The organism is Cupriavidus metallidurans CH34 (assembly GCF_000196015.1).
Classification (GTDB): domain Bacteria; phylum Pseudomonadota; class Gammaproteobacteria; order Burkholderiales; family Burkholderiaceae; genus Cupriavidus; species Cupriavidus metallidurans.
On record NC_007973.1, the window covers coordinates 3,544,137 to 3,657,969 of the forward strand.

A 113,833-nucleotide genomic window follows, 5' to 3' on the forward strand; every position below is an offset into this window, starting at 1 on the left:
CCACCACACGCCCGGCGCCATCGCCCCCGCGACGGAAATCGATGTTCCGAATCGACGGACGATTCGCTGCCATCGCCGATGTCGGCACCGTCGTCGCCGGCGCGAACGTCGGCACCGCGCCGGTCGCGGCCTGCTGGACGTTGTCCAGCATCACCACGAACTGGTTGCCACGCACCTCGGTGCGATATGTTGTCGACCGGCTCAGGTTCAGCACCACGCGTGTGCGGTCCCCAATCTGCATCACGTTGGCGCTCTTGAGCACCTTGCCGCCGTACTCGTACTGGGCGCGCCCCGCCGCGAAGCCCGTGTCGAAGAAGTCGATCGCGATCTTCGCCGGATTCTGCGTGGTGAAGTCCGCTGGTTTCTGCGCCAATGGTCCCTGCAGATCGACCGTAAATACGGTCTGCTCGCCAAGCACGTTGGCTTCCATCTGCTTGACCTGGTTGTTCTGCGCCAGCGCCGCCGAAGAGGCGAGCACCAGCACCATCGTTGCCGCGCCCGCGAGCGCCTTGACCCATCGTGCCGTGATCATGCCGATGCCTCCAGCTTCAGGCTGGTCATTTTCTCTTTCCACTCTGAGACCCCTTCCCGGACCAATTCGCGCAGCACGATCTCCTGATCGGTGATGCGGACCACCCGGCCATAGTTCTGGCCGAGATACTGACCCACCTTTACGTGATGGATCTTGTTATCTACGCGTACGACACCGTAGGTCTCGCCGTTCTTCTTCAGCATCCCGAGCATCTTGAAGTTCTCCAACGGATAGTCTTCAAGGGGCTCGTGCCGCCGTCCGGCCTCCGGCGACTCCGACATCGCCTTGTTCAACTCACCGATCTTCGTCTGCGCGAAGGGCTCGGGAGATTTGGTGCCTGCATACTGGCGCGGCTCGTAGGGCTTGACCTCGGGCAAGGGTTCGGGCGGCGGCACCTTTGCCGCGCGCGTCTGCGCCATCCATTGCTGGAGGTGTTCATCCTCGCCTGCACCGCAGCCGGCCAGGGCGACAACGGCCAATGCCGCAACCGCCACTGCGCGCAGTGCCATGGGAGGGCGTCGGGTCAGGCGGCTCACTTGGCACCTCCCTTGGCCTTCTTCGCGGCGTCCGCGGCTGCCTTGCGCTGCGCGGCCTGCTCGTCGGGATCCAATGCACGGTAGGCCATGGCGACGGCTTCCATTGATAGCGTGCCGTCCTTGCTCACCGACATGTTCAGGTTCCCCATCGAAACAATCCGCGAGAGTGCCGCCACGTCGGCGTTAAAGAGCGCGACATCGTGGTAGCGGCCCGTCACTTTCAGGTTGACCGGGATTTCGGCGTAGTACGCCTTGATCGTGGCTGGCTGAGGCTTGAACAGTTCGAACTGCAGTCCGCGCGCCACGCCTGCGTGGTTTACATCGGCCAGCAGCGCATCCATCTCGGTGCTGTTCGGCAGTTGGTGCTCGGCAAGCGCCACGCGCTTTTCAACCTCGGCCTTCTGCGCGACCAGCGCGTCGAGGTTCGCAACCTGCGCCACCTTGGTCTGGAACTGCTGCTTCAGCGTTTCCTGCTCGGCCCGCTTGCGGTCCAACTCGTCGCTCTTGTCGCTCCAGTAGAACTGCCAGCCGAGCGCCAGCACGATGGCGGCGGCAAGCGCGGAGAAGGCCACGCGCGGCGCCGTCGGCCAGGTCTCCGGCTCGTTCAGGTTCAGGCCACGGAACTGCGCGGTCAGGTCCTGCAGGGAGATTTCGGTATTGAGCGCCATGATCAGACCTTTCGACCAGCGGGCGTGCCCGCGGCGTCGGAGGCGCCCTTTTTCTTGTCGCCCGGGACTTCCGGCGCGCGATAGGAAAAGCGCATCGAGAATTCGAACAACCGGCGCTGTTCGCGCAGGTTGTTGGTCATGTTGATGGCCTTGGACTCCACCAGATCCGCCTGGTCGAGCCAGGTCACCTGGCTGATGTTGCGCAACAGCTCGGACACCCGCTCGTTGGACTGCGCCACGCCAGACATCACGAACTTGTCACCGGTCTGCTTGAGGCTGGACAGGTAGACGCCTTCCGGCACCTGACGCACAAGTTCCTCGAGCAGTTGCACGGGCAGGTTTCGCTGCGCCTGCAGGCTCTCGATCGCGCGTTGGCGATCCAGCAGTGCCTCGATGTCCTTCTTCAGCGAGTTGACCCTGCTGATCGTCGCATCCATGCTGGCGTTTTCCGTCTTCAGCACCTGATTGCGTGCCGCGACGGCATCGATCTGCGAGTCGATATAGAAGCCGCCGATCAGAACCACGAGCGCCCCCGCGCCCGCTGCTCCGCCCAGCATCGTGTAGACCTTCTTCCGCCGGGCCGCCTTGCGCGCCTCGTGATACGGCAGCAGGTTGACCGACGGAATGGAATTCGTCGTCGTGGACATGCTTGCCCCCCGGTGGGTTATTGCAAACCGCGCAGCGCCAGTCCCGCACTGACGATGTACGCAGGCAGGTCACGCTGGAGATAGCGCTCGTTGACCTTGCCTGCGGTCATCATGTTTGCGAAAGGATTGGCCAGCGTCGTCGTGATCTGTGTCTGTTGCTGGATAGCCGCCTGCACGCCGAGCAGGGACGCATGTCCGCCCGAAAGCAGGATCTCGTCCACACGGCCAAGGCTGGAACTGGCGATGAAGTTGCCGATGGCGCCCTGCACTTCCATGGCCAGCGCCTCGAGCGACGGCTTGAGCAGTTGCGCGCGCCACGACTCCGGCAGCGTGTTCTTGCGCTTCTTGATTTCGGCCTTGAGCGCATCGAGCGTGAACATGCGCGCGGCGCTCTGGGTGAGCTGATCGCCGTAGCTGTTCAGTGGCTGCTCGTACAGTTCCTTCCAGCCCTGGTAGAAGATCGCCTTGGAGCGGCTACCGCCAAGATGGACGACCGCCACAACCGGGAGGTCCTTGGCATCGGCTTCCGAGAGACCTTCTGGCACGCCGAGCATCTGCACGATCGAGCGTTGAACGGCGTACTCTTCGACGTCCATCACCTGAGGCTTCAGGCCAGCCATCTCGGCGGCCGTCACGCGCTCCTGCACGCGATCGCTATTGGCGGCCGTGACACGCACGCCGATGCCGCCTTCGGTTTCGCTGGGACCAATCACCGCAAAGTCGAAGTTGACCGCCTGCGAAGGCGGATAGAGGCGGTGCGCCTCGGATTCGACCTGGGAATAGAGTTCGTCTTCCGAGAGATTGTCCGGAAGACTGACCGTCTGGGACTCCGTCAGCATGGACGGCACGCCGAGCACGACTTCCTTCGTGCGGATGCCAGCCTTGCCGAGCGCGCGCTTCAGCGCGATACCCACGGCCTCGATGTTGACCACGTTGCCATCGGCAACGGCGTTGCGATCCAGCAATTCGCTGGCGCATTTTTCCAGCCTGAAGTCGTTTCTGCCTGCCCCGACGGACAGCTCCACGACCTTGACGCTAGACGACCCAATATCTACGCCGACCGTAGTCCGGCGTAGAAGACCCGACAAGATGCCCCGTCGCAAGGTGACCCCCTGACATTTGAACTCGCCCACGGCATGTCTGCTCTAACGGTGCGAGCCAGTTTCTTTGGATGAAACGTTTTGCTCTTTTATGGTCGACGATTCTTACAAAATCCAAGGGCGCTGGCAATGTGCCGGTTTAACCACGCTTTCTTTTTCAGATCGACCCTGCCAAAGCGTTGCCAAAATCCGACGCTCAACAACAACTTCGTTGCATAGCGTTGCCCCGCGCCAATTCTGCGATCCTTGCCCGTATTCCTGGCGACACACTCGACACCACCGCTCCCGTTTCCGGCCCGCCGCGCGCGTTCCATGGCAATCGCCTGCAAGGCAGGACACGCAAGCTCCCAGGCCATTACATCTTGTAACAGCGCGATAGCGCCTTTCGCGCCACAGGAACGCCGGGCCGCCGGAGGGGCGGCGATATAATCCGGGCACTCTGATTAGGTAAACCCTTATGGCCACAGCACAACAGAAGCCGTCCCTTCCCGTCCGCCGCCCATTGTGGGCACGGATCATGATCTGGGTGATCGGACTGCTTATCGCCGGCATGGCAGCGGTAGCGCTGCTGGTTGGCTATGCGTTGGTTGTGGCGGCGCCGAACCTGCCGTCGCTGGACACGATCACCGACTACCGCCCCAAGATCCCCCTTCGGATCTATACGGCCGACAACGTGCTGATCGGCGAGTTCGGCGAGGAACGTCGCAACTTCGTGCCGATCACCGAAATCCCCGATGTCATGAAGAAGGCCGTGCTCGCGATCGAGGACGACCGGTTCTACGAGCACGGCGGCGTGGACTTCGTCGGCGTGATGCGCGCCGGCCTGGCCAACCTGCGCGGGGGTCTGTCGCAAGGTGCCTCGACGATCACGATGCAGGTGGCGCGCAACTTCTTCCTTTCGAGCGAGAAGACCTACACGCGCAAGATTTATGAAATGCTGCTCGCGTACAAGATCGAGGCGAATCTGAGCAAGGATCAGATCCTCGAGCTCTACATGAACCAGATCTATCTGGGGCAGCGCGCCTACGGCTTCGCCAGCGCGGCGCGCGTGTACTTCGGCAAGTCGATCAAGGACGTGACGCCGGCCGAGGCCGCCATGCTGGCCGGCCTGCCCAAGGCGCCGTCGGCCTACAACCCGGTGGTCAACCCACGCCGCGCGAAGGTGCGCCAGGAGTACATCCTGCAGCGCATGCGCGACCTGCACTACATCACGCCGGAACAGTACGACCAAGCCGTGCGCGAACCACTGAACGTGCGTAGTGAAGGCAACGAATTCTCGACCCACGCCGAGTACGTGGCGGAAATCGTGCGCCAGCTGATGTACGCGCAGTACCGCGAGGAAACCTATACCCGCGGCCTGACGGTCTACACCACGCTGACCAAGCCCGATCAGGATGCCGCCTACGAGTCCGTGCGCAGCGGCATCATGAACTACGAGCGCAAGCACGGCTATCGCGGCCCCGAAGCGTTCATCGACCTGCCGTCCGATCCGACCGAACGTGAACAGGCCATCGACGATGCGCTGGTCGAGCATCCGGGCAGCGACGACCTGCGCTCCGCCGTGGTCACGAGCGTCACGCCGAAACAGGTTCGCGCGACTCTGCTCTCGGGCGAGGTGGCAACGATCGAAGGCACGGCGCTGCGCTTCATCGCGCCGTCGCTGGCGGCCAGCGCGCAGCCCAAAGTGAAGATCCGCCCGGGCGCGATCATCCGCGTGACGCAGGACCCGAAGGACAACTCGTGGACGGTGACACAATTGCCGGAAGTCGCCGCCGCGTTCATCTCGATCAACCCCGAGGACGGTGCGATCCGCTCGATGGTGGGTGGCTTCGACTACAACCGGAACAAGTTCAACCATGTGACGCAAGCCTGGCGTCAGCCCGGATCGAGTTTCAAGCCGTTCATCTACACGGCTGCGCTCGAAAAGGGCTTCTCGCCGGCCACGGTGATCAATGACGCACCGCTGACGATCGGACCGGATACGGGTGGCCAGGTCTGGGAACCCAAGAACTACGACGGCAAGTTCGAAGGTCCGATGACGATGCGCCGCGCACTGGCCAAGTCGAAGAACCTGGTGTCGGTGCGTATCCTGCGCGCGATCGGCACGCAGTACGCCCAGGACTACATCACGCGCTTCGGCTTCGAGGCCGACAAGCATCCGGCCTACCTGCCGATGGCGCTTGGCGCGGGTAGCGTGACACCGCTGCAGATGGCGGGCGCCTACTCGGTGTTCGCCAATGGCGGCTATCGCATTAACCCGTTCCTGATCCAGCGGGTCGAGGATTCGCGCGGCAAGATCGTCTCGGAGACTCATCCTCAGAAGGCTGGCGGCGATGCCGTGCGGGTGCTCGACGCACGCACCGCGTTCATCGCCGACAGCATGCTGCGCGAGGTCGTGCGTAGCGGCACGGCGAACCCGGCCAAGCAGCGCCTGGGCCGTAACGACATGGCCGGCAAGACCGGTACCACCAACGATGCGGTCGATGCGTGGTTCGCCGGCTACACGCCGAAGCTGGTGGCGATTGCCTGGATGGGCTACGACCAGCCCAAGAGCCTCGGTGTGCGCGAAACCGGTGGCGGACTGGCACTGCCGATCTGGGTCGGCTACATGAGCAAGGCGCTCAAGGGTGTGCCGGAAAGCCCGGATCGCCAGCCGCCTGAAGGTGTGGTCATGGTAGCGGGAGACTGGACGCTCGAGGAAAACGCCGGCGGCGCAGGCGTGGCATCTGTGGGCCTGGGCGACCCATGGCCTGGCAAGCCGGACGAAAGCTCGCGCCCGCCACAGGACACCGAGGCGGAAAAGAAGAAGATCCTGGAAATGTTCGGCGGAGCCTGACCGGCACCGCCTCCAACGAAAAACCGGCCCTCGCGGCCGGTTTTTTCGTTTCGGCGTGGCGTGCCAGAACGCTTACTTCAGCGTCAAGGTGACCCCTGCCTGCTGGCTCATGTACCCGGACAGCGCGGCATACAGTTCGCCACCGCCCCGCGTATCGACCCATTTGCTGCCATCGTTACGGAAATGGAAGCCACCGGCCTTGGCTGCCACCCACAGTTCCTGCATGGGCGCCTGGCTGTTGACGATGATCTTGGAGCCGTCCTCGAACTCGAGTTCCATCACGTTGCCGGTCCGATTGATTTCCACGTCGGCGTCTGCCGCATCGGCGGCGGCTTCGATCGCCGCTTCCAGCTGGTCCAGTGCCTTGCTGGCCAGCGCCAGGAACTCGCTTTCACTGAGGGGGGGCATGCTACACTCCAAGGCCGCCGGCGCCCCGTTCGGAATGGGCACTCGGGCCGGCATCAATTGATGGAAAAGTCGGGAAACCTTGCGCTTCCCGCAGCCATCCGAGAACCCATCCAGACAATGAAGGACTTCCCGATGCTGCGTCGTGCTGCGATTGTATCGGCGTTTGCCGCCACACTCGCGATGCCCCTGGCCGGATGTGGCATTCGCGGCCCGCTGTACATGCCGACCGTGCCGCCCGCTCCGACGGCGCCAACCGTGGCCGATCCCGGACTGGGCAAACCTGATGCGCCCGGAGCCGTCGAGCCCGCGCGCCCCATGTCGGAGCCGTCGACCGCCTCGCCCGTGCCCGTGGAACCGGCTCGTGACAGTTCCGCCCCCTCAGCACGTTGAGTGCCGTTTGAATATGACCGATTTCTTTTCGCGCCGCGATGGCATTCTCGCCGTCGAGCAAGTCCCGCTGACCCGCATTGCCGACCAGTTCGGCTCGCCGACCTTTGTCTACTCGCGGGCCGCGCTGACGGCCGCGTACAACGCCTACGCGGCCGCGTGCAAGGGCCGCAACGCCCACGTGCAATATGCGGTGAAGGCCAATTCGAACCTGGCCGTACTGCAGGTCTTCGCGCAACTCGGCGCGGGATTCGACATCGTTTCCGGTGGTGAGCTGCTGCGCGTGATCGCGGCTGGCGGCGACCCGCGCAAGGTGGTGTTCTCTGGTGTCGCGAAGAACGTCGCCGACATGGAGTTGGCGCTGAGCCACGACGTGCGCGGCTTCAACGTCGAGTCGATTCCCGAACTGGACCGCCTGAACGCTGTCGCCGGCCGTCTTGGCAAGCGCGCGCGCGTATCGCTGCGCATCAACCCGGATGTGGATGCCAAGACGCATCCGTACATCTCGACGGGCCTCAAGGCCAACAAGTTCGGCGTCGCCTTCGAGGACGTGCTGCCGACCTATCGTGCCGCCGCAGCGCTGCCGAATATTGAGGTCACCGGCATCGACTGCCATATTGGCTCGCAGATCACCGAGGTGGCGCCTTATCTGGAGGCGCTCGACAAGGTGCTCGACGTGGTCGAGGCGCTCGAGGCCGAAGGCATCAAGCTGGAACATATCGATGTGGGCGGTGGCCTGGGCATCACCTACAACGATGAAACCCCGCCGGACATCACGAAGTTCGCCACCACGCTGATCGACCGTGTGGCCGCGCGCGGCCACGGGCACCGCGAGGTCCTGTTCGAACCGGGCCGTTCGCTGGTCGGCAACGCCGGCGTGTTGTTGACCCGTGTGGAATTCCTGAAGCCAGGCGCGGCCAAGAACTTCTGCATCGTCGACGCGGCAATGAACGATCTGGCGCGTCCCGCGATGTATGAGGCATTCCACCGCATCGAACCGGTCGCCCCTCGCAACGACGCGGGGGTGATGTACGACGTAGTGGGTCCGGTCTGCGAGTCCGGCGACTGGCTCGGCCGCGACCGCACGCTGGCCGTTCAGGCCGGCGACCTGCTGGCGGTGATGTCGGCCGGCGCCTATGGTTTCGTGATGAGCTCGAACTACAACACGCGCGGCCGCGCGGCCGAGGTGATGGTCGACGGCGATACCGTGCATCTGGTGCGCGAGCGCGAGTTGCCGGCGGACCTGTTCCGCAACGAGCGACTGCTGAAGGTCTGACCTGAGGCCAAAGGCTTGAGGCTTTAGGCCTGATGCCTGACAGGCTCTCGGCCAAAGCAAAAAGGGCGACGTTCTACGTCGCCCTTTTCTTCTTTATGGCACTGCCCGCCGCCTTTGCTGCCACCACCACACGCGTAGCGCCAGCAGCACGAACACCACTACGGCATAGATCGAGACCTCCTGGAAATCGTTCTTGCCGGCCTTGTGCCACCAGTAGTGCAGGATCGCCAGTACCGCAATCGCGTAGATTGCCCGGTGCAGCAATTGCCAGCGCCTGCCGCCAAGCCAGCGCACCATCGCATTGGCCGATGTGGCGGCCAACGGGACCATCAGCACGAATGCCGCAAACCCCACCGTGATAAATGGCCGCTTGCCAATGTCCTTGATCATGTAGGCTACGTCGAAGCCGCGATCCACCGCGAGCCACAGCATGAAGTGCTGCACGCCGTAAAAAAACGTGAACAGGCCAAACATGCGGCGCGACCGGATCAGCCAGTGCCAGCCGGTGATCCGGCGCAGCGGCGTTACCGCGAGCGTGACGCACAGCATGACTAGCGTCCAGGTGCCCGTCGATCGTGTGACGAACTCGAGTGGATTCGCCCCGAACTGCGACGTGGCACCGAGGTACATCAATCGCGCGAACGGCAGGAGCGCCAGAAGCCAGGCACAGACCTTCACCGCGCGCACGCGTGATGGCGCGAGCAACGCCACTCCACCGTGGCGCGGCGAAGCCTGCGCGGCCGACGCCGGCAGATCGCGCTCGGCCATCAGAAATTCTTCCTCAGGTCCATACCCTGATAGAGCGACGCCACCTGCGCACCGTAGCCGTTGAACATCAAGGTCTTGCGCTTCGGCGCGAACAGGGCCGAGAAGCCGCCTCCCCCCTTGTCTTCGCCGATACGCCGTTCCGTGGCCTGGCTCCAGCGCGGATGGTCCACGTCAGGGTTCACGTTCGAGTAGAAGCCGTACTCGTTCGCCGCGGCGATGTTCCAGCTCGTCGGCGGCTGCTTGTCGACAAAGCGGATCTTCACAATCGACTTGGCACTCTTGAAGCCATACTTCCAGGGCACCACCATGCGCACCGGCGCGCCGTTCTGGTTCGGCAACACCTCGCCGTAGAGTCCGAATGTGAGAAGTGCCAACGGATGCATGGCCTCGTCCATGCGCAAGCCCTCGCTGTAGGGCCATTCCAGCACCCCGCTGCTGATACCGGGCATCTGCTTCTTGTCGGCCAGCGTGATGAACTGGACGAACTTCGCGCCCGGCTGCGGCTCGACACGCCGGATTAGCTCCGCAAGCGGATAGCCAATCCACGGGATCACCATCGACCAACCTTCGACACAGCGGAGCCGATACACCCGCTCCTCAAGCGGCGCAAGCTTCAGGAGTTCGTCGAGGTCGTAAACCTTGGGCTGCTTGACCAGCCCCTCCACCGCGACTTGCCACGGACGCGGCCGCAGCGTTGCGGCGTATCGCGCCGGGTCGGACTTATCGGTGCCGAACTCGTAAAAGTTGTTGTAGGTCGTGACGTCCTCATACGACGTGCGTTTTTCCGTCACCGCGTAGGCATTGTTCAGCGTGGCCGTCAGCTTGGGGAGCTTGCCTGGCGAGCCCTGCGCGAACGCCTCCCGCGCAAACCAAGGCGTTGCCAGGCCCCCGGCCGTACCCGCTGCCGCCATGGCCAGCAGGCGCCGTCGCGCCGTGAATACGTGCTGCGGGGTAATCTCGGTGGCAGCGATGTCATCGCCGCGCAGCCATTTCGGAGAGGGAATCAGCATGGTTCGTACGAAGCCTGATGGAGCCTGGGGAGTTTGACAGGGAAGACTGCTGAAAGGTGCGGCAGTGCGATTATCCCCGTTGGTATTGCTGATAGACGGCAGTCGCCAGTGCCAGCAGCCGCTCACGATCGATCGGCCCCGCCAGTGCGAAGCCGAGATTGTGATCGACCCAGTAAAACGCCATGGCAGCGGGCCCGGTGGATTGAGCACCCTGGGCAGGCGCCAGCCGTTCGAGCCGGAATGCGGTATCCGGTGTCCCTTGCGCCATCCGCCGCAGTTGCAGCGACAGGCGTGTCCCGGCGTCATTCTCATACATCAGGATAGCCATCGGACCGCCCTCAGCCACACCGAGCCGCCCGCCGATCAGGCGAAAGCCTTGTGCGCGGAGATCAGGGACCTGCAGCGGCGCACCGAGCCGCTTGGACAGCCAGGCGACCATATGCGCCTCATCGCTGGCGGGAACCTCGACCACATGGCGAACCTCGGGCGCATAAACCACATGGCTGGCCAATGCGTCGCGCGCAAATCGTTCGAGTGGAGGCACGCCACCCAGGTCGGCGTCAAAACGGCCACGCGCCATCCAGCCGCTCGTGCCACCGATGATGAATGTCGCGACGCTGGCGGCCAGCGCTAGCGCCACGGGCCAGAGCGGGCGGTGAGCCTTTGTGCGCCCGCTGCCGGCGCGCAATCCGCGTGGAAGCGCGTCCAGCGGTACCGCCTCCTTGAGGACGGCGTTCAATGATGCGTGCAGCCCCGCCGTTTGGCGACGCCAGGCCTCGACCTTGCGCGCGGCCTCCGGATCGGCTGCCAGGAAGGCTTCGACTTCGGCCCGGCGCGGGCCGCTTAACTGGCCGTCCGCGTATGCATGGAGGTCGGCTTCGCCGACTGGAGTCGGGGTCACCATCATTTCACCCGCTGCAACGAAGTTGTTGCCGCAGCACCATCGGCGCCGCCATCCAGCAGGCGACGCATATGTTCGCGAGCGCGCGCCAGGCGCGACATCACGGTGCCGATCGGCACGTCGAGCACCCTGGCGGCCTCGGCGTACGAGAACTGCTCCAGGCTGACGAGCAGCAGCACCGCGCGCTGTGGCTCCGGTAACTGGCCGAGTGCCTGTAACAGATCGCGACGCAGGCCGAGGTCGGCGGTATGGGCAACCACCTCCGGCAGCGTATCCATTGCGGTCACGACATCACTCTTGCGCAGATGATTCAGGCGCAGCCGATGCATCAGGGTCAGTAACCACGGCAGCAGCCCATCCGCGCCATCGCCCCATAACGCGCCGGGGCGAAGGCGAAATCTCCAGCGATAACGCAGGGCACGCTCAAGCGTGTCCTGCACGAGATCGTCGGCCAGCATGGCATCGCCGGTCAGACCACGGGCATGGCGCCGCAAACGCGGCGCCAGTACCACCAACTGACGTTCAAACGGTTCCATGCCGGGATTGCCTAGCGACGATCAGGGCTTCACGGCATCGCGACGTGCCAGACGGCGTTGAAGTTGTCGCCTGACTTGTCGCCCGCCTTGGCGTCCTTGGCAAAGCGATAAAGCGGCTTGCCCTTGTACGCCCACTGCCGGGTACCGTCATCGCGCGTGATGATCGAGTAGTCACCCGATGCGCTCTTGCCTGGCTCTGCCAGCAGCGGCGGCCAGTTGGTCGAGCACATGCCGTTGCAGACGCTCTTGCCACCGTTCACCGGGTCACGATCGAACGTGTACAGCGTCAAGCCCTGCGGATCGGTCAGCGCGCCGTTGGTGACTTTCACGGTAGGCGGCATGTTGCCACCACCCATCCCCAAGCTGGAACAACCGGCCAGCAGGACAGTGGCAGCACCCAGCGCGAGTGCGATCGGGCGGAGCTTCGATACAGCAGTGTGACGAGAAGCCATCATGAGGGTCTCCTTCTTCAGGGCGGTGCCGACAGCCGGCGCCGTTCTCTTTCAGTAAACACCCGATGTGATGTGTTTATTCCTCCCACCTCAAAAAAATGTGGCGTTCAGCGGCGGAAAGTGGCTTCTTAGATAGTAAAAAATGCCTAAAGATGCATATTTCGTAAATCGAAGTGCATTCTCTGCAAAACATCATGCGACGGTTCGCACCTGTCCGATGTTCAGGGTCCGCTCAGAAGACAAAAAAGCCTGCCGGAATCGGCAGGCTTCGTCATCTGGATAGATGGTCTGGCGGATCAGAGTTCGCCGTAGCTGTGCAGCCCCGATAGGAACATGTTCACACCGAGGAAGGCGAAGGTCGTCACCAACAGGCCAACCAGCGCCCACCATGCAGCAACCGTACCGCGCAGCCCCTTCATCAGGCGCATGTGCAGCCAAGCTGCATAGTTGAGCCAGACGATCAGCGCCCAGGTCTCTTTCGGATCCCAGCTCCAGTAGCCACCCCAAGCCTCGGCAGCCCACAGTGCGCCGAGGATCGTTGCGATCGTGAAGAAGGCGAACCCGACCGCGATCGCCTTGTACATGACGTCGTCGAGCAGCTCGAGCGAAGGCAGACGCTCGGCCAGAATGCCACGTTGCTTGAGCAGGTAGGCCACCGACACCATTGCCGCCAGCGCGAACGTGCCGTATCCGATGAAGTTCGCCGGCACGTGGATCTTCATCCACCAGCTCTGCAGGGCGGGCACCAACGGCTGGATCTCCTGGGCATTGCGGCTGACCGTGTACCACAGCAAGAAACCGACTGCCGCGGACACCACGAGCATCACGAACGGCCCAAGCGCGCGGGTCGCGTAGCGGCGCTGGTAGTACAAATAAAACAGGGACGTGATCAGCGAAAAGAGAACGAAAACCTCATAGAGGTTCGAGATTGGAATATGGCCGATGTCCGCGCCGATCAGGTACGACTCGTACCACCGCACCATCAGACCCGTGAAGCCCAGCACGACCGCAGCCCAGCAGAGCTTGCTGCCAATGCTGTAGCCGGTTTCCGACCGCGAAATCAGTCCAACCCAGTAGAACAGGGTCGAGAGGAACACCAGCGCACTCATCCAGAGGATGGCCGACTGGCTCGACAGGAAGTACTTCAGGAAGAAAGCCTGCTCTGCGCGCGCGAGGTCGCCCTGATAGAGTTGGATCGCGAACAGCGAAAACGCCGCGATGCCGATCATCAGCAGACGGACGGGCTTCCAGTGCCAGCCCAGCAGCGCGAACGTCGGCACTGCGGCAATCAGCACGCCCTTGTCATAGACGTTCATCCACTGGCCGTAGCGCGAGAGCGCAAACCCGGCGCCGACCACAAGCAGCAGCGCGAAGACCCAGTCGGTCCAGCCCAGGCGGCTCAGAAACGAAGGTTCGAGATAGGCGGTGTCCTGGCCGGCAGCGTCACGGGACACATCGTCGGTTGCCGCGGCACGCCGCGGCGTCAGGCCAGGATTGACGTGATTCACATTCGAGGACATGGCATTCCTGCTCTTTGGCGCTACGCGCCTGTTTTATCTGCTGCGCCCCCGCCCGCGGGTCTCCGCACAGGCTGACGCCGGTTCATGCTCTTGTACTTTGTACTATAGCGATGACGCGTGCTTATCATCTGACGCTGATGGCCCCGATTGCGGTGCCCCTTGCGTCATCGCGGCATCATGACCAGCAGCCGCTTCCGTCACCTCGGCGCCAACGGCGCGGCCGATATCGGCGCGCAACGCCACGAATTCCTTCTCGAAATCCATCGTGCGACGTTGTGTGGACATCGCCATCAGGACGTGACTACCGCTGGAGTGTCCGGCAGCATCTGCGCCCTTGTCCTTGATCCAGATCCAGACGCGCCGTTCGCGAATGTAGAACATTGCGAACACGCCCAGGACAAGCAGCAAACACCCAAGATACACGATGTTCTTGCCCGGCGCACGAGTCATCTGGAACACGCTGGCCTGGACCTGCTGGAAGTCTTCGAGCTGCAGAAACACCGGCGCGGCGTAGAAGAAACTGTCCGAAAGCGCATTGATTGCCTGCTGGAGGAAGACACCGCTTTTCGTGTCATTTGGGATGGCCGGCAGCTTGTCCTGCTCGCGCGCCAGTTGCCAGAGCTCCCACATCGAGCCGTTTAGAATCTTCAGGAGCACGTCCGCGGCCTTTTGCTGATCAGCCTGCGGGACCGATTTTTCCAGGAAGGCAGCGATCGCCGTGAAACCGCCCGGAGGCGCGTCGGGCGACGTGCGAGTGGCCCCGGCAAACAGGTCCAACGCACGCATGGCGCTTTCGGCCAGTTGCTTGCGCAGGTCCGCCTTGTCGGCGCCCGGCATCGATATCTCGGCGAATCGGCGGGCAGCTTCGCCACGCATCCCCTTGTCCTGCAGCGCCGCGCGCAGGCGCATCCAGTCCGCCACACTACTCTGGTCATCGGCCGGAATTCTCAGGTAGCGGAATGGCTCATTCGGCGATTCGCGCATACCGGCCAGGAACACAGTCTGCCCATCCAATTGCACCGGCAGCATGTAGTTGTTGAACTCGCGCGCCTGACCATTGGCGTCGCGCAGCTTGTACTGCACCGACGGACCGACATTGCGCAGGTCCTTTTCCTTGTTCGGATTAGCGGCGGCGCCGAGGTGCTGCTCCAGCGTGCCCAGCGAGGACTTGCGCGCCACACCACGCGCGTCGGCCTTGCCCGACGCATCCGTGACGGTCTCGACGTTCATCAGCCGGAAATCGCTGAACTCGACGGTCAATCCATCCTTGTCGGCACCGGTGCCCGTGCCCGCGAGAGGCGCGTTGCCACCGATCGTGCCGGCAAACGGGAACGTCGCATGGGTACTGCCCGTCATGGGATACCCGACGAACTTCAGGCGCGAGCCGCCGTCTTCGAAGCTCGACTGATAGATGGCCACGCCGTCGATGACCAATGGCTCATTGACCTTGATCGTCGCCTCGGTCTTCTTGCCGGTGGCCCGGTCGGTCACCACCACATCGGAGGCGAACAACTTGGGCATCCCGGTTGAATAGAAGTCCACGGTGAACTTCTTGAGCATGATCGTGAACGGCAGGTCCTGCACCAGCGCGCCGTCGGCGATGTTGAGGATCGCGGTCGACACGGTCGCGCCTTCGGGCACGAACGCATTGCCACGGAAGCCCGGGTTGCTCGGCGAGAGCCTGTGCTTGGCCGGAATCTCGCTGATGATGGCATTGCCGTCGATCGGGCTTTTGCCGCCAAACCACATTTGCGCCCGGATCAGCATGTCGCCATCAAGCAAGCCGCCCAGGCAGATCACGACAATGGCCGTGTGCGCGAGGATGTAGCCGAGCTTGTTCGCCGAACCGGCTTTGGCAGCCAGCAACGTGGCGCCCTCGTGCTCGACGGGCTTGATGCGATAACCCCGGTTGCGCAGCAGCGCATACGCCCGGCCGGCGGCATCGGTGCGGACGCGCGATGCATCGTACTCACCCCGATGATGGAACGCGCGGAGGCTGCGCTCGCGCACGTGATCCTTCCACGAGCGCATATCGACGATCATCTTCGGCCCATTGCGCGCGATACAGAGCGATGTCGAGACAACGAGAAAGCCCAAGATCAGCAGGAACCACCAGGAGCTGTACACCTTCTGCAGGGACAGCGCGTGGAACAGGTCCGCCCAGAACGGCCCGAACTGATTGACATAGTTCGGGTACAGCTCATTCTGCTTGAGCACCGTGCCGATGATGCTGGCGATGGCAATCACCGTCAGCAGCGTGATGGCGAAGCGCATCGAGGACAGCAACTCGACGCCGTCGCGCAGCACGCGGTGATGAGTCTTCAGGTGCAGGCCTGAAGTGGAAGGGGTCGACATGTGCGGTAATACCCGAAATCCGGTTTGGTGCTTGATGTGACGCCGGTTGGGCGCCGGAAAACAAAAGAGGGTGGACGTGCTTTGGCAAGCAGGCCACCCTCTTCGATTGCTGCTGGCACGGCTGGTTCACCCCCCAAGGGGATACCCTGCCATGCCGGCCGGATACGACTTAACGGACGCCGGCGACGTAGTCCGCGACCGCCTTGATCTCGGTATCCGACATCTGGGCGGCGATCGTGCTCATGACCGAATTGTTGGTACGGGTGCCCTGGCGGAACGCCACCAGTTGCGCTTCGGTGTACTCGGAATACTGGCCGCCGATTCGCGGATATTGCGCCGGGATGCCAGCACCGGTCGGGCCGTGGCAGCCAGCGCAGGCCGGCACGCCCTTGGCCGCGATACCACCGCGGTAGATCTTCTGGCCAACCTCGATCGTGTCCTTGTTCTTCGCGGTGGCAGGCTTGACCTGCTGCTTGGCGAGATAGGCGCCGATGTCCTTCATTTCCTGGTCGTTCAGCGCCGACGCATAGGGCGTCATGATGGCGTTGTTACGGCTCTTGGCCTTGAAGTCTGCCAGTTGCTTGTGCACGTACTCCGCTTGCTGGCCAGCCAGCTTAGGATTGGTGGCCGCGGCACTGTTGCCGGCTGCGCCGTGGCAGGAAAGACATGCCGGCACATTGCGATCGGGTGCGCCTTGCGAATACAGCGTCTCGCCCTTGGCGGGATCTGCCTTGGCGGCGGCCTGCTCTGCGGCAGATGCCAGCCCACTCATGGCGGCCATCGGAACGGCCAGCGCCATGACACCCAGAAGTTTCGCAATGCGGTTCATTCGTATACCTTGTCAGATTTGTTATGAACACCGTAATGCATGCCGATCTTCCCTTGCCAGGCGGTGAGGAAGCGCCTTTTCGAGCAAGGGGTGAGACCGGTATACGCAACACCCGCCAACCTGCCCCGGACATTGCTTCCCGGGCGATTTAAGGCATCGCCGATGACATCGCGCAAGGATGCCACACGTCACCTGCTCAGGAGACCGTAAACCGGGTTATTGTACAATAAATCGCTTTCCGGATTGACTTAGATCAGTCTCTATGGCGACGTCCCTTCCAGGGGTCGTATACCACCCCGCCGACTCGTCACCTGCCTCAACACTCCAGCGCATGTCCCTCCTACATCAGGCCCGCTTCTTTACGACCGTCAACCACCTCCGCGACCTGCCTGCCACGGCCGTCCCAGAGGTGGCGTTCGCCGGCCGCTCCAACGCCGGCAAGTCCACGGCCATCAACATCCTGTGCAACCAGAAGCGGCTGGCGTTCTCGTCACGCACGCCCGGGCGCACGCAGCATATCAACTTCTTCACCGTGGCGCCGGTCAAGGCGCCCGATCCTGTCGGCTTCCTGGTCGACCTGCCCGGCTACGGCTATGCGGAAGTGTCTGGCAGCGCCAAGTTTCACTGGCAAGGCCTGCTTTCCGACTACGTGCAGGCCCGGACTCAGTTGTCCGGCCTGATCCTGATGATGGATGCGCGCCGCCCGTTCACGGACCTCGATTGCCAGATGGTCGAGTGGTTTCTGCCGACCGGCAAGCCGATCCACGTGTTGTTGACCAAGGCGGACAAGCTGACCACCAGCGATAATGCCAAGGCGCTGCGCGAAACGCGCAAGGTGCTCGCCGATTACGCGGCGCAGATGGAAAACCCGCCGGCGCTCACCGCCCAGTTGTTCTCCAGCCTGAAGCGTCGCGGCATCGAAGAAGCGCAGCGGGTAGTGGCGGGTTGGCTGGCGTTGCCTGAAGCGCAGCCTGCCGTTGCGAAGTCGGATACGCCCGACACGCCGCAGGGCTGAGGCCACGCATCGACTTCGAACCGGCAAAAAAAAGCCCCGTTGCGAACAACGGGGACGAACTTTCCCGCCGGTTCAGGGCGGGTACCCGCTCAGGGAGGAGTAGCGGGGGACATCCGCGCTGCGCGGAGCAACACAGGGTGTCCGCGAGTATGATAGCGGGCACGCACAAAAGTTCTTTTTTCTTTCGGCGTACTTCTGCTGTTGTCTGCCGCGGGCTTTTCGCGGTGACGTGCGCCGCGCATTCGTCCACGACTCTCCCAAGATTCAGCCATGTCCACGTTCCCCGAGTTCCGTCCCCGCCGCATGCGTCGCGACGACTTCTCGCGCCGCATGATGCGCGAGAATCGCCTGTCGCCTGACAACCTGATCTATCCGGTCTTTATCCTGGAAGGCCAGAACCAGCGACAGACCGTGGCGTCGATGCCCGGCGTGGAACGTGTGTCCGTAGACCTGCTGATGCCGGTCGCGGAAGACTGCGTGAAGCTCGGCATTCCGGTCATCGCGCTGTTCCCGGTGATCGATCCGTCGCTGAAAACACCTGACGGCATCGAGGCCACCAACCCGGAAGGCCTGGTGCCTCGCGCCGTGCGAGCGCTGAAGGATCGCTTTCCCGAACTTGGCGTGCTGACCGACGTCGCGCTCGATCCGTACACGAGCCATGGCCAGGATGGCGTGCTCGACGAGAACGGTTACGTGATCAACGACATCACCGTCGAGATCCTCGTCAAGCAGGCACTTGTCCAGGCGGAAGCAGGTGTCGACATCGTCGCGCCGTCAGACATGATGGACGGCCGTATCGGCGCCGTGCGCAACGCGCTGGAAGAAGCGGGCCACATCCACACGCGCATCATGGCCTACTCGGCCAAGTATGCGTCCGCGTTCTACGGCCCGTTCCGCGATGCGGTGGGCTCGGCCAGCAATCTGGGCAAGGGCAACAAGATGACCTACCAGATGGACCCGGCCAATACAGACGAGGCCCTGCGCGAAGTCGCACAGGACATCATGGAAGGCGCCGACATGGTCATGGTGAAGCCGGGTATGCCGTACCTCGACATCGTGCGCCGCGTGAAGGACGAATTTCGCTTTCCGACGTACGTGTATCAGGTCAGCGGCGAGTACGCGATGCTCAAGGCCGCCGCGCAGAATGGCTGGCTCGACCACGACAAGGTCATGATGGAATCGCTGCTGGCATTCCGCCGTGCCGGCGCGGATGGCATCCTGACCTACTTCGCGCGCGACGCCGCGCGCCTGCTGCAGGCCTGAGCGGCGGATGCAGCTGCTAGGCTTCTCGGCCAACCAGGTACATCCGCTGGACACACTCGACGCGGCACGCGACTTCCTCTCCGGAAATGCGGCCGCGCGGTTTGTCTGGGCGGACTTTGGCACCGAGGAAGTCACGCCAGCGCCCAGCGTCTGGCGAGACAGCCTGATGGCGCTGACGGGTGCTCCCATCCTCGACCTGCATCTGGCCGACGCCACCAATCCTGCGCATCCGTCGTTCTTCGATACGACCCACGCGTACGACATGGTGATCTTCCGCAAGCTCACCTTCGAAACCAGCCGGCAGTTCGCCGAGGCCGAAGCCAGACAGTCTGTTGCGCAGCGCAAGGCATCACGCAAGTACGCGCCGGGCTTCCTGCCAGCGCTCGCCCGCATTGATACACAGCCAGTTGCATTCTTCGTCTTCGACAACGTACTGGTAACCGTGCGGCCCTCGCCGTCACGCACTATCGAACAGGTACGCCAAAGGCTACTCGAGAGCTGTGGCGCGCCTCGCCCCGCGTCCGCGCGCGCCGGCGGCACGGCGGCGCTGGTGCATGGCGTCAGGCCGCCAACCCGGCCCGAAGACCTCATGCTGCGACTGCTGAACGCGATGGTCGACCGCTACTTGGATCTGCGTGCCCCGCTGACCCGGCAGCTCGATCGCTGGCAGCGGGCGCTGCTGAGCAGTCGCCATAGTTTCTCAAGCTGGGAAGGTCTGCTGGATGCGCGCATCCAGCTCAGGCGGCTGGAGCATCTCAGTGAAGAGCAGCGGGATGCGCTGCAGGAGTTTCGCGACAGTCTGCTCGACAACCGCTATAGCGCCGAAGATGCCGAAGGTATGCAAGAAGCGAGCCGCGACGAAGTCCTGCTCGTACGCATCAACGACCTGATGGAGCACATCCTGCGCGTGCTGGCGCACGCCCGGCGACTCGAGGATTCGATCGAATCCGCGGTGCAGATCCACTTTTCCGCAGTGGCCCACCGAACCAACCGGACCATGCGCGCGCTGACCGTCATCACGGCGGTCTTCATGCCGCTGACGCTCATCACGGGCATCTTCGGCATGAACTTCGCGCGAATGCCGTGGCTGCAAGAGCCTGAAGGCTTCTGGTGGTCGATCGGGTTGATGGGAGCCGTGGTCGCCGTGATCGGTGGCGTCTGGGGCCTGGGCCGCTGGCTGGATCGCTAGGACGCGGACCGGGCCGGGTCAGGTCTGCGACCGCGGCCCCAGCGCGCGCTCAAGGCTTTCGAGGAAGCGCGATGCCGATTGATAGCCGATCACCCGCACCGGGCGCTCCTGTCCATCCTTGCCGAAAAGGATGATGCCCGGCGGGCCGAACAGACCGAAACGCTTCAGTAACGCGCGATCGTCGGCATTGTTGGCCGTCACGTCAGCCTGCAACAGGACGACGTCCGCGAGTTGCGCCCTGACTTTCGCGTCCGGGAACGTCAGCTTCTCCATCTCCTTGCAACTGACGCACCAGTCGGCATAGAAATCCAGCAGCACCGGACGCCCGGCAGCGGAGGCCTGTGCGATCCGCGCATCGAGTTCGGCGATGTTCCGCACGCGCTCGAAGCGAATCTCGGCGGCATGCGGTGGCAGCGTGGCCGCCGACAGACTCAGATGGGAAAGCGGCTGCAAGGGATTTCGTCCGCCCGACGCCACACCAACGATCTGAATCGCGCCCACCAATGCCGCCAGCAGGCCAAGCCCCTTGCCCAGTCGCATCACGCCCCGTGGGTCCGGGCCCAGCGCATCGAACGCGCCGAGATAGACGGCCGCCACAAGCAGCAGCGCTGCCCATGCCAGCATCACGACCCACGCTGGCAGTACGGGCGTCACCATCCAGATCGCCACGCCCAGAAGCAGGAAGCCGAAGAAGCGCTTGGTAGCCTCCATCCACTTGCCCGCTCGTGGCAGCAGATTGCCGGCGCCCATCCCAACCAGCATCAGCGGCACGCCCATGCCGAGAGCCATAGCCATCAGGGCCGCTCCGCCGGTGATGGCATCGCCGGTTTGCGCGATATACGCCAGCGCGCCCGCGAGCGGTGCCGTGACACAGGGCCCCACGATCAGCGCAGAAATCGCCCCCATCAGGGCCGCACCGACAAACTGCCCGCTCTGTCGGCGATTCGAGGATTCGGTCAGTCGGGCTTGCCAGCGCTGCGGCATCTGCAGTTCGTACATGCCGAACATGGACATCGCGAGCGCGACCATCAAGGCTGCGAAAGCGCCAAGCACCCAGGGCGTCTGGAGCGCCGCGGCCAGGCCTTCGCCAGCCAGACCGGCCGCTACGCCCACCGTGGTGTAGACCACGGCCATGCCAAGCACGTAGGAGAGCGACACCAGGAACGCACGCCCGCGCGTGACATGCTCGCCGACGACGATCGACGAAAGAATCGGCACCATCGGCAGCACGCACGGCGTGAATGTCAGAAGAATGCCGAGGCCGAAGAACAGGGCCCCGATCAGCGCGAGATTGCGGCTGGCGAGTGCATTGGCGATCCTATCGGTGTCGTCGACCACCTTGCTTGGACGCGTCGGCGCCGCGCGATCCGGTGCAGGTTGCACTGCGGCAGGAGCCTGCGCCTCCGGCGTCGACTGAGCCGCCGCACCACGATCGCCGAACAAGTTGCCAAGTGCGGAGCCACCGACCTTGTAGACGCTTTCCATCGGCGGATAGCAAAGCCCCTTGTCCGCACAACCCTGCGACGTCACCACGAGCGACCAGCGGCCATCTGCGGGCGCCTGCTCAACCGGCACCTTGATCACAACGGCGCCACGATACGTCTCCATGTCCTTGCCGAAGGTCTCATCGAAATGGACCTTTCCGGCAGGCATCTCCGGCTTGCCGAGTTTTACGTCAGCCGGCTGAGCAGCGAAGGAAAAGCGCTCACGGTACAGGTAGTAGCCATCTGCCACGTCGAAGCGAACCTCGACGGTCTTCTGGTCGACCTGTCTGGCGGCAAATCGAAAGGCCTGCTCCGGCGGCAGGAAATCGTCTTCGGTCGCCGCATGTGCAACGTTCCAGAAGAAGAGGCAGGCGAATACAGTCAGCCAAAGTGCGGCGATATGTCGCACCAGATTCCCGCGCGTTGCACCGGCTTTCCACATTGTTCCGATGCTGCTACCCGTCATTACCATGTGTTGATATTCCGATACTTGAGAAGCTTCAGACCTTGTCGTCAGCACCCGTCGCTTCGCTCCGGACCCAGCCCAGATAGGCCGGCAAACCGGCCGCCAGCGGCCATGCGACAAGCTCCGGCACGTCGTAGGGATGCATAGCGCGGATCAGTTTTTCCAAGGCCGCGTACTGACGCTGCGTCGTCTTGATCAGCAGCGGCCATTCCTGCGCTTGCTCCAGCCTGCCCTGCCACCAGTACTCCGACTGGCATGGTGCCATCCGGTTCACACACGCCGCTACGCGCGCCTCGAGAATGGCCGCGCTCAGGCGGATCGCCGACGCCTCGTCGGGCAGGTTCGTCATCACAATCAGTACCGACTCCGTCGGGTCCGCCGACTGAGCGGAAGGGGAAGCGTTCGAAGCGGTCATAGCCAGATTCCAGCGCAAACGAGGCACAAAACAAAAGAGCCAGGCAAAAGCCTGGCTCGATTGTAGTGCCGTGTCCAGAATCCCGTCAGCGAAAGACGGGATCAGGCATCACTTATTCCGCCGCTTCTTCAGCCGGGGCTTCGGTGATTTCCGGACGATCCACCAGCTCGACCAGCGCCATCGGCGCGTTGTCGCCCTGACGGAAGCCGAACTTCAGGATACGGGTGTAGCCGCCCGGACGGGTCGCATAGCGCGGGCCCAGTTCGGTGAACAGCTTGGTAACCATGTCGCGGTCGCGCAGACGGGCGAAAGCCAAACGGCGGTTGGCAACGGTGTCCTTCTTGGCCAGCGTGATGAGCGGCTCGACAACCTTGCGCAGTTCCTTCGCCTTGGGCAGGGTGGTCTTGATCAGCTCGTGCTGGAACAGCGAGTTGGACATGTTGCGCAGCATCGCGAGACGGTGCGACGAGGTGCGGTTCAGTTTCCGCAAACCATGACGGTGACGCATGATAATTCCTTTCGATTTCAGTGTTTAACCAGCTCTTCTATCGCCTTTGCTTACGCAACGGCGCGGGCCGGTGGGGCTTCCATGCCACGGGCGGAATGCCTGTGGCGCGTGCGAAGTGTGGGGCGGCGTTACCGCTGCCCCACGCCTTCAATTACTTCTCCAGACCTGCGGGCGGCCAGTTCTCGAGCTTCATGCCGAGCGTCAGACCACGCGAAGCCAGGACTTCCTTGATCTCGTTGAGCGACTTGCGACCCAGATTCGGGGTCTTGAGCAGTTCGTTCTCGGTACGCTGGATCAGGTCGCCGATGTAGTAGATGTTCTCGGCCTTCAGGCAGTTGGCCGAACGCACCGTCAGTTCGAGGTCGTCGACCGGACGCAGCAGGATCGGATCGATCTGCGGCGCGCGGCTCGAAGCAGCTTCGGCAGCCGATTCGGTGCCTTCCAGGGCGGCGAACACCGACAGCTGGTCAACCAGGATACGGGCCGACTGACGAATCGCTTCCTCGGGCGAGATCACGCCGTCGGTTTCGATGTTCATCACCAGCTTGTCCAGGTCCGTACGCTGTTCCACACGCGCCGATTCGACGGCGTACGAAACTCGGCGGACCGGCGAGAACGAGGCGTCCAGCACGATACGGCCGATCACCTTGCTGGCTTCGTCACCGAACTTGCGAACGTTACCCGGCACATAGCCGCGGCCTTGTTCAACCTTGATCTGCATGTCGAGCTTGCCACCGGCGGACAGGTGAGCAATGACATGACCCGGGTTGATGATCTCGACGTCGTGCGGCAGTTCGATATCGGCTGCCGTCACCACGCCTTCACCGTCCTTGCGCAGAGAAACCGTGACTTCGTCGCGGTTGTGCAGCTTGAACACCACGCCCTTCAGATTGAGGAGCAGGTTGACGACGTCTTCTTGCACGCCGTCGATGGTGGAGTACTCGTGGACCACCCCAGCGATCGTGACCTCAGTCGGTGCATAACCGACCATCGACGACAGCAGCACGCGACGCAGGGCATTACCGAGCGTATGACCGTAACCGCGCTCGAACGGCTCCATCACGACCTTGGCGTGGTGGTCGCCCAGCGGTTCAACGGCGATGATTTTTGGCTTGAGGAGTGCTGTTTGCATTAGGTTGTCCTTTTCAATACCCTCGGCTCGTTACACCGATAAGGCTGACGTTTGGAACCTGAGAATCCCATCGTACGATGGGCAATAAGCCCGGCGCGCCACAAAGCGCGTCGGGCTGAAAGCGAAGCCTTGCTTGAAAGGCAAGCGCTGAACCGTTCGATGATCGATTCGGCGATTAACGCGAATACAATTCGACGATCAGGCTTTCGTTGATGTCGCCCGAGATGTCGGCGCGATCCGGGGCTTGCTTGTACGTGCCTTCGAACTTCTTGGCGTCCACAGCAACCCAGGTCGGGAAGCCCGACTGCTCGGCCAGCGACAGTGCTTCGGCGATACGCACTTGCTTCTTCGACTGCTCGCGCACCGACACGATATCGCCCGACTTGATCTGGGCCGACGGGACATTCAGCGTCTCACCGTTCACCAGGATCGCCTTGTGCGACACCAGCTGACGCGCTTCAGCGCGGGTCGAGCCGAAGCCCATGCGGTACACCACGTTGTCCAGACGCGATTCCAGCAGTTGCAGCAGGTTTTCACCAGTGTTGCCCTTGCGGCGATCGGCTTCGGCGAAGTAACGGCGGAACTGACGCTCGAGCACGCCGTAAATACGCTTGACCTTCTGCTTTTCGCGGAGCTGGTTGCCGTAGTCGGACGTACGAGCGCCCGAGGTGCGGCCGTGTTGGCCCGGCTTGCTGTCCAGCTTGCACTTGTCGGCCAGCGAGCGGCGTGCGCTCTTCAGGAACAGATCTGTGCCTTCGCGGCGGGAGAGTTTGGCCTTCGGGCCGATATAACGTGCCACTTTATCTTCCTTTGATCGATCACGGCGCCATCATGACGCGCCATGAGTCCGTCACCGGTTGTAACGGACGGTGGGCTTATGGTTCTTCATCCGCCAACGGCAGGCAGCCTGCCCCGCACGGACGCAACGCAAAAGCATGACAACACGTCGGGCTGCAGAGGCAACGCCCCCTTCGTCCAGACGCAAAACGAAAACCTGCTGCAATCAGATTGCAGCAGGTGAACGCGCGATACTACCACAGTCCGGAGGCAAGGGATAAGAACCCCCTTGCGATTCTCCGGCAAACCAAGCGCTTAGATACGGCGGCGCTTCGGCGGGCGGCAGCCGTTGTGCGGCACCGGCGTCACATCTTCGATCACCGCGATCTTGATGCCCAGCGCGTTCAGCGCACGGACAGCCGACTCACGGCCGGGACCGGGGCCCTTGATGCGCACTTCCAGATTCTTGATACCCTGGTCTTGCGCAACACGGCCGGCGTTCTCGGCGGCAACCTGGGCAGCGAACGGGGTCGACTTACGCGAACCCTTGAAGCCCTGGCCACCTGCGGTCGCCCACGACAGGGCGTTGCCCTGGCGGTCGGTGATGGTGATGATGGTGTTGTTGAACGAAGCGTGGACGTGCGCAATGCCGTCGGCAACGTTCTTCTTGACCTTCTTACGCGCGCGCTGGGCGGCGTTATTCGGACCTTTTGCCATTCGATTCTTCCTATGCCTTCGGCTTTACTTCTTCAGTGCCACGCCGGCCTTACGCGGACCCTTACGGGTACGAGCGTTGGTGCGGGTACGCTGACCGCGCATCGGCAGACCCTTGCGGTGACGCATGCCACGATAGCAACCAAGGTCCATCAGACGCTTGATGTTCATCGTGGTTTCACGACGCAGGTCACCCTCGACCGTGACCTTGCCCACTTCATCACGAAGCTTTTCCAGGTCGGCGTCGGTCAGGTCCTTGACCTTCTTGTCAAACGGTACACCGGTGGCCTCGCAAATCTTGCGGGCGCGCGAGCGGCCGATACCGTAAATGGCCGTCAGGCCGATTTCGGTATGCTTGTGGTTCGGGATGTTAACCCCTGCGATACGTGCCATTCGTCAATCCTCTTTCCGATTAGCCTTGGCGTTGCTTGTGGCGGGGATCCGACGAGCAGATCACGCGCACGACACCGTTGCGCTTGATGATTTTGCAGTTGCGGCAAATGCGCTTAACAGAAGCCAGCACTTTCATGATTTTCCTCTTCCTTCAATTCCTGTTCGCTTCACTTCGTCCGGAAGACGATGCGTGCGCGTGACAGATCATATGGGGTCAGCTCGACAGTCACCTTGTCACCCGGAAGAATCCGGATGTAGTTCATTCGCATCTTGCCGGAGATATGGCCCAGTACTATGTGGCCGTTTTCAAGCTTGACGCGGAACGTCGCGTTGGGGAGATTTTCCAGGACCTCCCCTTGCATCTGGATGACGTCGTCTTTTGCCATACCTGAGCCTGTCCCAACCTGTTTTTAACGCAAGGTCAGGTTACCCTTGAAATTCGCCTTCTTCAGCAGCGACTCATACTGCTGCGACATGACGTAGGACTGTACCTGTGCCATGAAGTCCATCGTGACGACCACGATGATCAGCAGCGAGGTTCCGCCGAAATAGAACGGAACGTTCCAGCGCAGCACCAGGAATTCCGGCAACAGGCAGACTAGTGTGATGTAAATCGCACCAGCCAGCGTCAGGCGCACCAAGATCTTGTCGATATAGCGCGTCGTTTGCTCGCCCGGACGGATGCCCGGAATGAAGGCACCACTCTTTTTCAGGTTATCCGCCACTTCCCGGCTGTTGTACACCAGAGCCGTATAGAAGAAGCAGAAGAAAACAATCGCAGTTGCATACAGCAGGATGTACACCGGCTGACCCGGCGACAGCGTGGCAGCCAGGTCCTTGATGAACCGACCCACCGCACTCGTCGAGTCCGACGTAAACCAGCCCGCAATCGTTGCCGGGAACAGGATGATCGACGATGCAAAGATCGGCGGAATCACCCCTGCCATGTTCAGCTTCAGCGGCAGATGCGACGACTGACCGCCGTACACCTTGTTGCCGACCTGACGCTTGGCATAGTTCACCAGAATCTTGCGCTGGCCACGCTCGATAAACACCACGGCGAAGGTCACACCCGCAATGATCGCCACGATAAAGATCGCCGCGATGATGCTCATGGAACCCGTACGGACCAGTTCGAACAGTCCGCCAATCGCATTGGGCAAGCCCGCCGCGATACCGCCAAAGATGATGATCGAGATACCGTTGCCCAGACCACGCTCGGTGATCTGTTCACCCAGCCACATCAGGAACATCGTGCCAGTCACCAGCGTGATCACCGCCGTGGCCCGGAACATCAGACCCGGTTCCAACACGAGACCAGGCTGCGATTCCAGCGCAACCGCAATCGACAGCGCCTGGAACGTGGCCAGAACCACAGTGCCGTAACGCGTGTACTGCGTAATCTTGCGTTGCCCTGCCTGCCCTTCCTTCTTCAACGACTCCAACTGCGGCAGCACGATCGTCAACAACTGCATGATGATCGACGCCGAGATGTACGGCATGATGCCGAGCGCGAAGACGGTAAAGCGCGACAGCGCACCGCCCGAGAACAGGTTAAACATCCCGAGGATGCCACCTGACTGAGACTGGAAAAGCTTCGCAAGCTGGTCCGGATCAATCCCCGGCACCGGAATATGCGCACCGATGCGGTAGACGATCAAAGCCAGCACCAGGAACATCAACCGGCGCTTGAGGTCGCCGTACTTCGCCGTGTTCCTGGCCTGCGCGCTTGCATTGGGTTTCGCCGTGGCCAAACGATGCTCCGACTGTGACTTCGCCTATGCTGCGAATGCTACTGCGTAATTACGCTTCGATCTGGCCGCCAGCGGCTTCGATCGCAGCCTTGGCACCAGCGGTGGCGCCCAGACCCTTGATCGTCACCTTGCGGGACAGTTCACCGGCCTTGATGACCTTTGCGCTCTTGACCAGCTCGCCCACCAGGCCAGCTTGCTTCAGGACCAGCAGGTCCACTTCAGCAGCTTCCAGGCGTTCGATGTCGCGCAGGGTCACTTCGGCGGTGAAGGCCTTGGTCAGCGAGGTGAAACCACGCTTCGGCAGGCGGCGATACAGCGGCATTTGACCGCCTTCGAAGCCCACCTTGTGGAAGCCGCCCGAACGCGACTTCTGACCCTTGTGACCGCGACCAGCCGTCTTGCCCAGGCCGGAGCCGATACCGCGGCCGACGCGACGCTTAGCGTGCTTCGAACCGTCAGCCGGTTTCAGGTTGTTCAGTTGCATGTTGCTCTCCAAGTCCCGATCAGGCCAGAACCTTGACCAGGTACGAGACCTTGTTGATCATGCCGCGCACGGCGGGCGTGTCCTGCAGCTCCGAAACGGAGTTCAGACGGCGCAGGCCCAGGCCACGAACGGTGGCGCGATGATCCTCGCGCGTGCCGATCAGGCTGCGCACGAGTTGCACTTTTACGGTTTTCTGCGACATTTCGTTCACCTTAGCCGAGGATGTCTTCAACCGACTTGCCACGCTTGGCGGCGATTTCTGCCGGCGTGCTCATCTTGGTCAGACCATCGAGGGTGGCACGAACCATGTTGTAAGGGTTCGTCGAACCGTGCGACTTGGTCACAACGTTCGTCACACCCATCACTTCGAAGATCGCGCGCATCGGGCCGCCGGCGATCACGCCAGTACCTTCCTTGGCGGGCATCATCAGAACCTTGGCGGCGCCGTGACGACCAACAACTTCGTGCTGCAGAGTGCCGTTCTTCAGTGCGACCTTGACCATCTTGCGACGGGCTTCGTCCATTGCCTTCTGCACGGCCACCGGAACTTCCTTGGCCTTGCCCTTGCCCATGCCGATGCGGCCATCGCCGTCACCCACCACGGTCAGCGCAGCGAAACCGAGGATACGGCCACCCTTCACCACTTTGGTGACACGGTTGACCGAGATCATCTTCTCGCGGAGGCCGTCGTCGCGTTCGTCCTGTTGGACTTTTGCTTGCATCTTTGCCATGACGTATCTCTCTGTGAGCGCTTAGAACTTGAGGCCGGCTTCGCGGGCAGCGTCAGCCAGGGCCTTCACGCGGCCGTGGAAGCGGAAGCCAGCACGATCGAACGCGACGGTTTCCACGCCGGCAGCCTTTGCCTTCTCGGCAACACGCTTGCCCACCACGGTGGCGGCAGCGACGGTAGCGCCGTTGCCATTCAGTTCCTTGCGCACTTCTGCCTCGGCGGTCGAAGCCGAAGCCAGCACTTGCGTGCCGCACGGCGAGTACACCTGAGCGTAAATATGCGAATTCGTACGGAACACGGTCAGACGATTCACCTTCAGTTCCGCGATCTTGGCGCGGGTCTGACGTGCACGGCGCAAACGAGCGTCTTTCTTGTTCATCATTGCACCCCTTACTTCTTCTTGGTTTCCTTCAGGATGACGCGCTCGTCAGCGTAGCGAACACCCTTGCCCTTGTAGGGCTCAGGCGGACGGTACGCGCGAACTTCCGCGGCAACCTGACCGACTTTCTGCTTGTCCGCACCCTTGATGATGATCTCGGTCTGCGTCGGCGTTTCGGCCTTCACGCCTTCCGGCATCTCATGGATCACGTCGTGCGAGAAACCAAGCTGGAGCTTCAGAGCGGCGCCCTGCAGTTGAGCGCGGTAACCCACGCCAACCAGCTGCAGCTTGCGCTCGAAACCGGTGGTCACGCCCTTGACCATGTTCGCGGCCAGCGCGCGCATGGTGCCTTGCAGGGCGTTAGCTTCGCGCGATTCGTCGGCCGGTTCGAACGTCAGCGTGCCTTCGGCAACGTTGACCTTCACCAGGCTATGAATCGGCTGGGACAGCGTACCGAGCGGGCCCTTTACGGAGAGCACGCCAGCCGCCACATTAACTTCCGCGCCTTTCGGCAGCGCGATGGGAGCCTTACCTACACGGGACATGTTTGCTCCTTACGCGACGTAGCAGAGAACTTCGCCGCCCACGCCAGTGGCACGTGCCTTGCGGTCGGTCATCAGACCCTGCGGGGTCGAGATGATCGCAACGCCCAGGCCGTTCATCACGTGGGGAATGTCGCTGCGGCCCTTGTACACGCGCAGACCGGGCTTCGAAACGCGTTCAATGCGCTCGATCACCGGACGGCCGGCGTAATACTTCAGACCAATGGTCAGTTGCGCCTTGCCGCCTTCTTCCTGCACCGAGAAGTCTTCGACGTAGCCTTCGTCCTTCAGGACTTTGGCGATCGCAGCCTTCAGTTTGGACGAGGGCATGACCACCGACGCCTTCTGCACGCCCTGGGCGTTGCGAATGCGCGTCAGCATATCGGCGATAGGATCGCTCATGCTCATACTGTTTCTCCTGTAGCCTGTGCGTAATTACCAGCTGGCTTTCGTCAGACCCGGAATTTCGCCCTTGAAGGCGATTTCACGAATCTTGTTACGCGCCAGGCCAAACTTGCGGAAGGTACCGCGGGGACGACCGGTGATCGCGCAGCGGTTACGCTGGCGAGTCGGGTTCGCGTTGCGCGGGAGCTTTTGCAGCTCGAGGCGCGCCAGATAACGCTCTTCTTCCGACTTTTCTTGGTCGTCAATAATGGCCTTGAGGTTTGCGCGCTTGTCGGCGTACTTCGCCACGAGCTTTGCGCGCTTCTTCTCACGTTCAATCAGAGCCAGTTTAGCCACGGTTACCCCTTAATTACGGAACGGGAACTTGAACGCATTCAGGAGAGCCTTGGCTTCCTCGTCGTTCTTAGCCGTCGTCGTGATGCTGATGTTCAGACCACGCAGTGCGTCGATCTTGTCGTACTCAATTTCGGGGAAAATGATCTGCTCTTTCACACCGATGTTGTAGTTACCACGACCGTCGAACGATTTGCCCGACACACCACGGAAGTCACGTACGCGCGGCAGGGCCACGGTCACGAAACGATCCAGGAATTCGAACATACGCTCACCGCGCAGGGTCACCATCGCACCGATGGGGTAGCCCTGACGGATCTTGAAGCCGGCGATGGCCTTCTTGGCCTTCGTCACCACAGGCTTCTGACCGGCGATCTTGGTCAGGTCGCCAACGGCCAGCTCAATGACCTTCTTGTCATTGATGGCTTCGCCAAGGCCCATGTTCAGGGTGATCTTGGTGAAACGCGGCACTTCCATGACCGACTTGTAGCCGAACTGCTTCATCAGCGCCGGCACAACCTGTTCTTTGTAAAACTCTTGCAGACGTGCTGTCATGCTCAACTCCTATCTGTGCCCAGAATCAAGCGGCCAGGACGGCACCGGTCGTCTTCAGCACGCGCACGCGCTTGCCGTCTTCGACCTTGATACCGACGCGCGACGGCTTGCCATTGGCATCTACGAGCGCAACGTTGGAAATATGCAGCGGCATGAGCTTGTCGACCACACCACCGGTGGTGCCCAGCATCGGGTTCGGGCGAGCGTGCTTCTTGGCAACGTTCACACCTTCAACCACGACCTTGTCACCCTGCACTGCTTGCACCGTGCCGCGCTTGCCCTTGTCCTTGCCGGTCAGCACGATGACTTCGTCGCCTTTGCGAATCTTGTTCATGGCGGCTCCTTACAGCACTTCCGGAGCGAGCGACACGATCTTCATGAAGCGCTCGGTACGGAGTTCACGAGTCACCGGCCCGAAAATACGGGTGCCGATCGGCTCGAGCTTGTTGTTCAGCAGGACAGCAGCATTGCCGTCGAACTTGACGAGCGAACCATCAGCGCGGCGCACGCCCTTGGCGGTACGCACAACGACTGCGTTGTAGATGTCGCCCTTCTTCACGCGACCGCGCGGCGCTGCGTCCTTCACGGTCACCTTGATGATGTCGCCCACGCTCGCGTAGCGGCGCTTGGACCCACCCAGTACCTTGATGCACAGCACTTCGCGCGCACCGGTGTTATCGGCCACTTCGAGCCGGCTTTCTGTCTGAATCATGGTGTTATCTTCCCAACTTAATCCGCCAGACTCTCCATATAGGAAGCCCGCCGGTCAGTCTTGGTCCCGTCGGTACCTGGCATTGCGCCCCGCACCGCTTGGGTTGATCAACTTGGAAGTCGGTAGTGCCTGCTACCCCGCAAAACATGGAGCACCAGACCCTGGCTCGCTTCGCAGGCCCGCCCGGGTGATACTGCAGGGGCAAGCGCAACAAAGCGGAAGTCCAGGATTATAGCATATAACCCTGGACTTGCAAGTCATCAATACACTGTTGTGTTTAGATGACGCGCGCAGCTTCTACCAGCCGGGAAACCACCCAGGACTTGGTCCGCGACAGCGGACGGGTTTCCTGGATCTCGACCTTGTCGCCTTCCTTGTACTGGTTGGCCTCGTCGTGTGCGTGGTACTTCTTCGAACGCAGCACGTACTTGCCGTACAGGGGGTGCTTGACGCGGTTTTCGATCAGGACCGTCACGGTCTTGTCCATCTTGTCGCTCACGACACGACCCACGAGGGTACGGCGAAGCGACGTTTCAGTCTTCGCAGCTTCAGTCATTTCGCGTTCGCCTTTTCGGTCAGCACGGTTTGCACACGCGCGATGTCCTTGCGCACCTTCTTCAGCTGGCTGGTGTTCTGCAGCTGTTGGGTGGCCTTTTGCATGCGCAGGCTAAATTGGGCCTTCAGCAGCTCGGAGAGCTCCTGGTTCAGGCCTGCGGCGTCCTTGCCGCGCAGTTCGGATGCTTTCATCCTTAACTCTCCTTACGTACCGACCTGACGCACCACGAAATTCGTGGCGATCGGCAGCTTGGCGGCCGCGAGGCGGAACGCCTCACGCGCCAGCTCTTCGCTCACGCCATCCATTTCGTACAGCATCTTGCCCGGCTGAATTTCAGCCACGTAGTATTCCGGGTTGCCCTTACCGTTACCCATACGAACTTCGGCAGGCTTCTTCGAGATCGGCTTGTCCGGGAAAATCCGGATCCAGATGCGGCCGCCACGCTTGATGTGACGGGTCATCGCACGACGTGCCGACTCGATCTGACGAGCGGTCAGGCGACCACGGCCCATTGCCTTCAGGCCGAATTCGCCGAAAGACACGGCGTTACCACGGGTAGCCTTACCCGTGTTGCGGCCCTTCTGCTCCTTGCGATACTTCCTACGCTTCGGTTGCAGCATTGTTATTCTCCACTCTTCGCATCTGCGCCAGGCGCAGCACGACGACCAGCACCGGCACCACCGCGGCGGTTGCCAGCCGGACGGCCTTCACCTTCGCGGCGACGGCCTTCCGGACGACCCGGGCGACGACGACGGTCTTCTTGCGGCTCTTCAACCACGGGCGCATCGTTGCGGCCCAGGTGATCACCCTTGTAGACCCACACCTTGACACCGATGATGCCGTAGGTGGTTTCGGCTTCGGAGAAGCCGTAGTCGATGTCGGCGCGCAGGGTGTGCAGGGGCACACGGCCTTCGCGGTACCACTCGGTACGTGCGATTTCGATACCGTTCAGACGACCCGAGCTCATGATCTTGATGCCTTGGGCACCCAGACGCATCGCGTTCTGCATCGCGCGCTTCATGGCGCGACGGAACATGATGCGGCGCTCGAGCTGCTGCGTGATCGAATCGGCGATCAGCTGCGCATCGGTTTCCGGCTTGCGGATTTCCTCGATGTTCACGTGCACGGGCACACCCATGCGACGTTGCAGCTCGGCCTTCAGCAGTTCGATGTCCTCACCCTTCTTGCCGATCACCACGCCCGGACGCGAGCTGTAAATGGTGATACGTGCATTACGGGCAGGACGCTCGATCACGACGCGGCCAACCGATGCGTTCTTGAGCTTCTTCTTCAGGAACTCGCGAACTTCGATGTCTTCTTTCAGCATGCCGGCGAACTTCGTGTTGTTGGCGTACCAACGCGAAGCCCAGTTACGGCTGACGGCCAGACGGAAGCCAGTCGGATGAATCTTCTGTCCCATCGTGACTCCTTAGTTGCCGAGCGTCACAGTGATGTGACAGGTTTGTTTCTCGATGCGGTTGCCGCGGCCCTTCGCCCGTGCGGTGAAGCGCTTGAGCGAGGTTGCCTTGTCGACGAAGATCGATTTGACCTTCAGCTCGTCGATGTCGGCGCCTTCGTTGTGCTCAGCGTTGGCGATGGCCGATTCGACCACCTTCTTCACGATCCCGGCGGCCTTCTTCGGGCTGAAAGCCAGGATGTTGAGCGCACGCTCGATCGGCAGACCACGGATCTGGTCAGCGACCAGACGCGTCTTCTGGGCGGAGATGCGGGCACCGCGATGAATCGCTTTCACTTCCATGATGGCACCTTACCTCTTCGCTTTCTTGTCAGCCGCGTGGCCCTTGAACGTGCGAGTGATCGCAAATTCGCCGAGCTTGTGGCCAACCATGTTTTCCGTCACGTACACCGGCACGTGTTGACGGCCGTTGTGCACGGCGATCGTCAGGCCGATGAAGTCCGGCAGAATGGTCGAACGACGCGACCATGTCTTGATGGGCTTCTTGTCCTTGCCGCCAACGGCCGCTTCCACCTTCTTCAGCAGGTGGCCGTCGCAGAACGGACCCTTTTTTGCGGAACGAGTCATATCTTTAGCTCCTACCTACCGATTAGCGCTTGTGGCGGCGCTGGACGATCATGCTGTCCGTGCGCTTGTTGCTGCGGGTACGGTAACCCTTAGCAGGGGTACCCCACGGCGACACAGGATCGCGACCAGCAGCAGTCTTGCCTTCACCACCACCATGCGGGTGGTCGACCGGGTTCATCACCACGCCGCGAACGGTCGGGCGAATACCGCGCCAGCGAGTTGCACCGGCCTTGCCGATGACGCGCAGGCTGTGCTCTTCGTTGCCCACTTCACCGATGGTGGCGCGGCATTCGATATGCACGCGACGCACTTCACCGGAGCGCAGACGAACCTGAGCGTACAGGCCTTCGCGGGCCAGCAGCACGGCGGAACCACCAGCAGCACGCGCAACTTGCGCGCCCTTGCCAGGCAGGATTTCCACGTTGTTGATCGTGGTACCAACCGGGATGTTGCGGATCGGCAGGTTGTTACCAGCCTTGATCGGCGCTTCCGAGCCGTTCATCAGGGCTTGGCCGGCCACCATGCCCTTCGTGGCGATGATGTAGCGGCGCTCGCCGTCGGCGAACAGCACCAGCGCGATGTTCGCGCTGCGGTTCGGATCGTATTCCAGGCGCTCGACCTTGGCGGCGATGCCGTCCTTGTCGTTGCGCTTGAAGTCGACCACGCGGTAGTGGTGCTTATGACCACCGCCCTTGTGGCGGGTGGTGATATGACCATTGTTGTTACGACCCGACTTCTGGAATTGCTTTTCCAGCAGCGGAGCGTGCGGGGCGCCCTTGTGAAGGTCCTTGTTGACCACCTTCACCATCGAGCGACGACCCGGGGAAGTCGGCTTGGTCTTGACGAGTGCCATGATTACTTGGCCTCCGCTTCAAAATTGATTTCCTGACCCGGCTTCAGCGACACGTAAGCTTTCTTCACGTGGTTGCGACGGCCCATGAAGCGGCCAAAGCGCTTTTGCTTGCCCTTCTGGTTCAGGATCTGAACGGACTGCACCTCGACCTTGAACAGCAGTTCGACTGCGGCCTTCACTTCTGCCTTGTTGGCATCGCGAGCCACTTCGAACACGACTTGTTCATTCTTGTCGGCTACCAGGGTTGCCTTTTCGGAAACCACCGGCGCGAGCAGCACCTGCATCAAACGATGATCGTTCTTGGCTACTTGCGTCATTTCAGCAACTCCTCGATCTGCGCGACAGCCGCCTTCGTCACCAGCACCTTCTTGTAGTGCACGAGCGACAGCGGATCAGCATGACGCGGCTCCACGACTGCCACGTTCGGCAGGTTGCGCGAAGCCAGGTAGAGGTTCTCGTCGAGGTTGTCGGTGATGATCAGCACCGAGTCCAGGCCCATGGCCTTGAACTTGTCGGCCAAGAGCTTGGTCTTGGGCGCGTCGACAGCGAAACCGTCCACCACGTTGATACGACCTTCACGTGCGAGCTGCGAGTAAATCGAGCGCATACCAGCACGGAACATCTTCTTGTTGACCTTCTGGCTGAAGTTCTCTTCCGGCGAATTCGGGAAGATACGGCCACCGCCACGCCACAGGGGCGAGGACGACATACCGGCACGAGCACGGCCCGTACCCTTCTGGCGCCACGGCTTCTTGGTCGTGTGCTTGACCTCTTCACGATCCTTCTGCTTACGGTTACCGCTACGCGCGTTGGCCTGGTAAGCGACGACGATCTGGTGAACGAGGGCTTCGTTGTAGTCACGGCCGAACACTTCGGCAGACGCGGCAACGCCGGCGCCGATTTGACCGTTGTCCTGGAGGAGCTTGAGTTCCATTACATGCGCTCCTTAAGCTTTGGCCTTGACGGCCGGGGTCACGATGACCTTGCCGCCCTTGGAACCGGGGATGGCGCCCTTGACCAGCAGCAGCTTGCGCTCTGCGTCGATCTTGGCGATCTCGAGGTTTTGCACGGTGCGGGTAGCGTCACCCAGGTGACCCGTCATGCGCTTGCCCGGGAACACGCGGCCCGGATCCTGTGCCATACCGATGGAACCCGGAACGTTGTGCGAACGCGAGTTACCGTGGGTGGCACGACCCGATGCGAAGTGGTGGCGCTTGATGGTACCGGCGTAGCCCTTACCGATGCTCACGCCCTGCACGTCGATCTTCTGGCCAACCTGGAACAGGTCGACGGAGAGCGAGCTGCCAGCTTGCAGCTCGGCAGCCTTGGCTGCATCGATGCGGAATTCTTTGATGACTTCGCCAGCTTCCACACCGGCTTTGGCGAGGTGACCCGCCAGCGGCTTGGTAACGCGGCTTGCGCGTCGGCTGCCAAAGGTGACTTGAACGGCGGTGTAACCGTCGGTCTCGTCCGTCTTGATTTGCGTCACGCGGTTGTCGCCGACCTCGACCACGGTAACGGGAATCGAATCACCGTCGTCCGTGAAAATACGGGTCATGCCAACCTTGCGACCTACAAGGCCAAGGCTCATGGTTTGCTCCATTCCCAGCTGCGATTGGCCGGGGCTGATTGATACACGAAAACTGTGTGAGTGCGGGTTGCGCGAAAGAAATTGCGCACGACCAAAACGGTCCCCGCTACCCGGAGAAACGGGTAGCCTTACACTATAACGCAGGAGCTTGGAAAGGGCAAGTTCAATTGCCGAATCCCGCGCAGGACCACGTCTGTAGCGGCAGAATTCGGCGAAATTGCGGCGTAAAGCCAACTCGTGGCGGCGCGATGGCCGCCGAAGTGTGCATTTCAGGCGGCCACGCGGACGAAATCGCCCCCGTAGAACACCAGCGGATCACCATCGGAGGCTGCAAAATCCTCTACCGCACCGACGATCAGCAGGTGATCGCCGAGCGGGTCGGCGCGCTCGACACGGCACGAAAGCGTCGCGAGCGCCTCGTCAAGATATGGCACGCCACGCGGACAGCGCCAGTGCGGCACACCGGCGAACTTGTCGGGCTGGGGTCTGGCGAATCGACGCGCCAGTTCGTCGTGCCCGGCCCGGAGGATGCTCACGCCGAACGCCTCTCCTGACTGAAACAGTGCCGCATTGGGCGAATGGCGCGCCAGGCTCCAAACGATCAGCGGCGGATCCAGCGACAGCGAGGCGAACGAGTTCACGGTCAGCCCCACCGGCCGGCCTTGTGGGGCGCACGCACCAATGATCGCCACGCCCGTCGCGAACCGTCCGCAGACCCTTCGCAGGGCGCGGGGATCGGGCGCGCCCGCCGGCGTGCTTGCGACTATCTTGGTCGAGTCCATGTCACGCTGCCTTGGCCAGTTGCTGGTCGATCAACTGCTGACATGCCAACGGATCGGACCACCACGGGAAGAAATCCGGTGGATTGTCGAATCCGTTGGCAATGCGCGCGGCCAAAGCCGGCGACTGGCCCGCGGCGCCCAAGAGGCCGAGGATATGAGGCGGCGGCGGGGTCAGCAGCGAGTTGGTCCAGTTGACCACATCGCCCGCATACGCCCAGTACCGCTCGAACGTCTGGTTCATCCAGTCCGCGTCATAGGGAAGGCCGTCCCGCGCGAGGATGGCATCCAGATAGACCTTGCAGCACTTGGCGGCGTTATTCGAACCCTGACCAGTGATGGGATCGTTGACGACCACGGCGTCGGCCATGCCGAACACCAGTCGACCGGAAGGCAAGGTCAGTACCGGCTTGCGCACCGTCGGCGCGAAGCGGCCCGACAGGATGCCGTTGGCATCGGTCAGCGCCACGCGATCGCAACGCTCGGCCTCCCAGGGCAGATAGGTACGCAGGATGCGCAGGCTCTCCTCGAGGTGTGCTTCCGGCGTGCGCGCTTCGGACCAGCGGTCCATGTCGCCGCCCGGTACCCCTTCGAACACCATGATCTCGCATGGCCCGGATAGCGTAAGTGCTGGGAACACGAAGTACTCCCCTACCCCCGGGATGAGGTTGAAGCAAACCCGCGAGAAGGGTGTGCGCGGCAACATGCCGGTGACGTACGTCAGCGCCAGCGCGCGTTGTGGCGCGCTGAAAGGGCTGCGTGCGGCGTCGCGCTCGAAGCGGCTGACGATCTCCCCCTTGCCGGCGGCCAGCAGCACCAGGTCGTGGTCGAGCGTCAGGGCTTCCAACTCATTCAGCCCAACATCGACAATGCGCAGATCGCCGCCGCGTTCGACAAAGGCATCCATCCACGCCGGCATCTTCAGGCGCTGGTCCACTGCCTGCGCCACGCGGTCCAGCGGGGCCGCCCAGTCGATCAGCTTCTCGCCGCGCCGTTCCGGATGGGGAATGGCCAGGCCGATACCTTCCACGGGCGGGCACGCTTCCTCCCACCAGTTGAGATCGAGATCGCGCTCGGTCTGCAGCGCGCGGTCGAACATGCATTGGCTGGACATCACCTTGCCCGCGCGAATCTGGTCCGCGGTGCGATTAGACAGCAATGTCACCCGATAGCCTCTGGCCTGCAGCCCCAGGGCCATCTGTAATCCGGACTGGCCGGCACCGACGATGGCAATACGTTGGCTCATGGTTGTCTCCGTGATCTGTTTTCGGAAGGCGATTCAGCCAGCCAGCTTGCCGATGGCCGGGACGTTCTGTTCAGGGCCCATGGCGGCGTATCCGCCATCCACCGCGTAGTCCGCTCCGGTGACGAAGCTGGCGTGATCCGAGCAGAGAAACAGGACCACCTGTGCGACCTCGTCCGGCTCGCCAACGCGGCCGAGCATGTGGAAGGGCGCGGCCACGGCATCGGTGCGCGCGCGGTTGCCACCGCTGACTTCGTCCATCAGCCGGCACCAGGTCCATCCCGGTGAGACGGCATTGACGCGGATGCGGTCCGGCGCGAGGTCCATCGCCATGCTGCGCGTCAGTTGCGCCATGGCGGCCTTGGATACTGGATAGAGCCAGCGCCCGGTCTGCGCGACCCGCGCCGAGATGCTGGTGAAATTGACGATGGCACCGCCGCCACGCGTGCGCATGTGCGGGTGCACGGCCTGCGCCAGCATGACGCCGGACACCACGTTCACATCGAGTGCCGCCAGCCAGTCAGCGCGGGAAGAGCGAAAGCCATCATCCAGATAGGTGCAGGCCAGGTTGACCAGAAAATCCACGCCGCCGAATCGGCTGACCACCTGCGCCACCGCGCTGCGGACCTGATCGTCCTGGGTGATGTCGGTGGGCACGAACATGGCCATCGGTCCCAACAACGCCGCCACGCGCTCGCCGCCGGCGGCGTCGATATCGAGAATCGCCACGCGGGTGCCCGCTTCGGCAAATGCGCGGGCAACCCCCGCGCCGATCAGTGTGGCGCCGCCTGTGACGATGGCTACCTTGTCCTGCAAGCCTTGCATGATGGTGTCTCCTCGGTTGATGTGCGGGGCGGCCTCTGACGTGCCGTCCCCGCGTTCCGCCCGTTCCGCAACGTGGGCCGGGGGCGTTACTTGCCTTCGCTCTCGCTCCAGCGCGCCATCAGCGTGTTGGATGGCAGGGTTTCGTCCAGCAGCTTGCGTGCCGTCTCGACTCCGGCCACGGGTAGCCCCTTGGGATCGAGCAGGCCGACCTGTACCAGCACGCTGGCCTGGTCCCAGTAGATATGCTCGTGATAGAGCTTGTCGCCACGGAACTTGATGATGGCGATCAGCGGGATCTCTACGCGCTTGCCGGTTGGAGGCACGCCGGGGAGCATCCAGTCGATCTCGCAGGTGTGGGTAAAGCAGAAGAGGATCTCGTCCACTACCTGGCTGGCGCCGATCGTGCGGGACAGCGGAATCAGCGTGGTGTCGGGCGGATTGCTGTGGACGAAGTGGTGCTGGTAGAAGCGCTTGAGCTGCCGGTAGCCCACGCCACCGGTCATCGTCGGGATGTGGTTGACGTATGGCTCGGCCACCATCGTCGCCATCGTGGCATCGACATCGCGCGTGGCGAATTCGTACTCGCAATGCTTATCCCACAGCGCGGAGAAATCGTAGTGCGGGCCCATCTCGGCGCGGAACGCCGCGATCGAACGCTGGTGCGCCATCAGGGCCGAGGCCTTGTCGAAGTGCTCGCCGCCGGTGCGCGCGAACGCGTGATCCATCCCCGGATAGACGTACAGTTCGACACCGGGTTGGCCGGACAGCGCTTCGCGGATGCTCGCCTGCGCCTCGGGCGGGCAGAAGCCATCGCGCTCGGCGACATGCAGTACCAGCCGGCCACGGATGTTTCTGGCCTCGCCAAGCGCGCGCTCGATACCAACCCCGTAGTAGCCGACGGCACAGGCTACGTCCGGCAGTCGGCACGCCGCCAGATAGGCCAGCTTGCCGCCGAGGCAGAAGCCGAGCACACCGGTCTGGCCAGCGCATTCGGGGCGTTGGCGTAGCGTGGCGAGAGCGGCGCCGACGTCCTGCACGCCCTTATCTTCGTCAAATTGCTGGTACAAGCCGAGTGCACGCTGGAAGTCCGCCCCACGGTCGGATAGCTCGATCCCGTGCTCGATGCGCCAGAACAGATCCGGCACCAGCACGGTATAGCCTTCCTCGGCATAGTAGTCGGCCACCTGCCGCATGGTGGCATTGACGCCGAAGATCTCCTGGCACAGCACGATGCCAGGGCCCTTGCCTCCTGCCGGAGTGGCGAGATAGCCACTGAAGTTGCCGTCCTGGGTCTGGATCTGGATAGTCTGGCCCATGCCTTTTGCTCCTGTATGTTTTGTGGGTATGGCCGCCGTGCGTGCCCCGCCGTTGCCTTCATGATCGGAGACCCGCACCGCAGCAAACTAGCCACCTAGTGCAGCGGCTATCCGATTAGTGCAGGAAAGTGTGTCCCCGTTCAAGGGGGACGTTGGGGCCGGGGACGAATCCGCTATAGTGGTGCGCAGCGAATCAGCCGCTGCGCACTGTGCCAGCCGGCTGACAACAGCCGGAATCACGCGGCGCGCACGTTCGGTCAAGGTGGCGATCCACCGGCAGAAGCGGCAGCGCCCGGGCCGGCCCCGCCAGGAGCGAGACATGCCGCAGATGCCCCCCACTGCCCCGGCCATGGTGCCGCTGGCAGGTGCCCTGCTTCACGACACCGGCCGTCTGGTGTTCGATTCGGACGACCTCGACACCACGCGTGCACGGGTTGCGTCGGTCTTCAAGCCCCATCGACTCACCCTGCATGGCAATGCTCTGCGTGCGCGAATGCATCACGTGCCCGTGGGGGCAGTGTCCTTCAACCGGCTCAGTTACGGCGGAGACGTGACAATCGACCCAGGCCCGCTCGGCGATTTCTTGCTGATACAGATGCCGATGGCTGGCCAGGCGGATATTCACTGCGGCGGGCAGCACGTTGTCTCGGATTCGGAATGCGCCTCGGTGCTGACGCCGAGCGAACCCCTGCGGATGCGATGGAGCGCCGACAACGACCAACTCATCGTACGCATCGAACGCAGCGCGCTGGAACGCGTTTGCGCGGCATATCTGGGCCGGCGACCGAACCAGCCGCTGCGCTTCCAGCTCGGCATGGCCTGGCGCAACACGGGGTGGCAGTCGCTCGTCCAGTATCTTGCCGACACCTTGAACCACGCGCCGCAAACCGCGAGCCACCCGCTAACTGCCTGCCAGCTCGAGCAGTTGGCAATCGGCACATTGCTGACGTTCCAGCCGCACAGCCTGTCCGACGTGTTACGCGAACACGGCAAGCCGCTGGCGCCAAGGCACGTGAAGGTTGTCGAGGAATACATCCATGCCCACGCCGATGCAGCGGTGACGCCCGCGCTGCTCGCCGAGATGGCGGGGGTCAGTCTGCGCAGCCTGTATGCGGGATTCCGCGAGCATCGGGGCCTGAGCCCGATGACCTATCTGCGCACGGTCCGCCTGGAACGGGTGAGGCAGGATCTGCTCAATGACGCATCGCTGTCTTCGGTAACGGCCGCCGCGTTGCGCTGGGGCTTTGCTCACCTGGGGCGATTCAGCGTCGAATACCGGCGTGCGTTTGGGGAGTGCCCGGGAGAGACCTTGCGACGACGCGGTCGGGGCTGAGCCAGGCAAGAAACCGGGTCACCACAAAACAAAAACGGCGAACCGAAGTTCGCCGTTTTGCTGCAACAGGCCGCCGATGCGGCCCGAAACATATTTACACCTTGATCTCGACGTCCACGCCTGCCGGCAGGTCGAGCTTCATCAGCGCGTCGACGGTCTTATCGGTCGGGTCGACGATGTCCATCAGGCGCTGGTGAGTGCGGATCTCGAACTGATCGCGGCTGGTCTTGTTGACGTGCGGCGAACGCAGGATGTCGAAGCGCTGGATACGGGTCGGCAGGGGCACGGGACCCTTGACGATAGCACCGGTACGCTTGGCGGTATCCACGATTTCGGCTGCCGACTGGTCGATCAGGCGATAGTCGAAAGCCTTCAGGCGGATACGGATCTTCTGGTTCTGCATGATTGTTCCTTAAAAGAGCGATGGGCTAGTGGCCCGGATAAAAGGGGACATGCCCGCGGGCATGTCCCAGGAAGATTGCTTAGTCGAGGATCTTTGCCACAACGCCGGCGCCGACGGTACGGCCACCTTCGCGGATAGCGAAGCGCAGACCTTCTTCCATGGCGATCGGGGCGATCAGCTTGACGGTGATCGACACGTTGTCACCCGGCATCACCATTTCCTTGTCCTGCGGCAGCTCGATCGAGCCGGTCACGTCGGTCGTACGGAAATAGAACTGCGGGCGGTAGTTGTTGAAGAACGGCGTGTGACGACCACCTTCGTCCTTCGACAGAATGTACACCTCACCCGTGAAGTGCGTGTGCGGCTTGATCGAGCCCGGCTTGCACAGAACTTGACCACGCTCCACGTCTTCGCGCTTCGTGCCGCGCAGCAGCAGACCAACGTTGTCACCAGCCTGGCCTTGATCCAGCAGCTTGCGGAACATTTCCACGCCCGTGCAAGTCGTCTTCACCGTCGGGCGGATACCCACGATTTCGATTTCTTCACCGACCTTGATCACGCCACGCTCGATACGACCGGTCACCACGGTACCGCGGCCCGAGATCGAGAACACGTCTTCCACCGGCATCAGGAACGTACCGTCCACAGCGCGCTCCGGCGTCGGGATGTACGTGTCCAGCGCGTCGGCCAGGTTCATGATCGCCACTTCACCCAGTTCGCCCTTGTCGCCTTCCAGCGCCAGCTTGGCCGAACCCTTGATGATCGGCGTGTCGTCGCCCGGGAATTCGTACTTCGACAGCAGCTCGCGCACTTCCATTTCCACCAGCTCGAGCAGCTCGGCGTCGTCCACCATGTCGCACTTGTTCAGGAACACGATGATGTACGGCACGCCAACCTGACGGGCCAGCAGGATGTGCTCACGCGTCTGCGGCATCGGGCCGTCAGCGGCCGAGCACACCAGAATCGCGCCGTCCATCTGCGCAGCGCCCGTGATCATGTTCTTCACATAGTCAGCGTGGCCCGGGCAGTCAACGTGGGCGTAGTGACGGTTGGCCGTCTCGTATTCCACGTGCGCGGTGTTGATCGTGATGCCGCGTGCCTTCTCTTCCGGCGCTGCGTCGATTTCGTCGTACTTCTTGGCTGCGCCACCGAACTTGGCTGCCAGCACCGTGGCAATCGCTGCCGTCAGCGTCGTCTTGCCGTGGTCAACGTGACCAATCGTACCTACGTTCACGTGCGGCTTGGTCCGCTCGAACTTTTCCTTTGCCATGTTTCAGCTCCTAATGGAATACAGTCTGATTCGATTCTTTACACCGCCACGCAGATCATGCGTGGCGGTACAGCGTTTTATTGCTTGCCCTTGGCCGTCATCACAGCTTCGGCGATGTTCTTCGGTGCCTCAGCGTAGTGCTTGAATTCCATGGTGTACGTGGCGCGGCCTTGCGTGGCCGAACGCAGCGCGGTCGAGTAACCGAACATTTCCGACAGCGGGACTTCGGCCTTGATGATCTTGCCGCCGCCCACCATGTCGTCCATGCCCTGCACGATGCCGCGGCGGGACGACAAGTCGCCCATCACGGTACCCGTGTAGTCTTCCGGCGTTTCCACTTCCACGGCCATCATCGGCTCGAGCAGAACCGGGCTGGCCTTGCGCATGGCTTCCTTGAAAGCCATCGAGCCGGCCATGCGGAACGCGTTTTCGTTCGAGTCCACATCGTGGTACGAACCGAACGTCAGCGTGACCTTCACGTCCACCACCGGGAAGCCAGCCAGGATACCGGCCGGCAGCGTGTCGACGATACCCTTCTCGACCGCCGGGATGTATTCGCGAGGAATCACACCGCCCTTGATGGCGTCGATGAATTCGAAGCCCTTGCCCGGCTCTTGCGGTTCCAGCGTGATCACGGCGTGACCGTACTGGCCGCGGCCGCCCGACTGCTTGACGAACTTGCCTTCGACGTCCTCGGCCTTCTTGCGAATGGTTTCGCGGTAGGCAACCTGCGGCGCGCCGATGTTGGCTTCCACGCCGAATTCGCGCTTCATGCGGTCGACCAGAATTTCGAGGTGGAGCTCGCCCATGCCCGAAATGATGGTCTGGCCCGATTCTTCATCGGTACGCACGCGGAACGACGGATCTTCAGCGGCCAGGCGGTTCAGGGCGATGCCCATCTTTTCCTGGTCAGCCTTGGTCTTCGGCTCGACAGCCTGCGAGATCACCGGCTCCGGGAACACCATGCGCTCGAGCACGATCGGGGCAGCGGGGTCGCACAGCGTGTCACCCGTGGTGGCGTCCTTCAGGCCCACCGCGGCGGCGATGTCACCGGCCAGCACTTCCTTGATTTCTTCGCGCTGGTTGGCGTGCATCTGCAGAATACGGCCCAGACGCTCCTTCTTCTGCTTCACCGGGTTGTACACGGTGTCGCCCGAATTGATCTTGCCCGAGTACACGCGGAAGAAAATCAGCTGACCAACGAACGGGTCGGTCATGATCTTGAACGCCAGCGCCGAGAACTTCTCGTTGTCGTCAGCCTTGCGCTCGAGCTTCTTCTCGTCGTCGCTTTCGTCCACGCCCTTGACCGGCGGAATATCAACCGGCGACGGCAGGAAGTCGATCACGGCGTCGAGCATACGCTGCACGCCCTTGTTCTTGAACGCGGTGCCGCACAGCATCGGCTGGATTTCGCAGGCGATGGTACGGTCACGCAGCGCCTTCACGATCTCGGCGCGGGTCAGCTCTTCGCCGCCCAGGTACTTTTCCATCAGCTCTTCGCTGGCTTCGGCGGCGGACTCAACCATCTTCTCGCGCCATTCGTCAGCGGTAGCTTGCAGTTCGGCCGGGATGTCCTGGTACTCGAACTTCACGCCCTGGCTGGCTTCGTCCCAGACGATCGCCTTCATTTCCAGCAGGTCGACAACGCCCTGGAAGCCGTCTTCAGCGCCGATCGGCACCACGACGGGCACCGGGTTGGCCTTCAGGCGGGTCTTCAGCTGGTCGTAGACCTTGAAGAAGTTCGCGCCGGTACGGTCCATCTTGTTGACGAACGCCAGACGCGGCACGCCGTACTTGTTGGCCTGACGCCAGACGGTTTCCGACTGGGGCTGCACGCCACCCACTGCGCAGTAGACCATGCAGGCGCCATCCAGCACGCGCATGGAGCGCTCCACCTCGATGGTGAAGTCCACGTGGCCCGGGGTGTCGATGATGTTGAAGCGGTGCTCGGGGTAGTTGCCGCCCATGCCCTTCCAGAAGGCGGTGGTCGCAGCAGACGTGATGGTGATGCCGCGCTCCTGCTCCTGCTCCATCCAGTCCATGGTGGCCGCGCCATCATGCACTTCACCGATCTTGTGGTTCACACCGGTGTAGAACAGGATCCGCTCGGTCGTGGTGGTTTTACCCGCGTCAATGTGAGCCGAAATACCGATGTTACGGTAGCGCTCAATAGGAGTCTTACGAGCCACTTTAATCCTCTATTCGTCCATGAGGCGCAGAAATCTCATGGTCTGCGCCCTTAACACAAACGGGCGAGATGTGTAAAAACACAGCCCGCCCGGCAACCAACAATGTTTCTCGCGCGCTTTAGAAGCGGAAGTGCGAGAACGCCTTGTTGGCTTCGGCCATGCGGTGCACTTCGTCGCGCTTCTTCATCGCGCCACCACGGCCCTCTGCAGCTTCAAGCAGTTCACCTGCCAGGCGCAGCGCCATCGACTTCTCGCTGCGTTTTTTCGCGGCCTCGCGCAGCCAACGCATCGCCAATGCCAAACGACGCGACGGACGGACTTCGACCGGAACCTGATAGTTGGCGCCGCCCACGCGACGGCTCTTTACTTCCACCACCGGCTTCACGTTGTTGATCGCAACGGAGAACACTTCGATGGGGGCCTTGCCTGCCTTCTTTTCGATCTGGTCGAACGCGCCGTACACGATACGTTCGGCAACCGACTTCTTGCCGTCCAGCATCAGCACGTTCATGAACTTGGCAACTTCAACGTTACCGAACTTCGGATCAGGCAGAATGTCCCGCTTGGGGACTTCACGACGACGTGGCATCTTTTTTCCTTTAGATTCAGTTGAGAAGCGGTCTTGCTTGTTCCCGCTCTCCGGTCACCAACTAGCTTGCCTTCGCTTAATGGGCAAATTCGCCGGGTGACCACTTACTCGACGGCACGGCGCACAAAAACGCTCCGTTGTACCGCCGCCTGGTGACAGTTCCATGACTCGCGCCACAGCTCTGTCGGGTATTGCTTGCGTAGAAGCTTAGGCAGCCTTCGGACGCTTCGCACCGTACTTCGAACGGGCCTGCCGGCGGTCCTTCACGCCTTGCAGATCCAGCGAGCCACGGACGATGTGGTAACGCACACCCGGCAAGTCCTTCACACGGCCGCCGCGAATCAGCACGACCGAGTGTTCCTGCAGGTTGTGGCCTTCACCGCCGATGTACGAAATGACTTCGAAACCGTTGGTCAGGCGCACCTTGGCGACCTTACGCAGTGCCGAGTTCGGCTTCTTCGGCGTCGTGGTGTACACGCGGGTGCACACGCCGCGACGCTGCGGGCAGTTCTCAAGCGCTGGGCTCTTGCTCTTGATGACTTCAGAGACACGCGGCTTGCGAACCAGTTGGTTGATAGTTGGCATTGTTCAATCCAGCTTGGTTTTTACAAAAACACCCCTCTGCCAGCGGACGACATGAGGGGCAACTACGGGTTTCGGACGGGAAAGGTGAGCGAACGCTCTGGAGGAAGGGCTGTGAAGTGACAGACTTGCCAAAGAGCGCGAGCTCGCCAGGATCCCGCTGTCGCCTTGCCTGGTTGCGAACCGAAATCCACATATCCGACAGACGAGCGAAATCCAAAGCCAAAAACTCGAATCTGGCACTCTAGCAGGCCGGCTTGCAATGGTCAAGCGGTATACCCGAAGATCCCCCGGGCGCCCTCACGCTCAGACCGCGCGCAGGATTTCGAGGATTTCCTCGCCGTAGCGTTCGAGTTTCGACGCACCGATTCCGGGCACTTCCGCCAGCTCATCGAGCGACTCGGGTGCGCTGCGCGCCAGTTCCGCCAGCGTGGCGTCATGGAAGATCACATAGGCGGGCACGCCATGCTCGCGCGCCGTGGTGGTCCGCCAGCCGCGCAGCGCTTCCCAGTTGGCCAGCATGTCGGCATCCATCGTCGCCGTATGGTCGATCCGCGCCCCGCGCGCGCCACGGTCGCCGGACTTGCCCGGCTTGCTGACCTGGCGGCGCAGGGTGATCAATTCCTCACCCTTGAGCACGGCACGCGCCGAATCGCCTAGCAGCAACGCTCCGTGTCCACCGTGATCGATGACCAGAAGCCCGTGCGCGATCAACTGACGGAAGATCGCGTGCCATTCGGATACCGAGCGATCCTTGCCGATGCCGAACGTCGACACCTTGTCATGCCCCCATTGCCGGATCTTCTCGTTGGCATTGCCACGCAGCACGTCGATCAGATGTGTGGCGCCAAAATAGACGCGGCTCGCCTGCGCGATACGGTAGACACACGACAGCGCCATCTGGGCCTCGCGTGTCCCATCCCATGTGGAAGGTGGCTCCAGGCAGGTATCGCAATTTCCACAAGGCTCGGCCGTCTCGTCGAAATACGCCAGGATGCGCACACGCCGGCAGCCAGCGGTTTCACACAAACCCAGCAAGGCATCGAGCTTGGACGACGAGACGCGCTTGTGCGCCTCGTCCGCTTCCGACTCGTCGATCATGCGTTTCTGCTGCACCACGTCGCCCAGCCCGTATGCCATCCATGCATTGGCGGGCAGGCCGTCGCGTCCCGCGCGTCCGGTTTCCTGGTAGTACCCTTCCATGCTCTTGGGCAGGTCCAGGTGCGCCACAAAGCGTACGTCCGGCTTGTCGATACCCATGCCGAAAGCGATGGTGGCTACCATCACGATCCCTTCTTCCTCGCGGAATCGGGCCTGGTGCGTCTGGCGAATCTGGGAGTCCATGCCGGCGTGATAGCCCAGCGCGTTGATGCCGTGGCTGGACAGCCACGCTGCGGTATCCTCGACCTTCTTGCGCGACAGGCAGTAGACAATGCCGCTGTCGTGCCCGCCAGTCGCGTTCATGTGCTCTGCCTTGATGAACGCGAGCAACTGCTGCCGGGCGTTGTCCTTTTCGATGATCCGATAGCGGATATTGGGGCGGTCGAAGCTTGAGATGAAGACGCTCGCCTCGTCCAGCGCCAGACGCTCGACAATCTCCTGGCGCGTCAGTGCATCGGCCGTGGCCGTCAAGGCGATACGCGGAACACGCGGAAAGCGCTCGTGCAGGACCGACAGCTGGATGTACTCGGGCCGGAAGTCATGTCCCCATTGCGATACGCAATGCGCTTCGTCAATCGCAAAGAGACCCACGCGTGTCCGCTCGAGCAGATCGAGGAACCGCGGCGTCATCAGCCGCTCCGGCGCCACATAGAGGATATCCAGCCGCCCCGCCAGCAGGTCCCGCTCGACTGCCGATGCCTCGCTGCTGCTCAGCGTCGAGTTGAGCACCGCGGCGCGAACCCCCGCCTCCGTCAGTGCGGCGACCTGATCCTGCATCAGCGCGATCAGTGGCGATACGACGATACCCACGCCGTGGCCTGCCTGCTGCCGGAGCAGCGCGGGAATCTGGTAGCAGAGCGACTTGCCGCCACCGGTCGGCATCAGCACCAGGCAATCACCGCCTTCGGCCACGTGGTCGATGATCTCGCCCTGCCGGCCGCGGAATGCGTGGTAGCCGAAGACTTCTTTGAGGATCGCCAGGGCGCGCGACATGGGACAGCGGGATTCGGAAAGCCAGGAAAGGCGTAACCATACCACTAAGGCCCGGCTCACCTGTATGTGTCCGTGTCAATGTCGTGAAGACTTCAACGGCCGACAACCGCGTTGCCCCAATCCGACGCATCCCGGCTCACCTTGCCTCAGCACAACCATCGCACTGCCCGTCAGGCCTAGGATGATTCGAAGCCGCGCATTCTGTGACGCGAGCAACGGTTCAGCGAACCCCACGGAAGATGCAAACCCATTCCTTTGCCCTGCCGATCTCCATTACCCGGGACGGCACCGAGCCGTACAAGCGGCAGATCATGCGACAGATCGAATGGCTGATCGTCTCCGGGTGCCTGCAACCTGGAGATCGACTCCCTTCGATTACCGCTCTGATGGCGATGTTGCGCGTCTCGCGCAATACCGTGGTTGGCGCATATGAATGCCTGGCCGATACTGGCCTGCTGCGTGGAGAGCCGGGCCGGGGATTCTTCGTCGCGACCGATACACCGCGAATGTCTTCGCTGCCGTCACCCGGCGTGAAAACATCGGGGAATGCCACATCCGCGCACCAGTTCGCCGAATCCGGCGCGGACATCGCCACCCCCGGCGTTCACACCTCGCCGCCGCCGTCGCCAGTACGCTTCGACTTCAAGATCGGGCGCCCCGCGCCGGATGCCTTCCCGGCGCGTCGTTGGGCGAAACTGGCGAACCCGTTGCTGCGCCATATGGGGCATGCCATGACGGAGTACACGCCCGCTGAAGGCCTGTGGGGGCTGCGGGTGCAGATCGCGGATTACTTGGCCGCGACACGTGCGCTGGCCGTAGATCCAGGCCAGATCATCGTCGTCGCCGGCGTGCAGGAAGCACTCCACCTCCTTGCCACGCACTTCATCCGCCACGGCAGCCGCGTCGTGATGGAATCCCCGGGCTATGCGGGGTTCTGCAACCTTCCGCGACTGGGGAATGCCGTTCATGTCACCGTCCCCGTCGACGCGCAAGGGCTATGCACCCATGCCCTGCCGGAAGCACCGGTGCAACTGGCCTATACCACGCCATCGCACCAGTACCCGCTCGGCTACACAATGTCGCTCGACAGGCGGCGCGAGTTGCTGGCGTGGGCAGCACGCGTCGGTGCCTGCGTGATCGAGGATGACTATGACGGAGACTTCGCCTATGACAGCGCGCTGCTCCCGCCACTGGCCGCACTCGATCCCACACGCGTCGTTTATGTGAGTACCTTCTCGAAAGTGCTGGGTCCAGGGCTCCGTCTTGGTTTCATGGTCTGCCCCCCAAGACTCGCCGATGCAATGGCACGCCGAAAAGCACTGCTGAATCATGGGTGCCCATGGCTGGAGCAGGCAGTGCTTGCGCGTCTGTTTGAGTATGGGGACTACAGCCGCCATCTCTACAAACTGCGCCGGAGATATCGCGCCCAGCGCGACGCCTTGCTGGCCGGCCTGCGCAGTATCTGGGGTGACGATTGCCAGATCAGCGGGGCAAGTACCGGAATGCACCTGGCCTTGCACCTCCCGACCGACAGCCCACCCGCTGACGAGATCGTTCAGTGCGCACTGGCCAACGGCATCCGCCTTTACCCGCTGCCGGAAGCCGCCTGCGGGAATGCATCGGAGAAGACCGATCGGGTCGTGCTGTTTGGCTATGCCTCGTTGACGACCAAGCAAATCGGCGAAGCCATGAGCCTGCTCAAATCCGTGCTGACTGCCCGCTTCAGGCGTGCGGTGGCGGAGCCCGCCACCGCACGCTCCATCACTTCGGTGGCTTCACCTTGCTGAAGTAGCGCGACAATGCATCGATCGCAGCATCGTCCAGCGGTTCGGCCATTGGCCGCATCACAGGATCGTTGCGGCGCCCAGCCTTGAAATCGTGCAACTGCTTGGCCAGGTATTCCGGCTTCTGCCCCGATAGGTTCGGGTACAGCCCAACGCTGCTGATGCCATCGATGCCATGGCAAGAGGCACACAGCGGCAGGATTGCCTTCACCTTCTCGTCAAGCTTCGGTGTCTCGGCGTGCACTCCTACCGAGAACAGCACCAATGCAAGCGTGACGGCGCTACGGTTCAAACGAAAATCGGTCATCGCGTCACTCCTCCATCAGTTCTTGCGAGTGGGCGGCAGGCCCACGGTGATCCATTGCGTCCGGGCACGCGAGAAGATGCCTGCCGGGCTTTCCATCTTGTGTTCGGCGACCAACTCCAGTGTCTTGCTGTCGTAGATACGAATCCGGTCTCCGTAGTAGCCCGCGCTCACGTACAGATACTTGCCATCACGCGTGTACTCCGGGAAGAACGCATGGCCACCGGCTTCGAGCGTGCGCACGACTTCAAGCTTCTGCTTGTCAATAAGCTGGATCTGTGAGGCCCTCTTGTCCTTGCTGACGATATCGACCGCGACATACGGCGCATCAGGATGGGCTGCCGGCGATTCGGTCGGGCCGGCCACGCGGATGTTCTTCACAACCGAGAAATCCTTGGTGTCCCAGACTGTCACCACATCGCCCTTGTCGCACTTGCCGATGTTGGTACCAAAAGCCAGCATTCGGCCGCCGATCGGCGTCACCGCGCCAGATCCGACGTGCGGCTGGCAGCCCGCTGGAATATCGCGAACCACCTTGTCTTCCTTGAGATCGATGGCGACGATCTTGTTGTCGTCATACGAGGCCACCATCGAATATCGCCCATCTGGCGTCAGGAACGTATCGTGCAACTTGCGTCCGACCTTCTCGAGCTTGGTGACGGGCATCCCCTCTCGATCCGGGTCCACGATCCAGATCTGCCCCGCCTGGCGCAGAGTCAGCGCGAACTTGTTGTTAATCCGGCTGCCGATTACCGGCCCGCCTGCCGACTGAATGAACTTGCCGTCCGGGTCCGTGCCTTCCAGCCGAAGGTGCTTCACGGGTTCGAGCGTATCCGCCTTCAGGATCATGACGAGGTTTGGCACGAATGAACTGGCGGCAAGCCATTTGCCGTCGTTCGACACGGCGATGCCCGGCCCCGTCAAACCCGTCTTGATCTTGCGTACAACCTTGAGCGAGTAAAGGTCGATCTTGTAGACGTAGCCATCGTCGCTCTTGAGCCACGCCCATCGCTCATTGACCGGGCTGAAATCCATGATGTGCGGCGCAATCGGTGTGGCAATCTCGCCAACCACCTGATTGGTTTTGCCGTCGAGGAAGACCGTCTTGGCGTTATCGGAACCCATTCCCCGGCCATAGCGTCCACGGGCCATGACCACCATCAGGTCGTAGACCGAGTCGATCTTGTAAGTCGGCTTCGACGGGAGCGTCTTCTCGTCGATCAGCACTTCCAGGCTGTCCTGGGCCTGCTTCATCGACCATTCCGGCTTGCTGACCGGCTGCGAATGGATGTACTCCGCCAGCAAATGAATATCTGCATCGGGCAGGCGCGAGTGGAATGGTGGCATCAGCGTATCGGGGATACCGGTCATGATCGTGCCACGCAACGCAGCCTCGCTCTGCACAAGGCGGTCCTTGTGCAAGGCGGGCCCCACATACCCGCCCCGGCTTGCCGAGTGACACACTGCACAATTGGCCTGATAGAGCGCGTCGGCGCGCTTTATCTCCTCGGCGGTCATGGCCGAGATGGCCGACGACACACCGGTCAACGTGACAAACAACATCGTTCTTCCGAACATGGACCAGACTCCAAGTACCCCACGCAATCGCGCAGCAACAATTGAAGTCTGTTCCGTCGAGTGACGGCGCGCAGGGGATGGAAACTGAAAGGTGATGGGTACGGTTGGCAGGTTAGGGAACGACTGCCGTGGGTACGGCTGCAGTTAGCGTCTCCCCGGCAACGGTATGTCTTGCCGCCGGAATTCGTCCGGGTCAACCGGCGGAGTTAGCGGGGCCGGCGATGCACTCTGACGCAGCACATCCATCTGGCCTTGGCGCGCCTGATCCTCGAGCCGTTCGCACAGGCGTGCATTGCCGCGGCCCGAGAGGCAATCATAGTGTTCCTCGAACCGCTGACGGCGATGTTCCTCCACCGTGGCGCCCGGCTGGCTGGCCGACAGATCGAGCCATAAGGCCTCGTCGGCTGCCGCCCGCGTCGAAGCCAGCATCAAGCTCCCGGCAATTGCAAGTCCACGGACAATTCGATGGCTTGGCGAAATACGAGAAACGGGAAATGGAGGCTGCATGGGTTTTGGTTGACGTGCTGAGAATCGTTCCGGCCAACCATAGCGCCCATCGTCGATCGATTTCCTGACGTCACGCAAATTTCCGGCCCGCACGGAAACGCGGAAGCAAAAAAAACCCGGCTCGGATGAGCCGGGTTTTCTATACCGCTGTACTGCTTGGCGTGATGCCGATCAGACTGCGTCGCCCTCGCCTTCGGTCGCTTGCACCACCGGCGGCTCGATGAAGAGCGATTGCTCTTCGTCGCTGATCGCCTGGGCGCGTTCGCGCTCGGCAGCCTCGCGTGCCTTGCGGGCACGGTGGTAGGCCAGGCCGGTACCGGCCGGGATCAGACGACCCACGATCACGTTTTCCTTCAGACCACGCAGGTCGTCGGTCTTGCCCATGATCGCGGCCTCGGTCAGCACGCGCGTCGTTTCCTGGAACGATGCAGCCGAGATGAAGCTGTCGGTCGACAGCGACGCCTTCGTAATACCCAGCAGCAGGTTCTCGTGCGTAGCCGGACGCTTGCCGTCGGCGATCACACGATCGTTCTCGTCGAGCAGTTCCGAACGCTCCACCTGTTCACCCGGGATGAACTTGGTGTCGCCCACATCGGCGATCTGCACGCGGCGCAGCATCTGACGAACAATCACTTCGATGTGCTTGTCGTTGATCTTCACGCCCTGCAGACGGTACACGTCCTGCACTTCGTCCACGATGTAGTGCGCCAGCTCTTCGATGCCCTTCAGGCGCAGGATATCGTGCGGATCCGCCGGACCTTCCACGATCATCTCGCCCTTGTTCACCACCTGGCCGTCGTGCACCAGCACCTGCTTTTCCTTGGCGATCAGGAACTCGTGGGCGTTGCCGTCCAGGTCCGTAATCACCAGGCGCTGCTTGCCCTTGGTGTCTTTGCCGAACGACACGGTACCGGTGACTTCCGCCAGCACGGCGGCGTCCTTCGGCGAACGTGCTTCGAACAGCTCAGCCACTCGCGGCAGACCACCGGTAATGTCACGGGTCTTCTGCGACTCGGTCGGGATACGTGCGAGCACTTCACCCACGTGCACCTGCTGGCCGTCCTTCACGGTAATCAGTGCGCCCACCTGGAAGCCGATGGTCACGGAGTGGTCCGTGCCCGGGATCTTCACTTCCTGGTTGTTCGCGTCGAGCAGCTTCACCTGCGGGCGCAGACCCTTGGTGGCAGCCGTGCGGCGCTTGGCGTCGATCACCACGAGGGTCGACAGGCCGGTGACTTCGTCCATCTGCTTGGCGACAGTCACACCCTCTTCGACGTTCTCGAACTTGGTCGTGCCGGTGTACTCCGACACGATCGGGCGCGTCAGGGCGTCCCACGTGGCCAGCTGCGTACCAGCCTTGATGGCCTGGCCGTCTTGCACGAGCAGCGTAGCGCCGTAAGGGATCTTGTGGCGCTCGCGCTCGCGGCCGTGGTCGTCGGTGATCAGCGCTTCGCCCGAACGCGAAATGACGATCAGCTCGCCCTTCGTGTTGGTAACGTAACGCATGGTCGCCGTGAAACGCACGGTACCGGTTGCCTTCGCTTCCACGCTCGATGCCACTGCCGCACGCGATGCCGCACCACCGATGTGGAACGTACGCATGGTCAGCTGGGTACCCGGCTCACCGATCGACTGTGCAGCGATCACACCCACCGCTTCGCCGGAGTTCACCAGCACACCGCGGCCGAGGTCACGGCCATAGCACTTGCCGCACAGGCCGTAGCGCGTATCGCACGACAGCGGAGTACGCACCTTCACTTCGTCCACGCCGATGGCGTCGATCAGCTCGACCAGGTCTTCGTCCAGCAGCGTGCCGGTCTCGATCGCGGTTTCCTGGGTTTCAGGATTCACCACGTCAGCCACGGTCACACGGCCCAAAATACGGTCGCGCAGGGCTTCGATCACTTCACCGCCTTCGACCAGGGCCTTCATGGCCACGCCGTTGGAGGTACCGCAATCGTCTTCCACCACCACCAGATCCTGCGTCACGTCGACCAGACGACGGGTCAGGTAACCCGAGTTCGCGGTCTTCAGTGCCGTATCCGCCAGACCCTTACGTGCACCGTGGGTCGAGATGAAGTACTGCAGAACGTTCAGGCCTTCACGGAAGTTCGCCGTAATCGGCGTTTCAATGATCGAGCCGTCCGGCTTGGCCATCAGGCCACGCATACCGGCCAGCTGACGAATCTGGGCCGCGCTACCGCGAGCACCCGAGTCCGCCATCATGTAGATCGAGTTGAACGATTCCTGCTTGACCGTCGCGCCGGTGCGGTCGACCACGTCTTCGTGCTGGAGCTGCTCCATCATCGCCTTGCCCACCTGGTCACCAGCAGCACCCCAGATGTCCACGACGTTGTTGTAACGCTCCTGGTCCGTCACCAGACCCGACATGTACTGCTTGTCGTATTCCTTCACCTTGGCGGCTGCGTCGGAGATGATCTTCTCCTTCTGCGGCGGCACCAGCATGTCGTCGATCGCGATCGAGATACCGGCGCGCGTAGCCAGGCGGAAGCCCGACTGCAGCAGCTTGTCAGCGAAGATCACCGTTTCGCGCAGACCGCACTTACGGAACGCGGTGTTGATCAGGCGCGAGATTTCCTTCTTCTTCAGCGGCTTGTTCAGCACCGAGAACGGCAGGCCCTTCGGCAGGATCTCGGACAGGATCGAGCGGCCGACCGTGGTGGCCTGCAGCGTGATCTTGGGTGCGAAACGTGCGTCGCCGTCGGCGTCCTTGTTCACCACTTCGTACTCGGTGATACGGACGTTCACGCGCGATGCGAGCTCGACTTCCTTGTTCTCATAGGCGCGGATGACTTCGCTGATATCAGCGAAGGTCATGCCTTCACCCTTGCCGTTGATCTTGTCGCGGGTCGTGTAGTACAGACCCAGCACCACGTCTTGCGACGGCACGATCGACGGATCGCCGTTGGCCGGGAACAGCACGTTGTTCGACGCCAGCATCAGCGTGCGGGCTTCCATCTGGGCTTCCAGCGACAGCGGCACGTGAACGGCCATCTGGTCACCGTCGAAGTCGGCGTTGAACGCGGCGCAGACCAGCGGGTGGAGCTGGATTGCCTTGCCTTCGATCAGCACCGGCTCGAACGCCTGGATGCCCAGACGGTGCAGCGTCGGCGCGCGGTTCAGCATCACCGGATGCTCGCGGATCACCTCTTCCAGGATGTCCCACACCACCGGCGTCTGGCTTTCCACTTCCTTCTTGGCAGCCTTGATCGTCGTGGCGATGCCCATCGTTTCCAGCTTGTGGAAGATGAACGGCTTGAACAGCTCGAGCGCCATCAGCTTGGGCAGACCGCACTGATGCAGCTTCAGCGTCGGGCCCACCACGATGACCGAACGGCCCGAGTAGTCCACGCGCTTGCCCAGCAGGTTCTGACGGAAACGACCGCCCTTACCCTTGATCATTTCGGCCAGCGACTTCAGCGGACGCTTGTTGGCACCGGTCATCGCCTTACCGCGGCGGCCGTTGTCCAGCAGCGAGTCGACGGCTTCCTGCAGCATGCGCTTTTCGTTGCGCACGATGATTTCAGGAGCCTTCAGCTCCAGCAGGCGCTTCAGACGGTTGTTACGGTTGATGACGCGACGATACAGGTCGTTCAGGTCCGACGTGGCGAAACGGCCGCCATCGAGCGGAACCAGCGGACGCAGTTCGGGCGGCAGCACCGGCAGCACTTCCAGGATCATCCACTCGGGCTTGATGCCCGAGCGCTGGAACGCCTCGAGCACCTTCAGGCGCTTGGCGAACTTCTTGATCTTGGCTTCGGAACCGGTGGCCTGCAGCTCGGCGCGGATCTGTTCGATCTGCTTCTCGATGTCGATGCCGCGCAGCAGTTCACGGATGCCCTCGGCACCCATCATCGCCACGAATTCGCCTTCACCGTATTCATCGCACTTCGCGATGTAATCGTCTTCCGACATGATCTGGCTCTTCTTGAGCGGAGTCATGCCGGGTTCCAGCACCACGAACGCTTCGAAGTACAGCACGCGTTCGATGTCGCGCAGCGTCATGTCGAGCACCATGCCCAGACGCGACGGCAGCGACTTCAGGAACCAGATGTGAGCGGTCGGAGCAGCCAGTTCGATGTGGCCCATGCGCTCGCGGCGCACCTTGGCCAGCGTCACTTCCACGCCGCACTTCTCGCAGATCACGCCACGGTGCTTCAGGCGCTTGTACTTGCCGCACAGGCACTCGTAGTCCTTGATCGGGCCAAAGATCTTGGCGCAGAACAGGCCGTCGCGTTCCGGCTTGAACGTACGGTAGTTGATCGTCTCCGGCTTCTTCACTTCACCGTACGACCACGAACGGATCTTCTCGGGCGAGGCCAAGCCGATCTTGATCGCGTCGAACTGCTCTTCCTGCTGAACCTGCTTAAAGAGATCGAGCAATGCTTTCATTGCAACTCCTTGTTTCGCCGCCGGTCCGGAATTCGTCCGGAGCAGCAGCATTCAATTCTGTGGGAAACCACTCACTGGTGGGCACCGGCCTCGGCCGGCACCCTCGTCCTCCGGATCAGTAGCGATCCAGGTCGATGTCGATACCCAGCGAGCGGATTTCCTTCACCAGCACGTTGAACGATTCCGGCATGCCGGCGTCGATCGAGTGCTCGCCCTTGACGATGTTCTCGTACACCTTCGTACGGCCGTTCACGTCATCAGACTTAACCGTCAGCATTTCCTGCAGCACGTACGATGCGCCGTAGGCTTCCAGTGCCCACACTTCCATCTCACCGAAACGCTGGCCACCGAACTGGGCCTTACCGCCCAGCGGCTGCTGCGTCACCAGCGAGTACGGGCCGGTGGAACGGGCGTGCATCTTGTCGTCGACCAAGTGGTGCAGCTTCAGCATGTGCATCACACCCAGCGTGACCGGACGCTCGAACGCTTCGCCGGTACGGCCATCGTGCAGCGTGACCTGCTGCTTCGATGCCGTCAGGCCGCGTTCCTTCGCGATATCGTCCGGGTAGGCCAGGTCGAGCATCCGGCGGATTTCCGCTTCGTGCGCGCCATCGAACACCGGCGTGGCGAACGGAACACCCTTCTTCAGGTTGCCCGCCAGTTCCAGCACTTCAGCGTCGCTCAGGCTATCCAGGTCTTCGGCCTTGCCACTCTCGTTGTAGATCTGCGCGAGCAGCGGACGGAGTTCCTGCGCCTTGGCCGAAGCCTTGAGCATGTCGCCGATACGCTGGCCCAGACCGCGAGCGGCCCAGCCCAGGTGGGTTTCCAGAATCTGACCCACGTTCATCCGCGAAGGCACGCCCAGCGGGTTCAGCACGATGTCCGCCGGCGTACCGTCGGCCATGTACGGCATGTCTTCGATCGGAACGATCTTCGACACGACACCCTTGTTACCGTGACGGCCTGCCATCTTGTCGCCAGGCTGCAGGCGACGCTTGACGGCCAGGTACACCTTGACCATCTTGATCACGCCCGGCGGCAGTTCGTCGCCCTGCGTCAGCTTCTTGCGCTTCTCTTCGAAGGCCAGGTCGAACTCGTGACGCTTTTGCTCGATGGCTTCCTTCACCGCTTCGAGCTGGGCAGCCACTTCCTCGTCGGCCGGACGGATGTCGAACCAGTGGTACTTGTCCAGGTCGGCCAGGTACTCGCGGGTCAGCTTGGCACCCTTCGCCAGCTTCTTCGGACCGCCGTTGACGGTCTTGTCGAGCAGCATGCGCTCCAGACGCTGGAACGCGTCGCCTTCCACGATACGGAGCTGGTCGTTCAGGTCCAGACGGTAGCGCTTCAGTTCGTCGTCGATGATCGACTGGGCGCGCTTGTCGCGCGTCACGCCTTCACGCGTGAAGACCTGCACGTCGATCACGATACCGCTCATGCCCGACGGCACGCGCAGCGACGTGTCCTTCACGTCCGAAGCCTTCTCGCCGAAGATCGCGCGCAGCAGCTTCTCTTCCGGCGTGAGCTGGGTTTCGCCCTTCGGCGTGACCTTGCCCACCAGCACGTCGCCGGCTTCGACTTCCGCGCCGATGTACGTGATGCCAGACTCGTCCAGACGCGCCAGTTGCGCTTCGGCCAGGTTCGAGATGTCGCGCGTGATTTCTTCAGGTCCGAGCTTCGTGTCGCGGGCGACGACCGACAGTTCCTCGATGTGAATCGAGGTATAGCGGTCTTCGGCAACCACACGCTCCGAGATCAGGATCGAATCCTCGAAGTTGTAGCCGTTCCACGGCATGAACGCGACCAGCATGTTCTGGCCCAGCGCCAGTTCGCCCAGGTCGGTCGATGCGCCGTCGGCGATCACGTCGCCACGGGCAACGATATCGCCAACCTTCACCATCGGACGCTGGTTGATGTTGGTGTTCTGGTTCGAACGCGTGTACTTGATCAGGTTGTAGATGTCCACGCCGACTTCACCGGCTACGGCTTCGTCGTCGTTCACGCGGATCACCACACGCATTGCATCGACGTAATCCACCACGCCACCACGCGTTGCCTGAACGGCCGTGCCCGAGTCAACGGCCACGGTACGCTCGATGCCGGTACCAACCAGCGGCTTGTCCGGACGCAGGCAAGGCACGGCCTGACGCTGCATGTTCGCGCCCATCAGTGCACGGTTCGCGTCATCGTGTTCCAGGAACGGCACCAGCGATGCAGCGGCCGACACGATCTGCGACGGCGCCACGTCGATGTACTGGACGCGGTCCGGCGTGACCATACGCGTTTCACGTTCGGAACCTTCACGCGCCGACACCAGTTCGTCGATGAGGTTGCCTTCGGCGTCAACGGTCGCGTTGGCCTGCGCCACCACGTACTTGCCTTCCTCGATGGCCGACAGGTAATCCACCTGGTCGGTCAGCTTGCTGTTTTCCACCTTGCGGTACGGCGTTTCCAGGAAGCCGTACTCGTTCAGGCGGGCGTACAGTGCCAGCGAGTTGATCAGACCAATGTTCGGGCCTTCCGGCGTTTCGATCGGGCACACGCGACCATAGTGGGTCGGGTGCACGTCTCGGACTTCAAAGCCGGCGCGCTCGCGCGTCAGACCGCCCGGGCCAAGAGCCGAAACACGGCGCTTGTGGGTGATTTCCGACAGCGGGTTGGTCTGGTCCATGAACTGCGACAGCTGCGACGAACCGAAGAACTCGCGAATCGCCGACGAGATCGGCTTCGAGTTGATCAGGTCGTGCGGCATCAGGTTCTCGGTCTCGGCCTGGCCCAGACGCTCCTTGACGGCGCGCTCCACGCGCGACAGGCCGGCACGGAACTGGTTCTCTGCCAGTTCGCCGACGCAACGCACACGACGGTTGCCCAGGTGGTCGATATCATCGACTTCACCCTTGCCGTTACGCAGATTCACCAGGATCTTGATCGTCTCGAGGATGTCCTCGTCCTGCAGCACCATGCTGCCTTCGCCGCTCGGGCGCGACAGACGGCTGTTGACCTTCATGCGGCCAACGCGCGACAGATCGTACGATTCCTCGCTGTAGAACAGGCGCTGGAACAGCGCTTCCACGGCGTCTTCGGTGGGCGGCTCGCCCGGGCGCATCATGCGGTAGATGGCGATACGCGCGGCCGTCTGGTCCGCGGTGTCGTCCGCACGCAGCGTTTGCGAGATGTACGGACCCTGGTCCAGGTCGTTCGTGTACAGCGTCTGGATGTCCTTGACGCCGGCTTCTCGCAGGTTTTCCAGCAGCGTCTCAGTCAGTTCGTCGTTGGCGTTGGCGATCACTTCACCGGTGTCCGGATCAATGATGTTCTTGGCCAGGACGCGACCCAGCAGGTAGTCTTCCGGCACGCTGATCAGCTTGGTGCCGGCGGAGTCCAGATCACGGATGTGCTTGGCGTTGATCCGCTTGTCCTTCTCGACGACCACGCGACCGTTCTTGTCTACGATGTCGAAGCGCGCGACTTCGCCGCGCAGACGCTCGGGCACGAACTCGAGTTGCGCGCCTTCGCTCTGCAGCGTGAAATTGTCGAACACGAAGAAGTGCGCCAGGATCTGTTCCGGCGTCAGGCCGATCGACTTCAGCAGGATCGTCACCGGCATCTTGCGGCGGCGGTCGACGCGGAAGTACAGGATGTCCTTCGGATCGAATTCAAAGTCGAGCCACGAGCCACGGTACGGAATAATCCGTGCCGAGAACAACAGCTTGCCCGAGCTGTGCGTCTTGCCCTTGTCGTGCTCGAAGAACACGCCCGGCGAGCGGTGCAGCTGGCTGACGATGACACGCTCGGTGCCGTTGATGACGAAGGAGCCCGTCGAAGTCATGAGCGGAATTTCGCCCATGTAGACTTCCTGTTCCTTCACTTCCTTCACCTTGCCCGGGTTCTCGCGATCATTGATGATCAGGCGAACCTTTGCGCGCAGCGCCGAGTGGAACGTCAGGCCACGCTGCTGGCATTCCTTGACGTCGAACGGCGGGTTGGACAGGTGATACGAGACAAACTCCATACGGGCAAGCCCGTTATGGGAGGAGATGGGGAAAATCGCGTTGAAAGCGGCCTGCAGACCCTCGCTCTTGCGACGCGCGGGCGGCGTTTCCGCTTGCAAAAACTGGGTGTAGGATTCAATCTGTGTGGCAAGCAGGAATGGAACCTGATGAACCGTCGCACGCTTCGCAAAGGATTTGCGAATGCGCTTCTTTTCGGTGAAGCTGTACGCCATGGGATCTCCGAATCATCGCAGGGCTGGCTGGACCTGGCCAACACCTGAGGTGTTCAGCGACTGGGAGGGGATTTGGCGGTTGGCCGCTACCAACCTCTGGCTGACGGTGCCCGCACGCTGCGGGCGGTGTGGTCATTGCACGGCGCAATGCCTGTACTCGCCCGGGGGACACCCGACCAAACTTGTCTTCTGCAGTCGGTTCAGAAGACAAACATCAGCAACCACCTAGTGTGCCACTGATGTTTGGCTTCTGCTGAGGCAGCGAACGATTGTCGCGTGCCAAGCATATCTTGCCGCACATTTCCGCGTATTTCGCGCGTCTTTGCGCCGCCCGGGTGAATCATCCAACACACCCCACAGAAGCGCAAAAAGGCTGGCGCCGGGAATTTCCCTTTGCCAGCCCCATCCGCGTGCCCGGGGGCACGCGTGGTACCACTTACTTGACGTCGACCTTGGCGCCAGCGTCTTCCAGCTTTTTCTTCGCGTCGTCGGCGGTAGCCTTGTCCACGCCTTCCTTGACGGGCTTCGGTGCGCCATCGACCAGGTCCTTGGCTTCCTTCAGACCCAGACCGGTGATTTCGCGCACGGCCTTGATCACGCCAACCTTGTTCGAGCCGACTTCGGCCAGAATCACGTTGAACTCGGTCTTTTCTTCAGCAGCGGCAGCACCGCCAGCGCCCGGGGCAGCAGCCACAGCCATGGCAGCAGCCGACACGCCAAACTTCTCTTCGAACGCCTTGACCAGGTCGTTCAGTTCCATCACGGACATCGCGCCAACGGCTTCCAGGATGTCGTCTTTAGTGATTGCCATTTGGATTACTCCTACTAGATTTGATTCGGGATCGGTAATGCGATCTGTCTATGCGACGGCTCAGGCGGCCGGGGCTTCCGCTTCCGCGGGAGCGCCTTCTGCCTTCTTGGCGGCAACTGCAGCCAGCAGGCGGGCAAAGCCCGACACCGGCGCTTGCATCACGCCAAGCAGCTGAGCGATCAGTTCGTCACGGCTCGGGATCGAAGCCAGGGCCTTGACGGCGCCAGCATCGAGAACGTTACCGTTGTACGACCCTGCGCGCAGGACCAGCTTGTCGTTGGTCTTGGCAAAGTCGTTCAGAACCTTGGCCGACGACACTGCATCTTCGGAAATACCGTAGATCAGCGGACCGGTCATTTGCTCTGCGAGGCCTGCAAACGGCGTACCTTCGACAGCACGGCGGGCCAGCGTGTTCTTCAGAACACGCAGGTACACGCCTTGCGTACGAGCGGTAGCACGCAGCTTGGTCAGATCGCCAACCGTGATGCCGCGATATTCGGCCACGACGATGGTCTGAGCCTTGGCGACTTGCGCCGAAACCTCAGCTACGACGGCCTTCTTATCTTCAATATTGAGTGGCACGGTTAAGCTCCAAAACGATGCGAATACACCAGGTGAACCTGATACAGACACATCAGTCCAAACGAACGGCGTCCGATTGGCCCGAATCGGCCGGGTCATGCCCAGCTTCATCAATCCCTTCGGGTGCGCCATCTGCGCTGGCGGGCCGGCTCACATCGGGGCGTGCCCCGCAAGTGCCGACCGATTAAGTCCACGCTGCCGAAATGCTGCAGTGTGAACACCAGCGGTCTTTGATAACCAGCAGCACCTGCCGCGCATTCCGCGCAACGGGCGCCACTGCCCAAAGCCATGCTCCTTTGCCCCTCGGCTCGGGAGACGATCCCGGCGATGCCGAGATCTTCAATTCCTGCCCTGACCGGTGTTATCGGGTTCCGGTCAAGTGATTGCCGTCAGCTCAGGCCGACAGCGAAGTCTGTTCGACGCGAACGCCAACGCCCATCGTGGACGACACAGCGATCTTGCGCAGGTAGACACCCTTGCTCGTAGCCGGCTTAGCCTTGACCAGTGCGTCCAGCAGGGCGCTCAGGTTGCTCTTCAGCGCGGTGTCTTCGAACGAGCGACGACCGATGGTGGCGTGGATGATACCGGCCTTATCGACACGGAACTGAACCTGACCAGCCTTGGCGTTCTTCACAGCCTGGGCTACGTCCGGCGTCACGGTGCCAACCTTCGGGTTCGGCATCAGGCCACGCGGGCCGAGGATCTGACCCAGCGTACCAACGATACGCATCGTGTCCGGCGAAGCGATCACGATGTCGAAGTCCAGGTTACCGGCCTTGACTTGCTCGGCCAGGTCTTCCATGCCGACCACGTCAGCACCGGCGGCCTTGGCGGCTTCAGCCTTTTCACCCTGGGCGAACACGGCAACGCGAACCGACTTACCGGTACCAGCCGGCAGCACCACGGAACCACGCACGACCTGGTCCGACTTCTTGGCGTCGATGCCCAGTTGCACGGCCACGTCGATCGACTCGTCGAACTTTGCCGAAGCGCAGCTCTTGACCAGGCTCAGGGCCTCGTCGATCGGGTAGAACTTGGTACGCTCGATCTTCGCCTTGTTGGCGGCGACGCGCTTGGAAACCTTAGCCATTTACAGACCCTCCACGGTGATGCCCATCGAACGGGCCGAACCAGCGATCGTACGCACGGCGGCGTCGAGGTCAGCAGCGGTGAGGTCAGCGTTCTTGGCCTTGGCGATTTCTTCAGCCTGGGCGCGGGTGATCTTGCCAACCTTGTCGGTATGGGGCTTCGGCGAACCCTTGGTGATGCCTGCTGCCTTCTTGATCAGCACGGTCGCCGGCGGCGACTTCATCACGAAGGTGAAGCTCTTGTCAGCGAAGGCGGTAATCACCACCGGCACCGGCAGACCAGGCTCCATGCCCTGAGTCTGCGCGTTGAACGCCTTGCAGAACTCCATGATGTTCAGACCACGCTGACCCAGTGCGGGACCAACGGGCGGGGAGGGATTTGCCTTACCAGCCGGGATTTGCAGCTTGATAAAGCCAATAATCTTCTTGGCCATCTTTACTCCAATCCGGATCCGTTCCTTTGGAATCAGATCCTGTTGAGTCGTAACGCGCTATCGCCATGCCAATCGGCACAACCTCACGCTCCTCTTGGGCACACCTTGCGGGCACCCTATCCTGGCTGCTGCCTGTCTTACGACGCCAGCAGCCAAAAATGCTTAAACCTTCTCGACCTGACCGAACTCGAGTTCGACCGGCGTTGCGCGTCCGAAGATCGTGACCGTCACGCGCAGGCGCGACTTTTCGTAGTTCACTTCCTCGACGTTGCCGTTGAAGTCGGTGAACGGGCCGTCCTTGACTCGCACCATTTCGCCCACTTCAAACAGCGTCTTGGGACGCGGCTTCTCGACCCCTTCCTGCATCTGGGTCATGATCTTGTCGACTTCCCGCTGGGAAATCGGGCTCGGGCGATTACGCGCACCGCCCACGAAGCCAGTCACCTTGCTGGTGTTCTTCACCAGGTGCCAGGTCTCGTCGGTCATTTCCATTTCCACCAGCACATAGCCAGGGAAGAAACGACGCTCGGTCACAGATTTGTGGCCGCCCTTGATCTCGACGACTTCTTCCGAAGGCACCAGGATGCGGCCAAACTTGTCCTGCATCTCGGCGCGCTCGATGCGCTCCTGCAGCGCGCGCTGCACACTCTTCTCCATACCGGAGTAGGCATGCACCACATACCAGCGCTTCTTCGACGAAGGCGATTCCGCGGCCGTGGTTTCCTGCTGAGCGTTATCCGTCATGTGCTACCTCTTATTTCCAGCCCAGCACGAGGGAGAAAATCACCCACTCGATGAGCTTGTCAGCCGACCACAGGAACAGCGCCATGATGACGACGAAGACGAACACAAGGCCGGTCATCTGACCGGCTTCCTTGCGCGTCGGCCAGACGACCTTGCGAACTTCCCGATACGATTCACGAGCGAATCCCACGAAGTCCTTGCCCGGCGCCGACAGCAGCGCGACAACCACGCCAGCTGCGATACCGGCGAAGAGCGCGGCACCTCGTACATACGAGGGCTGCTGCGCGAGCGCGTAGAAGCCGATGACCCCGGCAACCACCAGGAGCACCGCCACGCCGAGCAGCCACTTGCCGCTCGAGGCGCCTACGGTTTCGACATTGGGATTGGCCATGTTTCGCAAACGAGACTAAGCCGCGTCACGATTACCCCTCGCGACGCGGCTGATTGATTTGGCAGGGGCAGAGGGAATCGAACCCCCAACCTTCGGTTTTGGAGACCGACGCTCTGCCAGTTGAGCTATACCCCTAGAACAACTTTGGGTCGGCATTGCCAACCCCTCTGGCAAACGAACGCGGCCGGTTGATGCCGCGTTCGCCAGTTCGACTAATACTTAGTCGAGGATCTTTGCCACAACGCCGGCGCCGACGGTACGGCCACCTTCGCGGATAGCGAAGCGCAGACCTTCTTCCATGGCGATCGGGGCGATCAGCTTGACAGTGATCGACACGTTGTCACCCGGCATCACCATTTCCTTGTCCTGCGGCAGCTCGATCGAGCCGGTCACGTCGGTCGTACGGAAATAGAACTGCGGGCGGTAGTTGTTGAAGAACGGCGTGTGACGACCACCTTCGTCCTTCGACAGAATGTACACCTCACCCGTGAAGTGCGTGTGCGGCTTGATCGAGCCCGGCTTGCACAGAACTTGACCACGCTCCACGTCTTCGCGCTTCGTGCCGCGCAGCAGCAGACCAACGTTGTCACCAGCCTGGCCTTGATCCAGCAGCTTGCGGAACATTTCCACGCCCGTGCAAGTCGTCTTCACCGTCGGGCGGATACCCACGATTTCGATTTCTTCACCGACCTTGATCACGCCACGCTCGATACGACCGGTCACCACGGTACCGCGGCCCGAGATCGAGAACACGTCTTCCACCGGCATCAGGAACGTACCGTCCACAGCGCGCTCCGGCGTCGGGATGTACGTGTCCAGCGCGTCGGCCAGGTTCATGATCGCCACTTCACCCAGTTCGCCCTTGTCGCCTTCCAGCGCCAGCTTGGCCGAACCCTTGATGATCGGCGTGTCGTCGCCCGGGAATTCGTACTTCGACAGCAGCTCGCGCACTTCCATTTCCACCAGCTCGAGCAGCTCGGCGTCGTCCACCATGTCGCACTTGTTCAGGAACACGATGATGTACGGCACGCCAACCTGACGGGCCAGCAGGATGTGCTCACGCGTCTGCGGCATCGGGCCGTCAGCGGCCGAGCACACCAGAATCGCGCCGTCCATCTGCGCAGCGCCCGTGATCATGTTCTTCACATAGTCAGCGTGGCCCGGGCAGTCAACGTGGGCGTAGTGACGGTTGGCCGTCTCGTATTCCACGTGCGCGGTGTTGATCGTGATGCCGCGTGCCTTCTCTTCCGGCGCTGCGTCGATTTCGTCGTACTTCTTGGCTGCGCCACCGAACTTGGCTGCCAGCACCGTGGCAATCGCTGCCGTCAGCGTCGTCTTGCCGTGGTCAACGTGACCAATCGTACCTACGTTCACGTGCGGCTTGGTCCGCTCGAACTTTTCCTTTGCCATTTCGCGACTCCTGTCTCGGTAGCAATTGCCAGTGCGGGATTGATGGTGCCCATGGGCAGGATCGAACTGCCGACCTCTCCCTTACCAAGGGAGTGCTCTACCACTGAGCCACATGGGCGAAACTTGACTTACTTCTCTGGCGGCAACCGGTAGGCTGGAGCGGGTGAAGGGAATCGAACCCTCGTCGTAAGCTTGGAAGGCTTCTGCTCTACCATTGAGCTACACCCGCCCGGTTACTTCCTGCTTCACCGGCTTTCGCCTGGTTGCTGCCTTGCATTCTGGTGGAGAGGGCTGGATTCGAACCAGCGTAGGCGTAAGCCAACAGATTTACAGTCTGCCCCCTTTAGCCACTCGGGCACCTCTCCGCAGAGAACTTGTGATTATGGTGCAACCTACCTTGGCTGTCAAGCACTTTCCATTGCGGTCAGCGACTTTGCGGATTGCCAGGAGGCCCACTGAATATCCGCTCGAGGCGGCTCCAGAGGAACCAGAATCATCGATCTGAAATCGACGCTCTCACCCTATAGGGGTCTCCGAGAGCCGCTTCAGCAGCCGGATTTGGGTTGCTAAAGCCTGATTTCAGAGTTTGAACACCGCGCAAACAAACCGCGCCGGCCAAAGCAAAACCCCCAGCTTATGGGGCTGGGGGTTTTGGGTATAAGAGCCTGGCGATGACCTACTTTCACACGGGTAGTCCGCACTATCATCGGCGCGAAGTCGTTTCACGGTCCTGTTCGGGATGGGAAGGAGTGGTTCCAACTTGCTATGGTCACCAGGCATGAGGGGTTGCCGGGCTGACCCAAGGTCAGCGCGGCGAATCTGGGTGTAGTAAAGATTGGGTTGTGTTGCACACCTGGGCACAAGGCGCACTCACCAGGTAAAACACACTGGTTATAGGATCAAGCCTTACGGGCAATTAGTACTGGTTAGCTTAACGCATTACTGCGCTTCCACACCCAGCCTATCAACGTCCTGGTCTCGAACGACCCTTCAAGGAGGTCAAGCCTCCAGGGAATCCTCATCTTCAGGCGAGTTTCCCGCTTAGATGCTTTCAGCGGTTATCTCTTCCGTACATAGCTACCCTGCGATGCCTCTGGCGAGACAACAGGTACACCAGCGGTACGTCCACTCCGGTCCTCTCGTACTAGGAGCAGCCCCCGTCAAGATTCCAACGCCCACGGCAGATAGGGACCAAACTGTCTCACGACGTTTTAAACCCAGCTCACGTACCTCTTTAAATGGCGAACAGCCATACCCTTGGGACCGGCTACAGCCCCAGGATGAGATGAGCCGACATCGAGGTGCCAAACACCGCCGTCGATATGAACTCTTGGGCGGTATCAGCCTGTTATCCCCAGAGTACCTTTTATCCGTTGAGCGATGGCCCTTCCATTCAGAACCACCGGATCACTATGTCCTGCTTTCGCACCTGCTCGACTTGTCGGTCTCGCAGTTAAGCACGCTTTTGCCATTGCACTTTAGGTACGATGTCCGACCGTACCAAGCGTACCTTCGAACTCCTCCGTTACACTTTGGGAGGAGACCGCCCCAGTCAAACTGCCTACCATGCACTGTCCCCGACCCGGATTCACGGGCCAAGGTTAGAACCTCAAACAAACCAGGGTGGTATTTCAAGGACGGCTCCACGTGAACTAGCGTCCACGCTTCAAAGCCTCCCACCTATCCTACACAGATCGGTTCAAAGTCCAATGCAAAGCTACAGTAAAGGTTCATGGGGTCTTTCCGTCTAGCCGCGGGGAGATTGCATCATCACAAACACTTCAACTTCGCTGAGTCTCGGGAGGAGACAGTGTGGCCATCGTTACGCCATTCGTGCAGGTCGGAACTTACCCGACAAGGAATTTCGCTACCTTAGGACCGTTATAGTTACGGCCGCCGTTTACCGGGACTTCAATCAAGAGCTTGCACCCCATCATTTAATCTTCCGGCACCGGGCAGGCGTCACACCCTATACGTCCACTTTCGTGTTTGCAGAGTGCTGTGTTTTTATTAAACAGTCGCAGCCACCATTTTATTGCAACCCCTTCACCCTCCTGGCGCAGGCCAGTCAAGCTACAAGGGCGTACCTTATCCCGAAGTTACGGTACCAATTTGCCGAGTTCCTTCTCCCGAGTTCTCTCAAGCGCCTTAGAATACTCATCTCGCCCACCTGTGTCGGTTTGCGGTACGGTCTCGTATGACTGAAGCTTAGAGGCTTTTCTTGGAACCACTTCCAATTGCTTCGCAGCACTAGGCCGCTCGCCCCACATCCTTGAATTCCGCGCCCGGATTTGCCTAAGCGCCTTCTCCAATGCAGGGACCGGGACTTCCAACACCCGGACAACCTTCCGCGATCCGTCCCCCCATCGCATCATACGACGGTGCAGGAATATTAACCTGCTTCCCATCAGCTACGCATCTCTGCCTCGCCTTAGGGGCCGACTCACCCTACGCCGATGAACGTTGCGTAGGAAACCTTGGGCTTACGGCGAGGGGGCCTTTCACCCCCTTTATCGCTACTCATGTCAGCATTCGCACTTCTGATACCTCCAGCATCCTTTACAAGACACCTTCACAGGCTTACAGAACGCTCTCCTACCACGCACTTGCGTGCGTCCGCAGCTTCGGTGACTGGCTTAGCCCCGTTACATCTTCCGCGCAGGACGACTCGATCAGTGAGCTATTACGCTTTCTTTAAAGGGTGGCTGCTTCTAAGCCAACCTCCTGACTGTTTTAGCCTTCCCACTTCGTTTCCCACTTAGCCAATCTTTGGGACCTTAGCTGGCGGTCTGGGTTGTTTCCCTCTTGACACCGGACGTTAGCACCCGATGTCTGTCTCCCGTGATTGCACTCTTCGGTATTCGGAGTTTGCTATGGCGGGGTAATCAGCAATAGACCCCCCAACCATGACAGTGCTCTACCCCCGAAGGTGAGACACGAGGCACTACCTAAATAGTTTTCGGAGAGAACCAGCTATTTCCAGATTTGTTTAGCCTTTCACCCCTATCCACAGCTCATCCCCTAACTTTTCAACGTTAGTGGGTTCGGTCCTCCAGTACGTGTTACCGCACCTTCAACCTGGCCATGGATAGATCATCTGGTTTCGGGTCTACACCCAGCGACTCAACGCCCTATTCGGACTCGCTTTCGCTACGCCTTCCCTAATCGGTTAAGCTTGCCACTGAATGTAAGTCGCTGACCCATTATACAAAAGGTACGCCGTCACCCGTTTCCAGGCTCCGACTGTTTGTATGCATGCGGTTTCAGGATCTATTTCACTCCCCTCCCGGGGTTCTTTTCGCCTTTCCCTCACGGTACTGGTTCACTATCGGTCGATTACGAGTATTTAGCCTTGGAGGATGGTCCCCCCATCTTCAGACAGGATTTCACGTGTCCCGCCCTACTTGTCGTACACCTAGTTCCACAACGCTGTTTTCGCATACAGGGCTATCACCTGCTATGGCCGGGCTTTCCATCCCGTTCTGCTAACAATGCTGCTAAAGAGTACAAGGCTCTTCCCATTTCGTTCGCCACTACTTTGGGAATCTCGGTTGATTTCTGTTCCTGCAGCTACTTAGATGTTTCAGTTCGCCGCGTTCGCTTCCCTGACCTATGTATTCAGTCAGGGATGACCCATTCGGGCCGGGTTTCCCCATTCGGACATCTCCGGATCAAAGCTCGTTTGCCAGCTCCCCGAAGCTTTTCGCAGGCTACCGCGTCCTTCATCGCCTGTAATCGCCAAGGCATCCACCACATGCACTTGTTCGCTTGACCCTATAACGAGTGTGTCTCTCGGACACGACCGTCATAGGTCTGAGTTCTCGCGTTTGTGCCGTATTCCAAGTCATCTTTCGATCACTTTAAATACTTTTTGGTTGATACAATCACAACCCGGTATCGCGTTTGTACTACAGCGTCTCATCAACGCTCGCGACACCTTTACTACATCCCATATTGTTAAAGAACAGCCAGGCTTAACGCCTGTTGGCAACAGCCAAAGACAAACACTCAGGCGCCTCGCCTGAATTCTTGTCTTTGACTACAACCCCAAGGTACTGGTGGAGGATGACGGGATCGAACCGACGACCCCCTGCTTGCAAAGCAGGTGCTCTCCCAGCTGAGCTAATCCCCCGCGCGATAACTTGGTGGGTCTGGTAGGACTTGAACCTACGACCCCCGCCTTATCAAGACGGTGCTCTAACCACCTGAGCTACAGACCCTTGGCTGTAACAGCAAACAAACCGATAAGTGTGAACGCTTGACTTGTGAACACAAGCCTCTAGAAAGGAGGTGATCCAGCCGCACCTTCCGATACGGCTACCTTGTTACGACTTCACCCCAGTCATGAACCCTGCCGTGGTAATCGCCCTCCTTGCGGTTAGGCTAACTACTTCTGGCAAAACCCACTCCCATGGTGTGACGGGCGGTGTGTACAAGACCCGGGAACGTATTCACCGCGGCATGCTGATCCGCGATTACTAGCGATTCCAGCTTCACGTAGTCGAGTTGCAGACTACGATCCGGACTACGATGCGTTTTCTGGGATTAGCTCCCCCTCGCGGGTTGGCAACCCTCTGTACGCACCATTGTATGACGTGTGAAGCCCTACCCATAAGGGCCATGAGGACTTGACGTCATCCCCACCTTCCTCCGGTTTGTCACCGGCAGTCTCTCTAGAGTGCTCTTGCGTAGCAACTAGAGACAAGGGTTGCGCTCGTTGCGGGACTTAACCCAACATCTCACGACACGAGCTGACGACAGCCATGCAGCACCTGTGTCCACTTTCCCTTTCGGGCACCTAATGCATCTCTGCTTCGTTAGTGGCATGTCAAGGGTAGGTAAGGTTTTTCGCGTTGCATCGAATTAATCCACATCATCCACCGCTTGTGCGGGTCCCCGTCAATTCCTTTGAGTTTTAATCTTGCGACCGTACTCCCCAGGCGGTCAACTTCACGCGTTAGCTACGTTACTGAGAAAATGAATCCCCAACAACTAGTTGACATCGTTTAGGGCGTGGACTACCAGGGTATCTAATCCTGTTTGCTCCCCACGCTTTCGTGCATGAGCGTCAGTCACGTCCCAGGGGGCTGCCTTCGCCATCGGTATTCCTCCACATCTCTACGCATTTCACTGCTACACGTGGAATTCTACCCCCCTCTGACGCACTCTAGCCTTGCAGTCACAAGCGCAATTCCCAGGTTAAGCCCGGGGATTTCACGCCTGTCTTACAAAACCGCCTGCGCACGCTTTACGCCCAGTAATTCCGATTAACGCTCGCACCCTACGTATTACCGCGGCTGCTGGCACGTAGTTAGCCGGTGCTTATTCTTCCGGTACCGTCATCCACGCCAGGTATTAACCAGCGCGATTTCTTTCCGGACAAAAGTGCTTTACAACCCGAAGGCCTTCTTCACACACGCGGCATTGCTGGATCAGGGTTGCCCCCATTGTCCAAAATTCCCCACTGCTGCCTCCCGTAGGAGTCTGGGCCGTGTCTCAGTCCCAGTGTGGCTGATCGTCCTCTCAGACCAGCTACTGATCGTCGCCTTGGTGGGCCTTTACCCCACCAACTAGCTAATCAGACATCGGCCGCTCCTGCTGCGTGAGGCCTTGCGGTCCCCCACTTTCACCCTCAGGTCGTATGCGGTATTAGCTAATCTTTCGACTAGTTATCCCCCACAACAGGGTACGTTCCGATGTATTACTCACCCGTTCGCCACTCGCCGCCAGACCGAAGTCCGCGCTGCCGTTCGACTTGCATGTGTAAGGCATGCCGCCAGCGTTCAATCTGAGCCAGGATCAAACTCTTCAGTTCAATCTCTGTGTGGTGCCGAAGCACCTCGCTCTTTCGAGCGGTCGCTCACTCTCAGAAAACTGACTGGCCAGGCTCCGAAGAACCCAACCAACATGTTTTACTGTGCGAGCACTGATAACTTTTGAAGCATCACAGCGACCGAAGTCACCGTGGCGTTCGCCATCAAGCGCCCACACTTATCGGTTGTTTGATTGTTAAAGAACCTCAGCGCCCGGCTTTGCCGGTTCGCTGTCGCTGCCTCGCTGACGTTGCCGTCATTTCGTTGCAGCGGAGAAACGAGATTATGCAGAGCATTCAGCGTTTCGTCAACAGTTTTTGCAGAACTTTTTTCTGCCGGTCAGCGCTGCATTCCCTCGCAACCCCAACCCACTGCCGCCCCGCAACCCTTGTCGCTGCTGCGTTTGCAGCGCGTTTCGTGTTGCGAGGGGGCGAATAGTACGGGACACCCACGGGGTTGGCAAGCACTTTCTGAAAATATCTAAAAAGGCTCTTCCAAAGCCTGACTGGCTATCGCCAAAATCATCGGCTCAACGGCAAATGCGTCATATATATAGAGGCATGTGACACCATGGATTCAGCCGCCGGATTCCCCGATACGGAATTCCGGCGAAAGTGGAGACAACTAGATGAGCATTCGTATCGTCAGGCTTGGCACACCCCGCGCAGCGGATGAAGGCCTGCGCATCGGTACCGTGAGACGGCCACCGCGAGGTGTCCCCAAGGCGGAGTTCGCCAGCAGGGACTATTACGATGTGTGGTACCCGGTACTTTCACCCTCCGCCGATCTAGTCGCGGAAGCGCAAGCAGCGACAGACGACAAGGCTTGGCGCGCATTCGACAGACATTTCCGGTCGCAGATGGCCGAACCAGACGCGAGTCGCACCTTGGATCTGCTGGCGGCGCTATCCCATCGGACCAATTTCTCACTCGGCTGCTATTGCGAGAACGAGGCCCATTGCCACCGGTCGATCCTGCGAGACCTGCTGGCTAAGCGCGGCGCCGATATCGCCTGAGTGTGATCGGCCTCGGGCTATGATGCGAAGCTTCGTCGGTGGAACGGCGAAGCCTTCTTACCGCCACTTTTCTCGCCGATGGCACTGAACCTCGTCTGGCTCGGATTCTTTCTCGTTTCTTTTGTCGCCGCATGTGTGCGGTTGATTGGTGGCGACACCGCGGTGTTTCCAGCCATGCTGGCCAGCCTGTTCGACAGCGCGCGCACTGCCTTCGAGATTTCACTTGGGTTGGCCGGAGTGATGAGCCTGTGGATCGGCATCATGCGCGTCGGCGAGCGCGCCGGCGCCGTGGATATGTTCGCCCGACTGGTGAATCCACTATTGCGCCACTTCTTCCCCGGCGTGCCGCAGGGCCATCCGGCGCAAGGCGCGATGATGATGAATATCTCCGCCAACATGCTGGGGCTCGATAACGCCGCCACGCCACTCGGGCTCAATGCGATGCGTGAGCTCCAGTCGCTGAATCGCCAGCCCAGCACCGCCACCAATGCGCAAATCATGTTCATTGTGCTGAACACGGCGGGGCTGACGCTGATTCCGACATCGGTGATCGCCATCCGACAGGCGATGGCTGTGAAACAGGGATTGGTTGGCTTCAATGCTGCGGATATTTTTCTGCCGACACTGCTGGCCACGGCGGTGTCTTGCCTGGCTGGATTGCTGGCCGTAGCGTGGGTCCAGCGGCTCAACCTGCTCAAACCCGCCGTACTGGTCACGTTTGGCCTCATCGGGGGCCTGCTTGGCGTCCTGTTCTTCTGGTTGCGACATGCTCCGCCAGATCAAGTCAGCAAGCTCACTGCCCTGGCCGGCAGTGGATTTATCCTTTCCCTGATCACCCTCTTCCTGGTCGTTGGAGCCCTGCGCCGCATCAATGTCTACGATGCGTTTATCGATGGCGCCAAGGAAGGGTTCGGCGTGGCGGTGCAGATCATTCCCTACCTGGTGGCCATCCTCGTTGCCATCGGCCTGTTTCGTGTAACAGGCTGCATGGATGTGGTGATGCAAGCGCTTACGAGTGTCTTTCAGTGGCTCGGCATGAATACCGATTTCGTGCCCGCCCTGCCCGTTGGGCTTATGAAGATCCTCTCCGGGGCCGGTGCAAGGGGACTAATGGTCGACGTGATGACAACCTACGGCGTCGACTCCTTCCAGGCACGGCTCGCAGCCATTATCCAGGGATCGACGGAAACCACCTTCTATGTGCTTGCGGTGTACTTCGGCAGCGTCAATGTGCGCAATACAAGGCACGCGCTAGCCTGCGCACTATTTGCTGACGGCGTTGGACTCGTTGCGGCTGTCTGGATTGCCTATCTTTTCCGCTAGCCGTTGTACGACCACAACGAGGTTGTGCGGTCATCGAACATCTCGCACAGGGACGCTTGGTGCGACGCAACAAGTCGTGTATAGTGAAGTCTGTCTCCTCCACCACCTCGGTGGATTCCAACCCGCGCATCACCTGCGCGGGTTTTTTTTGCCCAAAATTTGGGGAATCGTGGGTCAGCTGGGCTGTTTCCTTCTGTCCATATGAGGAATATGGAGAACGCACCGCCATGCACCGCGCATCCCGCTTGCGGTGCCACAATGCACGATTTACGCGCCAACCCCTGATTCAAATCAGATTTGTTGCGACGCAGCAAACAGGCAAGTACAGTGACATCGGTACTGACCCTGATACCACTCAGCCGCCCCCGCCTGCTCGATGCGCCCCGCCTTGCACTACCTCCGCTACTGGCCTGATGCCGCCTTTCTACGGCGCGGTGCAGTCTACGCGTTGTCATTTCTCACGCTCGCGGTACGGCCTGGCTGACTGGGGACACGGGCTACATCTGGTCGGCCACGGCATCCATCTGGACTTGCCTCGCCGACCGCCCCGGCACCGCTGCCGCCCGTATTCGTGGACTGGCAACTGTGGGTATTGGCGGCGCGGCCGTCAGTGTGATTGGCGCGAGCCTCCATGCTTCGCCGCTTGCAGCGCTGGCGTTCGTACTGGCCGCGGGTCTTATGGCAGGCTTGTCGGAGGTTCGCGGTCCCGCCACCGCGCTTTGGTTCAAGCTCCTTTACGTGGTGTTGATCGCCGCATGCCTGCAGCCTGCGTCGGGGCCATCCGCCTCCGCTCATGCCTGGATGGCCGGCTTGGATTTTCTTCGCGGCGGCCTGTTCGCCTGCGCGGTCAGTCTTGTGCTGATCCCCTCGGATCGCGAGACACGCCCACGGACCGAGATCATTGCTATCTACGACGCACTGCGACGGTTCGCAGTGGCGCTCGCAGAAGCAGGCTCGCTGGATATGACACCGCACAAGCAGGAGATTCGCCTGTGCATCGAAACGGCGCGCAGGGCGCTAGCCAGCCGGCGTGGCCTGGCCGATCCCGTTGCGCTCGTGCACTACGCCTACGCCATCGCGGTCGGCGATGCGATATTCGCGCTGTTGATTGTCGCCGGTGAATTGCGCGAAAGGCTGGGCGTCGGCCATGCGTTGCCACTAGCCTGCGCGGCTAGCCGCCTGACCGACATCCACGCTCAAGTTCTGCAAGCCCTGTCCTGCCACGGCCCGGACCTTCCCGCGCTGACGGCCGTGCTCTTCCGGGACCTGCGCGAACTGGCTGCCCGGCGTACCCATGCCAGCACGCCTCCGGCATATCAATCGGCCCTGGCAGCGCTTGCGCAGTTTCCTGCGTTCGATCGCTGGCGCGAGGGCTTCTCCTGGCCGAACAGCGGGTTCGCCGGCCTGATCGATCGCCTCGGTCTCATGCTCGCAGATCTGGCCGCGCGCGACACTCGCGTCACCCGGCACTCGGTGCGCCTTGCGCTCGCCGGCGGCCTGAGTCTTCTGCCCGCGCAAATTTGGCATGTCGATCACGGCTACTGGGTGGCCGTCACCGTGATCATGGTGTTGAGTCCGCGGCTGCAGACGACTCGCCAGATCTCGTTTTTGCGATTTGCCGGATCTCTGGCCGGTGCCCTGCTCGCCTGCGCGATCAGCCTGTGGCACCCAACGCCAGCGCCGGTGCTGGGACTAAGCGCCCTCTTCCTGGCGAGTGCCTATGCTGCGCGGCTGGCGGGCAACCCCGCGGGCTTTGCCTTCTGTCTCACACCAGCGGTCATTCTCTTCTCCTGGCTCGGTGAACCCACATCGAGCAGCAGCCAGGTCGCAGCGATGCGAGGGCTCGATACCGCGATCGGGTGTCTGATCGCACTGGCTAGCTATTACATACTGGCACCGCGTGCCGAGCTGTCGCGCGTCTTCCGCCACAGCATTGACGCGCTGGCGGTCAACGCCGTCTACCTGCGCGCGGCGAGCCGCTCCTCGCGCACACTCACGCCGTCCCATTTGCGGCTCGAGGCCCTGCGCGTAGCGGCGGGCCGTGCATCATCTCGCGCCGAAGCCACGCTGTCCCAGTCTGCCGGGGATCTCGCTTCCGATCTGACGGCGGCCCACACGTCGCTCCATGACACGGCGCGGCGCATGGCTTCCCTGGCCGGGCTGATTCGGGCCGGCGCGGAATCGGGAAGTGTCAACGAGCACCCGGGTCCTGCGGTTCAGGCCATGCTCTCGGAACTTGAGGTACGACTGGCGGAGGTTGCGGCACGACCAGGGCGGATTGATGCGATAGCCCCCTCCGCACCTGACAGGATCGGACCATCTCCACTCGCCACCACGGCATTCGAGCAGTTCCTGGTCGAACAAGCAGCGTACGCCAATGCCCACGTCGACAGCGCGCATCAAGCCGTTGCCCGGATGAGCGCACTGGCCTCTGCGCACGAGCACGGCGGCCGCTCCCGGCGAGGCAGCCTGCACGCCAGTTGATGTGATCGGCCAAAAGGAGAAATTCAGGCTCGCTCAGGGTTGCCGGACGGCTGCAGTTACCTATATTGAAAGGATATTCGCCGTTTCCCCGTTCCCGGCAAGACGAGGTGCGCCATGGTCGATATCACGTTCCCGAACAGCAACCCGACATACTGTGGCACTAGTCTGACGCTCTCCTGCCCGGCGACCGTCAACGGCAATCGTTCGCAGTATTCGGTCACGGCCGAGGCGCTTGAGGCCTATTGCGGCGCGCGCTCCCCGCGCGAAGAGGATCTGGTGCGCGCCTTTACGAACAACCGCGCGCGCATCGAGCAACTGGCGCACAGCATGTTCGAACTGACCGAAGCGCGCGAGATCATGCTGCGTGGCGGACACTTCCGCTTCGCCGGCTGAACGTTCGCGCGCCTGCCTTGTTACTGCTCTGACGACGTCCCGCGCACGAGCAAGACCGGCATGGTCGACTGACGAATCACGGCTTCGGCAACGCTGCCGAGCACGAGCCTGCGCACGCCGCGTCGGCCGTGTGTACCGATGACGAGCAAATCGCCGCCCCACTCACTGGCCGCGGCGTTGATCGACCCAGCTATGTCCCCGGCCACGGCAGGTTCCGTGACGAGTTGCGTCTCGAACTTCACCCCAGCATCGCCGAGCAACTTGCTGGCCGCCTCGAGGGCCCGAGTGCCACTTTCCACGAAAGCGCGTTCGATCTGCGACGGATCGTAGTACCCGGCGTCGAACAGCACCATGGCATTGTCGACGACGTAGAGCGCGAGAATCGTCGCCCCGCTGCCCCCCGCCACACGAATCGCCTCCTGCAATGCCAGATCCGAGGTGCTGCTTCCATCCACCGCCACCACGATCTTGCTGTAAGCCTTGCTCGCCATTGCATTGCCCTCCAGTAAAGAGATGAATTTTCATACTACACGTGGCGCGTGCCTCACGTGACGGCGTGATTCTGAAATCGTTCGCTGTCGTTTGCCACGACAAGCCGCAGCGAAACTCTTTCAAATTCAAGACGTTAGACGGCTCTCGCCAATCATTGAGCGGTCATGGTTTGCCAAGTTTCATCAGAGTTTGCGCACATCTTGCCACATCAGGCTAGAGTTATAAGGAATAGCGAGAAGCGGGCCGCGTGGTCTCGATCACACGCGCTAAGGGACTTCGATGAAGTTCGTTGATTTGTTGCTCGAAGAGTGCGGCGGTACGCCATAGACATTGTGAATAGCCCCTGCCATGCCAATGGCGCATGACTCTCGCAACCGAACTGACACGGAATACGGAGTACGACTAGCAAGAGGCGAAGGGTGGGAGCGAAAGCCACGCGGCCCCAAGCCTCCCAAGTGCGTCCTAGTAGCGTGCTCCGCCAAGTTCGCCATCGATTTTTCGTACAATTTCAGCCCCAAGTGCTACTGCACGATCAAACGAGCACTCTTCTCTTTCGAGCCACCGAGTCTTAGTTCGATCCACAGTAGAAGCCACTGCCGGATAGACTTTTGCAAGAGCATCACAAACGCGCTGACGCGCATCCTCGGGAATGAGCCAAGGTCTCCAGCACAACATGACTCGAAACATCGATGTGCCATTAGTGTCTGGATTAATGTGTCTAATGTATAGATACAGAGGCCATGCGCCGTCAGTTTTTGGCATCGACTGGTCGGACGGAAGTTGATAGGCTGCACGAACGCGCGCGTACTCATGTACCTCCCAGTCGTTGTCCAAGGTCGAAAACTCTTCTGCAAGCTTCGTGTGCAACCGCTGCAAAGGTGTCAAGTCGAGTAGGGAATCAACTGCAGACTCGTACTGGCGGTAGAAGCGCAGGAGCTGGCCTTCAACACTGTCAGGAGACATCAGTGTCGGCGTCCAAGACTCAGGCTGCCCAAGCTCCTTCGCAACGTCAGCAAATTGCTTTACAAGAGTGGGATACCGTACTGCAATGTCAACGGCAAGCTTAGTCACGATCTTCATCGACTCCGACTCCCATCCTGTCTGGCGACGGCAGTAGGAAAGCAATAGCGCGGCGCTCTGATTTCCCCGTTCGACAGAAAACTCCGCTCGCTTTCCGGCAGGCTTCAACCATTCGTAGTTCAATCTGACCCAACGCCGGTCAAAGTCCTGTGCACCACTCTCATCATCATCATTAACGAGGTAATCGCGATCCAGCGCCACAAATACCACGGAGAACTCGCGAAAGGCTGGGCGCGTCAGTAGCGTTCGCTGAACGCTCTCAAGATACCCTTCAAGTTGTCCCGTGCGGAAGCGCGTTCCGGCCTTGTTTTCAACAACAATGAGCAAGCGATTGGCTTGGTCAACTACAAGGAGATCCAATCGCCTAGCGCCGCCATCTCCATCAATCCGTGGTAGCGTGTACTCGCGGTAACAAAAAGCTGTTGCAAAACTCGTCGTAAGAACCCGAGCCGGAGTCCACTGCCGAATGAAGTCACGGCTCAACCCTTTCCCTGCCACGCGATCTCCAGGCTCCACATCTGAGGCGGCCCCGTAAAGAGCAACCAGGAAGTCTTTAAGAATTGCGTCCCCTTGACCGTGTCCCTCCCTTGCATTGAAGCACCATGCCAGTAAGTCTGAGTGCTGGTTTTCACGCGGCGTCAGTAGATCCAACTGACCTTGCCCCTGTTCCACGAATCCCATAACCGAGGGAATTAGGCAGCCCGGTGTTGCTGAGCTGCGGACCAGTTTTTCTCGAACGTCATGGGGCTGACGTAGCCCAGCGTCGAGTGGAGTCGGCTGGCATTATAAAAGCCAAGCCAGTCAATTACCTCGTCCATTGCGGCGCGGCGGGTAGCGAACTGGCGACCGTGCAGGCGAGCGACCTTCAACGACCCCCACAGACTCTCAGTCGGCGCGTTGTCCCAGCAATCGCCCCTGCGGCTCATTGACGAGCGCATGCCATACGCCTTCAGGGCGTCTTGAAACAGATGGCTGCAATACTGGCTTCCCCGGTCGGTGTGCACAATCACACCGGCTTCCGGGCGGCGCCGGAACCAGGCCATGCGCAGCGCGTCCGTGACCAATTCGGCCTTCATGTGTGGTTGCATCGACCAGCCAACCACCTGCCGGCTGAACAGGTCGATGATGACCACCAGGTAGAGCCAGCCTTCGGCGGTCGCCACATAGGTTATGTCGCTCGTCCAGACTTGATTGGGTGCTGCTGGGCTAAAGTCGCGTTGCAGCAGATTGGGGGCCACCGGCAAATCGTGGTTCGAGTTGGTTGTCGCGATGTACTTGCGCTTGTGGCGGGCACGGATGCCGTGCAGCGCCATCAGCTTGCGAACACGCTCCTTGCCCACCCGCACCCCACGCGCCAGCAGTTCCTTCCACATGCGCGGCCAGCCGTACTCCCCCTTGACCCCGGCGTGAATCGCCTTGATGTGGGCCAACAAGGCATCGTCACTGAGTCGGCCTCTATCTGGCCTGTCGGTGCTTACTGTGCGTTGCTTGCGCTGGTGATAGCCGCTGGGGCTGACCCCTAACAGCTCACACAGGACCGAGACCGGCCAGTAACGTCGGTTTCGCTCGATGAACGCATACCTCACACCGACTCCTTCGCAAAGTATGCTGCGGCTTTTTTTAAAATATCGCGCTCCATCTTCAAGCGCGCCACCTCCGCCCGAAGCCGGGCCAGCTCCATCTGCTCCGGGCTGACCGGCTTCATACCCGCACCAGTCAGCTTGCCTTCCCGCTCCGCCTTGACCCAGTTATGCAGCGTCTGCGCTCTGATGCCCAGGGTCGCGCTAACCACTGCCATGCTCTGCCCGCTCTTCACCAGCCGTACCGCTTCCAGCTTGAATTCCAGCGTGTACTGCGCCCGCTTTGTCTTGCTTGTCATCACATCTCTCCTTGCTTCAGTTTAACCTCAGCAAGGGATTCGTTTTGCGGGGGCAAGCTCAAACAAGTCATCGCTACTCTTCGATAACTCCAAAAGCTCAACGAGCTTAGGATCGGAGCAAAATTCTGTAAGTTCGCTGCTAATTAGCATCTCTAACCTTGGGTATTTTTCGACTGACGTCTCATCAATAAAGGCATTGCGATCAACCTGTATGCCCTCGTTACATCCTCAAGCTGAATTCCTAGCTGTTTAACTCGCACGCTTGACCAGTTGTCCGGTCCAGTCCAAAAATCGGATTTGCGCTCACAGATCATTGCGAGTTCGGCATCTATATGCCGCAATGGAATAGCTGCCTCCGCCCAGATCTTTGCCAGTTGTGCCTCTCGGTCTAGGCTACGCTCTATTCCGCGAGTCCTATCCCTGTAATAGAGTTTCGTCTCCAGTAATGCTAAGGAAATCGCCTGTAGCGCTCGATCTTTGAGCTCACGCCTATCTTTCGACAGGGTCGCAATCGGCCCCAACAGGCTGATCAGTCGTTCCACAACAAATTCCAGCATTCTTAGAATCCTCCAATAGGGCTAGGCGGCGGCGCGTAGATAGCAAACAATATTCTTACTAACGACACAACGTTTAATTTCTTTACCGCCGGTTCTGAATTGCACCCCAATTGACCGCATCGGAGAGATTTTAAATTGCTAGCCATCCGCTATCGGATGCATCTGCTTTCGCCATAACTATTTCTTGGAAATGAACCATGCAGCAATACGGCAGGCCGTTTGCACCGGCAGCAACACTCATACAACCCAGGCATCCTAGGACAAGATATCGGTGATCCGATTCTCCCCACCCGGCGACGTGATGAAGCGCAGATGACCGCGACTAGCCATTTCCTTCACTAAGGGCATGAAGTTCTTGTAGATCGTCCGGGAGACATCGAAGCTTGGGTCGAGCTCTTTCATCTTGTTATTGGCCGTTGACACATTTACGGGCAACTTGCTGCGCTCGATGTTGCGCAGAGCTTTGACGAAAAGGTTCTCAATAGCGTCATCAAACGTCCGAATCTTAGCCTGCGCGAAGTCTTCCAGGAACAACATGGTGTCGAAGGCCTTAGCAAGAATGGCTCGGTCCTTGTCCTTGCGACGGCATGCTAGCCAAACCTCCTTCCCATATTTTCGGAGCCGATCGCCGATGACGGTAAAGTCAGAGTCGCTGGTAAGGAAGCAGTAGCGATCGATCCTTGGGTTCCCGAGGTAGAGGGTTTCGAACGCATCAAGGCTAATGCACAGATCTGCGCGATTCTTCTCGACGCCAATTTTTGGGGTATCGATCAACGTAAAGTTGTGATCGATCAGCTGTTCTTTAAGCGCCTTCTTCGCGTTGCCTTGACTACCATAAGCCGCCTTAATGACGAAGATGCAATTATGGTCATCCTCTGCAAGGAGTAGAGCGCTCATCAAATCCTCGAGCGCAAAATCGATCGATGCAACGTTCTCCATATCGACATAAACTGCAATGTTGAGAACCTGTTTCTTCATGGCATTGGCAGCTGTTGCGAGTTGAACTGAAAGAATCATATCAGCGCCTGTCAGGATCCGATATGGCACCCCCCCTCTTTCCGGGGGCGGTCGATGATGGCGTCCTGGCCAGGGCTATAATTGCGCGCTTAGCGCTGATGGCCTACAAGAAACGTCCAGTAAGCCGAGGCCTTTGAGCCTTTGGCACGATTAGTACCAGCTCATCAACATCGCTCGGTTATCGGAACCTAGGATAGAAGCATATGGTCACGTGGTCACACTCTGTCTCCATACCCATCAAAACAGAGTTCGAGGTGGGGGCTGCATCGAACGAAGAAGCGACCGGTTCCAAAAACCTTCCACGTCTGAAGGACCGGATCACTGAGGAGCTGGTTATCGGCCTAGTGGGACCAGTGGGATCGGGATGCACCACGACAGGCGCACAGATCGCGACAATACTGGAGCGCGACTACGGCTACAAAGTTTATCGTCATAAGCTGAGCGACTTGATTGTTAGTCACGCCCACCTAACGGGAGAGAAATTTGATGATAACCACCGTGGGGCCGATCGCATCAGTCAACTGCAACGTATAGGCGACAATCTTCGTCGACTGTGCGGACATGGTTACTTAGCAGCAAAAGCAATCGAAAGAATTGCTCAACTGCGCATGGAATTCGGATTCGGCAAAAGTCTTGATGGACTAGATGTGCCGCTGAGCGTCAGAACGGTACATATCATCGACTCGCTCAAGAACCCAAATGAATTGCGCCTACTCCGCGATACATATGGCGGCATGTTCTGGCTATTCGGGGTCTTCGCACCAGAAAGCGTGCGCAAGGACCGGCTGGAGCACCACCAACGCTTGGATCCAGAGAGCCTACAGGCAATCATCAAGCGCGACTATAGCGAAGCTGAGAAGCATGGCCAAAGCGTAAGAGACGTGTTCCACCAAGCTGATTTTTTCGTCCGAAACGATCAGTCAAACGAGGGGATGCTCACACTCGTCTTGAATCGCTATTTGGAGATCCTCTTCGGCTACCCTGTCCACACGCCGAATTCGGACGAATCAGCGATGGCGGCAGCTCATGCTGAGGCGAGCAAGTCGGCCTGCTTGTCACGGCAAGTGGGAGCTGCAATTGCCAGTCCTCTAGCAGGCTGCTGAAGTACTAGCCGCATAAAAGCGAAGCTTCCCTCTGCAAGGCTGATGGGCTCGCTATTTTTCACAATCCGGAAGCTGATCGTCACTTCACCGACTTTTTCGTTGATTTGGCGACCGTTTCCGGCCTCATTGCCGCGATTACTGCAACTGCGGACGGATTTGTCCCAGCGAACGCATGCGCACGAGGTTGTAGGCGGCCATGCTCAGCACAAACATTTGATCGACCTTCTTTAGTCCGCGCACCATCACCTGGCGCATGCGCCCAACGGTCTTGGCCCATCCAAAGCCTTGTTCAATCAGCTTGCGCTTCTGCTGTGAGATGGCATAACCCTTGGTGCCTGCAATGGCGTCGGGAACGGCCGAGCGGCGGCCAGAGGTGTTTTGTGCGACGTGCGGCGTCACCTTCAACTCCAGGCAGGCTTGAATGAACTCGTGCGCGTCGTAGCCCTTGTCCGCACCCACGGTGACTTCCACATTCAGGTCCTCAATCACCTGCCTGGCATCGTTGAGCATGACCTTCGCGGCCTCGCGCTCGGCGTGTCCGTCCGCATTGGTCACCATGGCGCTCACCACCAGGCCGTGGCGGTTGTCGCTCAGGGTATGACCCATGTAACGCAGTTCACTGGCGGTTTTGCCCTTGCGGTACAGCTTGGCATCGGGATCGGTTTTGGACTCGTGCGTCTCGTTGCTGCGCTTTTCACCCTTGAAGTCAGCACCGTCGTTATCGTCTTGGTCGTCGCCATCCTTGCGTACAAAGCTCTTGTGGCCAGCCCACGCCTTAATCAACGTGCCGTCGACGCTGAAGTGCTCGCCCGACAGCCAGTCCTTCTTCTGCGCGATGGCCAGCACTTCGTTGAAGAAGTCGATCACAGCATCGTGCTTGATCAGCCGTTCCCGGTTCTTGCTGAAGACGCTGGGCACCCAGACCACATCATCCATCGCCAGGCCAATGAACCAGCGAAACAGCAAGTTGTAGTGCGTCTGTTCCATGAGCTGGCGCTCCGACCGGACGCTGTAGAGCACCTGCAGCAGCATGGCCCGCAGCAACTTCTCCGGCGCGATGCTGGGCCGGCCACCCTTGATATCGGCCTCGTACATTTGCGCGAACAGCCGATCCATCTTCGCCAGCGCCTGGTTCGCCATGGTGCGGATCGCGCGCAGGGGGTGGGACTTCGGCACGAAATCTTCCAGCCGCCGCATGGTGAACAAACTTTCGGTGAAGGTGTCAGCGCCGCGCATGAACGTGGGATTGTATGGAGTCCTCAGATTAACGATTCAGCAAGTCGTCGCGCTGACGTTCGCTGCCGGTATTTCAGCAGCCTGCTAGGAGAAATCATCGGGCTCGGACGTAACGACGTCCCACGTTTCAGCGGTGGACTGTACGACGAAGATGACAGGGAACACGATCATCGATGTTTCAAGTGGATGGGGCACTGCTGTCACAACGACGACAAGAAGAATCTGCTCTACCAACAGATCGCCAAGAAGCTTATCGACAAAGGCCTTGTGGCAAACGCCGCACTAACGAATAGTGTGATCGAGGCATTAAAGGAGACGGATGTCAGATCGTTAATTGAGTATTCAAGGGCCGTGCATGCGGAGATGGATGCCATCATCTCAGTTGCCCGCGCCAACAAGGCCGGCCTGAATGGGGGAACCCTTTACGCCACAACATTCCCTTGTCATTCTTGCGCTCGACACATTGTTGCAAGCGGCATTACGAAGGTACTGTACATCGAGCCCTACCCGAAAAGCTTGGCCCTCGATCTTCATCGCGATGCTGTCTCTGATGATGAAGCGTACAAGTCATCAAAGGTGGTGTTCCTGCAGTATTCAGGCGTTGCGCCGCGGAACATGCTCACATTCTTCAGTGCGAGATTGACACGGAAGACGAGCGATGGAAAACTAATCGAGTTTGACAAGCGTACGGCGAAGCCGTTGGTCGCTGTATCGCTAGATGACTTTCCAACCCATGAGAAGTTTGTGGTCGCCGAATACGCGGAACATGAAAAAAACGCCACATCCGGAACCCAGGCAGCTCTCTTTGAATCTTGACGCTCCCGCTGAAGGGGTGCATACCGCCCCTTTCCGTAGCGCAAGGTCGGCAACTGTCCTCAATTTTCCTCGCCGCAGCCCTACAACGGCCTTCCAGGAGGCCGTTATCGAGTCACTGGTTCGCACTCGAGTCATTGTCAAATAGCAGAGTAGCGGGCGCGCTGCCGGGTGGGTCCGCTGCAAGTCCTGTGCGCTCGGGCTGTTGTTAGATTGCGACATCACCGATGTCTTTCAGGCTGCGGGCGGTTTAATACAGGCCTGCATCAAGCTCACCTGCATCCATACCGCTAGGCGCAGGCTCATAGACGACAACCGCCATGCGGCCGAGATTTTTGCCTTGCGGACGGATATAGGGCCTACGCCAAAATGGGTCCGGAACTACCTGACGGAGCTACAGGACTGCTTGGAACATCTACGGGTTCTGTTCCTTCAGCGCGGCTGACATACCCATATAAGGCTGCCGTTGCACAGGACTTCGCTACTTCGGCGACCTTTTCGAGTTCAGCGGAACGCCTTTCACCTCCTGAACGTTACGGTCCCACCCCTGCCGTGCCAATCGCAACAGAAAGAGAAAGCCCATTCGACTTGGCCCGCTTCCCTCGAAGAGCCCCTCCGTGGCATAGTCTGGCTCCGAGATGAAAGAACAAATTCGACAAATTCTGTCCGACGGACAGCCTCGAAAGGCGCGAGAGCTGGCAGTGGCGCTCAGCATAGAAACTACGTCGGTCAACCAGTTTCTATATCGGAACTTGGACACGTTCACGAAGAATGCGGACCACCGCTGGACGCTTGCTTCCCTCTCTGAATTGGTTGTCGAATTTCCTGACACGGAATGGCTGGAATGCGATCACTTTGAGGACGCTTTGTCCGCGGTCGAATCACCGCTTGAGTCATCCGCGCCTATAGTCGTGTTACGGCTGCAGCCGGATACAAAGGTAATGCTAGATGCGATTGCCCGCTTTCTCGCCCTTTGCAATCAGCTAGTAGTCGCAGGAAAGACGGTCGTCCTTGACTTCAGCGGCTGCAAGAACACGTCAAGTTACTTGGATCGATTGGGCTTTTATGAGCACTTGAAGCCTGAGGTCGAAGTTCTTCCTCAACGCCCAAGCAAGTCCCGAGCAGCCGCATACCGCGGACAAAGCAGTCGACTCGTTGAGCTGGCCGCCATATCTGTTGACGAGCCTGACGAAGACATACCTGATCGATTGCACCAGGTGCTTGAACAGCAGTATGAGAACAATGCTCCTGTAGGGCTGCATACCATCCTTACTGAGCTGTTTTCGAATGTGCACGAACACTCCCAATCCAAGCTGCCTGGCTTTGCTGCGTTGCAGTTGTACAAGGGAAGAAAGCCCCATATTCGCACCGTTTTTTCCGATAGCGGCAAAGGTATCCTGGCAACAATCAAGCCCGCCCTCACAAAGACTTTGCGGACCGAGTTGGGGGCCGAGACGGACGACATGACCCCCGACTTGGGGATCGCTCTGATCGAACGCCTTTTCACCCAAGGCGGCATCAGCCGCTTCCGCAAAGGGGGGCGTGGACTTGGGCTAAGGAATACCGGAAGATTCGCCGATAAGTTCGCCGGCAGCATCACTGTGCGACAGGACACTTATGAAGTGACTATTCACTTCGGCGGGGATGAGCACGAATTTGCGGCAAGAACCGGGCTGAACAAGCTTGAGGGTACTCACATCTGCGTTAAATTCGAGTTGACGCGCTGGCTCAAACCTCATTAAATTAGCAAAATGAACCAGACCGCCAACCGCGTCCAGATTCGCTTGCTCGATCTGACGGACAGAGCGCGCCCCTTTGGGAACATCCAGGGGAAGGCCGTTTTCCGAGCCATCTGCGAGATCGCGGACTCCCAACCCACCCTCACAATTTTCGACATATCTCTGGAAGGAATCGAAGCAACGGATGCTTCTTTCCCCCGGGAGAGCGTCATTTCGGCAGCTAAGCACTACCGCGGCCAGCACGGCTTTTTCCTGACAGGATTAGTAGATCGCGACCTTGTCGACAATTGGAAGTATGCGGCGCAAGCGAAACAGCAGCCGCTAGTTATCTGGCGCGGCGACAGCTTTGAAGTGATCGGGCCGGACCTAACGGCGTCTGCCGAAGAGCTTCTGAACTATGTACTGACACATAGAGAGGTTGGCACCGCGCAAGTGGCACAAGACCTGAATATTTCTGTTCCGAATGCCAGTACTCGCCTGAAGAGGCTCGTAGATGGTGGCTTCTTGCTGCGCCGAGACGACATCGCCGATACAGGCGGCGTGGAATACCGATACCTCGCGATCAGATGATCTGCTTAAACAGCTTGCTTTAATCAGAAGAAGCAGCTAAGATGCCTCCTAACTGCTTAACGCGCCATAGTGCAGCGCACGTTAAACAGGATCATTTAATGAGAAATCTTCGCGAGCTTCGACATGAACGATACAAACAACCCCGCGCATGACGCGCACCATGGTGCGTACTCCCTCCTGGTAGCCCAGGATGGTATGAACTTCATCAAGATCGAAATAGACGACCCCGTCCCGCTCGGACGGCAAGTTCTTACGGCCGCCGGCATGCACGGCGACGACAACTACAGCCTATTCAACATCCTAGAATCGGGCGATTTCGAAGATGTCCGTCTCGACGAGCAGATCGACCTGCGTCGTCCCGGCGCGGAGCGGTTTATTGCTTTCAAGTCTGACCGGAACTTCAAGCTAACGGTAAACGGCAGCCAGGTGGTCTGGGGCCGCCCGACGATTTCCGGCGCGGACCTCTACGCGCTGTCCAAGCCTGCTGACGGCGAGGCCGTTTTCATGGTTGTGAGTGGCGGCGAGGACCGCCAGATTGAACGCGAAGACGATGTCGACCTCGCCGCCCCCGGGGTCGAGCGCTTTGAGAATGCGCCGAAGCGCCACCCAAAGGTAGTCATCATCGTCAACGGCACCAAGGAGGAGTTGCCCGCTCCGCTCGTTACGTTCGACCAGTTGGTGGCGCTCGCCTACCCCGGCCAGCCGCCGCAGCCGGGCATCACTTACTCCATCACGTACTACAAGGTGGCGTCTTACCCCCATCAGGGCCCGATGGCCCCGGGTGGTTCTGTCGAAGCTAAGAACGGGAGCATTTTCAATGTCGGCCGCACTATTCAATCGTAATTCGGACCTCAAGCGTCTGTGGGATGAGGGTTACCGCATGCGCGTGGAAGGCGGCAGCCTGGTGATGTTGAACGTACCGTATGTCAACGCAAAGGGCGAAGTTAAGGAGGGCAAGATCATCTCGCCGTTGCTTTTGGCTGGTGACGTCACCCAGAAGCCCGAGCCACACACCGTTCACTTCGAGGGAGAATTTCCCTGTGATGCAGGCGGCAAGCCGCTGCAGGCCATTTCCGCCTGTGGTGTTCCGGCCGATCTCCACGCGGTGGCACAGTACTATCTGTCGACGAAGCCCGATGCGAACGGCTACACGGACTACCACCAGAAGATGGCAACCTACGCTGCCATCATCTCTGGGCATGCGACTGTGCTGGATCGAGAGGCGAGTCCTCGTAAAGTTTGGCAGCCTCTGGACGACGAGGAAAGTGTCTTCAACTACGTTGAGAACGCTTCCGGTCGAGCGGGCATCGACAAGCTGACGGCTCTGCTGGCCGGGGACTGCGTGGCCATCATCGGCCTTGGCGGCACGGGCTCATACGTCCTTGATTTCGTCGCTAAGACGCCGGTCCGGGAAATCCGGCTTATCGACGGCGATGACTTCCTGCAGCACAACGCCTTCCGGGCCCCGGGTGCGCCAACGGCCGAGCAACTGCGTGAGGTGCCGAAAAAGGTCGACCATTTCCGTAGCATCTACGCCAACATGCACCGCGGCATAGCAGCCCACGCCGTCGCACTCGACGCCAGCACAGTAGGGCTGCTAACAGGGGTGACTTTCGCTTTCCTGTGTATGGACGCTGGCCATGGCAAGCGGATCGCCATCGATCAACTGGAAAGCCTTGGTGTTCCATTTGTCGACGTCGGCATGGGCCTGGAACTTTCGAACGGGACGCTTGGAGGAATACTGCGAACCAGCTTGAGCACCCCAGATTGTCGTGACATTGCTCGCAGCACGATTTCCTTCGATGAGCCGGATCGAGACGGCATCTACAGCTCAAACATTCAGGTTGCTGACTTGAATGCCATGAACGCGGTGATGGCGGTGATGAGATGGAAGCGCTACCGTAACTTTTACCGCGACTTCGAAGGTGAGTTTCACAGCTCGTTCACGACAGACGTGAACATGCTGCTCAACGGTGAGCCCAAATGATGCGATACAAGGAACTTGAGCCACGCTTTGTGACCACTGTTCCTCGGCAGCTTGAACCTGGCGTGCTGTACGTCTCCATGGAGTATGGCACCGTGGTTCATAGCTGCTGCTGCGGCTGTGGCGAGAAAGTCGTGACGCCGCTGACACCGACCGATTGGAGCATCACCTTCAACGGCGAATCGGTCTCGCTGTGGCCTTCAATTGGTAGCTGGAATCTGCCCTGCCAATCCCACTATGTAATTAAAGGCAATAGGGTGCTCGAGTCTGGCCGATGGAACCGACAGATGATCGATGCAGAGATCAGCCGGGACAACGAAGCGAAGGCGAAGTACTACAAGCGCACCGTCAGCAACGAAACAGAGCCGTCCCTCGCGCATCCCATCGACATCGAAACAGGTTCGCAAACGTATGCCCGTCAGAGCTTTTGGAAAACGATCCTTTCGCGGTTGCTTCGATAGTGAATAGAGCTGGGGACGGCCTGCTACCGCAGCCGTCGTCGCCTCCTGCGCTTCTGAAGCGAAAAGAGAACCATCGAAATTTGACCGAGGAACCCAAGCAAGTGATGTCAGAAATTAAATCTGCCGATACAAACGCTACATCAATGACCAAACGCTTACTAAGACTCAAAGAGTTCCTAGGAAAGTTCAACTTGCTCTCGATCTGCTCTGCCTGCGGCGGCGTCCTGATCTTTTTCTACTTTCTTAAGATTGGGTTCTTCCCAGATTTCACCCTGGCAAATCTCGCTGCCACCTTTGCTGCGGCTGCGCTTTCCGCCGCCGTAATTGTCATTGCAATCTCTGCGTTTTGCCTCATGCCTGGTGCGGCCACTCGATCCTTGCTTGCCAATATTCCTAGCGTCATAGAAGGACCAGCGGATGCCCACGTCTTTCCACGAGCACCATGGCATCCCACGCATAGCGCGATGGAACATCCTCGCTTTGTCGCGAGCCTGACGCCAATCGCAGTCGTATCCTGGGCATGGGTCTTTGCCGATTCATTGCATCGTTCCTACGGTGCGAACTGGCAAGCTGCATTAATTGCATACTGGCTGATGATTGCGGCTGCCGTTGGAGCAATCCTGTGCTTTGGTCATGCAAATCGGAGGAAGGCTTCAGTCATGTGCTGGAGCATATTCGCCGGCCTTCTGCTTTTTCTCGCTGTGTTGTTTGCCCTTAGCGAAAGCCTGCCATCGACACCAACTGCGAAGGTCGCCGTCACCGAAGCCCCTGCACCAGCCACAATGAACGACCACAAGAGCGTACCGGTAGATGCAGGAGCCGCGTCCGATTACGGCCTGCTAATCGCTAGCACGGCAGGCCTGTTAGGTGCAGGGCTCTTGATGTTCGTCGGTATTCGGAGTCAGCGCGAAAAAAAGACAGTCACAAGGAGGCCATCGCCATACAGGTTGCGTTGGATACGATATGACTGTGTCAAGCTATTCGTTGCTGGGGCCTTCATCTTCCTGTCGTTGGCTATCCTTTATCTCTCTGTAGTTTGGGCAACACAAGGGACGCCAGATAAGTCTTGGTACATTCTCGCAGCAGGTGCCATTCTGTTGGCCATTGCCAATTGGGCTACCTTCGTTGCAACAACTGTTAAGCGCGCTATCGCAGTGCTTGGCGGGACGGCCTGCATTCTTTTTGTGGCGGTGCCGGCATGGGGCGGCTTTCCGCTGTTCTTGCCAGAGCTGACCGTCCGCAGCCTCGGCCTTGGCTCACTTCTTCTAAGCCATGTCACCATAGTCGGCAAGCACTGCCCGGCGCTAGAGCCATACGGTGCCCACTGCGGCGGCGACTCACCAATCCACTTGACCAATATCAATCTACTCTCGCGTATCGGTTCGACAATGGTGCTGGAACTGCCAGTGGCCATGACCGAAGATCCCAAAGGCTTTCAAAAGGACATGAACGGGGCACTGTTCGTACTCGGCTCTTCTTCCCAGAAGCACCTCGATAATGGATGCGACGAAAACCTTCTGGCACATCTGAAAGATTCTTCCGAGGCGGCAAAGTCAGTCTTCCGCGCAGGCATCCAATGCGTTCGGCTTGTCCTTCCCCGCGAGGACGTCCTGACCTATACGCTCAATGGCGCCAGGACCTACACTAAAGGGCCGTCGGCATTGACTGACACAAACTAGCATTCGCGCGGTCAGCTTAGACGGCATTGATTGTCAATAAACACGAGGCGCAGTGCATTGAGGTGACCTGCGCATGTTCGGGTGCGCCGACAATACGGTCTTAGCTTCCCCAAATTGACGCGAGTTCGTCTTCAGCACGCGTCTGTGGTCACCCGGCAATCGGAGCATCTGACCACGCCCCCGCGGGTTCCAAAGCTCCAGACCGGACTGATTTCCCCTGGGATTCTTCCGATGCTGCTGCAATTCGAAGTTGTGCTGGCGCTATGGGCAGCGCTCGCGTACTCTGTATGTGAACGCCCTTACAGCACTTGCCATGGCCGCCAGTCGCCTTGCCAACTACATTTTTAGCGAACAATTCCACCGAACAGTTTGCGAAGGAGTTCGTGAGGCAGTTGCACGGACGCGAGCTGCCGGCTTGGAACCCGCTGGCACTTCCAGTGTAAAGGGCCCTCCTCGGGTCACGAAGGTGACAACAATTGAAGGCCCGCCATCATTGAAAGTCACCGTCCTCGAGGGCGAGGCTCTGGAGCAATGGCTCAAAATTAGAGGGCTGAAGCGCGACAAGTAATTTGTCGCCTAAAGACATTCAGCGATTGACGCATGTCGGTCTGCACTTCGTCCGGCGCTAGAATTTCCTTCAACGACTGCCGCTGCGTGAATCGGCAGCCCGCACAGCACGTTCATCCGGCATCCCTCGACGGCACTAGGTCCAGCGATTCCTGGATCTGCAGTCTTGAGCTCCTCCTAAGCGTTTTGCAGAAATTTGCGTTGAACGCCGCTTCGAACGCCGAGCGCACGAACGGACTGCATGCCCAAAGCTCGTCCGAGATGTAGTATCGGAATAGACGCCAGAGCCGCATTGCGGCTACCGTATTTTGTTGCCGGTCAAGTATCGACATCTTGGCGAAGACATCGTTGAAACCTGCAGGCCAATCAGAGAGAACAAAGAGCAATTGCTGAGCAATGTATGCGCGTGAAGGACAGCTTGAGACCCTCCCTTCGGATATGAGGGCACGCGCCTGGCGACCGAACACATCGCTCAAAAAATGAAGAGTGTGTAGCCGCCGGTGAACTGGCTCCAAGGCCAGGTACCCGAGGCTTGTGGCCAGAGTCGCGGGAACCGCCTTTAGTTGGCCATCTTCAACGAGTCTGGCTATTGCAATTTCCCCATCGGACGCCTCTGCAACAATAGGCCCCTTTGACTTACACACGCAGGGCGTCCGTTTCACCCATGGATCATTGCCCACTGGTCGACCGCAGCTTTCGCAAGCGTTGTACAGTTTCACGCCATGAACATGGCATGTTGTTAGCAAGGTGCAGGCCCAGATGGATTTCTGATACCCATTCTCACGGACGCACATCTTGCAACGGGGAACCCGCTCCATGCTAGGTGCAAGCATGCGTTCTGGCAGCATGAGTCTGCCGGCCATGCTATAGAGTGTCCCACCTTCATCGCTCTTCCAAAAGCCGCCAAGCCGCAGCGCCTCATCGGGTAGGATCCTGCAGCTTTCTGCAAAGGCTCCGAGCAACGCGTACGATGGCTTAGGCTTCCGCCCAAGGAGTTCAAAGCGGAGGCGATCAAACCGTATGGCGTTAGCCTCGCCAACCCGAGTCAGATAACCGTGAAGTGATTCTTCGGGAAACGGCTCCACCCGAATCGGGACTCTCACGATAGCACTCCTAGCCCCATATTGATAAGTCGCGCGGCTCGCTCAAGGTTCTTCTTCGATAGCTTGGGATGTTGATTTGCACCGAATCCTGACCCACGATTTGCATCGAAAATTGACCCACCCCAAAAGCTGTTAGGTGTCGCTTTGTGCGGGCTGTTTTGCGGTGCGTTTCTCCTTTTTTGGTTGGGTGGTGCTGTGCTTGAAACGATAGCTATCGTTTCCGGTCTCCACAATGTGGCAGTGATGGGTAAGGCGGTCGAGCAGCGCAGTGGTCATCTTGGCATCCCCAAAGACACTGGACCATTCCCCGAAGCTGAGGTTGGTGGTGATGATCAGGCTGGTGCGCTCGTAGAGCTTGCTGATCAGATGAAACAGCAATGCGCCACCGACCTGGCTGAAGGGCAGATAGCCCAACTCATCGAGGATCACCAGGTCTGCGTACATCAGTCGCGTGGCCAGATGGCCGGGCTTGCCAGAGACCTTCTCCAGTTCCAGTGCGTTGACCAGTTCGACGGTCGAGAAGAAGCGCACCCGGCGGTGGTGATGCTCCACGGCCTGTACACCGATGGCGGTACCCAGATGCGTCTTGCCCGTGCCAGGGCCGCCGACCAGCACCACGTTGTGGGCGGATTCTAGGAACTCGCAGCGGTGGAGTTGCCGCACCAGCGCCTCGTTGGCCTCGCTGCAACTGAAGTCGAAGCCGGTCAGATCCCGGTAGGCCGGAAAGCGCGCCACCTTCATCTGATAGGCCAGCGAGCGCACTTCACGCTCAGTGGTTTCTGCCTTGAGCAGGCGAGACAGAATGGCGACGGCGGACTGATAGGCCGGCGAGTCCTGCGCCGCCAGGTCGCCAAGCGCGTGAGCCATGCCGTGCAGCTTCAAGGATTTGAGCATCTCCATCATGGCTTCATGCTGCATGCGGCACCTCCCGGTCACGCAGACTGTCATAACGCGCGACGTTGGCCTGCGGCTCGACCTGCAAAGCCAGCGCCTGAGGCGTGGTGATGGGGGCTACCGGTCCACCTTCGAGCAGGCGGCTGAGGATATTGAGGACGGTCTGCTTGGAGGCGGCACCTGCCTCGAGCGCCAGCTCCACCGCGGTCAGCACGGCCTGTTCGTCGTGCAATAGGACAAGCGCCAAGATCTCGACCATCTCCCGATCGCCGCCGGGCCGCTTGAGCAGCGTAGCCTGCAGGCGCCGGAAGCCCTCTGGCAACTCGGCGAACGGTGCGCCGTTGCGCAGCGCGCCAGGCTTGCGCTGCAGCACCGCGAGGTAGTGGCGCCAGTCATAGACCGTATGGCCGGGATGGTGACCGCGATTGATGTGCCGTACGTGCTCGGCAATCACCTGGCCTTCGGCGACAAACAAGAGCCGCGTGGCATAGACACGCAGACTGATGGGCCGGTTGGCAAACGAGGCAGGCACGCTGTAGCGGTTGCGCTCGAAGTTCACCAGGCAGGTAGGCGACACGCGCTTGGTGTGTTCGACAAAGCCGTCGAACGCCTGCCCCACCGGCATCAGGTGCGGCCGCTCCAGTGACCAGGCTTCCCAGATGGTCATATCCAGCTCCGGGTGGCGGGTCTGCTGCCACAGGCGCACGCATTGGTCGGCCAACCAATCATTAAGCGCGGCCAGAGAGCCGAAGGCAGGAACACGTTGCCAGATCCGGTGACGGCTGTCCTGGACATTCTTCTCGATCTGGCCCTTCTCCCAGCCCGAGGCTGGATTGCAGAACTCGGCATCGAACAGGTAATGGCTGACCATGGTGCCAAAGCGCAGGTTGACGTCGCGCAGCTTGCCCTGGCGCACCCGGTCGACGGCCGTCTTCATGTTGTCGTAGATGCCGCGGCGCGGGATCCCGCCCCACGCCACAAAGGCATGGTGATGGGCATCGAACAGCATCTCGTGGGTCTGCAACAGGTAGGCGCGCAGGAAGAAGGCCCGACTGTGGCTCAGCTTGAACTGGGCCACCTGCAGCTTGGTGCGCTCGCCGGCGATGACGGCCCAGTCCTCGCTCCAGTCGAACTGGAAGGCCTCACCCTCGGCGAAGCGCAAGGGGATGTAGGTGCCGCGGCCCGACGATCGCGCTTGCTCTTGCTGTTCCTGACGCCAGCGACGCGCGAACGCCGCGACTCGATCATAGGAACCCGTGAAGCCCAGAGCACACAGATCGGCATGGATCTGCTTGAGCGTGCGTCGTTGCTTACGCGGCTTGTTGGCCTCGGTCTTGAGCCACGCGGCGAGCTTGGCGGCATGGCCGTCGAGCTTGCTCGGGCTCTGCCGTGTGGGGTAGGCGGGTGCTGTGACGTCAGTGCGCAGATAGCGCCTGACCGTATTCCTGGAAATACCCAGGCGTCTGGCGATCTCGCGCAGCGGGATCTGGTCGCGAAGATGCCAGCGTCGAATGATGCTCAGTATGGCCACGTCGATCACTCCGAACTCCCGCTCGTTCCCAAGCGGGCAAGTGTTCTATACGTGGGTCAACATTCGATGCAAATACCTGCCGTGGGTGGGTCAGGATTCAGTGCAAATCAACAAGCTTGCTCATCCTTGAGCTCGCACTCCCGGACGACTAGAACGATTCAACCCAACTCCATAAGCTCTGATATCTGACGGCAGTCTTGCTCGTGATTGGCGGCAATCCTTGGCACCCAGCAGGCTTGATTCGATTTGGGTTCTCGCGTTCCTTCCTTGCAGCTATGCCCGTGCCAAAAAACATCCATGCACGAAGATGACCTTCCGCTGCACAATGAATGCAACGTCGGACCTACCAGGTAGGTCTGTGCGGTTGAGGCGATAGCCCTTGTGCCAGAGTAACCGAAGCAGTCGCGCGGTTTCGGAGCAATATCTCTGCCCCGAATCCGTCGCATGACTTCGGGTGATAGCCATAAGCTGTGGATGCCCCTCCCTAATAGCAGGTACGTTGGTAATACGGGCGCCGGGCTTGCCGTTGGGGTCTCCCGCCAAAAAGTGCTTCTGAACTTGAGGGTCGGGGATCTATCGTATTTGGGCTAGTGTGCTGAACTTGCTTCTCGCTAGGACTCTCGCCAAGGCAGTTTCTGGGGTCAAACGCGTAAAGAACTGCGGTGGATGGAAGCTGCTCGACACCGCGCGCAGCGTCTCTAGCGTAATAGCCTCCTCTAACCTCCGAGCGTCCCGCAACTCAAGTACGAAAGCCCTGGCCACATCTTCAAAGTAGGCGAAAAATTCTTGTCTCCGCAGACCCGAGCGCGAACCGAACTTTCCCCAAACTTGCCTTGGCGAAAGACTATGTGTGGCTTTGACCACGGCGTGCCCTACAACGCAGCCAACTGGCTGCTTCACATAGATCCAGACCACAGTGCCGGGCTCGACGTGCATTGTCCTGCGGCGAAGCTCTACTTGCTTCGAGCCAGCAAAAATATTCAGAGCATGCCGCTCTTCCAAGGAGATTAGAACATGGCCTGACGTGCTCATATGCAAGCGCTCGTCAGTATGCCCTGTACCTGCTCGTCATTAATCCGGCGACTGCTCAGCAACTGAACTGGTTCGCCGCAACCAAGCTCTAGGAGAATTTTTCTGGGAACAGGCGTTGGAAAGATGATCAAGTTATCAAAAACCGTGACTGTACGAGTTTCTGTTCTTCCAATCTCTTCGAGAAGATCAGGCTCTAGTACCGACGCATCCAAGTCCGAATGGCCCATGGCGTCTCTATTTTGATGATAAGAACGTACCACTCGCGCAGCAGCCACTATGGCTCCCAGGCCTTTCCCTTTCTCCGACTCATAGAAGAGCATGAGGCTACCTGGAGTAAAGACGGCCAATGTCTTTGGGCCGCTTACGTAGTGTCGTTGTTGGTATAGCTGTGCTCGCGGCTGTGGCAGTAGTGACTTCTGACGTAGGTGTCGGAGCAAATGTTCAGCGAATTCGCGCCGAAGCGGCACAATAACACCTGTTCGTCCAGGCAGACAGAACAAAGCGGGCGAAAGCACGCTTTCAAGCCTAAGAAGAGGAATTAAGGTGCGGTTTCCGTCAGCTGTGTAGACCTCGATATGTTGACCGACACTCCTAAAATGTGGAGCGTCGCTGGGAAGACGAACACCACACGTTGAAGCGAGTGCGTCTCGGTAACGCTTCCAATTTGCGGCAGTCACCACGCCATTGATAGCAATCTTTTGAAGTTGCGTGTGTGACTGCTTGCTACCCGCAAAACCAAGCGCAACGGCTGCCTCTCGGATTACTGCCTGGCGGTCGGGGAAGGTCAGCTGAATGAGCTTTACTCCACCATCAGTGATCTGCTCGTTTAACTTCCCTAACATTAAGCGGACAGCGTCGATGGCAACTGAATCCCGTTCAACGACAGCCATCGTTGCAGCGATCAACGAATTGTGAGCTGTCTGTGGCCACATTACATAACCTATGAATGCGGTGCCGTGACGCACGATGTAACGGTGACAGGCTCGCCGACTGCCATCGACTGCTGCCCATTGCCCGAGCTGCTGCGCATGGCTAACGCCCAACATGGTTAGGAGGGCCCTTATCTCGTCCTCATCTTCGGCTTTAGCCTCTTCAATAGACAAGACAACATTTGGATTCGCTGTCAATGCTGCTCCTTCTGCACGTGCTGATCCGGTAACGGAAAACGCGCTTGGAGACAGCACTTCGATTCCGTACTTATCGCGGAGGACGGGCGCCGCAGCAAGAACGGATGTGTCACTCGTTACTAATCCTCTTAAGCCATGGAATATAGCCGTTCCCAAGTGTCGCAAATCGGAGACGTCGTTGGCAGTAAGGGCTTCGCGCAGGGTGCGTTCGGGAAAGACGAGAGGTCCAAGCTCGTCGGCGATTTTGTCCCACGCGGCACCACTTGGTACGCTATAGGTCGGCAAGATCGCCGCAAAATCTTGCATGGGATCTGTTTTTCCTGCGGGACATGTACGGACTAGCTCCGCTTGGATTTCAGAACTAACGGCTAAGCTACACACTTGCATGCGCTCGGCTCGAAAGACGTTCGCGACGTCCTCCCGTCGCTGTCTACGTGGCCCGAGGTCAAACAGAACGTTCATGTCTAGCAAATACGTCGGCTTCTCGTTCGCAGCGGCAAAATTCAAGCCAAAAGGATTACAAGAATCGATCCCGCTCGTATCGAACAACTGCGGAGTAGCCAATTCATGGCTGCGTACGACGATCATTCGACGACGGCTCGCGCCACCGGGTACGAGTCGCTGAGCATAGAAGGCCTGACTTTCCCAGAACGCATTGGCATCGATCATGTCCTCGCCCACTCGAGCCGTGATGGAGATGAACTGGAGGTCCGTCAGATATGCCTTTAAGTTGCTAAGAAGCGCCGTCCCAGTGTGCAATCTCCGATAGACAGCATTCACGAAGACCTGAAGCACTTTGGCCATCGGGGGCCTCAGGTCAATGAGCAAATGGCCCGCATAGGTGCGTCCCTCTTCGCCGTCAACTACTGCAACAAACAGGTTGCCTTTTCGAGCGTACTCGGAATAAACGGTGTGAGGAAAGAATCCCAATGAATCTCTTGCAGAGTCGGCTGCTTCCTGAACATCCTGCAGGAATGGAGCAACTTCTTCATATCGCCTCAATATATTTAGGGCGTAGCGTGGACTATTCATTGACATGTCGTGCGAGACGTTTTGTCCAATATACGGTGGCGCGAGGTTGCTCTAACAAAATCAAGGATATGAGCTGTCTCAGTTTGGGCGGCCGCTCCTGAGGACGCCGCCTCGGTTGGCTTTGCGGTGCTCGAGAATAGCGCTTTCCCTTAGTTTCTTTGGCTTACCTCAAGGATTTTCGGCAAGAGCCCGGGAAGTCTCGCTAGAAGCGAACTGGGTGCATGTGACTAATGTAGCACGGGCACATGGGGCCACTCGAGTAGTACAGTCGAGGGGTTACCGCTTCGCCCTCCACGCTTAGGTCGGCATCACGTCACTACTGACTTGAGGCTTGCCCCGAGGGAATCTCGCCGTGTCGAGATAGCGCCACAGGGCAGCAAGCAGCCGGACCTCGATCCGGGCTCGTTACTGCGGACAATCGGAACTTCACTTACAGATGCCCATCTGTTGCACATTTTCGCGAAGCCATACGGAATGGTGACGTGGTGAACTCGGTCATGACAGAAGGTACGCCGTTCCACGTAAGTGCCTGATCCTAAAGAACTCAGGCTCTAAAATTTGTGGCAAAGCTCTAGAAGTAACTGGCAAACGACATTCGCCAATCGGATAGTCTTTTAAATTGACCGACCGGTCGGTTTATATATATAGTGAGCAAGCCCGACCGACCCAAGCACCCAGATCACAAATCACGAGTCGGCCCGTCGCAGCAGACGCCCCGTCAAGGAGACGTGATGTACACACAGAGCCTCGACCTGCCCGGCCAGGCACCGCAAGTGGCGCCCATCGCCCCGGAATTCGCCGATCAACAGGCCGCGTTCGATGCCCGCATTGCCGATGACGGCAAGATCGAGCCGATGGACTGGATGCCGGACGCCTATCGCAAGACCCTTGTCCGCCAGATCTCGCAACATGCGCATTCCGAAATCGTCGGCATGTTGCCCGAAGGCAACTGGATCAGCCGCGCGCCGTCGCTGAAGCGCAAAGCCATCCTGCTGGCCAAGGTCCAGGACGAAGGCGGTCACGGACTCTATCTATATAGTGCGGCCGAAACCCTCAATGCCTCGCGCGACGACCTCGTCGATGCGCTGCACGCTGGCCGCGCCAAGTATTCGTCGATCTTCAACTACCCGACGCTGACTTGGGCGGATGTCGGCGTCATCGGCTGGCTGGTCGACGGCGCCGCGATCATGAACCAGATCCCGCTGTGCCGCTGTTCATACGGGCCGTATGCGCGGGCCATGATCCGCATCTGCAAGGAGGAATCGTTCCACCAGCGCCAGGGCTACGACGCGCTGCTGGCCATGATGCGTGGCACTGAAGCGCAGCGCGAGCTGGTGCAGGACGCCGTCAATCGCTGGTGGTTCCCCGTGCTGATGATGTTCGGCCCGCCCGATTCCGCATCCACCAATAGCGCCCAGACCATGGCCTGGGGCATCAAGCGCATTTCCAACGATGACCTGCGGCAGAAGTTCGTCGATGCCACCGTCGAGCAGGCCAAAGTGCTCGGCGTGACATTGCCCGATCCCGGCCTGGTATGGAATGCCGAGCGCGGCCACTACGACTACAGCCCGCTCGACTGGGAAGAATTCTGGCGCGTGATCAACGGCGACGGCCCGTGCAACCGGGAGCGCCTGGCCACACGCGTCAAGGCACATGACGACGGCGCCTGGGTACGGGAAGCCGCACTGGCTCACGCCGAAAAACAGGCACGTCGCAAAGCCGACGCCAAAGCAGCCTGAACGCAAAGAGGAGACAGACATGACGCAAAAGGAATGGCCGCTGTGGGAAGTCTTCGTCCGCAGCAAACAGGGCCTGGAACACAAGCACTGCGGCAGCCTGCACGCCGCCGATGCGCAGCAAGCACTGCTCATGGCACGCGACGTCTACACGCGGCGGCAGGAAGGTGTGTCGATCTGGGTGGTGCCATCGTCAGCGATAACGGCGAGCGCGCCTGCCGAGAAGGGCGAGTTGTTCGACCCGGCGGCCGACAAGATCTACCGCCACCCGACGTTCTATCAGTTGCCCGAAGAAGTGAACCACATGTAAGGCCGGCGACATGAATTCATCCATCACTGCCGCCTCCAACGGCGACGCCTCATTGGCCGGCCTTCCGCTCACTCGCTCCGCGCCGCTGCAGTATGTGCTCCGCCTGGCCGACAATGCGCTGATCCTGGGACAGCGCAATGCCGAATGGTGTGGCCACGGCCCGGCGCTAGAGGAAGACATCGCGCTGACCAACATCAGTCTCGACCTGATCGGGCAGGCCCGGCTGCTCTACAGCCATGCCGGCGTGCTTGAAGGCCAGTTGACCGGCCGCACCCGGCATGAAGACGACTACGCCTACTGGCGTGGCGAGCGCGAGTTTCACAACTGGACGCTGCTGGAACTGCCGCACCACGGACCGCTGGCCGGCACTGCGCGCGCGGATCGTGACTACGCCATCACCATCATGCGCAACTTTCTGTTCGGCGCGTTGATGGTGGAGTTGTGGCCCGCGCTGGAGCGCAGCCGCGACGCCGAGCTCGCCGCCATCGCCGCCAAGTCGATAAAGGAAGCGCGCTACCACCTGCACCATGCCGCCGGCTGGGTCGTGCGGCTTGGCGATGGCACCGAAACGTCTCACCTCCGGATGCAACGCGCGCTCGAGCATCTGATGCCGTATATGAACGAGTGCTTCGCCGTCGATCCGATCGAGCGGGAAGCCGCGGAGCAAGGCATCGGCGTGCTGACCGCCGACTTGCGCGATGCATGGGACGCCACGGTACGCGCCACACTCGAAGAAGCGACGTTGCGCCTGCCGACCGAGTCCGCGTTCCTCTCGACAGGCAAGCAGGGCGTGCACTCGGAACACATGGGCTATCTGCTGGCCGAGTTGCAGGGGCTTGCGCGCGCCCATCCCGGCGCGCAGTGGTAAGCCAGGGATCGAAGCCATGCGCGACACCCGTGCCCGTGATGCCACCACATCCCCGTTCGCGCCAACGTTCTCGACGCCTTCGGGGAAAAGGGCCGATACGCCCGACGATCGGCTCGCCACCGCGCGCGCGGCACTGGAGGCCGTGCCAGACCCCGAAATCCCGGTCGTTTCGATCCGCGACCTCGGCATTCTGCGAGACGTGCGGCTGGGCGACGATGGACTGACGCTGGAAGCCGTCATCACGCCGACGTACTCGGGCTGCCCGGCGATGTCGCAGATCGAAGAGGACGTGGGCCGCGCGCTCGAGGCCGCTGGGGTCGCCCCCTGGCGCGTCCTCACAGTACTGGCCCCCGCCTGGAGCACCGACTGGATCACCGAATCCGGCCGCGCCAGCCTGCGCGCCTATGGCATCGCCCCGCCGGGGCATTGCGTCACGGATGCCCCGCCGGATAATGCCAAACCGCTGCGCTTCGTGCCACGGGCCCAGTCCGAAGACGCCGTGACATGCCCGCGCTGCGGCAGCCCCCATACGCAGGAGCTGTCGCGCTTTGCGTCCACTACATGCAAGGCGCTCTACCGCTGCCTGGACTGCCGTGAGCCGTTCGACTATTTCAAACCTTACTGACCCCCACCGGCCATGACCCCACAGTTCCATCCGCTGCGCGTGGCGCAGGTTCGTCCGGAGACGTCCGATACGGTGTCGATCGCATTCGATGTGCCTGACGCCCTGCGGGATGCCTACCGGTTCACCCAAGGCCAGTTCCTCACGTTGAAGGCGCCGGTCGGCGGCAACGACGTGCGCCGTTCGTACTCGATCTGCAGTGGCGTGCAGGACTACGCTGAAAGCGGCGAACTGCGCGTGGCGGTCAAGCTCGTCGACGATGGTGTGTTTTCGACCTGGGTCCACGACAACGTCGAGGCCGGACAGACGCTAGACGTCATGACACCCGATGGACGCTTCCACGTGCCGCTGGATCCGGCCGCGTCGCGCCATTACGTGGCCTTCGCCGCGGGCAGCGGCATCACGCCGGTGCTATCGCTGATCCGCACCACACTTGCCGTGGAACCGAACAGCCGCTTCACCCTGGTCTACGGCAATCGCAGCGTCGACACGATCATCTTCTCCGAGGCGCTCGAGGACCTGAAGAATCAGTATTTGTCGCGCTTCACGCTCTATCACGTACTGTCGCGCCAACCGCAGGAGGTGGATCTGCTGCATGGCCGCCTGGATCGCGAACGCGTGAGCCGATTCCTTGACGCACTGATTCCGATCGACGATATCGACGCCGCGTTCGTGTGTGGCCCCGCGTCGATGATCGACGAGGTGGAGGAGGCGCTCAAGGCAGCCGGGCTCGACCCGCACCGCATCCATGCCGAGCGTTTCGGCGTGCCACTCGGCCCACGGCGCGAAATACCCGTTTCGCTCGAAGGACAGACCGGCACGGCCGAATTGGTGGTGGTGCTGGACGGCAAACAGCACAAGATGCGCCTGCCGCTTGGCAATGCCAAAGTGCTCGACACCGCGCTGGCGGCCGGCCTCGACCTGCCCTACGCCTGCAAGGGCGGGGTCTGCTGCACCTGCCGGGCGAAAGTGCTCGAGGGCGAGGTTGAAATGGAGAAGAACTACACGCTCGAGCCGTGGGAGATGGAAAAGGGCTTTGTCCTGACCTGTCAGGCCCGGGCGGTGACGCCGCGCGTGGTGGTCAGCTACGACGAGCGCTAGGCGTCGCGCATATGGTGGAAATCCCACACGCCGGGGTGCCGCCAATGCGCGACTGACCACATGCCGTGATTACAATGGCGGGGACAGGCTTGATCCGTCGCACCCTATACAATCACGGTCATGCAATATATCCATGTCGTCAACGGCGATGTCGCGGGCACCACGCTGCGCCAGGCTCTGGCCCAGGCGGCCCGTCCCGATCCGGTTGTCGTCCTCCGTGACGACCTCGCCGTCGGCCCCATTGCCGATATCGACAGTACCGGCCTGATCCGCTCCGGCTTCTGGCAGCGGGTAGCGCCCCATTCCGATATCGATTTCGCCGCCGAGATGCGCCAGGCGCTGGATCAGTTCCAGGCCCTGCGCCGCGACGACATGGAGGTGGCGATCTGGCATGGCCAGAGCGCGTCAGACCAGTTGATGTTGCGCCGCGTGGTCTTTCATCTCTATCAGACGCCGCAGCGGATCAACGAGGTGGCGATGGACCTGCGCGAGCTGGAAACGCCCACGCATGGCAGCCTGACCGCCATCGGCATGTATTCGGCCGCACGGCTGGCGCGCCGGTTCTCGACCATCGCGCCGGTCTCGGTGCTGCGCCTGGGCCGGCTGGGCTACGAGTGGCAGCAGAACGTCAAGGAAAATGCCGACGTGCGGCTGTGGAAAGGCAACACGCTGGTGCCAGCGGCCTACCACACCGTCGACGACGTGATCCTGGAGCGCGCCCCTGCCGAGTGGACACCGGCCGCCCAAGTGGTGGGCAGCGTGATGGGGGCCATCGAAGGGCTGCTGGCCAGTGACTGGTTCGTGTTCTGGCGCTGCCGTGAGCTGGTCAGCACCGGCCAGCTCGTGCTGCGCGGCAACCCTGAGGCACTCGACACCTGCGAGATCCGTCGCAACAGCCTCGGCGACGACGACGCGTGAACCCGGTCCCTTAATCGACCCAGCAAACCCCAGCGACCCCCGATCGCCCTCCCGGCGAACATTTCGGAGCCATATGGCCAGAACCAAAGCGCCCGATTTCGAGGCGCAACGAGAACAAATCCTTGACCTGGCAGCGGCTGCCTTCGCGGCCACCAGCTACCCGAGCACGTCGATGGCCGATCTGGCCGCCGCGTGCGGCACGTCGAAAGCCCGGCTGTACCACTACTACGAGAGCAAGGAGGCGATCCTGTTCGACCTGCTGGACCGCTATACGTGTCAGCTCATGCAAATCGTCAGCGAGGTGGAAGCGGATAGCACGCGGCGCGGACTGAACAGCCGGGAGACGTTCGGGCACCTGCTGCGCGCCTTCCTGGCCGAATACGAAACGTCGCAGACACGCCATATCGCACTGATCAATGACGTGAAGTTCCTGGCCGAAGAACAGCGCGACCAGATCCTCAGGCGTGAGCGCGACGTGGTGGCCGCTTTCACTCGCCTGCTGCGCCTCGCCTATCCGGACCGGGTCACGGCCGAGAACCAGACCGCGCTGACCATGACGGTGTTCGGCATGATCAACTGGACGTTCACGTGGCTCAAGCCCGGCGGCAAGCTGTCATACGCCCAGTTCGCGGAGATGGTGGTCGACCTCCTCGAAGGCGGCCTGACCCCGCGCGGGCCGGGCGTCACCGGATAGCGCTGCCCCCAGCGGCAGCGCCCGCCCTCAGGACCACTCGGCCTCCTCGCGCTTGCGCCGCTGCTCACGATCCTGCCGGAACATTTCCTCGAGCTCGTCTCGCGCCTGTTTGGTCAGGGACGTCAGCTTCTTCTGGTCTGTGTAGTACGGATAGAACCGGTCGATCCCCTGGATGTTGTGACGGCGGAACCGAAGCGCCACGTTGCGCGCCTCCGCAGGGTCGAAGCCGAGGCCTTCCAGCACGCGGCGCCCCATCATCAGCGACCCCTCGAACATCTCACGCTCGTAGATGCCAACACCCCGGTCCTTGAGCTGGTAGACGTGCGATACATGGCGTGCCCGGGCGCAGATCGTCAACTCCGGCCAGCGTTCACGCACGCGGTCGATCAAGGCGAGGCTGTCTTCCATGCCATCGATCGCCACGACCAGAATCTTCGCCTCCGCCACGCCGGCTGCCTCGAGCAGGTCCACCCGCGTGGCATCGCCGTAGAAAATCTTGAAGCCGTACTGGCGCAGAAACTCGATCTGGTCCGGATCATGGTCGAGCACGGTCACACCGATGCCCTGCGCATAGAGCAGGCGACCGATGATCTGACCATACCGCCCGAAACCCGCGATGATTACCGGGTTGTGCTGCGGCGGGATCACATCGTCGGGCTTCCGCATCAGGATGTGCAGGCGCGGCGCGATCAGCTGATCGAAGACAAGCAACAACAGCGGCGTGGCCACCATCGACAGCGCCACGATCAGGACCAGCAGCGCGTGCATATGCTCGGTCAGCAGGCCAACATTGTCGGCCACCGAAAACACCACGAACGCGAACTCGCCGCCTTGCGAAATCAATAGCCCGAACAGCAACCACTGGCCTCGCGCAATCCCGAACCGGGGCGCGAGCACCGCCAGCACCAGTGTCTTGACCAGTACGAATCCGGCAACCAGCCCAAGTACCTTCCACGGCGCCTGGGCGAGCACGCCGAAGTCGATCGACATGCCGACGGCCATGAAGAACAGGCCGAGCAGCAACCCCTTGAATGGCTCGATGTCGGCTTCCAGCGCGTGTTTGTACTCGGAATCCGCCAGCAGCACGCCGGCGACGAATGTGCCAAGCGCCATCGACACGCCCACCGCTTCCATCATCAGCGCGATGCCAACCACCAGCAGCAGCGCGAAGGCGGTGAACATCTCGCGCATGTCCGTGCGCGCGATGAACCGCAATGCGGGCCGCACCAGGTACCGGCCACCGACCACCACGATGCCGAGTACGGCCACCGCCCTGGCCACCGTTTGCCAGTGAGGCGGGCCGTGGGGTGCGATGTCGGCGGCATCGATCGCCAGCAAGGGCAGCAGCGCGATCATCGGGATCGCAGCGATATCCTGGAACAGCAGAATGCCGAAGCTGGCCGCACCAGCAGGCGTGCCCATCAGGTTCCGCTCGGCCAGGGTAGCAAAGGCAATGGCGGTGGAAGACAGCGCGAGCCCCAGACCTATGACGATCGCAACCTGCCACGACGCACCCAGCAATGCGGCCGCTCCCCCGACTACCAGCGCACACGCCGCCAGCTGGGCCGTGCCGTAGCCAAAGATCGTCTTGCGCAGGTTCTTCAGCTTGCGTGGCTCGAGTTCGAGGCCGATCACGAACATCATCAGGACAACGCCGAACTCCGAGAAATGGAGAATCGACTCGACGTTGGTCACCAGCCTCAGCGCGTAGGGCCCGATTGCCGCACCCGCCAGCAGATATCCGAGCACGGCGCCAAGCCCGAATCGCCGCGCCAGCGGCACGGCCACCACTGCCGCCACCAGGAAGACGACCAGCGCAATCATGAAATCGTGCTGGTTCATGGCGCGTCCTCCCCGCCCAGCTCCGCATCGGTCCACTGTTGCGTTTCAGGGGGTAGCGGTAGCGCCGGCAGATGACGCGCCACATGCTCGATATGGAGCGCCACGGCATCGCTATCGGCGTTGTCGGCGTCATGCAGCACCACCGGCGGGAGCCAGGTCATGCCGCACAACAGCGCGGTCTGTTCGAGCGGCAGCAGGAAATCGGCGATTGGATGGCCATGAGTGCCCTCCGGGCCATAGGCATCGGCATGACCACCGGTGCTGACCACAGCCAGCATCGACTTGCCACGCAGCGCCGTGCCGCCGGGGCCAAAGGCCCAGCCGCTTTCGAGCACATCATCCAGCCACAGCTTGAGAAGCGCGGGCACGCTGTACCAGCGCACGGGAAACTGCAGGACCAGGGTCTCGGCGGTGGACAGCAGGCGTTGCTCGGCGACGACATCGATGTCGTAGTCGACGTAGAGCCGGTACAACTCGCGCACTTCCACATGGGGCAACGCAGCCAGCGCTTCAGCGAGGGGACGGTTAACGCGTGAACGCCTGGGTGACGGATGCGCGAAGATCACAACTACGGGGGGCTCGGTCATGGTGTCTGGGTACGAACGGGTCCAGCGAGTGGCCGGCAGCAGGAGAATGCGGCGTTGCAGCAAATCCACAACACGCCCCCTGGTGACGCCAGGATCGCGCAGCCAAACCGTTGATTTGGCTCAATTTTTCGAAATATCACACTTTTCTGGGTGTGTTGCGGCGCAGGATAGCTTACGCGAGACTGACAATTCCACTACAATAGTTTTCGCGTCGCAGCAACCTAGTGTTTGCCCGGATCCAGTGCATCGTGACACGAAAGTGCACAGGCATCCACCGCGACGATGTTATTTTTATACCGATCACTGAAGAAGGAAACAAAAGTGAACCCGCTCGAACTGAGCAAGGCCGTCGGAGCCGTAACCGACGAAGATCTCCGCCGCGCAGCCGCAGCAAGCCAGGCAGCCCACCGTCACACCGTTCTGGTTCGTGAACTGGCCGCCCATCATCGCTCGCGCCTGCTCAAGCATTTCCTCGCCCTGGGCGAGGAGGATCGCCTGCTCCGTTTTGGCCAGTCGGTGGGTGATCATGTGGTCGAGGCGTACGTCGACAGCATCGACTTCGACCACGACAGCGTGTTCGGCGTCTACGACGAGAGCCTGGAACTGATCGGCGTGGGTCACTTTGCCAACCTGCGCGACAATGCGCAGGGTCGCGTCGCCGAATTTGGCGTGTCGGTCTCCAAGAGCGCGCGTGGCCGCGGTATCGGCAGCGCGCTGTTCGAGCGGGCCGCGATCCACGGACGCAATACCAGCGTGCGTACCCTTTACATGCACTGCCTGTCGCGCAACGCGGCGATGATGCACATCGCCAAGAAGGCCGGCATGAAGGTGCAGTATGCGTACGGTGAAGCCGATGCATACTTGGAATTGACGCCGGCCGACACCGTGAGCCGTCTGACCGAAGCGCTTGACGAGCAAGTTGCCGACCTCGACTACATGATGCGTCGCAATCTGCGCGATGCCCGCCGCTTCGGCCTGCGCTTCTGGCGTTCGCTGGTGCCGCAGAAACATACGGTCTGACACACGCCGCGCTAGCACGCCCAACGTGCTAGCTTGGAAAAGCAAACGGCGCACCCTCGCGGTGCGCCGTTTGCTTTGGTATGGCGTTCAGCCAGCCGATCAGGCGTTGCCAGCTACTGGCAGCGCCGTGGTGTCCTTGATCGATTCGAGTGCGAAGCTCGAACGCACATCGATCACGGAAGGATGCGCAAGCAGTTGCTCCTGCATGAAGCGGGCAAAGTGTTCCATGTCCTCGACATACACCTTGAGCAGCAGGTCCATCTCGCCGGTCATGGCGTGGCAAGCCGCAACTTCGGGCCACGTCTGGATGGCCGCCCGGAAGAGGTCTAGCGGCGCCTTGCCTTTCGGGGTGCCCCCCTGCTTCTCCAGCCTGACGTTGATATAGGCGAGCAGGCCCAGCCCGATCTTGTTGGGCTCCAGCAGCGCTGCATACTGGCGAATGACGCCAATCTCCTCCAGACGACGGATGCGACGCAGACAAGGGCTTGGCGACAGATTCACGCGCTCCGCCACTTCCAGGTTCGTCAGCCTTCCATTGGTCTGCAGGACTTCCAGGATCTTTCGGTCGATCTTGTCCAGCTCCACCTTGCTCACGTTTTGTTGCTCCGCAATATGTTTGTCGGCAATTTTTTTGCGCAAATTTAGCAAGTCGTGCACAAATGCGCAATTTTTTTGATGCGATACCCGCTATCACGGGCCAAATACGCCGATGAAATGCACTGGATTGCACAGGCAAGGATGGTGCCATGATCTTTCGTGAGTCCCGTCCACGAAAAAAAAACGCGACCCGAAGGTCGCGCTCATCTGCCGGTGAAAGTCGGCTTAGTTGCCGCCGCTCGAAGGCGCTGCAGGCGCCGGCGCGGCACCCGGACCGCCAGGGCCGTGGCGCTCCATCCGGTCCATACGTTCCTTGTGCATCTTCTGCATGCTGGCTTCGATCTCAGCCATCGTCACCTTGCCATCGTGATTGGCATCGATCCGATCGAAGCGGTTTGCCATGCGCGGGAAGGCTGCCTTGAACTCGTCGCGGGTCAGCGCACCGTCGTTGTTCTTGTCAGCGGCTTTGAACTTGGCCTCGAAATCAGCCTTCATCTCGGCCCGACGCTGCTCCCACATTGCCTTGTGAAAGGCCGCCAGTTCGGACTTGTCGAGCTTGCCGTCGTGGTTCGTATCGATCTTGTTGAACAGCGCATCAAACTCAGCCTTCGAGATCGCGCCGTCCTTGTCCGTATCGGCCAGCTTCATCAGCCAGTCTCCGCCGCGATGCTCGCCGGGGCCACCCATGCGGTGCATGGGCATGCCTTGCGGGCCGTCGGACGGCGCAGGTGCTGCGGTCTGGGCAAAGGCGCCACCGGCGACCAGGAATACGGCGGAAGCCGCGATGAACTGCTTGAGTGCGTGCGTCTTGTGATTGCGTTGCATGTCTGTGCTCCTTTTCATCACGTTGGGCATGTACGGATTAGAACCCAGACAACCACGCAAGTTTGGCGCTTTTAATACGATGTTACGGGGCTCACAGAACAGACGAGTGCCGTAAACAGACGCAAGATACTCAAACACTGCGCAATATTCTGAAACGTGGGGGCATCCGACAAGCTTAGTCCTTCGCGCCCAGGCTCTCGCCAACCGGGCCTTGCGCAGGCGCATGTTGAGGCGGCGGTGGCACCGGCTGCGCCGGGGATGCGGTGAACTCCTGTGGCTGGGCCGGCGCGTTGACCACCGGCGGCGGGGCGGCCGGGGCCGGCATCGGTGTCGATAGCGGTGCACCGGCACCGGCCGGCGGCGCCGCGCCAAGGTTGCCCGGCCGACCCGCTGTCGGCGTGTTCTGCACCGGCAATGCAATCTCCTGACGCACGCCGTTGCGTTCGATCACGATGTTGCGGCCGTGGATTTCCGTCAAACGAATCTGCGCAGACAGCGATGCGCCGACGCGCACGGCCTTGGGCGGCCCGCCGTCGAGCGACAGAATTGCCGCCGCAGGGCCTACGCCATCCAGATCCGCCACGACGCCGATCAGTTGCACATCGCGAACGCCTGACTGAGCGCTGCCGCCGAATAGCGTCGCCACTGCTCCGGTCTCGACTGGCTCGGTCTGGGCGATACGCGCGGAAGTTGGTACGGGGATCGTCCGCATCGCACTGAATACCAGGACCCAATGGGTCACCAGCGCGCACAGCGCGACAAACAGCGCCAGGCCAGCCAGGCGAGGCATCCAGGCGGCGGACGGGTCGAAACGGAGGGCAGGCCGAAGCAGGGTTGACACAGATCGATACGCCGGGCGGCTCGAATAGGGAGACCGCCTAGCGTACCAGACCCACATGTCACCTGTCGTCTGCCAACTGACGCAATATCAGCAGGCAGATTCGAAGAATGCGACGGCGATCAAAGGATGTCGTCGAGCAGGTCCGGCCCGAACACTTCGCGATGAATATGTCCGACTGGAACGCCCGAGGCGATCAACGCGCGACGCTGTTCCTGCATGAAGCCAAGCGGGCCACACAGATAGAAGCGGGCGTCATTGAAAGCGGCGTTGTCACCAGACTTGAGCAGGGCCTCGACCGGCATCGTGCCGGCGTGGTCGTAGTCGCGCCCCGAGGCATCCACCGACTGCGGCGTTTCATAGCTGACATGGGTACGCAGATTGGGCATCCGCTCGCGCGCCCATGCCAGGTCGCGACGATGCGCGTGCTGACGACCATGACGGGCGGCATGGGCGAACAGCACCGGTCGATGCGGATTTTCGTGTGCGAGCGTGCGCAACACCGAGACCATCGGCGTCACGCCGATGCCTGCCGACATCAGCACGATCGGCTGGCGGCTATCGAGCTCGGGCGCGAAATCGCCCCAAGGGGTGCTCACGTGCAGCGTCGTGCCGACCTGGGCGTTCTCATGCAGCCAGTTCGATACCGTACCCGCCGGCGCGTCGCTTGCGCCATCTTCGCGCTTCACCGAGATACGCCACGTCGGGAGGCCGCGCTCGCCCGAAAGCGAATACTGGCGCAGTTGACGGCGTCCGTCGGCGAACGATGCCTCGACGCTGATGTACTGACCCGGCGCGAAGTCACGCAGCGGCGAGCCGTCTTCGGCGGCCAGCGTCAACGCCACCACCTGATCCCCCTCCTGCTCGCGGTTCACCACGCGCACGCGCAGAAGCTCACCTGCCGCCACGCCATGGCGTTCATAGAGTCGGGCCTCTGCGGCAATC

111 protein-coding genes, 6 tRNA genes and 3 rRNA genes (2 of these 120 only partly in view) are annotated in these 113,833 nt (G+C 60.6%); 28 read left to right on the plus strand and 92 right to left on the minus strand.

Features of this window, described 5'->3' with window-relative positions; genetic code table 11:
• The 5 genes in view from pilQ to pilM are tightly spaced (at most 23 nt apart) and all read right to left on the minus strand, a layout consistent with a single transcriptional unit that may run on beyond the window.
• On the minus strand, positions 1-532 hold the 5' end (the start) of the coding sequence (gene pilQ / locus RMET_RS16390) for a type IV pilus secretin PilQ (protein WP_011517740.1). The gene continues 1,601 nt to the left of window position 1, outside the view; the window shows 532 of its 2,133 coding nt (coding positions 1-532); the start codon lies at positions 530-532; the stop codon falls past the left edge of the window.
• Positions 529-1,041, minus strand: a complete 513-nt coding sequence (locus RMET_RS16395; protein WP_008643012.1) for a pilus assembly protein PilP — start codon at positions 1,039-1,041, stop codon at positions 529-531. The genes pilQ and RMET_RS16395 overlap by 4 nt, the downstream gene beginning before the upstream one ends.
• A gap of 23 nt (positions 1,042-1,064) precedes the next feature.
• On the minus strand, positions 1,065-1,736 hold the full coding sequence (locus RMET_RS16400; RefSeq protein ID WP_011517742.1) for a type IV pilus inner membrane component PilO: 672 nt from the start codon (positions 1,734-1,736) through the stop codon (positions 1,065-1,067).
• A 2-nt stretch (positions 1,737-1,738) separates the two neighbouring features.
• The gene (locus tag RMET_RS16405) at positions 1,739-2,383 is read right to left on the minus strand and encodes a PilN domain-containing protein (protein ID WP_011517743.1); all 645 of its coding nucleotides are present in this window, start codon (positions 2,381-2,383) and stop codon (positions 1,739-1,741) included.
• A 17-nt stretch (positions 2,384-2,400) separates the two neighbouring features.
• Positions 2,401-3,471: a type IV pilus assembly protein PilM gene (pilM, locus tag RMET_RS16410; RefSeq protein WP_029308627.1), complete on the minus strand. Its 1,071-nt coding sequence runs from the start codon at positions 3,469-3,471 to the stop codon at positions 2,401-2,403.
• 469 nt (positions 3,472-3,940) lie between these two features.
• Between pilM and RMET_RS16415 the strand changes: the two genes are divergently transcribed.
• Positions 3,941-6,319 (plus strand): penicillin-binding protein 1A, encoded by a 2,379-nt coding sequence (locus RMET_RS16415; protein ID WP_011517747.1) that lies wholly within the window; start codon positions 3,941-3,943, stop codon positions 6,317-6,319.
• Positions 6,320-6,391: 72 nt separating this feature from the next.
• Here the strand turns inward: RMET_RS16415 and cyaY are convergent, their stop codons facing one another.
• Positions 6,392-6,727: an iron donor protein CyaY gene (cyaY, locus tag RMET_RS16420; protein ID WP_011517748.1), complete on the minus strand. Its 336-nt coding sequence runs from the start codon at positions 6,725-6,727 to the stop codon at positions 6,392-6,394.
• Positions 6,728-6,859: 132 nt separating this feature from the next.
• On the opposite strand from cyaY, the gene lptM reads away from it, so the two are divergent.
• Entirely contained in the window at positions 6,860-7,117 is a 258-nt protein-coding gene (lptM, locus tag RMET_RS16425; protein WP_011517749.1) for an LPS translocon maturation chaperone LptM, read from the plus strand.
• 13 nt (positions 7,118-7,130) lie between these two features.
• The gene (gene lysA / locus RMET_RS16430; protein ID WP_011517750.1) at positions 7,131-8,390 is read left to right on the plus strand and encodes a diaminopimelate decarboxylase; all 1,260 of its coding nucleotides are present in this window, start codon (positions 7,131-7,133) and stop codon (positions 8,388-8,390) included.
• A gap of 93 nt (positions 8,391-8,483) precedes the next feature.
• Here the strand turns inward: lysA and msrQ are convergent, their stop codons facing one another.
• The 8 genes from msrQ to RMET_RS16470 all read right to left on the minus strand — a co-directional run bounded on the left by msrQ (position 8,484) and on the right by RMET_RS16470 (position 16,761).
• A complete protein-coding gene (msrQ, locus tag RMET_RS16435) occupies positions 8,484-9,158 on the minus strand; it encodes a protein-methionine-sulfoxide reductase heme-binding subunit MsrQ (RefSeq protein WP_011517751.1) in 675 nt (224 codons plus the stop codon).
• Positions 9,158-10,168 (minus strand): protein-methionine-sulfoxide reductase catalytic subunit MsrP, encoded by a 1,011-nt coding sequence (msrP, locus tag RMET_RS16440; protein ID WP_011517752.1) that lies wholly within the window; start codon positions 10,166-10,168, stop codon positions 9,158-9,160. The genes msrQ and msrP overlap by 1 nt, the downstream gene beginning before the upstream one ends.
• Before the next feature lie 70 nt (positions 10,169-10,238).
• The gene (locus tag RMET_RS16445; protein ID WP_011517753.1) at positions 10,239-11,072 is read right to left on the minus strand and encodes an anti-sigma factor family protein; all 834 of its coding nucleotides are present in this window, start codon (positions 11,070-11,072) and stop codon (positions 10,239-10,241) included.
• Positions 11,072-11,605: an RNA polymerase sigma factor gene (locus tag RMET_RS16450; protein ID WP_011517754.1), complete on the minus strand. Its 534-nt coding sequence runs from the start codon at positions 11,603-11,605 to the stop codon at positions 11,072-11,074. Before RMET_RS16450 ends, RMET_RS16445 begins: the two co-directional genes overlap by 1 nt.
• Before the next feature lie 29 nt (positions 11,606-11,634).
• Positions 11,635-12,060 (minus strand): COG4315 family predicted lipoprotein, encoded by a 426-nt coding sequence (locus tag RMET_RS16455; protein ID WP_011517755.1) that lies wholly within the window; start codon positions 12,058-12,060, stop codon positions 11,635-11,637.
• Positions 12,061-12,353: 293 nt separating this feature from the next.
• Positions 12,354-13,577, minus strand: coding sequence for a c-type cytochrome biogenesis protein CcsB (gene ccsB, locus RMET_RS16460; RefSeq protein WP_011517756.1), 1,224 nt, complete (start codon positions 13,575-13,577; stop codon positions 12,354-12,356).
• Positions 13,578-13,679: 102 nt separating this feature from the next.
• Positions 13,680-15,932, minus strand: a complete 2,253-nt coding sequence (locus RMET_RS16465; protein WP_011517757.1) for a cytochrome c biogenesis protein ResB — start codon at positions 15,930-15,932, stop codon at positions 13,680-13,682.
• 169 nt (positions 15,933-16,101) lie between these two features.
• Positions 16,102-16,761 (minus strand): c-type cytochrome, encoded by a 660-nt coding sequence (locus RMET_RS16470; protein ID WP_011517758.1) that lies wholly within the window; start codon positions 16,759-16,761, stop codon positions 16,102-16,104.
• Between the two features lie 331 nt (positions 16,762-17,092).
• Between RMET_RS16470 and yihA the strand changes: the two genes are divergently transcribed.
• From yihA to RMET_RS16485, 3 genes are all read left to right on the plus strand, one after another.
• On the plus strand, positions 17,093-17,776 hold the full coding sequence (yihA, locus tag RMET_RS16475) for a ribosome biogenesis GTP-binding protein YihA/YsxC (protein WP_029309859.1): 684 nt from the start codon (positions 17,093-17,095) through the stop codon (positions 17,774-17,776).
• 270 nt (positions 17,777-18,046) lie between these two features.
• Entirely contained in the window at positions 18,047-19,039 is a 993-nt protein-coding gene (hemB, locus tag RMET_RS16480; RefSeq protein WP_008642991.1) for a porphobilinogen synthase, read from the plus strand.
• Between the two features lie 7 nt (positions 19,040-19,046).
• Positions 19,047-20,228 (plus strand): magnesium transporter CorA family protein, encoded by a 1,182-nt coding sequence (locus RMET_RS16485; RefSeq protein ID WP_011517760.1) that lies wholly within the window; start codon positions 19,047-19,049, stop codon positions 20,226-20,228.
• Positions 20,229-20,246: 18 nt separating this feature from the next.
• On the opposite strand, the gene dsbD is transcribed toward RMET_RS16485, so the two are convergent.
• From dsbD to RMET_RS16655, 34 genes are all read right to left on the minus strand, one after another.
• Positions 20,247-22,154 carry a protein-disulfide reductase DsbD gene (gene dsbD / locus RMET_RS16490; RefSeq protein ID WP_049799756.1) on the minus strand — a complete coding sequence of 636 codons (1,908 nt, stop codon included), beginning with the start codon at positions 22,152-22,154 and terminating at the stop codon, positions 20,247-20,249.
• Between the two features lie 58 nt (positions 22,155-22,212).
• Positions 22,213-22,593, minus strand: coding sequence for a divalent-cation tolerance protein CutA (gene cutA / locus RMET_RS16495; RefSeq protein WP_011517762.1), 381 nt, complete (start codon positions 22,591-22,593; stop codon positions 22,213-22,215).
• Positions 22,594-22,705: 112 nt separating this feature from the next.
• Positions 22,706-23,101: a 50S ribosomal protein L17 gene (rplQ, locus tag RMET_RS16500; RefSeq protein ID WP_008642987.1), complete on the minus strand. Its 396-nt coding sequence runs from the start codon at positions 23,099-23,101 to the stop codon at positions 22,706-22,708.
• A 151-nt stretch (positions 23,102-23,252) separates the two neighbouring features.
• Entirely contained in the window at positions 23,253-24,233 is a 981-nt protein-coding gene (locus tag RMET_RS16505) for a DNA-directed RNA polymerase subunit alpha (protein WP_008642968.1), read from the minus strand.
• Between the two features lie 175 nt (positions 24,234-24,408).
• Positions 24,409-25,032 (minus strand): 30S ribosomal protein S4, encoded by a 624-nt coding sequence (rpsD, locus tag RMET_RS16510; protein WP_011517763.1) that lies wholly within the window; start codon positions 25,030-25,032, stop codon positions 24,409-24,411.
• A 293-nt stretch (positions 25,033-25,325) separates the two neighbouring features.
• Positions 25,326-25,727: a 30S ribosomal protein S11 gene (gene rpsK, locus RMET_RS16515; protein ID WP_008642963.1), complete on the minus strand. Its 402-nt coding sequence runs from the start codon at positions 25,725-25,727 to the stop codon at positions 25,326-25,328.
• Positions 25,728-25,751: 24 nt separating this feature from the next.
• Positions 25,752-26,117 carry a 30S ribosomal protein S13 gene (gene rpsM / locus RMET_RS16520; RefSeq protein WP_008642961.1) on the minus strand — a complete coding sequence of 122 codons (366 nt, stop codon included), beginning with the start codon at positions 26,115-26,117 and terminating at the stop codon, positions 25,752-25,754.
• A 19-nt stretch (positions 26,118-26,136) separates the two neighbouring features.
• Complete coding sequence (gene rpmJ, locus RMET_RS16525) at positions 26,137-26,253, minus strand: 50S ribosomal protein L36 (RefSeq protein ID WP_008642959.1); 117 nt, start codon at positions 26,251-26,253, stop codon at positions 26,137-26,139.
• A gap of 31 nt (positions 26,254-26,284) precedes the next feature.
• The gene (gene infA / locus RMET_RS16530; RefSeq protein ID WP_008642956.1) at positions 26,285-26,503 is read right to left on the minus strand and encodes a translation initiation factor IF-1; all 219 of its coding nucleotides are present in this window, start codon (positions 26,501-26,503) and stop codon (positions 26,285-26,287) included.
• A 24-nt stretch (positions 26,504-26,527) separates the two neighbouring features.
• The gene (gene secY / locus RMET_RS16535) at positions 26,528-27,871 is read right to left on the minus strand and encodes a preprotein translocase subunit SecY (protein WP_008642955.1); all 1,344 of its coding nucleotides are present in this window, start codon (positions 27,869-27,871) and stop codon (positions 26,528-26,530) included.
• A gap of 49 nt (positions 27,872-27,920) precedes the next feature.
• Positions 27,921-28,355 carry a 50S ribosomal protein L15 gene (gene rplO / locus RMET_RS16540; protein ID WP_008642954.1) on the minus strand — a complete coding sequence of 145 codons (435 nt, stop codon included), beginning with the start codon at positions 28,353-28,355 and terminating at the stop codon, positions 27,921-27,923.
• 19 nt (positions 28,356-28,374) lie between these two features.
• Entirely contained in the window at positions 28,375-28,557 is a 183-nt protein-coding gene (gene rpmD / locus RMET_RS16545) for a 50S ribosomal protein L30 (protein ID WP_008642953.1), read from the minus strand.
• A 10-nt stretch (positions 28,558-28,567) separates the two neighbouring features.
• The gene (gene rpsE / locus RMET_RS16550) at positions 28,568-29,086 is read right to left on the minus strand and encodes a 30S ribosomal protein S5 (RefSeq protein WP_008642951.1); all 519 of its coding nucleotides are present in this window, start codon (positions 29,084-29,086) and stop codon (positions 28,568-28,570) included.
• 21 nt (positions 29,087-29,107) lie between these two features.
• Positions 29,108-29,464: a 50S ribosomal protein L18 gene (gene rplR, locus RMET_RS16555; protein ID WP_008642949.1), complete on the minus strand. Its 357-nt coding sequence runs from the start codon at positions 29,462-29,464 to the stop codon at positions 29,108-29,110.
• Between the two features lie 11 nt (positions 29,465-29,475).
• Positions 29,476-30,009, minus strand: coding sequence for a 50S ribosomal protein L6 (rplF, locus tag RMET_RS16560; protein WP_011517766.1), 534 nt, complete (start codon positions 30,007-30,009; stop codon positions 29,476-29,478).
• A 9-nt stretch (positions 30,010-30,018) separates the two neighbouring features.
• Positions 30,019-30,414 (minus strand): 30S ribosomal protein S8, encoded by a 396-nt coding sequence (gene rpsH, locus RMET_RS16565; RefSeq protein ID WP_011517767.1) that lies wholly within the window; start codon positions 30,412-30,414, stop codon positions 30,019-30,021.
• Between the two features lie 27 nt (positions 30,415-30,441).
• Positions 30,442-30,747 (minus strand): 30S ribosomal protein S14, encoded by a 306-nt coding sequence (gene rpsN, locus RMET_RS16570; protein ID WP_008642942.1) that lies wholly within the window; start codon positions 30,745-30,747, stop codon positions 30,442-30,444.
• A gap of 9 nt (positions 30,748-30,756) precedes the next feature.
• Complete coding sequence (gene rplE, locus RMET_RS16575; protein ID WP_008642941.1) at positions 30,757-31,299, minus strand: 50S ribosomal protein L5; 543 nt, start codon at positions 31,297-31,299, stop codon at positions 30,757-30,759.
• A 25-nt stretch (positions 31,300-31,324) separates the two neighbouring features.
• Complete coding sequence (rplX, locus tag RMET_RS16580) at positions 31,325-31,633, minus strand: 50S ribosomal protein L24 (protein WP_008642940.1); 309 nt, start codon at positions 31,631-31,633, stop codon at positions 31,325-31,327.
• A gap of 9 nt (positions 31,634-31,642) precedes the next feature.
• On the minus strand, positions 31,643-32,011 hold the full coding sequence (gene rplN / locus RMET_RS16585; protein WP_006576237.1) for a 50S ribosomal protein L14: 369 nt from the start codon (positions 32,009-32,011) through the stop codon (positions 31,643-31,645).
• A 277-nt stretch (positions 32,012-32,288) separates the two neighbouring features.
• Positions 32,289-32,567 (minus strand): 30S ribosomal protein S17, encoded by a 279-nt coding sequence (gene rpsQ / locus RMET_RS16590; protein WP_008642939.1) that lies wholly within the window; start codon positions 32,565-32,567, stop codon positions 32,289-32,291.
• On the minus strand, positions 32,564-32,758 hold the full coding sequence (gene rpmC / locus RMET_RS16595; protein WP_008642937.1) for a 50S ribosomal protein L29: 195 nt from the start codon (positions 32,756-32,758) through the stop codon (positions 32,564-32,566). Before rpmC ends, rpsQ begins: the two co-directional genes overlap by 4 nt.
• 12 nt (positions 32,759-32,770) lie before the next feature.
• A complete protein-coding gene (gene rplP, locus RMET_RS16600) occupies positions 32,771-33,187 on the minus strand; it encodes a 50S ribosomal protein L16 (protein WP_006576240.1) in 417 nt (138 codons plus the stop codon).
• A 2-nt stretch (positions 33,188-33,189) separates the two neighbouring features.
• Complete coding sequence (rpsC, locus tag RMET_RS16605; RefSeq protein WP_008642932.1) at positions 33,190-33,987, minus strand: 30S ribosomal protein S3; 798 nt, start codon at positions 33,985-33,987, stop codon at positions 33,190-33,192.
• A gap of 9 nt (positions 33,988-33,996) precedes the next feature.
• Positions 33,997-34,326: a 50S ribosomal protein L22 gene (gene rplV / locus RMET_RS16610; protein ID WP_008642930.1), complete on the minus strand. Its 330-nt coding sequence runs from the start codon at positions 34,324-34,326 to the stop codon at positions 33,997-33,999.
• A gap of 9 nt (positions 34,327-34,335) precedes the next feature.
• Positions 34,336-34,611: a 30S ribosomal protein S19 gene (gene rpsS / locus RMET_RS16615; protein WP_008642928.1), complete on the minus strand. Its 276-nt coding sequence runs from the start codon at positions 34,609-34,611 to the stop codon at positions 34,336-34,338.
• A 22-nt stretch (positions 34,612-34,633) separates the two neighbouring features.
• The gene (gene rplB / locus RMET_RS16620) at positions 34,634-35,464 is read right to left on the minus strand and encodes a 50S ribosomal protein L2 (RefSeq protein WP_008642926.1); all 831 of its coding nucleotides are present in this window, start codon (positions 35,462-35,464) and stop codon (positions 34,634-34,636) included.
• 2 nt (positions 35,465-35,466) lie between these two features.
• Positions 35,467-35,781 (minus strand): 50S ribosomal protein L23, encoded by a 315-nt coding sequence (rplW, locus tag RMET_RS16625; protein WP_006576245.1) that lies wholly within the window; start codon positions 35,779-35,781, stop codon positions 35,467-35,469.
• On the minus strand, positions 35,778-36,398 hold the full coding sequence (gene rplD, locus RMET_RS16630) for a 50S ribosomal protein L4 (protein ID WP_008642923.1): 621 nt from the start codon (positions 36,396-36,398) through the stop codon (positions 35,778-35,780). The genes rplW and rplD overlap by 4 nt, the downstream gene beginning before the upstream one ends.
• Positions 36,399-36,410: 12 nt before the next feature.
• Positions 36,411-37,055, minus strand: a complete 645-nt coding sequence (rplC, locus tag RMET_RS16635) for a 50S ribosomal protein L3 (RefSeq protein WP_011517768.1) — start codon at positions 37,053-37,055, stop codon at positions 36,411-36,413.
• Positions 37,056-37,324: 269 nt separating this feature from the next.
• A complete protein-coding gene (locus RMET_RS16640; RefSeq protein ID WP_011517769.1) occupies positions 37,325-37,837 on the minus strand; it encodes a flavin reductase family protein in 513 nt (170 codons plus the stop codon).
• 1 nt (position 37,838) lies between these two features.
• Complete coding sequence (locus tag RMET_RS16645) at positions 37,839-39,080, minus strand: styrene monooxygenase/indole monooxygenase family protein (protein WP_011517770.1); 1,242 nt, start codon at positions 39,078-39,080, stop codon at positions 37,839-37,841.
• A 33-nt stretch (positions 39,081-39,113) separates the two neighbouring features.
• Positions 39,114-39,902, minus strand: a complete 789-nt coding sequence (locus RMET_RS16650; protein ID WP_011517771.1) for an SDR family oxidoreductase — start codon at positions 39,900-39,902, stop codon at positions 39,114-39,116.
• Between the two features lie 86 nt (positions 39,903-39,988).
• Entirely contained in the window at positions 39,989-41,218 is a 1,230-nt protein-coding gene (locus RMET_RS16655) for a dienelactone hydrolase family protein (RefSeq protein ID WP_011517772.1), read from the minus strand.
• A 319-nt stretch (positions 41,219-41,537) separates the two neighbouring features.
• Between RMET_RS16655 and RMET_RS16660 the strand changes: the two genes are divergently transcribed.
• Complete coding sequence (locus tag RMET_RS16660; protein ID WP_011517773.1) at positions 41,538-42,551, plus strand: AraC family transcriptional regulator; 1,014 nt, start codon at positions 41,538-41,540, stop codon at positions 42,549-42,551.
• Between the two features lie 94 nt (positions 42,552-42,645).
• Here RMET_RS16660 and rpsJ read toward each other — a convergent pair whose 3' ends face one another.
• From rpsJ to recQ, 6 genes are all read right to left on the minus strand, one after another.
• The gene (rpsJ, locus tag RMET_RS16665) at positions 42,646-42,954 is read right to left on the minus strand and encodes a 30S ribosomal protein S10 (protein WP_006160488.1); all 309 of its coding nucleotides are present in this window, start codon (positions 42,952-42,954) and stop codon (positions 42,646-42,648) included.
• A gap of 79 nt (positions 42,955-43,033) precedes the next feature.
• A complete protein-coding gene (tuf, locus tag RMET_RS16670) occupies positions 43,034-44,224 on the minus strand; it encodes an elongation factor Tu (RefSeq protein ID WP_011517774.1) in 1,191 nt (396 codons plus the stop codon).
• 77 nt (positions 44,225-44,301) lie between these two features.
• Complete coding sequence (gene fusA, locus RMET_RS16675; protein ID WP_011517775.1) at positions 44,302-46,413, minus strand: elongation factor G; 2,112 nt, start codon at positions 46,411-46,413, stop codon at positions 44,302-44,304.
• Between the two features lie 118 nt (positions 46,414-46,531).
• Complete coding sequence (gene rpsG, locus RMET_RS16680; RefSeq protein ID WP_011517776.1) at positions 46,532-47,002, minus strand: 30S ribosomal protein S7; 471 nt, start codon at positions 47,000-47,002, stop codon at positions 46,532-46,534.
• Positions 47,003-47,209: 207 nt separating this feature from the next.
• Positions 47,210-47,587 (minus strand): 30S ribosomal protein S12, encoded by a 378-nt coding sequence (gene rpsL / locus RMET_RS16685; protein WP_008649178.1) that lies wholly within the window; start codon positions 47,585-47,587, stop codon positions 47,210-47,212.
• A gap of 303 nt (positions 47,588-47,890) precedes the next feature.
• Positions 47,891-49,738 (minus strand): DNA helicase RecQ, encoded by a 1,848-nt coding sequence (gene recQ / locus RMET_RS16690; RefSeq protein WP_029308637.1) that lies wholly within the window; start codon positions 49,736-49,738, stop codon positions 47,891-47,893.
• Between the two features lie 239 nt (positions 49,739-49,977).
• Here recQ and pdxR point away from each other — a divergent pair, with 239 nt between their 5' ends.
• Complete coding sequence (pdxR, locus tag RMET_RS16695) at positions 49,978-51,525, plus strand: MocR-like pyridoxine biosynthesis transcription factor PdxR (protein ID WP_011517778.1); 1,548 nt, start codon at positions 49,978-49,980, stop codon at positions 51,523-51,525.
• Here pdxR and RMET_RS16700 read toward each other — a convergent pair.
• The 21 genes from RMET_RS16700 to RMET_RS16800 all read right to left on the minus strand — a co-directional run bounded on the left by RMET_RS16700 (position 51,500) and on the right by RMET_RS16800 (position 73,821).
• The gene (locus RMET_RS16700) at positions 51,500-51,829 is read right to left on the minus strand and encodes a c-type cytochrome (protein ID WP_008649187.1); all 330 of its coding nucleotides are present in this window, start codon (positions 51,827-51,829) and stop codon (positions 51,500-51,502) included. The two genes, pdxR and RMET_RS16700, sit on opposite strands and share 26 nt — an antisense overlap.
• Before the next feature lie 15 nt (positions 51,830-51,844).
• Positions 51,845-53,404: a nitrite reductase gene (locus RMET_RS16705; RefSeq protein WP_011517779.1), complete on the minus strand. Its 1,560-nt coding sequence runs from the start codon at positions 53,402-53,404 to the stop codon at positions 51,845-51,847.
• Positions 53,405-53,548: 144 nt separating this feature from the next.
• A complete protein-coding gene (locus RMET_RS16710) occupies positions 53,549-53,833 on the minus strand; it encodes a hypothetical protein (protein WP_029308638.1) in 285 nt (94 codons plus the stop codon).
• A 249-nt stretch (positions 53,834-54,082) separates the two neighbouring features.
• Complete coding sequence (gene rpoC / locus RMET_RS16715; RefSeq protein ID WP_011517781.1) at positions 54,083-58,324, minus strand: DNA-directed RNA polymerase subunit beta'; 4,242 nt, start codon at positions 58,322-58,324, stop codon at positions 54,083-54,085.
• Positions 58,325-58,439: 115 nt separating this feature from the next.
• On the minus strand, positions 58,440-62,546 hold the full coding sequence (gene rpoB / locus RMET_RS16720; RefSeq protein ID WP_008649192.1) for a DNA-directed RNA polymerase subunit beta: 4,107 nt from the start codon (positions 62,544-62,546) through the stop codon (positions 58,440-58,442).
• A gap of 436 nt (positions 62,547-62,982) precedes the next feature.
• A complete protein-coding gene (gene rplL, locus RMET_RS16725) occupies positions 62,983-63,357 on the minus strand; it encodes a 50S ribosomal protein L7/L12 (RefSeq protein WP_008649193.1) in 375 nt (124 codons plus the stop codon).
• A 60-nt stretch (positions 63,358-63,417) separates the two neighbouring features.
• Positions 63,418-63,939 (minus strand): 50S ribosomal protein L10, encoded by a 522-nt coding sequence (gene rplJ, locus RMET_RS16730; protein WP_008649194.1) that lies wholly within the window; start codon positions 63,937-63,939, stop codon positions 63,418-63,420.
• Positions 63,940-64,333: 394 nt separating this feature from the next.
• A complete protein-coding gene (gene rplA / locus RMET_RS16735) occupies positions 64,334-65,029 on the minus strand; it encodes a 50S ribosomal protein L1 (RefSeq protein WP_011517782.1) in 696 nt (231 codons plus the stop codon).
• Entirely contained in the window at positions 65,030-65,461 is a 432-nt protein-coding gene (rplK, locus tag RMET_RS16740) for a 50S ribosomal protein L11 (RefSeq protein ID WP_010810467.1), read from the minus strand.
• 162 nt (positions 65,462-65,623) lie between these two features.
• Positions 65,624-66,205 (minus strand): transcription termination/antitermination protein NusG, encoded by a 582-nt coding sequence (nusG, locus tag RMET_RS16745; RefSeq protein WP_008649197.1) that lies wholly within the window; start codon positions 66,203-66,205, stop codon positions 65,624-65,626.
• 10 nt (positions 66,206-66,215) lie between these two features.
• A complete protein-coding gene (secE, locus tag RMET_RS16750) occupies positions 66,216-66,596 on the minus strand; it encodes a preprotein translocase subunit SecE (RefSeq protein WP_008649200.1) in 381 nt (126 codons plus the stop codon).
• 59 nt (positions 66,597-66,655) lie between these two features.
• Positions 66,656-66,731, minus strand: a tRNA-Trp gene (locus RMET_RS16755).
• An 84-nt stretch (positions 66,732-66,815) separates the two neighbouring features.
• Complete coding sequence (gene tuf / locus RMET_RS16760) at positions 66,816-68,006, minus strand: elongation factor Tu (protein WP_011517774.1); 1,191 nt, start codon at positions 68,004-68,006, stop codon at positions 66,816-66,818.
• A gap of 43 nt (positions 68,007-68,049) precedes the next feature.
• A tRNA-Thr gene (locus tag RMET_RS16765) sits at positions 68,050-68,124 on the minus strand.
• Positions 68,125-68,161: 37 nt separating this feature from the next.
• Positions 68,162-68,235, minus strand: a tRNA-Gly gene (locus RMET_RS16770).
• Positions 68,236-68,285: 50 nt separating this feature from the next.
• A tRNA-Tyr gene (locus RMET_RS16775) sits at positions 68,286-68,371 on the minus strand.
• 298 nt (positions 68,372-68,669) lie between these two features.
• Positions 68,670-68,783, minus strand: a 5S ribosomal RNA gene (gene rrf, locus RMET_RS16780).
• 118 nt (positions 68,784-68,901) lie between these two features.
• Positions 68,902-71,780 (minus strand): 23S ribosomal RNA (locus RMET_RS16785).
• Between the two features lie 282 nt (positions 71,781-72,062).
• Positions 72,063-72,138: transfer RNA gene (locus tag RMET_RS16790), tRNA-Ala, on the minus strand.
• 11 nt (positions 72,139-72,149) lie between these two features.
• Positions 72,150-72,226: transfer RNA gene (locus RMET_RS16795), tRNA-Ile, on the minus strand.
• Positions 72,227-72,289: 63 nt separating this feature from the next.
• Positions 72,290-73,821 (minus strand): 16S ribosomal RNA (locus tag RMET_RS16800).
• Together the 16S, 23S and 5S rRNA genes with 5 tRNA genes alongside form the textbook arrangement of a ribosomal RNA operon.
• Positions 73,822-74,447: 626 nt before the next feature.
• On the opposite strand from RMET_RS16800, the gene RMET_RS16805 reads away from it, so the two are divergent.
• From RMET_RS16805 to RMET_RS16820, 4 genes are all read left to right on the plus strand, one after another.
• Positions 74,448-74,834 (plus strand): DUF488 domain-containing protein, encoded by a 387-nt coding sequence (locus RMET_RS16805; protein ID WP_011517786.1) that lies wholly within the window; start codon positions 74,448-74,450, stop codon positions 74,832-74,834.
• A gap of 78 nt (positions 74,835-74,912) precedes the next feature.
• On the plus strand, positions 74,913-76,157 hold the full coding sequence (locus RMET_RS16810) for a nucleoside recognition domain-containing protein (protein WP_011517787.1): 1,245 nt from the start codon (positions 74,913-74,915) through the stop codon (positions 76,155-76,157).
• 678 nt (positions 76,158-76,835) lie between these two features.
• A complete protein-coding gene (locus tag RMET_RS16815) occupies positions 76,836-78,641 on the plus strand; it encodes an FUSC family protein (protein ID WP_409365167.1) in 1,806 nt (601 codons plus the stop codon).
• 114 nt (positions 78,642-78,755) lie between these two features.
• Complete coding sequence (locus RMET_RS16820) at positions 78,756-79,034, plus strand: DUF1488 family protein (RefSeq protein ID WP_011517789.1); 279 nt, start codon at positions 78,756-78,758, stop codon at positions 79,032-79,034.
• A 20-nt stretch (positions 79,035-79,054) separates the two neighbouring features.
• Here the strand turns inward: RMET_RS16820 and RMET_RS16825 are convergent, their stop codons facing one another.
• The 5 genes from RMET_RS16825 to RMET_RS16850 all read right to left on the minus strand — a co-directional run bounded on the left by RMET_RS16825 (position 79,055) and on the right by RMET_RS16850 (position 84,059).
• Positions 79,055-79,525 (minus strand): universal stress protein, encoded by a 471-nt coding sequence (locus RMET_RS16825; protein ID WP_011517790.1) that lies wholly within the window; start codon positions 79,523-79,525, stop codon positions 79,055-79,057.
• A 463-nt stretch (positions 79,526-79,988) separates the two neighbouring features.
• The gene (locus tag RMET_RS31780) at positions 79,989-81,257 is read right to left on the minus strand and encodes a PDDEXK-like family protein (RefSeq protein ID WP_157139112.1); all 1,269 of its coding nucleotides are present in this window, start codon (positions 81,255-81,257) and stop codon (positions 79,989-79,991) included.
• A gap of 41 nt (positions 81,258-81,298) precedes the next feature.
• A protein-coding gene (locus tag RMET_RS16835) for an IS3-like element ISRme13 family transposase (RefSeq protein ID WP_085960481.1) occupies positions 81,299-82,485 on the minus strand; the annotation gives its coding sequence in 2 pieces (ribosomal slippage) (positions 81,299-82,230 and positions 82,230-82,485; 1,188 coding nt in all).
• A gap of 152 nt (positions 82,486-82,637) precedes the next feature.
• On the minus strand, positions 82,638-83,042 hold the full coding sequence (locus RMET_RS16845) for a hypothetical protein (RefSeq protein ID WP_011517792.1): 405 nt from the start codon (positions 83,040-83,042) through the stop codon (positions 82,638-82,640).
• Positions 83,043-83,297: 255 nt separating this feature from the next.
• Positions 83,298-84,059, minus strand: a complete 762-nt coding sequence (locus RMET_RS16850; RefSeq protein WP_011517793.1) for an NYN domain-containing protein — start codon at positions 84,057-84,059, stop codon at positions 83,298-83,300.
• A 203-nt stretch (positions 84,060-84,262) separates the two neighbouring features.
• Here RMET_RS16850 and RMET_RS33625 point away from each other — a divergent pair, with 203 nt between their 5' ends.
• Positions 84,263-85,162 (plus strand): nucleoside/nucleotide kinase family protein, encoded by a 900-nt coding sequence (locus tag RMET_RS33625; RefSeq protein ID WP_029310393.1) that lies wholly within the window; start codon positions 84,263-84,265, stop codon positions 85,160-85,162.
• A gap of 135 nt (positions 85,163-85,297) precedes the next feature.
• On the opposite strand, the gene RMET_RS16860 is transcribed toward RMET_RS33625, so the two are convergent.
• On the minus strand, positions 85,298-86,398 hold the full coding sequence (locus RMET_RS16860; RefSeq protein WP_011515952.1) for an IS5-like element ISRme1 family transposase: 1,101 nt from the start codon (positions 86,396-86,398) through the stop codon (positions 85,298-85,300).
• Here RMET_RS16860 and RMET_RS16865 point away from each other — a divergent pair.
• From RMET_RS16865 to RMET_RS33630, 7 genes are all read left to right on the plus strand, one after another.
• A complete protein-coding gene (locus tag RMET_RS16865; RefSeq protein ID WP_231138500.1) occupies positions 86,324-87,214 on the plus strand; it encodes a deaminase in 891 nt (296 codons plus the stop codon). The two genes, RMET_RS16860 and RMET_RS16865, sit on opposite strands and share 75 nt — an antisense overlap.
• A gap of 635 nt (positions 87,215-87,849) precedes the next feature.
• A complete protein-coding gene (locus tag RMET_RS16875) occupies positions 87,850-88,953 on the plus strand; it encodes an ATP-binding protein (RefSeq protein ID WP_011517795.1) in 1,104 nt (367 codons plus the stop codon).
• Between the two features lie 9 nt (positions 88,954-88,962).
• Positions 88,963-89,520 (plus strand): MarR family transcriptional regulator, encoded by a 558-nt coding sequence (locus RMET_RS16880; protein WP_011517796.1) that lies wholly within the window; start codon positions 88,963-88,965, stop codon positions 89,518-89,520.
• 123 nt (positions 89,521-89,643) lie between these two features.
• Entirely contained in the window at positions 89,644-90,363 is a 720-nt protein-coding gene (locus RMET_RS16885; RefSeq protein ID WP_049799759.1) for a multiubiquitin domain-containing protein, read from the plus strand.
• On the plus strand, positions 90,338-91,507 hold the full coding sequence (locus tag RMET_RS16890) for a ThiF family adenylyltransferase (protein ID WP_029309951.1): 1,170 nt from the start codon (positions 90,338-90,340) through the stop codon (positions 91,505-91,507). Before RMET_RS16885 ends, RMET_RS16890 begins: the two co-directional genes overlap by 26 nt.
• Positions 91,504-91,965, plus strand: coding sequence for a DUF6527 family protein (locus tag RMET_RS16895; protein WP_011517799.1), 462 nt, complete (start codon positions 91,504-91,506; stop codon positions 91,963-91,965). The genes RMET_RS16890 and RMET_RS16895 overlap by 4 nt, the downstream gene beginning before the upstream one ends.
• Positions 91,966-92,045: 80 nt before the next feature.
• The gene (locus tag RMET_RS33630; RefSeq protein WP_152560229.1) at positions 92,046-93,644 is read left to right on the plus strand and encodes a hypothetical protein; all 1,599 of its coding nucleotides are present in this window, start codon (positions 92,046-92,048) and stop codon (positions 93,642-93,644) included.
• 680 nt (positions 93,645-94,324) lie between these two features.
• Here the strand turns inward: RMET_RS33630 and RMET_RS34530 are convergent.
• The 5 genes from RMET_RS34530 to RMET_RS33985 form a co-directional block, all read right to left on the minus strand.
• Complete coding sequence (locus tag RMET_RS34530; protein ID WP_011517802.1) at positions 94,325-95,314, minus strand: TniQ family protein; 990 nt, start codon at positions 95,312-95,314, stop codon at positions 94,325-94,327.
• 132 nt (positions 95,315-95,446) lie between these two features.
• Complete coding sequence (istB, locus tag RMET_RS16905) at positions 95,447-96,232, minus strand: IS21-like element ISRme4 family helper ATPase IstB (RefSeq protein ID WP_011515356.1); 786 nt, start codon at positions 96,230-96,232, stop codon at positions 95,447-95,449.
• A complete protein-coding gene (istA, locus tag RMET_RS16910) occupies positions 96,222-97,748 on the minus strand; it encodes an IS21 family transposase (RefSeq protein WP_011515355.1) in 1,527 nt (508 codons plus the stop codon). The genes istB and istA overlap by 11 nt, the downstream gene beginning before the upstream one ends.
• A 264-nt stretch (positions 97,749-98,012) precedes the next feature.
• Positions 98,013-98,204: a hypothetical protein gene (locus tag RMET_RS34535; protein WP_196765225.1), complete on the minus strand. Its 192-nt coding sequence runs from the start codon at positions 98,202-98,204 to the stop codon at positions 98,013-98,015.
• 563 nt (positions 98,205-98,767) lie between these two features.
• Positions 98,768-100,930, minus strand: a complete 2,163-nt coding sequence (locus RMET_RS33985) for a GNAT family N-acetyltransferase (RefSeq protein WP_041240422.1) — start codon at positions 100,928-100,930, stop codon at positions 98,768-98,770.
• Between the two features lie 731 nt (positions 100,931-101,661).
• On the opposite strand from RMET_RS33985, the gene paaA reads away from it, so the two are divergent.
• The 7 genes from paaA to RMET_RS16955 all read left to right on the plus strand — a co-directional run bounded on the left by paaA (position 101,662) and on the right by RMET_RS16955 (position 107,179).
• Positions 101,662-102,669 (plus strand): 1,2-phenylacetyl-CoA epoxidase subunit PaaA, encoded by a 1,008-nt coding sequence (paaA, locus tag RMET_RS16925; protein ID WP_011517807.1) that lies wholly within the window; start codon positions 101,662-101,664, stop codon positions 102,667-102,669.
• A 19-nt stretch (positions 102,670-102,688) separates the two neighbouring features.
• Positions 102,689-102,976 (plus strand): 1,2-phenylacetyl-CoA epoxidase subunit PaaB, encoded by a 288-nt coding sequence (paaB, locus tag RMET_RS16930; RefSeq protein WP_008647104.1) that lies wholly within the window; start codon positions 102,689-102,691, stop codon positions 102,974-102,976.
• Positions 102,977-102,986: 10 nt separating this feature from the next.
• Positions 102,987-103,844, plus strand: coding sequence for a 1,2-phenylacetyl-CoA epoxidase subunit PaaC (paaC, locus tag RMET_RS16935; protein WP_011517808.1), 858 nt, complete (start codon positions 102,987-102,989; stop codon positions 103,842-103,844).
• Between the two features lie 16 nt (positions 103,845-103,860).
• Positions 103,861-104,469, plus strand: coding sequence for a 1,2-phenylacetyl-CoA epoxidase subunit PaaD (gene paaD, locus RMET_RS16940; RefSeq protein WP_011517809.1), 609 nt, complete (start codon positions 103,861-103,863; stop codon positions 104,467-104,469).
• A 12-nt stretch (positions 104,470-104,481) separates the two neighbouring features.
• Positions 104,482-105,567 carry a 1,2-phenylacetyl-CoA epoxidase subunit PaaE gene (gene paaE, locus RMET_RS16945; protein ID WP_011517810.1) on the plus strand — a complete coding sequence of 362 codons (1,086 nt, stop codon included), beginning with the start codon at positions 104,482-104,484 and terminating at the stop codon, positions 105,565-105,567.
• Between the two features lie 120 nt (positions 105,568-105,687).
• Positions 105,688-106,485: a DUF1835 domain-containing protein gene (locus RMET_RS16950; RefSeq protein ID WP_011517811.1), complete on the plus strand. Its 798-nt coding sequence runs from the start codon at positions 105,688-105,690 to the stop codon at positions 106,483-106,485.
• 73 nt (positions 106,486-106,558) lie between these two features.
• Positions 106,559-107,179 carry a TetR/AcrR family transcriptional regulator gene (locus RMET_RS16955; RefSeq protein WP_011517812.1) on the plus strand — a complete coding sequence of 207 codons (621 nt, stop codon included), beginning with the start codon at positions 106,559-106,561 and terminating at the stop codon, positions 107,177-107,179.
• Between the two features lie 27 nt (positions 107,180-107,206).
• On the opposite strand, the gene kefC is transcribed toward RMET_RS16955, so the two are convergent.
• Both kefC and kefF read right to left on the minus strand, forming a co-directional pair.
• Complete coding sequence (gene kefC / locus RMET_RS16960; protein WP_011517813.1) at positions 107,207-109,021, minus strand: glutathione-regulated potassium-efflux system protein KefC; 1,815 nt, start codon at positions 109,019-109,021, stop codon at positions 107,207-107,209.
• Positions 109,018-109,608, minus strand: coding sequence for a glutathione-regulated potassium-efflux system oxidoreductase KefF (gene kefF, locus RMET_RS16965; protein ID WP_024569359.1), 591 nt, complete (start codon positions 109,606-109,608; stop codon positions 109,018-109,020). The genes kefC and kefF overlap by 4 nt, the downstream gene beginning before the upstream one ends.
• Before the next feature lie 321 nt (positions 109,609-109,929).
• Here kefF and RMET_RS16970 point away from each other — a divergent pair, with 321 nt between their 5' ends.
• Complete coding sequence (locus RMET_RS16970; protein WP_029306890.1) at positions 109,930-110,628, plus strand: GNAT family N-acetyltransferase; 699 nt, start codon at positions 109,930-109,932, stop codon at positions 110,626-110,628.
• A 99-nt stretch (positions 110,629-110,727) separates the two neighbouring features.
• Here RMET_RS16970 and RMET_RS16975 read toward each other — a convergent pair whose 3' ends face one another.
• The 4 genes from RMET_RS16975 to RMET_RS16990 form a co-directional block, all read right to left on the minus strand.
• Positions 110,728-111,222 carry an Lrp/AsnC family transcriptional regulator gene (locus RMET_RS16975; protein ID WP_008647119.1) on the minus strand — a complete coding sequence of 165 codons (495 nt, stop codon included), beginning with the start codon at positions 111,220-111,222 and terminating at the stop codon, positions 110,728-110,730.
• A gap of 228 nt (positions 111,223-111,450) precedes the next feature.
• Positions 111,451-112,050 carry an EF-hand domain-containing protein gene (locus RMET_RS16980; RefSeq protein ID WP_029306889.1) on the minus strand — a complete coding sequence of 200 codons (600 nt, stop codon included), beginning with the start codon at positions 112,048-112,050 and terminating at the stop codon, positions 111,451-111,453.
• Positions 112,051-112,225: 175 nt separating this feature from the next.
• Positions 112,226-112,840, minus strand: a complete 615-nt coding sequence (locus RMET_RS16985) for a general secretion pathway protein (protein WP_011517817.1) — start codon at positions 112,838-112,840, stop codon at positions 112,226-112,228.
• A gap of 170 nt (positions 112,841-113,010) precedes the next feature.
• On the minus strand, positions 113,011-113,833 hold the 3' portion of the coding sequence (locus tag RMET_RS16990; protein WP_029306887.1) for a globin domain-containing protein. It continues 398 nt past the right edge of the window; the window shows 823 of its 1,221 coding nt (coding positions 399-1,221); its start codon lies off the right edge, out of view — the gene reads right to left on this strand; it ends in the stop codon at positions 113,011-113,013.

Coding starts and splice junctions, on each gene's coding strand:
- RMET_RS16395 (WP_008643012.1), bottom strand. CDS start 1,041: ATGGCACTGCGCGCAGTGGCGGTTGCGGCATTGGCCGTTGTCGCCCTG.
- RMET_RS16400 (WP_011517742.1), bottom strand. CDS start 1,736: ATGGCGCTCAATACCGAAATCTCCCTGCAGGACCTGACCGCGCAGTTC.
- RMET_RS16405 (WP_011517743.1), bottom strand. CDS start 2,383: ATGTCCACGACGACGAATTCCATTCCGTCGGTCAACCTGCTGCCGTAT.
- RMET_RS16415 (WP_011517747.1), top strand. CDS start 3,941: ATGGCCACAGCACAACAGAAGCCGTCCCTTCCCGTCCGCCGCCCATTG.
- cyaY (WP_011517748.1), bottom strand. CDS start 6,727: ATGCCCCCCCTCAGTGAAAGCGAGTTCCTGGCGCTGGCCAGCAAGGCA.
- lptM (WP_011517749.1), top strand. CDS start 6,860: ATGCTGCGTCGTGCTGCGATTGTATCGGCGTTTGCCGCCACACTCGCG.
- lysA (WP_011517750.1), top strand. CDS start 7,131: ATGACCGATTTCTTTTCGCGCCGCGATGGCATTCTCGCCGTCGAGCAA.
- msrQ (WP_011517751.1), bottom strand. CDS start 9,158: ATGGCCGAGCGCGATCTGCCGGCGTCGGCCGCGCAGGCTTCGCCGCGC.
- msrP (WP_011517752.1), bottom strand. CDS start 10,168: ATGCTGATTCCCTCTCCGAAATGGCTGCGCGGCGATGACATCGCTGCC.
- RMET_RS16445 (WP_011517753.1), bottom strand. CDS start 11,072: ATGGTGACCCCGACTCCAGTCGGCGAAGCCGACCTCCATGCATACGCG.
- RMET_RS16450 (WP_011517754.1), bottom strand. CDS start 11,605: ATGGAACCGTTTGAACGTCAGTTGGTGGTACTGGCGCCGCGTTTGCGG.
- RMET_RS16455 (WP_011517755.1), bottom strand. CDS start 12,060: ATGATGGCTTCTCGTCACACTGCTGTATCGAAGCTCCGCCCGATCGCA.
- ccsB (WP_011517756.1), bottom strand. CDS start 13,577: ATGTCCTCGAATGTGAATCACGTCAATCCTGGCCTGACGCCGCGGCGT.
- RMET_RS16465 (WP_011517757.1), bottom strand. CDS start 15,932: ATGTCGACCCCTTCCACTTCAGGCCTGCACCTGAAGACTCATCACCGC.
- RMET_RS16470 (WP_011517758.1), bottom strand. CDS start 16,761: ATGAACCGCATTGCGAAACTTCTGGGTGTCATGGCGCTGGCCGTTCCG.
- yihA (WP_029309859.1), top strand. CDS start 17,093: ATGTCCCTCCTACATCAGGCCCGCTTCTTTACGACCGTCAACCACCTC.
- hemB (WP_008642991.1), top strand. CDS start 18,047: ATGTCCACGTTCCCCGAGTTCCGTCCCCGCCGCATGCGTCGCGACGAC.
- RMET_RS16485 (WP_011517760.1), top strand. CDS start 19,047: ATGCAGCTGCTAGGCTTCTCGGCCAACCAGGTACATCCGCTGGACACA.
- dsbD (WP_049799756.1), bottom strand. CDS start 22,154: ATGTGGAAAGCCGGTGCAACGCGCGGGAATCTGGTGCGACATATCGCC.
- cutA (WP_011517762.1), bottom strand. CDS start 22,593: ATGACCGCTTCGAACGCTTCCCCTTCCGCTCAGTCGGCGGACCCGACG.
- rplQ (WP_008642987.1), bottom strand. CDS start 23,101: ATGCGTCACCGTCATGGTTTGCGGAAACTGAACCGCACCTCGTCGCAC.
- RMET_RS16505 (WP_008642968.1), bottom strand. CDS start 24,233: ATGCAAACAGCACTCCTCAAGCCAAAAATCATCGCCGTTGAACCGCTG.
- rpsK (WP_008642963.1), bottom strand. CDS start 25,727: ATGGCAAAAGGTCCGAATAACGCCGCCCAGCGCGCGCGTAAGAAGGTC.
- rpsM (WP_008642961.1), bottom strand. CDS start 26,117: ATGGCACGTATCGCAGGGGTTAACATCCCGAACCACAAGCATACCGAA.
- rpmJ (WP_008642959.1), bottom strand. CDS start 26,253: ATGAAAGTGCTGGCTTCTGTTAAGCGCATTTGCCGCAACTGCAAAATC.
- infA (WP_008642956.1), bottom strand. CDS start 26,503: ATGGCAAAAGACGACGTCATCCAGATGCAAGGGGAGGTCCTGGAAAAT.
- rplO (WP_008642954.1), bottom strand. CDS start 28,355: ATGCAACTGAACAACCTGAAACCGGCTGACGGTTCGAAGCACGCTAAG.
- rpmD (WP_008642953.1), bottom strand. CDS start 28,557: ATGTCGCAGAAAACCGTAAAAGTGCAACTCGTGCGCAGCCTGATCGGC.
- rpsE (WP_008642951.1), bottom strand. CDS start 29,086: ATGGCAAAGATGCAAGCAAAAGTCCAACAGGACGAACGCGACGACGGC.
- rplR (WP_008642949.1), bottom strand. CDS start 29,464: ATGAACAAGAAAGACGCTCGTTTGCGCCGTGCACGTCAGACCCGCGCC.
- rplF (WP_011517766.1), bottom strand. CDS start 30,009: ATGTCCCGTGTAGGTAAGGCTCCCATCGCGCTGCCGAAAGGCGCGGAA.
- rpsH (WP_011517767.1), bottom strand. CDS start 30,414: ATGAGCATGAGCGATCCTATCGCCGATATGCTGACGCGCATTCGCAAC.
- rplE (WP_008642941.1), bottom strand. CDS start 31,299: ATGACAGCACGTCTGCAAGAGTTTTACAAAGAACAGGTTGTGCCGGCG.
- rplX (WP_008642940.1), bottom strand. CDS start 31,633: ATGAACAAGATTCGCAAAGGCGACGAAGTCATCGTGCTGACCGGCAAG.
- rplN (WP_006576237.1), bottom strand. CDS start 32,011: ATGATTCAGACAGAAAGCCGGCTCGAAGTGGCCGATAACACCGGTGCG.
- rpsQ (WP_008642939.1), bottom strand. CDS start 32,567: ATGACTGAAGCTGCGAAGACTGAAACGTCGCTTCGCCGTACCCTCGTG.
- rpmC (WP_008642937.1), bottom strand. CDS start 32,758: ATGAAAGCATCCGAACTGCGCGGCAAGGACGCCGCAGGCCTGAACCAG.
- rplP (WP_006576240.1), bottom strand. CDS start 33,187: ATGCTGCAACCGAAGCGTAGGAAGTATCGCAAGGAGCAGAAGGGCCGC.
- rpsC (WP_008642932.1), bottom strand. CDS start 33,987: ATGGGACAGAAGATTCATCCGACTGGCTTCCGTCTGGCCGTCAGCCGT.
- rplV (WP_008642930.1), bottom strand. CDS start 34,326: ATGGAAGTGAAAGCGATTCATCGCGGTGCCCGCATCTCCGCCCAGAAG.
- rpsS (WP_008642928.1), bottom strand. CDS start 34,611: ATGACTCGTTCCGCAAAAAAGGGTCCGTTCTGCGACGGCCACCTGCTG.
- rplB (WP_008642926.1), bottom strand. CDS start 35,464: ATGGCACTCGTCAAGACCAAGCCGACTTCCCCGGGTCGTCGCTCGATG.
- rplW (WP_006576245.1), bottom strand. CDS start 35,781: ATGACGCAAGTAGCCAAGAACGATCATCGTTTGATGCAGGTGCTGCTC.
- rplD (WP_008642923.1), bottom strand. CDS start 36,398: ATGGAACTCAAGCTCCTCCAGGACAACGGTCAAATCGGCGCCGGCGTT.
- rplC (WP_011517768.1), bottom strand. CDS start 37,055: ATGAGCCTTGGCCTTGTAGGTCGCAAGGTTGGCATGACCCGTATTTTC.
- RMET_RS16640 (WP_011517769.1), bottom strand. CDS start 37,837: ATGGACTCGACCAAGATAGTCGCAAGCACGCCGGCGGGCGCGCCCGAT.
- RMET_RS16645 (WP_011517770.1), bottom strand. CDS start 39,080: ATGAGCCAACGTATTGCCATCGTCGGTGCCGGCCAGTCCGGATTACAG.
- RMET_RS16650 (WP_011517771.1), bottom strand. CDS start 39,902: ATGCAAGGCTTGCAGGACAAGGTAGCCATCGTCACAGGCGGCGCCACA.
- RMET_RS16655 (WP_011517772.1), bottom strand. CDS start 41,218: ATGGGCCAGACTATCCAGATCCAGACCCAGGACGGCAACTTCAGTGGC.
- RMET_RS16660 (WP_011517773.1), top strand. CDS start 41,538: ATGCCGCAGATGCCCCCCACTGCCCCGGCCATGGTGCCGCTGGCAGGT.
- rpsJ (WP_006160488.1), bottom strand. CDS start 42,954: ATGCAGAACCAGAAGATCCGTATCCGCCTGAAGGCTTTCGACTATCGC.
- tuf (WP_011517774.1), bottom strand. CDS start 44,224: ATGGCAAAGGAAAAGTTCGAGCGGACCAAGCCGCACGTGAACGTAGGT.
- rpsG (WP_011517776.1), bottom strand. CDS start 47,002: ATGCCACGTCGTCGTGAAGTCCCCAAGCGGGACATTCTGCCTGATCCG.
- rpsL (WP_008649178.1), bottom strand. CDS start 47,587: ATGCCAACTATCAACCAACTGGTTCGCAAGCCGCGTGTCTCTGAAGTC.
- recQ (WP_029308637.1), bottom strand. CDS start 49,738: ATGTCGCGCGCCCTGGCGATCCTCAAAGAAGTCTTCGGCTACCACGCA.
- pdxR (WP_011517778.1), top strand. CDS start 49,978: ATGCAAACCCATTCCTTTGCCCTGCCGATCTCCATTACCCGGGACGGC.
- RMET_RS16700 (WP_008649187.1), bottom strand. CDS start 51,829: ATGACCGATTTTCGTTTGAACCGTAGCGCCGTCACGCTTGCATTGGTG.
- RMET_RS16705 (WP_011517779.1), bottom strand. CDS start 53,404: ATGTTCGGAAGAACGATGTTGTTTGTCACGTTGACCGGTGTGTCGTCG.
- RMET_RS16710 (WP_029308638.1), bottom strand. CDS start 53,833: ATGCTGGCTTCGACGCGGGCGGCAGCCGACGAGGCCTTATGGCTCGAT.
- rpoC (WP_011517781.1), bottom strand. CDS start 58,324: ATGAAAGCATTGCTCGATCTCTTTAAGCAGGTTCAGCAGGAAGAGCAG.
- rpoB (WP_008649192.1), bottom strand. CDS start 62,546: ATGGCGTACAGCTTCACCGAAAAGAAGCGCATTCGCAAATCCTTTGCG.
- rplL (WP_008649193.1), bottom strand. CDS start 63,357: ATGGCAATCACTAAAGACGACATCCTGGAAGCCGTTGGCGCGATGTCC.
- rplA (WP_011517782.1), bottom strand. CDS start 65,029: ATGGCTAAGGTTTCCAAGCGCGTCGCCGCCAACAAGGCGAAGATCGAG.
- rplK (WP_010810467.1), bottom strand. CDS start 65,461: ATGGCCAAGAAGATTATTGGCTTTATCAAGCTGCAAATCCCGGCTGGT.
- nusG (WP_008649197.1), bottom strand. CDS start 66,205: ATGACGGATAACGCTCAGCAGGAAACCACGGCCGCGGAATCGCCTTCG.
- secE (WP_008649200.1), bottom strand. CDS start 66,596: ATGGCCAATCCCAATGTCGAAACCGTAGGCGCCTCGAGCGGCAAGTGG.
- tuf (WP_011517774.1), bottom strand. CDS start 68,006: ATGGCAAAGGAAAAGTTCGAGCGGACCAAGCCGCACGTGAACGTAGGT.
- RMET_RS16805 (WP_011517786.1), top strand. CDS start 74,448: ATGAGCATTCGTATCGTCAGGCTTGGCACACCCCGCGCAGCGGATGAA.
- RMET_RS16810 (WP_011517787.1), top strand. CDS start 74,913: ATGGCACTGAACCTCGTCTGGCTCGGATTCTTTCTCGTTTCTTTTGTC.
- RMET_RS16815 (WP_409365167.1), top strand. CDS start 76,836: ATGGCAGGCTTGTCGGAGGTTCGCGGTCCCGCCACCGCGCTTTGGTTC.
- RMET_RS16820 (WP_011517789.1), top strand. CDS start 78,756: ATGGTCGATATCACGTTCCCGAACAGCAACCCGACATACTGTGGCACT.
- RMET_RS16825 (WP_011517790.1), bottom strand. CDS start 79,525: ATGGCGAGCAAGGCTTACAGCAAGATCGTGGTGGCGGTGGATGGAAGC.
- RMET_RS16845 (WP_011517792.1), bottom strand. CDS start 83,042: ATGCTGGAATTTGTTGTGGAACGACTGATCAGCCTGTTGGGGCCGATT.
- RMET_RS16850 (WP_011517793.1), bottom strand. CDS start 84,059: ATGATTCTTTCAGTTCAACTCGCAACAGCTGCCAATGCCATGAAGAAA.
- RMET_RS33625 (WP_029310393.1), top strand. CDS start 84,263: ATGGTCACGTGGTCACACTCTGTCTCCATACCCATCAAAACAGAGTTC.
- RMET_RS16860 (WP_011515952.1), bottom strand. CDS start 86,398: ATGCGCGGCGCTGACACCTTCACCGAAAGTTTGTTCACCATGCGGCGG.
- RMET_RS16875 (WP_011517795.1), top strand. CDS start 87,850: ATGAAAGAACAAATTCGACAAATTCTGTCCGACGGACAGCCTCGAAAG.
- RMET_RS16880 (WP_011517796.1), top strand. CDS start 88,963: ATGAACCAGACCGCCAACCGCGTCCAGATTCGCTTGCTCGATCTGACG.
- RMET_RS16885 (WP_049799759.1), top strand. CDS start 89,644: ATGAACGATACAAACAACCCCGCGCATGACGCGCACCATGGTGCGTAC.
- RMET_RS16890 (WP_029309951.1), top strand. CDS start 90,338: ATGTCGGCCGCACTATTCAATCGTAATTCGGACCTCAAGCGTCTGTGG.
- RMET_RS16895 (WP_011517799.1), top strand. CDS start 91,504: ATGATGCGATACAAGGAACTTGAGCCACGCTTTGTGACCACTGTTCCT.
- istB (WP_011515356.1), bottom strand. CDS start 96,232: ATGCAGCATGAAGCCATGATGGAGATGCTCAAATCCTTGAAGCTGCAC.
- RMET_RS34535 (WP_196765225.1), bottom strand. CDS start 98,204: ATGGCTATCACCCGAAGTCATGCGACGGATTCGGGGCAGAGATATTGC.
- RMET_RS33985 (WP_041240422.1), bottom strand. CDS start 100,930: ATGAATAGTCCACGCTACGCCCTAAATATATTGAGGCGATATGAAGAA.
- paaA (WP_011517807.1), top strand. CDS start 101,662: ATGTACACACAGAGCCTCGACCTGCCCGGCCAGGCACCGCAAGTGGCG.
- paaB (WP_008647104.1), top strand. CDS start 102,689: ATGACGCAAAAGGAATGGCCGCTGTGGGAAGTCTTCGTCCGCAGCAAA.
- paaC (WP_011517808.1), top strand. CDS start 102,987: ATGAATTCATCCATCACTGCCGCCTCCAACGGCGACGCCTCATTGGCC.
- paaD (WP_011517809.1), top strand. CDS start 103,861: ATGCGCGACACCCGTGCCCGTGATGCCACCACATCCCCGTTCGCGCCA.
- paaE (WP_011517810.1), top strand. CDS start 104,482: ATGACCCCACAGTTCCATCCGCTGCGCGTGGCGCAGGTTCGTCCGGAG.
- RMET_RS16950 (WP_011517811.1), top strand. CDS start 105,688: ATGCAATATATCCATGTCGTCAACGGCGATGTCGCGGGCACCACGCTG.
- RMET_RS16955 (WP_011517812.1), top strand. CDS start 106,559: ATGGCCAGAACCAAAGCGCCCGATTTCGAGGCGCAACGAGAACAAATC.
- kefC (WP_011517813.1), bottom strand. CDS start 109,021: ATGAACCAGCACGATTTCATGATTGCGCTGGTCGTCTTCCTGGTGGCG.
- kefF (WP_024569359.1), bottom strand. CDS start 109,608: ATGACCGAGCCCCCCGTAGTTGTGATCTTCGCGCATCCGTCACCCAGG.
- RMET_RS16980 (WP_029306889.1), bottom strand. CDS start 112,050: ATGCAACGCAATCACAAGACGCACGCACTCAAGCAGTTCATCGCGGCT.
- RMET_RS16985 (WP_011517817.1), bottom strand. CDS start 112,840: ATGCCTCGCCTGGCTGGCCTGGCGCTGTTTGTCGCGCTGTGCGCGCTG.